This is a genomic window from Kingella negevensis (genome assembly GCF_030177895.1).
GTDB classification, from domain to species: Bacteria; Pseudomonadota; Gammaproteobacteria; order Burkholderiales; family Neisseriaceae; genus Kingella_C; species Kingella_C negevensis.
In genome coordinates this window covers 228,577-342,744 of record NZ_CP123448.1, presented here as the reverse complement: position 1 = coordinate 342,744, position 114,168 = coordinate 228,577, and the positions used below count along the sequence as shown (strand labels likewise).

The window sequence follows — 114,168 nt, the reverse complement described above, 5'->3', positions numbered from 1 at the left end:
TAGATATATTCATATTTCTATTATCCTATATAAATTTATAGATTTTAAAATTATAACGCAGACGTTTTCAGGCTGCCTGAAAAATATATTCTATTTAAAATCAGTAAATTATAAATATTTTAGGCAGCCTGAAAACGGCTTGGCACAATGTTTGCAAATAAAAAAGCAGATAACACAAAAAGGAAAACAAAATGAAACTCGCACAAGCATTGATTGAACGCGCTGATTTGCAACGAAAATTAGCGCAACTCTCGCAACGATTGCAGCAAAACGCGCAATACCAAGACGGCGAAATGCCCAGCGAAAACCCAGCCGAATTATTGGCGGAATATCATCAAGCTGCTGATTCGTTGGAAAATTTGGTGGTGCAAATCAACCAACGCAACAGCCAAATCACGTTGCCAAACGGCACAACCATGACCGCCGCGCTGGCGCAACGCGACCGATTGAAAGCGGAACACGCCACGTTAATCAAATTAGCGGACGCGGCAACGCCTGAACAAAATCGTTATAGTCGCAGTGAAATCAAGATGTTGTCAGCAGTTAATGTGCGAGATATTCGCAAGCAAGCCGACCAAATCGCCAAGCGTTGCCGTGAATTGGATATGCAAATTCAGGAATCTAATTGGTTGAATGATTTATAATTTTCAGGCAGCCTGAAAACCCAGTCGCGTCGTTTTTCAGCAAAATGTGGACACAAAATTGTCGCATAGGCTCATTCACTGGAGCGCAAAGGGCAGCGCAGGATTTTTTCCAAGCATTGTTTTGCCCAGCAGACGTTATGCCGCACTATGCAAAGCGTATTGTTACTACCGCGTGTCGGTTTGTTGAAAAATCAGGGTGGGTTAGTGGGGATTGGGGTTTCAGGCAGCCTGAAAACAACAGAAAGACTAAAAAATGCAAAAATTCATTTTATTACGCGGACATCAAGGCTCGGGCAAATCCACCTTTGCCGCGCAAAAAATCGCCGAATTTCAACGCGATTACCCCAATGCGCAAATCATTCACATTGAAAACGATAAAGAATTAACAGATGAAAACGGCGTGTATCATTTTGACCCCGAAAAATTAGCCAAAGCCCAACAAAAAGGCATGGCGACATTCAAAAACGCGCTCAAACAAGGGCAACAATCGCCGCATTCCGATGTATTAATCGTCAATTCTAATACCAATCAAAAAGCCAACGCTTGCCACGCTTTACTGGATTTGGCGAAAAAACATCGTTTTGCAACAGAAGTTTACCGTTTGCATAATTTCTACCCAAACGCACACAATGTACCTGAACGCGAAGTTTTAGCCGCGTATCATCGCTTAAATCAAAATCACGTGAAAGACGAGCAGCACGTTCCAGCGATTTGCCCGATTTCTGCCGAGCAACAGGTGGTAATTGATGAAATGAATGCGTTTCAGCGCACGCCATTGGATTTTGATGAAACACAGCAAACCTATGTTACCAAACGATTTTTACAATACGGACAGCGCGATTTTACCGCCAAAGCATCGCGCCAATATCCTGAATTGCGCGTGTTGAAATACCGCCGCCATGTGTTTTACGACAATTGTTTTAATGATGCGCTGGTGGAAATGCGCGGTTTGGTGCTGGATTCGCACGATAACATCATCATTCGTCCGTTTAAAAAAGTGTTCAATTATTCCGAGCTCGTGGCGAAAAACAGCAAATATCCGATTGAAATTCCAGATGATTTCCGTGTTGATGCGGTGGTTAAAGTGAATGGTTTTTTGGGTTGTTGCACGCACATCAGGTTGCCTGAAAATCACACGAATTATGGTGCAAATTTCAACAACAAAACGCTGTTTTCTACCACAGGTTCGCTGGATAGTGATTTTGCGAAAATGACGGCAAAACATTGTTCTCAATATGAAAATATGTTTTCGGATTATCCGAATCACACGTTTTTATTTGAAGTGTGCGACCCGATCGATGTGCATATTATCCGCGAAGCATTTGGCGCGACTTTGATTGGCGTGATTGAAGTGGCGACTGGGCGGCAATGGCGCGAGCAGGAATTGGACGACATCGCGGCGCGTTATGACGTGAAACGTCCGCAAGTGATTGAAAATATTTCGTTTGGTGAATTGAAAGCCCTGCTGAAAACGGTGGAGCATGAAGGCTTTATGGTGTTTGATTCGGCAACAAAGGAAATGCTGTTTAAGCTGAAATCGCCGTATTATTTAGTGTCTAAATTGTTCGGGCGTAGCACGGCGGATAATTTGTCGCGGAAGTTGGATAAACGCCATGTTGATGAAGAATTTTATCCGTTAATTGATTATATTTCGGCTAATCAATCGTATTTTAATGAATTGGCAGAATTGGATAAGATTGCGTTTATTCAGGAATTTTTAAGGAATGTGGTTTGAGTGCAGGCTGCCTGAAAATATTGATGGGAGACAATCATGACACAAAATAAACAGGACTTAATTTTAAAAATTACTCAAGTAATGCGTACCGTACAGGACGCGAAAAGCAGTTGCAGCAGTGCAGGTTTTGCTGAAACAGTTGACTTCTTTTCCAAAAGCAAAGCTGCCTCGCTGTGGTCTACGGCTCAAAATTATTCAATGCGAAATAAATTGGATATTATGAAGCATCAATTAAAAGAACTGGAACGTGAATTGAAAAATTTTCAGTCAAATCAAACAATTCAGGCTCCTGACGATTTGTTGGATTTGTTTTTGGATGACGCTTTTGATTGGAATGTGGACTGGCTTTCGTTGTTTAACACCAGTCGCACTTATGATATTGAACGCCAATGTAGCCGAATTTATAACGAGCTGGATAAATTGTTACGGCAATTACAAAATAAATAATTCAGGCAGCCTGAAAAATAATAACAATTTGAAAGTATTAAAAAAATGTCAAAAATCTTTTTCACATCGGATTTGCATTTTTCGCACCGAAACATTGCGAAATTTTGTCCGACTTTCCGTCCTGCAACCAGCGACCCTGCGGAGTTGGACGAGTTTATGATTGCGTGTTGGAATGAAACGGTGTCCAGCGATGACGTGGTTTACAATTTGGGCGATTTGTCTTTCGCGCGTGATTTCAAGCAGTTGGAAAATGTGTTGCGCCGTTTGAATGGCACGCACCATTTGATTTACGGTAATCATGACGGACAAGTGGAGCAGCACATTCAGCGTTTGCAAAACACGCCGAAGCATGACGGTTTGCCGATGATTGCCACGGCGCAGGATTATTTAAAATTAAGGCTGCCTGAAATCAATAATACGTTGATTTTATTTCATTATCCGATTGATGAATGGGACGGCTGCCACAAGGGCTGGTATCATTTGCATGGGCATATTCATGACCGTGTAACGCAGTTACAGGGGCGGATTCTGAATGTGGGTTGGGATTTGCATGGGCGATTTTTGACGGCGCAAGATGTGGACGATTTTTTGCGTGATTTACCGAAGATTTCGCATTTTGATGGTAAATCGCTGAATTTTGTAGATGATGTGGCACAAAATGCGAAATTGATTCGAGCGGAATTGCAGCGCTTGAATAAATAATATTTTTCAGGCTGCTTTTTCTCTGATAAAGGCAGCCTGAAAACTTTTTTATCTATTATAATGCCGCGTTTTTTAACACCGAAACCTCTGCAAAATCTTCATCTTTGGCATTTTTCTTCGCCATGCGCTGCTCGCAAGCTCAACGTACATGAAGTACGTTGAGCTTGCTGCGCTGCTATGGCTTTGAAAACTGCTCAAATCTGAAGTTTTGCAAAGGTTTCTCACTCTTAAGGAATGCAATATGACGGAACACTTAGGTTTCCCTATTGAAACAGTAGCGGTTTTTGTGGTGCTATCGGTGGGGGCAATTTTGATTGACCTTTTCGCGCACAAAGATGAAAAACCGATGACGCTCAAAAGCGCGACTTTGTGGTCGCTGTTTTGGGTGGCGGTGTCTATCGCGTTTGGTGGTTATTTATGGTTTCATCACGGCAGTGAAATGGCGAGCTTGTATTTCACAGGTTACGCGCTGGAAAAAGTGCTGTCGGTGGATAATTTGTTTTTGATGATGGCGGTGTTTGCGTCTTTCAAAATTCCTGAAGGTTTGCGCCATCGTGTGCTGTATTGGGGGATTATTGGGGCGATTGTGTTCCGCATGATTTTTGTGGCGATTGGCACAGGATTGCTGGCGTTAGGCGCGTATGTTGAGCTGATTTTTGCGGCGATTATTGCGTTTGCGGCGGTGATGATATTAAAAGGCGGCGATGACAATGATGATGAAAACGTGGATTATTCGGAACATTTTGCCTATAAATTGGTTCACAAATTCTTCGCTGTATTTCCGCGTTTGTATGGACACAATTTCTTTTTGAATGCGGACGAGTTGGCAAAGGCAAAAGCGGAATTTCCTGACGCTCATTTGGAACTAGCGGGCGAAGATGTGAAACACCCTGAAGAAAGCCATCCGCAACCGATGAAAAAAGGAGCTTTGGTGGCAACGCCGTTATTCTTGTGTTTGGCGGTGATTGAGTTGTCTGATGTGATGTTTGCGTTTGACAGCGTGCCTGCGGTGATTGCGGTGTCTAAAGAGCCGTTGATTGTGTATAGCGCGATGATGTTTGCGATTTTGGGCTTGCGAACGATGTATTTTGTTTTAGAGGCGTTGAAAGGCTTGTTGGTGCATTTGGAAAAAGCGGTGGTGTTTTTGCTGTTTTTCATTGCGTTTAAACTGGCTTTAGCGGCGACTAATCATTTGTTCCATCACGGTTGGGAAATCTCGGCGAATGCGTCTTTGGTTGTGGTGTTGGTGGTTTTGGCGACTGGCGTGTTGGCTTCGTTTGTGTTCCCTGAGAAAAAAGAATCATAAAAATGCAGCCTGAAAGTTTCAGGCTGCGAGATTTGAACAAAAACAAGGAAATTTGTCGGACATGAATATCCGACCTACAACACACAAAAAAGCAGCCTGAAAATATTTTTCAGGCTGCTTTTTTATCTATCAAGCAGTTTGCGCTTGTTTCTTCACAGCTTTACTCAACACCACGCCAATCACAAACCCTGCAATCGCTGGCAAAATCCAGCCCAAACCAGAAGAATAGAATGGCAACACTTCTTTCAATGCCACATCAATGTGCATTACCAACGCCTCTTTTGAACCGTCCAACATCGCATTAGCCGTTTTCCAGCCGTCCAAAATCGCAATCGGCAAAGTACCAATAATTGTGCAGATATACACAATGCGGCGACCGCCAAAGAATTTATCCAAGAACGCCAACGCGATAATCGCAATCGTTAAAGGATACAGCAACATCAACACAGGCACAGAGAATTTAATAATCGCGTTCAAACCAAAGTTGGCAAAACCGAAAGACACCAGCGTGAACACAATCACCCAGTTACGGTAGCTTAATTTGTTTGGAATCAAACGATTAAAGTATTCACCACAAGAAGTAATCAAGCCAACCGCAGTAGATAAGCAAGCCAAGAATACAATCAGGGCAAGCAAAACTTTACCGCCGTTGCCAAAATAATGCCCTGCGCTCAAAGATAACACCGCCGCACCGCTATCTTGTGCGCCAATGCCCGCCACGCTGGTCGCGCCCATATAGCCGATGAACACATAAACTGCCGCCAAGCAACCAGCCGCTACAAAACCTGAGCTAGTGGTCAATTTCAAGATTTGACCTTTGTCGTTCACGCCCATTGCGCGAACCGCGTCAATCACGATAATCGCAAACACCAAAGAAGCCAACGCGTCCATTGTGCCGTAACCTTCAATCATACCTTTTGCCAACGCGCCAGATTGGTACGCTTCAGCAGGAGCTTGTGGCGCACCCATTGGGCTAACCGCAGCCGTAATCACCAACACCGCAATCGACACTAGCAACACAGGCGTTAAGATTTTGCCGACACGGTCCACCAATTTACTTGGCGTAACCGACAACCAGTAAGCCACACCAAAGAAGAACACCAAGAACACACGCAGAGCGATGTCTTTTGTGGCAGCCGCAAGATTGTCGCCCAAGAAAGGCAACACGCCGATTTCAAAAGAAACCGTTGCCGTGCGCGGAGTGGCGAACAGCGGACCAATCGCCAAATACAGCGCAACCGCAAACGCCACACCATACCATTTGGTAACACGAGAAGCCAATTCCTGCACGTCTTTTGTGCCTGAATAGCCAATCGCCAACACACCCAACAATGGCAAGCCTACACCTGTAAGCAAGAAACCCAACATGGCAGAAAACACATTGTTACCTGCTTGCTGACCCATGCTGGCAGGGAAAATCAAATTGCCTGCACCAAAAAACAATGCGAACAGCATTAAACCTGTGGCAACGAATGCCGATTTAGTATTTTGAGAACTCATAATGAACACCTACTTTTAGACAAAATGTCTATTTTTTTAAACCAAAAATGAAAATTTAAAACCGCCTTCAGAGCGGTTTTAGACTTTACGGCAATATAGCAGACTTTTTGTATAATAAAAAGACTTAAATTTACAGATTTTGTCTATTTTGTACAAAAATATAAAAATGCAGCCTGAAAACATTTTCAGGCTGCTTTCAGTTCAGAAAATTATCGTTTTGCCAACTGTGCCGCATAAGCCGCCAAATCTGCAATCGGGCGCGCCGCCATTTTCATCTCTTCGTTAATCGTGCTGGCGCCGCAATCCAACGCGCCACGGAAAATAAATGAGAAGCACAACACATTATTGATTTGATTTGGGAAATCTGAACGCCTTGTGCCAATCACCACATCGGCACGCTCCGCTTTCGCCACAGGCGGCAAAATTTCAGGGTTCGGGTTTGCCATCGCAAACACAATCGGCTTATCCGCCATGCTTTGCAACATTTCAGGCTGCAACGCATTCGCACCCGACAAGCCCAAAAACATATCTTTGCCGCGCACCGCGTCTGCCAACGTGCGCTGACAATTGTCCGCAATCGCATAACGCACCTTGCTTTCGTCCATGCGTTCGCGGTCTTCGCGCGTTTGGTAAATCACGCCTTTTGAATCGCACACGGTTACGTTTTCACGTTTCAAACCCAGCGCAACCAGCAAATCCAAGCAAGCAATCGCCGCCGCACCTGCGCCCGAACACACCAGCGTAACGTCTTCAATTTTTTTACCGACAACGCGCAAACCGTTCAAAGCCGCCGCAGCCGTGATAATTGCCGTGCCGTGTTGGTCATCATGGAACACAGGGATTTTGCAGCGTTCACGCAGTTTTTTCTCAATGTAAAAACATTCAGGGGCTTTGATGTCTTCCAAATTGATACCGCCAAAAGTTGGCTCAAGTGCCGCGATGATGTTCACTAATTTTTCAGGGTCAGTTTCATTGATTTCAATGTCAAACATATCAATTCCAGCAAATTTTTTGAACAACACACCCCTGCCTTCCATCACAGGTTTGCTCGCCAACGCGCCAATATTGCCCAAACCCAGCACCGCCGTGCCATTGGAAATCACAGCAACCAAATTGCCTTTGGCGGTGTAGCGATACGCATCTTGCGGATTGGCGTGAATTTCCATGCACGGCGCAGCTACCCAGGCGAATATGCCAAAGCCAAGTCTTTTTGCGTTGCTAATGATTTGGTTGGCGTAACCGATACTTTACCCGCTACAGGAAATTCGTGAAAATCTAAAGCCGCTTGTTTTAATTGTTCGTCCATCATGATGTTTTGTGCCTTTACAAATCGTTACAGAAAATTACACTTTACGCAGATTAGCTATAGGTAACAAGCATTTTGGCAGCCTGAAAACCCAATTTCAGGTATCATTAGCCATTTTTTATTAACACAGGAAACCAAAATGTCTCAACCCAAAGTACAACTTAAAATCGTCAATCCCAAAATGGCAAACCAACTGCCCACCTACGCCACCTCAGGCAGCGCAGGCTTGGATTTACGCGCGTGTTTAGACGAAGCTATCACGCTACAAGCTGGCGAAACCAAGTTAATCCCCACAGGTTTAGCCATTTATTTGGATAACCCAAACCTAGCCGCCGTGCTGCTGCCACGTTCAGGTTTGGGACACAAACACGGTATCGTACTGGGCAACTTAGTTGGTTTGATTGATTCGGATTACCAAGGCGAATTGATGGTTTCATTGTGGAATCGCAGCCAAACCCCGTTCACAGTAGAACCAATGGAACGCATTGCGCAAATGGTGATTGTTCCCGTTGTTCAGGCTGCGTTTGAAATGGTGAACGAATTTACCGCCAGCGAACGTGGCACAGGCGGATTTGGCAGCACAGGACGCGCATAATGTTCACGCAGCCTGAAAACGCACACAGCAAAAAAGAGATTCGCCGCGCACTACGGTTGGCACGCAAAATGCAGCCTGAAAACCAACGCAAACGCCGCGAATTACAAGCCAATCGCCAACTCAAAAGCCACATCAAACGCGGCAAACGCATCGCTGTTTATTGGGGCATTGGCAGCGAATTGCGTTTAGACCATTTTATTCAGGCTGCGAAAAAACGCGGCGCACACGTTTATCTGCCGTATATTGAGCCGCATTCTTTGCGATTGTGGTTCACACCCTACCCTAATGGCAGCCTGAAACCCGAGCGAAAACGCAGCAAAAGCAAATTGTATGTGCCGCAGTTTCAAGGTAAGAAATTACGCGCAGACCGCTTGCACATGGTTGTTTTGCCGATTGTCGGCATTGATAAATGCGGTTATCGCTTGGGGCAAGGCGGCGGTTATTACGATTGCACTTTTGCCGCGTGCCAACACAAATTGCGGCCGCAAAAAATCGCTGTGGGCTACGCGTGCCAAAGCGTTGCCAGCTTGCCTTGCGAACCACACGACATACGCGCCCACAAATTTGTGAGCGAACGCGGCATTCATCGTTTTTCATATCGTTCAGACAAAGGATAAAAATATGGGCGCATCTGCTTGGTTTTATTGGGCAATCGCTTCCGCCATTTTTGCGGCGATGACGGCGATTTTTGCGAAACTGGGTTTGCAAGGGATTAACTCGGATTTCGCCACGTTTATTCGCACTTGGGTGATTTTGGCGGCATTGACTCTGTTTCTCACTTATACGCATAAGTGGCAGCCGTTGAGCAGTTTGTCAGGCAAAAATTGGCTGTTTTTGATTTTGTCGGGCTTGGCGACAGGGGCTTCTTGGGTCGCGTATTTCAAAGCCTTGCAAATGGGCAATGCTTCGCAAGTTGCGCCGATTGATAAATTGAGCGTGGTGCTTGTGGCGATTTTTGCCGTGGTATTTTTGGGCGAGAAACCGAGTGGGCAAGATTGGCTGGGGATTGGGTTGGTGGCGACTGGGGTGTTGGTGTTGGCTTTGAAACGATGAGTTTTCAGGCTGCGTGCTTGTAGGTCGAATACTTGTATCCGACATTTTGCCCGATTAAGCAAAACGCAGCCTGAAATCCAAACTTCCAAGCTGCGTTTTCCAACACAAAGCAGTAAAATAACCCTTTTATCTCAAGTGAAAAAAACCATGTCCAAACCCGATTACCCCGTTACCCCAGCCATTCGCTTTTTACGCACCCATAAAATTGACTTTCAGCCCTGCCTGTACCCCTATGTAGAACACGGCGGCACGTCCGTCCCAGCGCAACACTTCGGCGTAGATGAACACGCCGTTGTCAAAACCATCGTGCTGCAAGACGACAAAAAGCGCGGCTTAATCTGCATTATGCACGGCGACAAGCACATTTCCACACGCAATCTCGCACGTGAACTCGGCATGAAACACATCGAACCCACCACGCCCGAGCAAGCCAACAAATGGACAGGCTATCTAGTCGGCGGCACAAGCCCATTCGGCACAAAAACCAACTTGCCGATTTATGTGGAAGAAAGCATTTACGAGCTACCCACCATTTATATCAACGGCGGCAAACGCGGCTTTCTAGTCGCCATCAAACCGCAAGACCTCGCCGCCCTCAACCCCACCAGCGTACACGTTGCCACGGAATAACATGAAAAAATTACTGCTCACTTTATTACTTGCCTGCACCGCCAGCGCATACGCCACGCAGCCTGAAAACGCCAACCAAGCCAAATATGCGCAAGCCGTGCAAGCCTACACCAAACACGATTTTCAGGCTGCATTTCGCATACTCAAACCCCTAGCCAAACAAGGCGACAAAACCGCGCAACACAATTTAGCCGTGTTGTATCAAGACGGTTTGGGTGTGAAAGCAGACGCAAAACAAGCCTTATATTGGTATGAACAAGCCGCTAACAAAGGCGAAGCCGAAGCGCAATTCATGGCAGGCAAAATGTACAGCGACGGCGACGGCGTAGAACAAGATTACGCCAAAGCCGTGTACTGGTACACCAAAGCTGCCGAGCAAGGGCATAATGAAGCGCAAAATAATCTTGCCGCGCGATACGCCACAGGAACAGGCGTAGAGAAAAACATCACCACGGCAAAACAATGGTATGCGAAAGCTGCCGCGCAAGGGAATGCCGCCGCCGCGCATACTTTGCAGCAATTAGAAGCCACGTTTAAATAATTTCGCGTATAATCCCTTTTTATTTATCAAGTTAGTATCACAAAAATGACAGACAAAACCTTAACCAAACAACAAATCGTTGAATTAAAAGCGCGCGCCCACCATTTGAACCCAGTGGTCATGATTGGACAAAAAGGCTTAACTCCAGCCGTTATCCAAGAAACTGCAACGGCTTTACGCGCCCACGAATTGATTAAAGTGCGCGTGTTCGGCGATGACCGCCAAGAACGTATCACCATTTGTGAAGAATTGTGCCAAGCCACCGATTCGCAACTGGTGCAACACATCGGCAAATTGCTCGTTTTGTATCGTGAACGCACGGACGAAGAAACTGAAGAATAAGCCATAAAAAAACGCAGCCTGAAAATATTTTCAGGCTGCATTTTCATATTATATAGGTTAGACAGATTTACATCGCCCCATCATTTTGCAACAACGAGAACAAATCCACACCGCTTTCACGGATTTTTTGCGCACCGTCCAAATCGGTAAATTCCAAAATCGCACAGGCTTCAACAATTGTGCCACCCAAGCGGCGAACCAACTCGATACCCGCCAGCATTGTGCCACCTGTTGCCACCAAATCATCAACGATTAACACACGGTCGCCCTCGTGAATCGCGTCTTTGTGGATTTCCACAGTTGCCTCGCCGTATTCCAGCGCGTAAGTTTGCGAAATCGTATCAAATGGCAATTTACCTTGTTTACGAATCGGCACAAAACCCACATTCAACTGATACGCCAACGCTGCACCAATAATAAAACCACGCGCGTCCAAGCCCGCAATCATGTCAATTTTTTGACCCATATAACGATAAGTAAATAAGTCAATCAACAAACGGAAATACTCAGGGCTTTGCAGCACAGGCGTAATATCGTGGAACAAAATGCCCTCTTTTGGGAAGTTAGGCACTTTACGAACTTTTTGGGCAAGGGCATCAACGCCCATCACTTCAGGGTGAAACAACATAGTTTGTCTCGATTTCCAAGTAAAATTAAAGCAGCATTTTAGCCCTAATCGCAAAAAAACGCTATATAATCTAAGCTATCAGGCAGCTTAAAAACGCAAAAAACAACACTGAAATAAATCATTAATCTACAAAATGCAGCCTGAAATAAAATAACAAAAGGAACACACCATGTGTCAATTACTCGGTATGAACTGCAATAAGCCCACAGACATAACATTTTCATTTCAAGGATTTAGCAAGCGCGGCGGTTTAACCGACCACCACACAGACGGCTTTGGTATTGGCTTTTTTGAAGGACAAGGTTTGCGCCTATTTTTGGACGACCAGCCCAGCGCAGAATCCCCCGTTGCCGATTTAATCCGCCGCTATCCGATTAAATCAGAAAACGCCATTGCCCACATTCGCAAAGCCACGCAAGGGCGCACCACGCTGGAAAACACCCACCCTTTTCAGCGCGAATTATGGGGGCGATACTGGCTGTTCGCCCACAACGGCAATTTAAAACCCGATGCGCCCACTAGCGAATATTACCAACCCGTTGGTAAAACCGATTCCGAAAAAGCCTTCTGCTATATGCTGGAACAACTGCGCGGACAATTCGCCCAACGCCCAAGCTGCGATGAACTATTTGACGCGATTAACCGCCTGTGCGCCGAATTGCGCGAATATGGCTTATTCAACATCATCATGTCGGACGGCGAAACCATGTTTGCTCACGCCAGCTCGCTGCTGTATTACATCTGCCGCAAACACCCATTTGGCTACGCACATTTGATTGATGAAGATATGTCGATTGATTTTTCCACGATTACTACGCCAAACGACCGCGTTGCCGTGATTGCCACACTGCCGCTAACTGATAACGAAACATGGGAACAATTTGCTTGTAACGAACTGATTATGTTCAAACAAGGCGAGATTGTTCGCCGAAGTCGCCCCGAAAATCCCGTGTATTTGAGCCGCGAAGAAGGTTTGGAAATTGCACGAAAAGCGGGTGTGAGTTTTTAGTTTTCAGGCTGCATTAAATACGCAGCCTGAAATTTTTTAATTTTTTTGAAAGACCGTATGACAAACGAAACAATGATTCCAGAAGAACACCGCCGTGGTATTAAATCTTTTGTATTGCGCCAAGGACACATGACCGCCGCGCAACAAAAAGCGATTGACGACCATTGGGCAACCGTTGGCGTAGATTTTCAGGCTGCGCCATTGGATTTGAATGATGCATTTGGGCGCGATAACCCAAAAGTTTTAGAAATTGGTTTTGGCATGGGAACAGCCACCGCAGAAATCGCACAAAGGCTGCCTGAAAAAGATTTCTTGGCAATTGACGTTCACGGGCCAGGCGTGGGTAATTTGTGCAAACTGATTGCCGAACAAAACATCAACAATATCCGCGTGATGCGCCACGATGCGGTTGAAGTGGTTGAACACATGTTGCCAGATGGCAGCCTGAACGGTATCCACATTTTCTTCCCAGACCCTTGGCACAAAAAACGCCACAACAAACGCCGCTTAATTCAAGTGCCGTTTGTGCAAAAATTACTGCCGAAGTTGGCAACTGGCGGTTATATTCATTTGGCGACTGACTGGAAAGAATACGCGGTGCAGATGTTGAAAGTGTTGCAAAGTTTCCCTGACACGCTGCAAAACACGGCAACGGATTACGCGCCAACGCCTGATTATCGTCCTGAAACCAAGTTCGAAGCGCGTGGTAAACGCTTGGGGCATGGGGTTTGGGATTTAGTTTTCATCAAGAAATAAAAAAAGCAGCCTGAAAATATTTTCAGGCTGCTTTTTTATTACATAAATGCACCAACTACTTGCATCATCAAAATTTTCACAATCGTCATAGACGGGAAAATCATCGCATAACCAATATCGGTTTTTTCAGAATCCAATGTACGGCTGCTGAATGCGGCAATCGCTGGATTACCTGTCGCACCAGAGACAATCCCTGCTGCCATGTCAAATGGAATGCGAAACACGTAAACCGTGAACACTAAAGTTGCCACTGTGAGCAATGAAACTAAGGCAATGCCAAGCAGCAAGTAAGTCAAACCGCTTTGTGCTACGGTGTTCACGAATGTTTGACCAGACACCATACCCACGTTTGCCAAGAACAAAATCAAGCCAAAATCGCGGAAAACGCGGTTGGCTGGGAATGGCATACTCCACACGAATTTGCCTGTGCTGCGTTGTTTACCCAAGAACAGGGCTACCAACAACAAACCTGCAAAACCTAAAGAGAACTTGCCCAAACCTGGCAAATATAATGGGATTGCACCCACTGCCAAACCCAAAGCCACGCCCACGCCCATAGACAAGTAAGCCACATCGCCACCTGAACGCACTGAGTCGCCGAAGAAGCGTTGCAATTCGCCTGTTTGCTCAGAGAACACCAACACGCCGATTTGGTCGCCGATTTCCAAGCGCAAGTTTTGCGAAACCACCATGTCTGTATCCACGCGGCGAACATGCAATACGCTGATGTTCAATTTCAGCATTTGGCGGATTTCGTTAATCGTTTTGCCGTGTAAATTTGGGTTAGACACGAACAAGCGTTGGTATTCGTGTTCGCCTTTTACATGACTGATTTCATCGCCCAAACGTGTACCCAACAATGGCACAGCTTGGTCTAACAAAGTGCCGCTCACGCTAGACACCAACACAATATCGCCTTCTTGCAAGTCGCCCAAATGACCGACACCGTGGCTTTTACCGCCGCGTTGTGCAGTGGTAACGCTTACGCCATCAGGTAGCAAAGAGTTTACGTAGCTCATGGTATGACCCACGGCTTCAGGGTTTTCCAAACGAACCGCACACACGCGCAAAGCAATGCGTTCTGGTTTTTGGTATTTTGGTTTAATCACGCTGTTATACACGCCAATAATCAAAATGGGGATTGCCACACCGAATGGGTAGGCAACAGAATAACCCGTTGCTGGCAATTTATCGCCTGTAACCACCATCGCAGCCTGCAAAGCAGAAGTGCTTGTGCCCGCGCCTGCAAATGCACCCAAGGCTTCAGCAAACGAAACACCTGGGATAAATTTCACGGCTAACAAAGTGGCAATCAAAGTCAGCAACACCGCTACAAACGCTGCGGTATTCGCTTTAATCCCCAATGGGCTGGTTAAGCCTTGGAAGAATTGTGCGCCATAAGCAATGCCCACGCCATACAAAAACAGCAGCAAGCCAAAGCTACCGATAACTGGAGGCAGAGCAGATTTAGGCGCAATCGCACCCACTACCAAACCCACAAATAGCACTGCACCCGCGCCCAGCGATAAGCCTTTCACGCTGACAGAGCCCAAAACAAAACCCAGCGCGATTGTTATGAACAAAGCAAACAACGGCTGAGCGGTTAAAAAATCAGCAATAAATGCCATTTAAGTTTTACTCCAAAAAGATGAATCAAAAAAGCAAGAATTTTTCAGGCTGCCTGAAGATTCATCAAATACTGATGTAATCCAGTTTCATCTAAATGCCAATGACAAATCTCTGTTTCACCATGCAATAGAACAGGTACAAGCTCGTTATACTTCTGTTCCAATTCAGGAAAATCATCAATTTCCACAATTTCCAGCTCAAATCCATATTGTTTTTGAAATGGCAACAATGCATTTTGCATTTGATGACACAACCCACAATATTCACGGAATATCAAGGTTAATTTTATTTCCATTTTGCTTCACTCAATTTGAATTATAACCAAAATTTTGTAACTTCCTAACAGTTACTTTATTTCAATGCAAACCATTCTAACTGTAATATTACTACGAATAATCACGCAACCAAAATTCATGCTGCTCCGCTTGCATCCTGAAAAATTCTGCCAGTTTATCATATTGTTCCGTCGCATTTTCCACCTGATTGATTTGCTTACGAAACGCCTCACTTTCAGGCAGCTGTTGCAAATACCAGCCGATGTGTTTTCGCGCAATCCGTGTACCAGCCAAATCGCCATAAAACGCATGAATTGCCGCTAAATGCGCCAATGCCGTATCAGCCGCAGCCTGAAAACGCAATGCAGGCGGAATTTTTCCGTGCGCTAAATAATGGCGAATATCCGCAAACAACCACGGCTGCCCTTGCGCCCCACGACCAACCATCAGCCCGTCCGCGCCCGTTTCACGCAAAACTGCCGCCGCTTTTTGTGGCGAAATAATGTCGCCATTCGCCCAAACAGGTATACTAACTGATTGTTTCACTTCAGCAATCAGAGAATAACTTGCCTCGCCACGATACATCTGCGTCCGCGTCCGCCCATGAACCGCCAACGCCGCAATCCCGGCTTGTTCCGCCATTTTCGCAATCGTCAGTACATTTTTGTGTTCATCGTCCCAACCCAAGCGCGTTTTCAGCGTAACAGGCACATCAACCGCCTGAACCACCGTGTTCAAAATGCGCTCCACCAACGGTTCGTTTTGCAACAACGCGCTGCCAGCCAAAATATTGCACACTTTTTTCGCAGGGCAACCCATATTAATATCAATTACTTGCGCCCCAAGATCCACATTCCAACGCGCTGCCGCCGCAAGCTGTTCGGGGTCACTGCCTGCAATTTGCACCACAATCGCCCCACTCTCCCCTTCATAGTTTTGGCGGTTCAGCGTTTTGCGCGTGTTTTGCAGACTCGGGTCGTCAATAATCATCTCGCTTACCGTCCAATCCGCGCCAAATTGCTTGGCGAGTTGGCGGAATGGTTTGTCTGTAATTCCTGCCATAGGTGCTAACGCTAAAGCAGTTTTCCCTTTAAAAACATCAATCTTGTTGTTTAATAAATACATTTAGTTCATTCTGAAAGTTATTTTTAAGCTATATTTAGCTATATTTTCCTAGGGGCTATTGACAATTCAAAAAAAGAGACAAAGGATTTAAGATATTGTTTCCACACAACCATCCTAAACCTTTGCCATGTCCCGAAACACGCTTACAAATGAAACACGGTCAAGACTGTTGCCCATTTTGAAACAGCTTGGCATTTATCGCAAGAAAAATTTACGCAAAACAGTAGAAGGTATCCTGTTTCGCTTACGTACAGGCTGCCAATGGGCTGATATACCTAGTTATTTTGGTAAAGCAAACAGCCTTTACCAAAGTTTCAATCGCTGGTCTAAACGCGGTATTTTTACCAAATTATTTAAACATTTGGCAGATACACCCGATATGGAATGGGTCTTTATGGACGGTAGTCATATCCGCGTTCATCAACATGGCATGGGTAAAAAATCCATTGTGCATCAAGCTGTTGGTAAGAGTATCGGAGGTCATACGTCTAAAATTCATTTAGCGGTTGATGCTTGTGGTAATCCAATTGAATTTATGATTACAGCTGGTAATGTAAATGAGATTGTTGTTGCGCCTGATTTATTGGCACAATTGGACTTAAGTGATAATGAAACCGTGTGTGCTGATAGAGGTTTTGACAGTGATACTTTTCGTCGGTTAATTCATTCTAAACAAAGTAAAGCCAATATTCCATATAAGAAAAGTAGAGAGCATCTTAATGTGGACACAGATTGGTATTTATATAAGAACCTGTATTCACAAAAATGATAAAATATCTTTATGACTAGAAAATCCTACCCAACAGACTTAACAGATGCCCAATGGCAAGCGATTGAGCCATATTTTAACCAGCTACGCCACTACAAATGGGATAAACGTCAATTAGTGAATGCCGTTTTGTACATCACCAAAACAGGTTGCCAATGGCGTATGCTGCCCAATGATTTTCCACCTTATTCAACCGTATGGAGTTTCTATCGCAGAGCCAATCAATCAGGCTTATGGGATAGAATTCTTTTGGCATTGGTTCAAAAAAACGTTTAATCCATCAAAAACAAGCAATGCCAACTTATGCCATTATTGATTCACAAAGTGTCAAAACAGCTTCTAGCGCACATGATAAAGGTTTTGATGGAGGTAAAAAAATCAAAGGTCGTAAGCGACATATAGCTGTTGATACGTTGGGTAATCTATAGTGGATTAAATTTAGATTAGGACAAGGCGACAACGACCGCCGTGTACACCTAGTACATAAGGGAGTTGGCAACGCTGTACTAATCTAAATTTAATTCACTATATTGTCTGTTGTGGTTCATGCAGCCAATATTCATGACACAAAAGCAGGTATTTTTGTAGCAAAAAAAGCGTTTGAGACCTATCCGAGTTTAAAAGGTTTCTGTGCGGACGCAGGTTATCGGAATACATTTGAGCGTGAAGTATCAGAGCAATTGGGTTTAACTGTTGAGATTTCAAAGAGAATTCAAGATATTTCTTGGCATATTCTGCCCAAACGTTGGATTGTAGAACGAACGTTTGCATGGTTAGGTTGGTCTCGACGTTTAGCAAAAGATTTTGAGCAGACGAATTTATCTGCTGAAAATTTTGTTAAACTAGGGTATATTTCACAAATATTAAAATTTATCAAATAGTTGTTTGTGAATACGGGTTCTAAAATCAGGCACTTGGTAGAAAACGCTTTTGTACGATTAAAGCATTTTCGTGCGCTGGCAACACGGTACGATAAATTAAAACGTAATTATGAAAGTACCGTGTCATTAGCTTGTGCTTTGATTTGGTTGAAATTATAGCTAAAATGTCATTAGCTCCTAACATGCCACCAATAGCAGAACCAGCTCCTACTCCAATTACAGAGCCGACTCTTCCACCGTATTGTTGTCCTGCTGCAACACCAACTATAGTTCCACCTGGACCAAATGGTGAGCCCAAAATTCCTCCAACGGTTCCTCCTCCTGCCTTTCCTGTGCAAGATTCCCAATTCCACCGCCAATAGCACCACCCATTCCTGTTGTAACATCGGCAATAGGTCCTGCACCACTGATTAATTCAAGTTCTACGATTGAGAGTTCATACATTTTTATTTGTCCTCAAATAAAATTTAATAACAAAAAAGAAATGGGTTAAGCAAAATATTACCAGCACTGAAATAATAGAATATATAATCATATTAGAATAAAAATTTTCTTGCTTAAATAGGGTCATAAAGGCGCTATATAAAATGAAAAAAAGATAAAAAGAAAATATTTTTATATATTTTATTTCATTTAAATTTTCAGTTGTATATCGTGCAAATATTACCATTTTATAGATTAAAAGTAATGTTGAAATTATAAATGCAAGTAATATTGAGATGGACAAATAATTTGTAAAGGTTAGATTTGATAAATCAAATCTAACCTTGCTATATACAATATATACATTCAAAAAAATAAAGGAAATTGAGGAAATATTGATTAAAAATTTTGTATTTTTTGATAAAATATCCACTGGTTACCTCATAATTTCAATTATATCTAATTCACCTAGCTGCCAAACTAATTTCTTAACATTTTCTTGTTCATTAATACTAAATAATGACAACATCTCAGCTAGCGATATCATATGTTTTTCAATTAAAATTGTTAAAAATATTATGCTATTTTCATCAATGTTGACTTTGATACCATTCGCAATAATATATCCTTGCGAAATAGTAGAGCAGTCATTGCTATTTAATCTTAAAAAAACAATGTTCAGGTAATGTTTGGTTATTAGCATTACCGAATAAATCCATATTGAATGCTGTATTCATACGTTGATTCCTTAAGAAATCTTGCATAAATTCTTGATAATTTTCTTTGTTTTTCATTATTTCAGCAATTTTTTGTGCTGCATTACCTAGATTTTGTCGGTCATGTTCCCAGCCAGTAAAACTTTGACGAATACTTTGAATCTCAGGCATCTTTTTCATTAGCCATTCCATGTAGTTATAGCCATTTGGTGGAAATGTACCAATAGCCAAGTGGAATGTCTCGCAATTCATAGGCATAGGGTTATGCCACCAACCACGTGGAATATATAAAATATCACCAGCCTCTAAAATGACTTCCATATCTACTGTTGTCGGTGGAGTGATGTGCGGCATGTCTTTTGCTTGCTGCATATATAAGGGCATATCAGAATTTGGTGCAGAAAGTGTCCAATGCTTTTTGCCAAGCAATTGCACCGCAAATACATCCCTAGGGGCTAATGACATTTTAGCTATAATTTCAACCAAATCAAAGCACAAGCTAATGACACGGTACTTTCATAATTACGTTTTAATTTATCGTACCGTGTTGCCAGCGCACGAAAATGCTTTAATCGTGCAAAAGCATTTTCTACCAAGTGCCTGATTTTATATAAATACCAATCTGTGTCCACATTAAGATGTTCTCTATTTTTCTTATATGGAATATTGGCTTTGATTTTATTAACCGATAAATCACTGTCAAAACCTCTATCAGCACACACGGTTTCATTATCACTTAAGTCCAATTGTGCCAATAAATCAGGCCCAACAACAATATCATTTACATTACCAGCTGTAATCATAAATTCAATTGGATTACCACAAGCATCAACCGCTAAATGAATTTTAGACGTATGACCTCCGATACTCTTACCAACAGCTTGATGCACAATGGATCCCATGCACACACGGTTTCATTTTTAGTCCAATTGTGCCAATAAATGCCCAACAACAATATCATTTACATTACCATGAACGCGGATATGACTACCGTCCATAAAGACCCATTCCATATCGGGTGTATCTGCCAAATGTTTAAATAATTTGGTAAAAATACCGCGTTTAGACCAGCGATTGAAACTTTGGTAAAGGCTGTTTGCTTTACCAAAATAACTAGGTATATCAGCCCATTGGCAGCCTGTACGTAAGCGAAACAGGATACCTTCTACTGTTTTGCGTAAATTTTTCTTGCGATAAATGCCAAGCTGTTTCAAAATGAGCAACAGTCTTGACCGTGTTTCATTTGTAAGCGTGTTTCGGGACATGGCAAAGGTTTAGGATGGTTGTGTGGAAACAATATCTTAAATCCTTTGCCTCTTTTTTTGAATTGTCAATAGCCCCTATGGTATCTCAAGAAATACGCTTTACCTTTGGATTAAATTAGAAGAACAAACAGGTAGCCTGAAACATCAAGTCAAAGGGCAAAATGCCACTAAATTGGATACGCAAGCACTCAAACAATATATTGAACAAAATCCTGATGCTTATCTCTATGAAAGGGCTGAAATGTTTAGTTGCTCCACATCAACTATTTTTTTATGCGCTCAAAAAATTAGGTATCACGCGTAAAAAAAAGACCACCATTTACAAAGAACAAGACCCAGAAAAAGTAGCTCATTATTTAGCTCAGTTAGCCCAATTTTCTGACTACCCGCTTGTTTATTTAGATGAAACAGGATTGGATACCTATTTCTTTCGTCTGTATGCTCGTAGTCCGAAAGGGGAAATCGTTAAAACCAAGATAAGCGGTAGAAAATACTAACGCTTATCATGAGTTGCAGCGCAAATTGGGCAAAATTTAATTGCGCCAATGATTTATCAAAATACAATGACCAGCGATTTTTTTGAAGCATGGTTTGAAACTATGCTATTGCCCAATTTACCTGAAAAGTCATTATGGGCAAATATTAAGAAATATATGCGTTCAATTTTGCCTAGTTATGATAATTTCACAGATGTGTTAATATCCTATTTTTATTTTAATTAACTATACTAGATGTACACGGCGGTCGTTGTCGCCTTGTATTAAAAAATAATGGCATCAACTAATAAAAGCAGCCTGAAACATTTTCAGGCTACTTTTATTATATCAAACAATTAAATCTTACACGCCCCACCTGCACAGCCGTCATCTTGCAAATCTTGCTGCACATCGTCCGCGCCATCTCGCGTGTTATGATAATACAATGTTTTCACACCATATTTATACGCCGATAGCAAATCTTTCAGCATCTGATTCATCGGCACGCGACCACCTTCAAAGCGTTTCGGGTCATAGCTAGTGTTGGCAGAAATCGCTTGGTCGATAAATTTTTGCATCACGCCTACTAATTTCAAATAACCGTCATTGCCACCCATTTGCCACAGCGTTTCGTACTGTCCTTTCAAGCGGTCAAATTCAGGCACAACTTGTTTCAAAATGCCGTCTTTAGACGCTTTAACCGTTACCAAACCACGCGGTGGCTCAATGCCATTAGTCGCGTTGGCGATTTGTGAGCTGGTTTCGCTTGGCATTAACGCAGTTAAAGTGCTGTTTCGCAAACCATATTTCACAATATCAGCGCGTAAAGTTTCCCAATCCAAATGCAATGGCTCGGTACAGAATTTATCTAAATCCGCCTTGTGAGTGTCAATCGGCAAAATCCCTTTTGCGTAGGTCGTTTCGCCAAACAACGGACACGCACCGTATTCTTTCGCCAAATTCACAGACGCTTTGAGCAAATAATATTGCATCGCTTCAAACGTGCGGTGCGTCAAACCAATCGCGCTATCGTCGCTGTATTTCACGCCATTTTTTGCCAAATAATACGCGTAGTTAATCACACCCACACCCAAAGTGCGGCGATTCATGGTCGCTTTTTTCGCGGCAGGAACAGGGTAATCTTGATAATCCAACAGCGCGTCCAATGCACGAACAGTTAAATCCGACAGATTTTCAAATTCGCTCAAATCCGAAATCGTGCCCAAGTTAAACGCAGACAAAGTACACAGCGCAATTTCGCCTTCTTCGTCATTGATGTTGTTTAAAGGCTTGGTTGGCAAGGCAATTTCCAAACATAAGTTAGACTGGCGAACTGGCGCAACTTGTGGGTCAAATGGGCTGTGCGTGTTGCAATGGTCTACGTTTTGAATGTAAATGCGACCTGTGCCTGCGCGCTCTTGCATTAAAGCTGAGAACAATTCTGATGCTGGAACGGTGCGTTTGCGAATGTTTGGGTCGTTTTCGTATTGCGTGTATAGGCGTTCAAATTCATCTTGGTCAGCAAAGAATGCGTCATACAAACCTTCTACTTCATTTGGCGAAAACAGCGTAATATCCTGATTTTTAATCAAACGTGTGTACAATAATTTATTAATTTGTACGCCATAATCCAAATGGCGAACGCGGTTTTCTTCCACGCCGCGATTGTTTTTCAATACCAGCAAGCTCTCCGCTTCAATATGCCACAGCGGATAGAACAAAGTTGCCGCACCACCGCGAACGCCACCTTGCGAGCAAGATTTTACGGCAGCCTGAAACATTTTGAAAAATGGAATGCAGCCTGTGTGTTGCGCTTCGCCACCGCGAATTTCGCTGCCCAAACCGCGAATACGCCCTGCATTAATGCCGATACCTGCGCGTTGTGAAACGTATTTCACGATGGCTGATGTGGTTGCGTTGATGCTGTCCAAGCTATCATCGCATTCAATCAAGACGCAGCTTGAAAATTGGCGCGTTGGGGTGCGAACGCCCGACATAATCGGTGTTGGCAAGGAAATTTTAAACAGGGAAACGGCATCGTAAAAGCGTTTCACATAATCCAAGCGTGTGCTTTTGGGATATTTTGAAAACAAGCACATCGCCACCAAAATGTATAAAAATTGTGGTGTTTCGTAGATTTCACCCGACACACGGTTTTGAACTAGATATTTGCCTTCTAATTGTTTCACCGCGCCATAAGAGAACGTTAAATCGCGTTCGTGGTCAATATATTGGTTTAATTCTTCAAATTCTTCGCGTGTGTAGTCTTCTAAAATGTGTTTATCGTATTTGCCTGATTGCGTTAATTTGCTCACTTGGTCAAACAGGTGTGGCGGTGTGTATTCACCATACGCGATTTTACGTAAGTGGAAAATCGCTAAACGCGCGGCTAAATATTGATAGTCGGGCGTGTCTTCTGAAATCAAATCGGCAGCAGATTTGATAATGGTTTCGTGGATGTCTTTGGTGTGGATACCGTTATAAAATTGAATGTGGGATTTCAGCTCTACTTGAGACACTGATACATTTTTCAATCCTTCTGCTGCCCAGTCTAATACGCGGTGAATTTTGTCCAAATTGATAGGCTCTAGTTGCCCATTGCGTTTGGTTACTTTTAATGTGCTTGTATTCATGTCTTATCCCAAAAAAATAAAGGCAAAATGCGTTTCCGTGATTGCGGCGGCATTTTGCAGTTGTTTAGCGGGGCGAATGATAGCGTATTTTTGGGGTTTCTGAATAGGTCTTGCGCGATTTTGATAATTATGTTTCTTTATTAAATCAAATGCTTATCTTGTAAATTTTTTAAAATTACAGTGAATTTCGTTTTTTGTTTTCAGGCTGCCTGAAAGCGGTTTTTTGCACTCTAAAAGCGTGTATTTTTAGTAATTTTTTCTTTGCAATACTCCTTTTTTCAGGCTGCAATTAGTTATAAAAGACTAGTCAAACCAAATATTTTTTTTTACAATCGATTTCAGCCATTTTTTCAGGCTGCATTTTTTATCTGGATTAAATTTTAAATGGCTATTGTGTTGATTAAAATCAAGATGAAACAAGGCTATAAAGTCGTATCATTTCATCATTCTTTTAATTGACCCTATCATGGTTTCTCAGCAATAAAATTCGTTACCCACGAAAACTTCATTGAATGAAAAATCGATTGATTACCCATCATGTGATAATCATTTAAAGCTCAATTCACCACGTTTCACAACAATAACAAGGAACACCTTATGAACTTATCTCGTGTAGCCCTTGTTTCGCTGCTGGCTTTACCCGCTTTTGCAAATGCGGCGGAATTTAACGGTGCTGAACTCAGTTTATTGTGGGGCATTCCCTTTGTCCTGATTTTATTGTCTATCGCCACAGGTCCGTTGCTGTTTGCGCACCTTTGGCATCATCACTACGGCAAAATAACTGCCGCTTTAACCGTTCTGTTTCTTACCCCGTTCACGCTGGTTTTTGGGGCGCACGAGAGCGTTCATCTGATTGCCCACGCGCTGATTGGTGAATACATTCCGTTCATTTTATTGCTGCTGGCATTGTTTACCATTTCGGGTGGCATTCTCGTTTGGGGCAACTTACACGGTTCAGCGAAACTGAATACCGCATTGTTGGCGATTGGCACAACTCTCGCCTCAATTATGGGGACAACAGGCGCAGCCATGCTGATGATTCGCCCTCTGCTTCGTGCCAACGATAACCGCAAACACCGCGTTCACGTGGTTGTTTTCTTCATCTTTTTAGTGGCAAACATTGGCGGTGGCTTAACCCCATTGGGCGACCCCCCACTCTTCCTCGGCTTCTTAAAAGGCATAGAATTTTCATGGACAGTGAAACACATGCTGCCACCCGTTTTGATTAGCGCAATTGTGTTGCTCAGCGCGTTTTACTGGCTAGACAACCACTATTTCAAACAACCCGATGAAATTTTGCCGCACGACCCAACACCCGACACTACCCAAAAAGAAGATTTGTACGATGAAATTGACGGTTTCAAAATCTACGGCAAATGGAACTTCTTACTACTCGGTGGCGTGATTGGCGCAGTATTGCTGTCAGGCATTTGGAAACCAGCACATGAAGGTTTCAACATTCTCGGCACACAATACGCCTTGCAAAACCTCGTTCGCGATGCCATTTTAATTGTGCTTACCGTAATTTCCTTGCTGATTACGCCAAAACAAGTTCGCGCAGGCAACGACTTCAATTTTGAACCGATTGCCGAAGTAGGCAAATTATTCCTTGGTATTTTCATCACCATTTCGCCCGTTCTTGCCATTTTGCAGGCAGGCGAAAAAGGCGCATTCGCAGGGATTATCTCGCTGGTTCACGACAGCGCAGGTCAGCCGATTAACACCATGTATTTTTGGATGAGCGGCTTGTTATCCGCATTCTTGGACAACGCCCCAACCTATCTCGTGTTCTTCAACATGGCAGGCGCAGATCCTCACGTTTTAATGCGTGGCGATTTGTTCCACACCTTGCTCGCCATTTCCATGGGTTCAGTATTTATGGGCGCACTCAGCTACATCGGCAACGCGCCAAACTTCATGGTGAAAGCCATTGCCGAACAACGCAAAGTCCCCATGCCTAGCTTTTTCGGTTATATGAAATGGTCGTTTGGCATACTCGTGCCACTGTTTTTATTGCATACATTGATTTTCTTTGTATTCAAGATTTTGTAAAATAAAATGCAGCCTGAACATATTTTCAGGCTGCATTTTATTTCTTTTGGATTTTTTATGAATTTACTCAAATATTTACAAGCCCAAGGCATCGACACACGCAAAGGTTGCCAATGGCTAATTAAAAACGGCTTAGTGCAAATCAACGGCGAAACGCAAACCAACGAAAAAACCGAAGTGCAGCCTGAAAACGTGCAAACGCTCACGATTGAAGGCGAAGACGCGATTGTTGTGCCATTGCCGTATTTCTACATTCTGCTCAACAAGCCAGCCGATTACGAAACCTCGCACAAACCACGCGATTACGCTAGCGTGTTTACCTTGCTGCCCGACCAAGTTCGCGCCGCCGATATTCAAGCCATCGGGCGTTTGGACGCGGACACCACAGGCGTGTTGCTGATTACCAATGACGGGCAATTTAACCACCGCATGACATCGCCCAAACACAAAGTCGCCAAAGTGTATCGCGTAACGCTGAAGCACCCTGCCGATGAAAAACTGTGTCGCAGCCTGAAAAATGGCGTGTTGCTGCATGATGATAATGAAACTGTTGCAGCACAAGAAGCCGTGTTGCGCGATGAAAAAACGCTGGTAATGACGATTACCGAGGGCAAATATCATCAAGTCAAACGCATGGTTGCCGCAGCAGGAAACCGCGTGGAGCATTTGCACCGTGAGCGATTTGGACAGTGGGACACGCAAGATTTGGCATTAGGCGAATGGCGGTTTATCAAGCACGAGAATGCAGCCTGAAAAAATAGCGATACAAAAAATGTATCGCTATTTTTATTTAACCACCAGTCAAAAACAAAGTCCGCTCAGCTGCACAGCGTTTCGTTAAACCAGCCAACGCACGTCCACCCGAAGTGTTCCACTTGCTAAATTCCAACGCCGCGCCCACAAAATCCTTCGCATTCACACGGCGCAACAAAGTGGATTTACGCAAACTGTCCAAACCTACGTTGTAAACAAAACACACCAGCGCATCAAATTGGTTTTGCGAAATTTTCACTTTCACGCTACTGGTTACGCCTTTTTCAAAATCAACCAAAGCTGCACGTAAAAGCGTTGCTGGCTCGTGGGTTGTGATTTGCTCAAAAATGCGAAAAGCGGACGATGTTGTCCGCTTTGTTTTTTTGTTTCACTGTGTGAAATGGCGTTGCAGTTTTTAATCCCACTTTGTTTTGAATTGTCCCGTTTATCTTGCTTGGGTGTGGGTATTTATATTGGTGGGGTTCATCTAGCCCTTGCGTATCAATGGCTCAAGCTATGAATGTTCAACAAGATCTATACTTTCAGAAAACCGTTAGCCAAGATGTAAAACGTAAATTGAGTTCGTGTTTTGTGGCGGAAAATGAATAAGGCGAGATAGTTGGCTTTTATACGTTGGCAGCGACAGGTATTTGCCTTGACTTGCTGCCTGAAAGCGAAGCCAAAAAATTGCCGAAATATCCGCTTATTCCGTGTGTATTGTTGGGACGATTAGCAGTTGATGAACGATTTACAGGACAAGGATTAGGGCGCGTATTGTTGGTTGATGCAATTTAGCGCGTGAGCCGTTCTGATATTGCTGCGTTTGCTGTGATGGTAGAAGCAAAAGATGAATCAGCTAAATTGTTTTACGAAAAAATGGGTTTTCAAGCATTGATTGATGAACCATTGCGATTGTTTTTCAAATTATGATTTTCAGACTGCCTGTTACCTGTTCAGGCAGCCTGAAATTATGCTAATTGTCAGGTAAATCAACTCAATGGAAATAACTGGTCAAACTTATCATATTGTTTAGGATTTTTCTCTTTATCAGCAAAAAACGGCAAGCCAATCAAACGATAATGCGGTGTATCTTTTTGCAAAATCCTATTTCTACCGTATTGTGTGGTAATCGCATTTAAGAAATCTTGTTTCCAAGAATCCGTTGCTATCAAATGTTCGCCTTTTGGTTCAATGAAAATTTGATAATGCAATAAATGATCTGTTTGATTAACGGTGGATTGATGTTTATCTTTCAGTAATAAAATAAAATCAGGCATAAAACCATCGCCATTGTCAAAATTAGCCAATTTCAACACTTCTTCATTACGGATTAACTTCACATCGTAATTGGCTTGCAAATTCTTTAACTCATTAACAATATAATTAATTAACTGTTCTTCCAAATTATTGCCAATAAAATTATCCATCACATACCAATCATGATTTTGAATAACTGATTGTTTAATATCTGTTGCATTAACCCATTTTTGTTTTGGCTGACTGAAAATATCCCACAATTTTTTTGATGTAAATTCAGTTGTACCAACAAATGGCTTATCACTTTGATTTAAATGCGCTTCAACCTTATCCAACACATTCAAACACGCTTGCAATTTATCATCAGGGCTGATTTTTTGATTGTTGCCTAAACCCAAAAATTTAATTTTCCAATCTTTGAGTAAATCCGTTTGCAATTCATCACGACTGGCAATATTCAATTTCGTTTGCAACTGGTTAAAATGAAACAAGGAATTTGCCCTTTTCCCCTTGATATGCAAAGCCTTATTGAAAATATGTTTTTCCATTTTCGCTATGGTAATCGGTTCATGAGACGAACCTGATTTGCCAATTTGTTGCGATTTCTCATCTTTTTCATCGGCTGAAAATTGCGTTTCCTGCACAACCTGACTGCCATGCGCGGTAAAAACAATCGTTTGCGGATTAGCTTTTAAACTATCTGCATTATTGGTTTTTGCATTCAGATTAGGTTGTTTTTTATTTACCCAAATCAAAATATTTTTAAAACTTTCATCTTGGGCAAATTCAGGTTTTAAACCAATTTCAACTAAAACCTTATCCGAGTTTTCAGGCAAAAAACCATCTTTACGCAATTCCGCTTTCAATTCAGAAATATAGCGTGATTGTTCATCATGCGTGTAGTAAGACAATTCTTCCAGCACACGCAACTCATGCTGTAAATCTTCATCAAATTTGCGTTTATTGGGTAATTTATCGCCAAACACAAACGGAAAATAACGCACACCACGCCCGATTAGCTGTTTTTCTGATACCGTTGCACTTGCTGTTTTGCCTGATTTTTTGTTTGAACCACCGCCATTTTGCCCCTCATATAAACGAACAATATCAAACAAATTCAGCACGTCCCAACCTTCAGTTAATCTATCTACCGTAAAAATGGCACGGATTGGATTATCAGTCGCTTCCAAATTGTTTAGCAATTTTTCGGTTTCGCTGTCGGTTTTTTCTTTTTTGGTTTTATTGGTTTGTGAATTGGTAATAATCACATTGTGCGCCTGATAAGATTGACGAATCCAATCCGCAATATGGCTCGTTTCCAAGCCTTGCTCACGCATAAACGCCAACGCTTGTTCCGTGCGTGTTTTACCTTGTTCATTTTCATTTTCGTCCGCTTTCAGGTTGCCTGAAAGCCGATTTAAAAATTCAAAATCCGACCCCTGAATATTTTGCGACCATTGCAAAAATTCTCGATAATCCGACCAAGATTCATCAATCGTTTTGCTGCGAAACAACATCACAGGCTTGAAATTGGCAATGCCATGTTTCAACGCAATTTGATGGCGATGCCAAGCAAACAGCAGCGCGTGTAACACGCGCTCTTTTTTCGTAAATGTAGAAGAAATTAAATTAATCGCTTTCGTATAACCCTTGCTCAAAAAATCTTTCAAATCAAATTTCGCAATGATTTTATCGCGGTATTTTTCCTGCACTTCCGCTTTTTCAGGTAGCGTGGCAGTGAATTCCAACAAGACATTCTTGGATTGGCTTGAATTTCCGTTTTTATTCAACAACAATTCCAGAACCATATGTTCCCAGCCTTTGCGTTCAATTTCGGCATCGCTGGTACGGTCATTAATTTCTTTCTCCAAATCCAAGTCCGATGTATTACCTTTTTTGGTTTGCGCGTTTAAATGGTGTGCTTCATCGCCTAGCATCACAAGATTCAATTCGTGCAAATCCGCCAATGTGGTTTGATTTTCTCGCTCGGTGTGAATATCGTTATATAGTTTTTGAATGGTGGTAAATTTAATTTCAATGCCGTCTGAATATTGGCTAAATGTCTCCACTTTGCGAATAGGAATTACCGTATCACCTTGCAAAATCTTCTCGGTAAATAAAAATTTCGCGTGCGTCGGGTCAATAAAATTATTTTCTGTTTTATCAACAATATTGTTTTGATTCACAAAAAACAGAAAATGGCGATAACCCTTGTCAAAATAATACAAAATCAACGCAGCCATCATCAGAGTTTTACCTGCGCCTGTTGCCATATTGAACAATAAATGTGTTGGACGATTTTTGATTTCAGGAAAATCTTCCAACTCAGTTTGTGGGTCTTGAAAAATTAAAAAATTCTCCAATGCTTCTCGTTGCCACTCAAATAAATCATATTTCAAATTATGGGTAATAAATTCAGGAATGGCTAATTTTTCAGGCAGCCTCTTACGCAAAAATTTCTTTTCTTCTTCAATGGCATTAACTAAAATTTTATTGCTCATTCTTTTTCTCCGTCTTGATAAAACTGGCAGTTTAATGCTTTATCTTCATCATTTAGGCAGCCTGAAAACTGTGCGTCATTCATTTCTGAATACGACACATACATCTGATTTAAATCCAACATTTCAAGCACCATTTGTTTTTGTTCATCAAGTAGTAAGGTTTGAAATTCAGGCTCGTTAATAATTTGACTAAATTCATTGACGCTTACATTGTATTTTAGGAAATAATGTTCGCATAAATCTTCAAACAACGCTTTTAGGCAGCCTGCACTTTCACACGCCAAAATTTGTTGTTTTGCGGTTTCGTTAAATGGTGCAAGTTCGGCATAAACAAACTCGCCACCACCTTGCCAGTTTACGGCTTTGGAAATACCGCCTTGCTCGCCATCAATCACTTTTTTTAAGCGTTCAACGGCAAGCGTTTCAATATAATCCATTTGTTCAATACCGATGTATTGGCGGTTCATTTTATGGGCGACGGCAGCGGTTGTGCCACTGCCTAAATGGTAGTCTAGGACGATGTCGCCTTGTTCAGTAACCATATTTATTAAATAAGAAATTAAACTTTCAGGTTTGGGGTATTTAAAAATATCTCTCCCAAATAGACTAAATAATTCTTTTTTTGCATCTTCATTAGTCCCCACTCCACATTCCATTTTACTAATTAAATTTGATGGCTTTTTATTACGTTCACCTTCACGAATATAACGAATAGCAAATTTTTCAGATTTAATAATAAAGGTTATATTATTTTTAATTTCTTCTGTTATAGTATCTTGTGTCCATTTAAAATTACCTGATAATTTAAAAGAGGTATTATTCCATCCGTTACAAACAATTAATTCACTTTCTAGTTTTGTTTTATCTTTTTTAGCAGGATAATAAGTACCATCTGGAATTTTAAATTGTACGGAAAAAGCGGGAAATTCTAATGTATTTAATGCATTGCTTTCATTTAATAAAGGCATATCCCCACCTTCCACTATACCGCCAAACAATCCCTCAAATGTACTCTTTCGATAACACAAAATATATTCCAATTTCTTTCGTACATTTTTAGATAATGATGGTGGTGTGGCTGTTTTCATCCACATAAAATAAGAAATAAAATTTTCTTTTTCAAAAATGTCATCCATAAGTAATTTAAGTTGTGCCAAACCATCATCATCAATAGATACAAAAATTACTCCATCATCTACTAATAATTTTTTAGCAATCTCCAACCTATTCTTCATAAAGGTAAGCCAAGTGGATAATTTAAAATTAGAATTATAGGAAAAACTATCCTCTGCCTTATTTTTCCTAAAATAATAGGGCGGGTCAATATAAATCAGCTTCACTTTGCCTTTAAACTGTTTGACAAGCGAATGCAGGGCAATCAGATTATTGCCTTTGATAATAAGGTTTTCGGCTGGTGTGCCGTCTGAATGGCGTTTGATTTCGCCAACGGCTTGTTTGCCGTCTGGGGTATAGCGAGAGAATTTTGAGAATGCTTTTGCGTCAAAAAGTCGGTCAATTTCATCAAAAGCAAGCGTTTGATTAAAAAAGATTTCTTGTCTTTTTCGGGTTAATTTAGTGTATAATTGGCTGGCTGGCTGGCTGGCTGGCTGGCTGGCTGGCTGGCTGGCTGGCTGGCTGGCTGGCTGGCTGGCTGGCTGGCTGGCTGGCTGGCTGGCTGGCTGGCTGGCTGGCTGGCTGGCTGGCTGGCTGGCTGGCTGGCTGGCTGGCTGGCTGGCTGTTATTGCGTTTAAAATAAATTTCTTCGCCTTCTTCGGTGCTTTGTCCGCCATTCAATACACAATCTTTAAACGGAAAATCCAATACAATATCGGTGCTATCTTTTAAAAAGCGTTGTCCGTCCGTTAAGCCAATACGGTTGGCAAATCGGGTGTAGGAATTGTTTACGCTGTGTTTATCCAAGAAAAAACGGAAATCTTGCGTTTTGAACACAAATACGCCGTTTATTTCAGCAAAAAAATGGCGTTTGAGCGTTTCGTTTTGCAGCAGCAAACCGATAATTGCTGGGTCAGTTTTTTCTGCTAAATCCAACAAAATATTTTTTGCTAAAATTGTTTTTGCTTCGTCTACCCATACGTTGTTGTGTAATTGTAGGGCTTCGTTTAATTGGTCTTGAATTTTACTATCTATCATTGGATATCCTTACTTGTTAAAGTTAATAATTTGGTAGTGTCCTGAAATCTTGGCTAAAGTCTCCACTGGCACTTTTTTACTCATGCGTGTCAAGGCTTCGCGATGACTGTCGTGAAAGTGCAAATCTTGAATTTGACACCGGTCTCTTGCCTGGCGGAATATTGTATCTAGCGTTTGCGATGTGAGTGCAAACACCCTGTGCACATCTATTCCTTTCATGCTGCTTAAAATCTCTATCGCTCGCTTAGACAGTGGCACATCACGGCTATGCCCGTTTTTTGTCATGGGTAGATGAGCAAGGCGACGTGTGAAGTCTATATTATTCCATATTAGCCAGACAATTTTACCTGCGTGCATGGCAGTTTCTATTGCAAACAAAAAGGCAGCAGCGACGCGCTGGTAAACTAGTTCTGGCGGTTCATTTAGATTGTAGATTAAGGCAGTACAGATGTCATTGATTTCTTGCTGAGTTGGGCGACGTGTACGTTCTTTTGGATTTTTGGGTTTACTGATTTTTCTGATTGGGTTTTCGTGTAACAATCCCCATTCTCGCATAGCTAATTCACAAATAATGGATAATATAGCTAGCTCTCGGTTTACTGTGCTACTTTTTACACTTTTTAGGCGAACATCTCGATAAGTTACGAAGTCTTGAGGCTTAATCTCGGGTAATGGAATATTGAGTAATTCGCTACGATAAAATACATTCACTTGGTTTCTTTCTTGCCGCTCACCGCGTTTTTTTGGGATAATTTCAATAACATAACGGTCTATTAAATCTTTAAACGTGAGATGTCGTGCCACGTTGCCTTGCGTTCCATCTATAATTTGAGTTTCTAGACGTGTCGCCCATGCTTTTGCGTCCGCATGGCGTTGAAATGTAGCGGACGCGATACGCCTTTATTCTAACCTGTACGCGCCATTTATCGCCGCGCTGTGTGAATGTTGCCATAATGATTACCTTTAAATCTTGGTGTAAATTTGGTGCAATCATTATGGATTAATATAAGGTTGAAGTGTAGCTGTGTAGGGTGGTTTATTATATTACTCTTTGATTAATAGGGTAATATAGGGAGATTTAGGGTCTTAATGTATTAAGGTAGAGTGATTTTAGAAGCAAAGTCGGGTGCGCCACAGCCCTCTATCTATCGCGATTTAATCTTTCCTTTCATTCCCTTTTCTTAAAATGTGAATACCCACAATATAAATATAATTCATTACAACACTTTGAAAACCACACAGATTGTGGTTAAATTGTGCCCAATTTGCAAAGGAATTATCTATGAAAAAAACCTTGTTAATGATTTCTATCGCATTAGCACTATCCGCTTGTGCTACTGAAAAAAACAGTATCGATAAAGAAGTTCGCGAAACCAAAGAATGGTCGAATAACCGCTTATACCGCGAAGCACGAACAGAATTAGACAGTGGCAATTATCAACGTTCCGCTAAATTATATGATGTATTGCGTTCACGCCAAGCAGATGGACGATTCACCGAACAATCATTGATTGACACTGCATACGCATATTACAAAAACGAAGAGCCAACCAAAGCACTGAATGCTTTAGTGCGATTTGAGCACAACTTCCCTGTTAGCGTAGATATGGACTACGCCCTCTATTTGCGTGGTTTAATCCTATTTGATGAAGACCAATCATTCTTGCAAAAATTAGCATCGCAAGACTGGTCAGACCGCGACCCTGAAGCCAACCGCCGCGCTTATCTTGCCTTTGAAGAATTGGTGCGCCGTTTTCCACAAAGCAAATACGCAGAAGATTCACGCAAGCGCATGGCTCAGTTAGTGGACGCACTAGGTGGACATGAATTAGCGATTGCACGCTATTACGCCAAACGTGGCGCATACATTGCCGCAAACAACCGCGCACAAGAAGTTTTGCGTAAATTCCAAAATACGCGCTATGTAGAAGAAGCCTTAGCCATTATGGCTTTTAGTTACGACAAAATGGGACATGCACAATTAGCAGCAGATACCAATCGTGTATTAAAACAAAACTTCCCACAAAGCCCCTATTTAGAAAAAGCGTGGGTAGCTGATGATATGCCATGGTGGCGTTACTGGAAATAATCGTTTGGAATGAAATATTGAAAACTAGGCGTTTCAGGCTGCCTGAAACGCTTTGTTTATACCGAAAGAATACTATGAAAATGAAAGCGATTTTACTAGCAGGATTGATGGTATCATCAACTTTTGCTTATGCAGATAAACAATTCACAGAAGCAGAAGTACACGAATACCGCCAAATGATGAAAGAAGTCGGCGAAGATTGGCGAGCGGATAACAGCAAAGCCGCATTTGCAAAAGTAAAAATCTTAGCAAAAAAAGGCTTTCCTGAAGCGCAATATATTTTGGGAACGCTGTATCACGATGGCGAAGGCACAGAAGCCAATAAAGCTCAAGCCACTATTTGGTATCGCAAAGCGATTAACCAAAGTACTAATCCCCAAATTGCCACATTAGCCCGCGAAGCCTTGACTGATTTAGAACAAAATCGCCAATAATCGTATTCTTATTCATTTTAAAACCGAAATCACTTTACCCATAAATATCATGTCTAATATCCCCGATATTGCCGATTGCATTGAGAAAAACTTGGCTCAATATTTCTATGATTTAAATGGAGAAACCCCTTGCGGCGTGTACGATATGGTTCTATTTCAAGTAGAAAAACCCATGCTGCAATACGTTATGGAACAATGTGGCGGCAACCAATGCAAAGCCGCCGCCATTCTCGGTTTAAATCGCAATACATTACGCAAGAAATTAGTACAGCATCGTTTGCTAGATTAAACAAAAAGCAGCCTGAAAACCATTTTTCAGGCTGCTTTTTATTTACCCCATTTGCAGAAACTAAACGCAAAAAATTCCGCTAGATTTTTTCTTATTTACTGCTATAATCCGCCCCGATTTTTATCAACCAAACAAAAAACCAACTGAAAAACAACCTTTTATCCCACTCCAGCCGCTATGAAGAAAAACAAAATCGCTCGCCGTATTTTCACACGCACACTCCTATCTATCCTAATCCCAACCGCCATGACGCAACACGCCCATTCATCAGGTGTACGCAGCGACATTGACTACCAACTCTACCGCGATTTCGCTGAAAATCGCGGTCGTTTCACAGCAGGCGCGACCAATCTCAACATTATCAACAAAAGCGGTGTATCAATCGGCAACGTGCTGCCAGATGGCATTGGCATGCCCGATTTCAGCGCAGCCTTGCGAAACTCCGCCGTTGCCACGCTAATCGACCCACAATATCTCGTTAGCGTGCAGCACAACGGCGGCTACAAAACCGCCGAGTTTGGCTACGCAGGCAACAATCCCAACCAACACGTTTACAGCTATCAATTAACCGACCGCAACGAATTCAGTCGCGCCGACCCTTATCTGTTTTACGACTACCACGCACCACGTTTGCATAAATTGGTAACCGAAACCGCGCCAGCCAACGTCAGCAGCGTCAATCCATACGAAGTGGACAACAGCAAAAATCCGTATCGCGACAGCAAACGCTTCCCCGTATTTATCCGCATGGGCGGCGGCACACAATTTTTGCGCAACACAGACGGCACAACTACCGACATGGGCGGCGCGTACACCTATCGCATTGGCGGCAACGCCTTCAAAATTATCGCGTCAGGCAAAGGGCATTTGGACTTTGAAGACAACGATTACTACAAACCCGATTACAACACCACCGCCTTGCCAGCCTACGCCATGCAAGGCGACAGCGGCTCGCCTGTTTATGCCTACGATATCACCGAAAACCGTTGGGTGCTGATTGGCGTATTGCAAGCCAACTGGAGTGGGCCAGACGGCACAACCAAAACAGGCACAAGATACCGCGTACAAACCGTGCGCCCGACATTCAATGCGCAATCTATCGCAGACGACACCACCGCGCCTTTAAACAACACGCAGCCTGAAAACACGTTCAACTGGATTGCCAACGGCAACACCAGCAACATCACATCAGGCAGCACAACCGTTGCCAACGTAGATTTATACGACGACACCCAAAGCACCGAAGCCAATAAATTGCAGCACGGCAAAACGCTGCACATCAATGGCGAAAACGGCACAATCCAGCTCGGCAGCAGCATCAACCAAGGCGCAGGCGCATTGCATTTTCACAGCAATTACACCGTCAGCGCGGCGGATAACAACTTCACGCACCAAGGCGCAGGCGTGTCTGTCGATGCAGACAAAACCGTAAACTGGCAAGTGAAAAACCCAACAGGCGACCGATTGTCCAAAATTGGCACAGGCACGTTAAACGTGAGCGGCGAAGGTGGTAATTCAGGCAGCATTAGTGTGGGTGACGGCACAGTTATCCTAAACCAACGCGCCGACGTTTCAGGCAGCAAACAAGCGTTTTCCGAATTAGGCATCGTCAGCGGACGACCCACCGTTGTGTTAGGCACAGCCGACCAAATGGATTTGAACAAAATCTATTTTGGCTATCACGGCGGACGCTTGGATGTGAACGGACAAAACGCCCAGTTCAACTACATTCAAAACGTGGACGACGGTGCACAAATCGTCAATCACACCGACCAAAAAGCCACCGTAACCGTGCAAACTACAGCCCCTGTTTTAATGACTGTTGATAACATCAAATGGTCAAATTGGGGGCAACGCAGCGAAGGTATGTATGAATACACCAACGGCTGGGCATCAGGACGCAAAGACTATTTCGTCCTGAAACCAAACGGCAATCCGTCTGCCTATTACCCAACCAACGGCACAAGCAACGGCAACTGGGAATATTTAGGCAGCGACAAAGCCAAAGCGATTGAAACCTATTTAGAACGCGAAAACGCCAAACGCACCGCCGCACGCTATCACGCATTCAACGGCTGGATTGGCGAAACCGACAGCAATCGCAAAAATGGCGCATTGGATTTTCAATATCAAGGCAATATCACAGGCGATTTGCTGATGATTTCAGGCGGCACGAACGTGAACGGAAATATCACCGTGAGCAACGGCAATTTATTATTGTCGGGTCGCCACACACCACACGCTTACGACCACCAAAACAAAACCGAAATTTTTGACGAAAACGACTGGATGACGCGCGATTTCGCTGCCACCCAGTTTGTAGCAAAAGACAAAGGCGCGTTGTATTTCGGGCGCAATGTTGGCAATGTGAAAGGCGATATTGTCGTGCAAGACAACGCTCGCGCCACGGTGGGCTATGTGGCTGGCGAAACCCCCGTGTGCGTTCGTTCCGACCAATCAGGCGCAGTTTCATGCGAAATCAACAACGCTACCGCCGTGAGCGAAAGCGCGTTGGCAAATCTCACGCGCACCGAATGGGCAGGCAACGCCACTTTAAGCGATTCCGCGCAATTAACTTTGGGTAAAGCCCACTTTTCAGGCAGCCTGAAAGCCGAAAACAGCACCACGCTCGCCATGAAAAAAGACGCGCTGTGGGATATGCCAAGCAACCAAACTATTGGCAATTTGGCAGGTGAAAATGGCGAAATCGTATTGCACCCAACCAATGTTGCGCCCGATGAATTTCACACTTTAATCGTGAACGGCAATCTTTCAGGCAGCCTGAAATGGGGTTTTAACACCGATATTGCCCAAAATCGTGGCGACCAAGTGATTGTGAACGGCACAGCAACAGGTACGCATACTTTGGCGGTTAAAAACACCGATACCGAACCCACGCAGCCTGAAAAACTGGTGTTGATGAAATTGCAAAATGCCGCGCAAAAAGCTAGCGATGTGAACATTGCCTTGGAAAATGGCTATGTGGACGCAGGCGCGTGGCGTTACAACTTGGCAAGTAACGCGCAAAACGATTACTACTTGCACAGTCCTGTGAAAGAGCAAGAGTTTGCCGAAGCGGCAGAAGCTGAGAAAAAACGCTTGGCAGAAGAAGCTGAGAAATTAGCAGCACAAAAACGTGCGGAAGAAGAAGCGAAGCGATTGGCAGAGCAGGAAGCAGCACGTAAATTAGCTGAACGACAGGCTGCTGAAGCTGCTCAAAAACTCGCCGATGAACTTGCGCGTAAACAAGCGGAATTAGCTAAAGCAGAAGCCGAAAAACGCGCAGCCACCGAAGCCGCTAAACGCGCCCAAGAAGAAGCCGAAGCTGCTGCGCTCGCTAAAGTAAAAGCTGAAGCCGCATTGTTGCAACAGCAACAAGCTAAGTTAGTCAGCGCATACAGCAACACCGCCCTGTCCGAACTATCCGCGCAAGCGTATACCTTGGAACACATCGGCAAACGTATTGAGCAACGCGTTCACAAAACCCACCGCGACCAAACAGGCGTGTGGCTAGAAACCGACTGGCAAAAAACCAAACACGAATCCGATAATTATCGCGGTTACGAACACGAAGAAGTCCTCACCCAACTGGGCGCAGACAAAACCATTCGCACACAAAACAGCGATGTGTTAATCGGTGCAGCCCTCAGCCACGCCCAAACCGATTTGGATTTTGACGGCGACGCAGATGGTAACACCAAAACCACCATCGGCAGCGTGTACGGCAAAGCCCAGTTTGACAACGGCATGTTTATCGCCGCAGACGCAGGCATTGGTCGCGCCAGCAGCAAAGTCAGCGTGGAACACACTCACGCTGATTTTAAACGCAATGTTGCCGAAGCAGGCATCAGCACAGGCTATCGCCTAAACGTGAACAACTGGCAAATTCAACCACACATCGGCACGCGCTATTACCACTTAGGCAGCACACGTTATTGGCTGGGCAACACACGCGTAAACGCTCCAAGCGCAGACATCGTCGCGCCATACGCAGGCATCAATCTTGCCTACAACATCACGTTGAGCAACGGCGTGAAATTGCAGCCAACTTTCAGCAGCATTTATCGCAATGCCAATCGCAAAGCGGATTTGGACGTGAATAGCTATCGCTTAACGCAACAATTCGGACGCTTCTGGGAAAACGAGTTGGGCTTAAACGCGCAGTTTGGCAACTGGAATGCAGATGTGTTTGTGGGTTATGCAAAGGGCAACGAAACAGGTTCACGCAAATCCGCAGGGACAACCGTGAAATATGTTTGGTAACGCAGCCTGAAAACAGAAAATGCAGCCTGAAAATGGTTTTCAGGCTGCATTTTAATGTATAGTAAATTCAAAATAAGGGTTAAAGGACAAAATGGTTGGTAAAAATCGCTGAAAGCCTTATGCTTAAAGGCTTTCAGATAGGTCAAATGCTTTGAACACAAAAAATGCCCTTTTTGCCACTCAAATTCCGTTCAAAAATACGGAACGCATAACCATAAACAACGCTATTTTTGCACCCAATGTAAGAAGTATTTAAACGGTGGAATACGCTTAAATAACGATGAACTTTGGCAACAATATCGCGATGAACATCGCACCATTGAGCAACTGGCTCAACAGTACCAAAATGCAGCACCAAAACAATTCAACGCCGCTTAAAATGAGCAACGAAACAAAATCACTTTTCGCACCCGAAAAAAGTGAATGTAATTTTGGATACGACTTATTTTGGGCATACTTTTGGTGCGTTGGTTTTAATGGATAGTGTGAGTAAACAAGTTTTATTCGTTGATATTGTCGCTTATGAAACCAATCAGCTTTATTATCAAACAGTACAAAAATTAAAGGGGCTGTCCTAGGGGCTAATGACATTTTAGCTATAATTTTAACCAAATCAAAGCACAAGCTAATGACACGGTACTTTCATAATTACGTTTTAATTTATCGTACCGTGTTGCCAGTGCACGAAAATGCTTTAATCGTGCAAAAGCATTTTCTACCAAGTGCCTGATTTTATATAAATACCAATCTGTGTCCACATTAAGATGTTCTCTATTTTTCTTATATGGAATATTGGCTTTACTTTGTTTAGAATGAATTAACCGACGAAAAGTATCACTGTCAAAACCCCTATCAGCACACACGGTTTCATTATCACTTAAGTCCAATTGTGCCAATAAATCAGGCGCAACAACAATCTCATTTACATTACCAGCTGTAATCATAAATTCAATTGGATTACCACAAGCATCAACCGCTAAATGAATTTTAGACGTATGACCTCCGATACTCTTACCGACAGCTTGATGCACAATGGATTTTTTACCCATGCCGTGTTGATGAACACGGATATGACTACCGTCCATAAAGACCCATTCCATATCGGGTGTATCTGCCAAATGTTTAAATAATTTGGTAAAAATACCGCGTTTAGACCAGCGATTGAAACTTTGGTAAAGGCTGTTTGCTTTACCAAAATAACTAGGTATATCAGCCCATTGGCAGCCTGTACGTAAGCGAAACAGGATACCTTCTACTGTTTTGCGTAAATTTTTCTTGCGATAAATGCCAAGCTGTTTCAAAATGGGCAACAGTCTTGACCATGTTTCATTTGTAAGCGTGTTTCGGGACATGGCAAAGGTTTAGGATGGTTGTGTGGAAACAATATCTTATATCCTTTGCCTCTTTTTTTGAATTGTCAATAGCCCCTAGATAACTAGAATAAACTCGATTTTACTAAGAACCCGTATTCACAAACAACTATTTGATAAATTTTAATATTTGTGAAATATACCCTAGTTTAACAAAATTTTCAGCAGATAAATTCGTCTGCTCAAAATCTTTTGCTAAACGTCGAGACCAACCTAACCATGCAAACGTTCGTTCTACAATCCAACGTTTGGGCAGAATATGCCAAGAAATATCTTGAATTCTCTTTGAAATCTCAACAGTTAAACCCAATTGCTCTGATACTTCACGCTCAAATGTATTCCGATAACCTGCGTCCGCACAGAAACCTTTTAAACTCGGATAGGTCTCAAACGCTTTTTTTGCTACAAAAATACCTGCTTTTGTGTCATGAATATTGGCTGCATGAACCACAACAGACAATAGATTACCCAACGTATCAACAGCTATATGTCGCTTACGACCTTTGATTTTTTTACCTCCATCAAAACCTTTATCATGTGCGCTAGAAGCTGTTTTGACACTTTGTGAATCAAGAATGGCATAAGTTGGCATTGCTTGTTTTTGATGGATTAAACGTTTTTTTGAACCAATGCCAAAAGAATTCTATCCCATAAGCCTGATTGATTGGCTCTGCGATAGAAACTCCATACGGTTGAATAAGGTGGAAAATCATTGGGCAGCATACGCCATTGGCAACCTGTTTTGGTGATGTACAAAACGGCATTCACTAATTGACGTTTATCCCATTTGTAGTGGCGTAGCTGGTTAAAATATGGCTCAATCGCTTGCCATTGGGCATCTGTTAAGTCTGTTGGGTAGGATTTTCTAGTCATAAAGATATTTTATCATTTTTGTGAATACAGGTTCTTACATTTCGCGCAAGTATTGTATCGCCGACAACACCGCTTTTTCTGTGAATAATTCAATTGTCGGCACAACCGAACCGCGAGAACCACCCACATTCAACACGCTAGTCCGATGACGTTGCACAAATTCTGCAATGTGTTTGCCAGCGATTTCAGGCAGCAGTACGGACGAATCGAGCAGCAAATATGGTTTGCGCTGAGAAATGCAGGTTTTTAGCGTCAATTCCGTGCCGCTACCAAGCGCGATTTCCGTGTGATAAACGATAACAGTCACGTCGCTGTCTAGCACATTTTGGCGCGTGCGTTTACGGTAGCCTGCGCCAACGAGTGGCCTAACGGGATAATGCGGTGGAATTTCACCGTCTTCCGCGTGGCGGTCTTCGGGACACCAGCCACCGCAAGGGATTTGTGCGGCAAGCGCGGCATTGAGTGCACCACGGTCTGCGCCTGTTTGTGCGCCAGAAATGATTTTTAGCATAGAGGATTTTTCCTTTCAGGCTGCCTGAATGTTATTTCGTACATTCAACCAACGCATTCGCAACGTGCCACATCAACACAGGCGGAATGGCGTTACCAATCTGCCGATACGCCTGAATATCACTCACAGGAAATTGGAAATTTTCAGGAAAAGATTGAATACCTGCGGCTTCTCGCGGTGTGAAACGGCGATACAATTCTTTTTGTGCATCAACTAATAACACGGGGTCGCGTGAATTTAAACTGGTTTTAGCTAAATGTGCGGTAATCGTTAAGCATTGTCCCTGCAAATCCTGATACAAACCGCGTTTCATATTATTTTTAGCGTTTTTCATACCTAAAACTGCTTTTTCTGAAAAATAATATTTTGGATTATCAATCGCCAATTCTTTGATAATTTTTTCTAATTTAACAAAAGGTTGTTGATATAAATTTGGTTGTTCGGCGTGTGTTTCGTTGGGGAAAACGTAATGCTGTGCCAAATCTTTTCGTATGCCAACCATAAAAATACGTTCACGCTTTTGCGGAATGCCAAAATGGCTGGCTAACAACAATTTATATTGCACGTCATACCCCGCTTGCTCAAATTCCATTAAAACTTTTTTCAGAATTTCGCCTTTTTGCAAAGTCATCAAGCCTTTTACATTTTCAAAAATAAAATATTTAGGTTGCTTGATTTGCAATACTTTGACCAATTCTTTGTATAAATTGGCTCGTGCGTCATTGGTGTCTTTGCTTGGATTGAGTGTGCTGAATGATTGACACGGAAAACCGCCAAGCAAGACATCAAAATCATCAAGCAATGAAATATCTAAATTTTTGACATCATCACAAACCGCAGGGTGTTCAAAATTGGTGTTATACGTTTGCACCGCAAATTTATCAAAATCCAGAGCGTAAACAATCTCAAACGGCAATTGAGGATAAGTTTGTCCTAAATATTCAAATCCACCCAATAATCCCAAATCCGAACCGCCACAACCACAAAACAACGACACAACTTTTAATTTTTCATTCATAAAACATTATCCACTTCAACTGAAACATCTACGCCGCTCGCCCCAAAATCCATGCGATACATGGTCGGCATAACGTAAATAATCCCTTGTTTATTTTTCTCAAAAGGATTGATGATTTTGCGGATATAAATTTTCTGTGCCGTGAAATACACGCGATAAATCATGTAGGCTGCCTGAAATTGTTCAGCAGCAACCCATTCTTTGCGTGTCAAATTAACGGTGTCTATCCAATCGTGATTATCCAAATCAGGCGCGGTAACGCGAATGGTAGATTTCACTTCAATGAATTTATCAAAATCAGGATTATTCGGATTTTCATCAGCAGCAACTGATTTCACATCGTAGCCCAACCCCCGAATTTCGCCTACAAGCTGAACTTGATTGATTAAGCGTGGATTATATTTTTTTACTCGTTCTTGTTCTAACTGAAATACCCATTCTTCGCCCATTTTGCCTAATTCATTTTTGTCTATTTTTTTCGCGGTTTGATGTTGATACGGCAAAACAGTATTCAAAACTTGGGCATTTTGTAGGGCAATTTGAGCAAAATATTCTGTCCACGCCGTTTCAATTTGTTTGCTAATATGTTCTGCATTCAAATCAAATTGATAAATATTAAATTGAAGTGGCGTATTGTATTCTTTGATAAATAATTGAATTAACTCGTTTTCATGATGATTTAATTGTATGGCTTTGCTATTTCTATTTTCATCAATCACAATTAAATTCGCCAATACCAACAAATTCAACAATTCTCTAATGTGCTGAAAATCGTGAGATGTTACTGGAACACGTTTTAATGAATTGTTTTGACTATGAAAAATAATCGTATCCAATACTTCTTTTGGCGTAACTTTGCCTTGCAAAACTTCCAACGCATTCAACACATAATAGCCAATATGGTAAGTATTAATGGTAAATTTGGTTTGTTCTGCTTCTGCCAATAACGCCAAAATAAAATGAAACGGTTTAAATTTAATTTGTTGGTTAATACGTTCTACAATGGTTTGAATTTTTTGCGTACCGTTTGGAAATTGAAAATTCAAGCACAAATTCTTAAAAAATGCAGGCTGGTCGTAATCAGTAACCAATTTATGATTACTCGGACTTTCGTAAACCAAGCCATTTTTTTGAAATACAAGCCGAACAATTTTCCTGCAATTTCCGTAATATGATTTCTAATGGTTTTTTGTTGATTTTTGTCTAATTCATTGTAGTTTTGTTGATGAAAAGATTGCGATAATTTATCATTAAATTTTTGATTAAACGCGATTTCATCAGCAGGGCAAATATCTGCCACAATCGCAGCATAAGTCGGCAATAAATCGTCTAATTCTTTTTGTGCTTTACCGCGAATAATGTCGCAACGATATTGAGTATCGGGGTTAAACATAAATGTATCCTTATAAAAATAATTTCATTTTTTCGGCAATCGCTTTGGCAAGCATAGGCGGAACGGCATTACCCACTTGACGTAATTGACTGGTTTTCGTGCCTAAAAAAATAAAATCATCGGGAAATGATTGAATACGCGCACTTTCTCGCACGGTCGGCACACGATTAAATTGATAATGAAAGTGATGATTGTGTCCCGTATCAATCGTAAAACTTGGCTTTTGGCTGTTTAATCGTGTCCATGCAATATTCACGTTTCGCGTTTGGCGTAAATGTTCAGGCAAGTTTTTGTAGTTGCCACCATCTGGTACTAATGCAATGATTTCTTTGGTTTTATCATTGTGTACGGTAATTTGATGATTGAATAAACCTGTGCTGTTTTGGCGCATTTGTTGCTGATAGTTGCTGCTGCCTGAAAGCGGATAGTTTTCGCCGTCTGCAACGGAATAATCAGGCAAATCAGAAATGGCTTGTTCTGCGGTAATGTGTTGTTTTACTGTGGCTTGTGGAAATTCAAATCGTGTGCCGTTTTTAAAACCAACAAAAAAAGCACGTCTGCGGTTTTGTGGTATGCCAAAATCTGATGCCATTAAAATTTGACTGCTGACGGTGTAGCCCAGTTGTTCAAAATCTTGCGTAATTTGTTCTTTAATCAAGCCTTTTCCCATTGACATCATATTGGGGACGTTTTCCATCAAAAACGCTTTGGGCCGATAAAAACGGACAAATTCCACAAACGATTTGTAAAGCTGATTGCGTTCATCATCAATCATGCGTTTACCCGCAATAGAAAAGCCTTGACACGGCGGACCGCCGATAATCACATCAATTTGATTGATTTGGGTTTGTTGGCTGATTTGTTCGGGCGTGGTTGTGAATAAGTCGGCAACAATGCCTTGTGTGTTTTGATGTGTGGCGGTGTAGGTTTTAATCGCGTCTTGCCAAGCATCAATGCCGAGTTTGACATCAAATCCTGCCTGAATAAAACCGAGCGATAAACCGCCACAACCGCAAAATAAATCTAATACTGTGGGTTTGGATTGCATTTTGAAAATGTATTTAAAAAAGTTGCTTATTCTACCTGAAAAAACTTTCAGGCAGCCTGAAAAAATCTTTCAGGCTGCCTGAACATTTCAAACAATCACATCACAAGAGAACCTTTTCAATCCCCCCATTGTTCGCCTTTTCCACAAACTCATTCTGCCAATTCTCACCCAAGATTTTCTTCGCCATTTCAATCACAATATAATCCGCAGGCAAATTATTATCATCTTCATAGCGCGACAAACCTTGCAAACACGCAGGACACGATGTCAGCATTTTCACAGGTTCGCCTTGCGGTAATTGCGCCAAATTTTTCTCAATTTCTTCTTGTTTGCGGAATTTCACTTGCGTGGCGATGTCGGGGCGTTTCACGGCAAACATACCGCTTTCGCCGCAACAACGGTCGCTCAACACCACATTTTGTCCCATCAATTCGCTGGCGAGTTTCGTGCCGTCCATCGTTTTGATGGGCGTGTGGCAAGGGTTGTGATACAGATATTGCTGTCCTTTTACGCCGTCCAATTTGATGTTTTTTTCCAGCAAAAATTCATGAATATCAATAATGCGGCAATTCGGGAAAATGTCTTCAAAACGGTATTCCGCCAGCGCGTCGTAACACGTTCCGCAACTTACGACTACGGTTTTAATATCCAAATAATTCAAGGTATTAGCCATGCGATGAAACAACACGCGGTTTTCCGTAACCATATTATTGGCTTTGTCTTTGTCGCCGCTTGCGTTTTGTGGATAACCGCAGCACAGATAACCTGGCGGCAACACCGTTTGCACACTAGCGTGATACAACATTGCTTGCGTGGCTAAACCAACTTGGCTAAACAATTTTTCCGAACCGCACCCAGGGAAATAAAACACCGCTTCCGCGTCTTCGGGCAATTCAGGATTGCGAATAATCGGAATCGTCTTATTGTCTTCCAAACCGAGCAATGAACGCGCCGTTCGTAACGGCACATTGCGCGGTAAGGGGCGGTTGATGAAATGGATAACTTGTTCAACGACTTTGGCCTTTTTCGTGGTCGCTTTCGGTTCGGCTTTTTGTTTTTTCGCGCCGATGTGGAATTGTTGTCCCAAATCGTAGGCTAAATTTTGCGCTTTAAAACTCGCGTCAATCACGCCCACGCGCAAGGCTTTCACGGCAACTGGGTTTTTCGCATTCAAAAACGCCATACCCATTTCCGCAATCGGATTGAATTTCGCCTTGCCCGATTTTTTCAAAAAGGCGCGAATATCCACGGTTACATCGCCAAAATCAATATTGACAGGACACGGTTTCACGCAGCGATGGCAAACCGTGCAATGGTCGCCAATATTGCCCAATTCATCAAAATGCTTCATGGAAACGCCGCGCCGCGTTTGTTCTTCATACAAAAATGCTTCGGCAAGCAGGCCCACGCCTAAAATTTTATTTCTTGGCGAATACAACAGGTTAGCGCGTGGAACGTGGGTTGAACAAACAGGTTTACATTTGCCACAACGCAAGCAATCTTTAACCGCATGGGTAATCTGCCCCAAATGCGATTGCTCCATAATCAGGCTTTCAAAGCTCAACAATTCAAAAGACGGCGTGTAGGCGTTGCGTAAATCCGAGCCTTTCATCAATTTGCCGCGATTGAAATAGCCTTTTGGGTCAATCTGTTGTTTGTAATTCCAGAACGGTTGCAATTCTTCATCTAATAAAAATTCAAGTTTGGTAATGCCGATGCCATGTTCGCCCGAAATCACACCGTTCAGGCTGCGTGCAATGTCCATAATTCGCGCCACAGCTTTGTGTGCGGTTTGCAACATTTCGTAATCATCTGAATTAACAGGGATATTGGTATGCACATTGCCGTCCCCTGCGTGCATATGCAGCGCGACAAACACGCGACCGCGCACGGTTTTGGCGTGGATTTTGCCCAAACCTGCCATGATTTTCGTGTCGGCTTTACCGCTAAAAATTTCGGCAAGCGGTTTCATCACGTCTTCTTTGATTGAGACACGCAGCCTGAAATCACGGAATGCGATAAAGCAACTTTCAGACGGCTTGGCTTCGGGCGCAACCACAATGTGATTGCCATAACGCGCTTGATATTCCGACAAGGGCACGTCCAAATTGTCCAACAACCATTGCCATTGCGTTTGCACTTCATTGACAAATTTCAGCGCGTGGTTGGCACGTTCGCCTAACAATTCGCTTTTTGGCAAATCGCTGTCCAACTGCTCAACGGGCAGGCTGCCTGAAAGATATTGAATCAACGCGGCGCATAATTTCAATTTATTTTGAATAGATAATTCAATGTTAATGCGTTCAATGCCGTCGGAATATTCGCCCAAACGCTCCAACGGAATAACCACGTCTTCATTGATTTTAAAGGCATTTGTGTGTTTCGCAATCGCGGCAGTTCGCGCACGGTCAAGCCAAAACGTCTTACGCGCTTCGGGCGAAATCGCAATAAAACCTTCGCCGTCTCGCGCTTGCGCCAGTTTGACGATGTGTTCCGCAGCAGCCTGCACCGCGTTTTCATCGTCCGACACCACATCGGCGATTAACACCATTTTCGGGCGACCTTTGCCAGCCGCTTTCGTGGCATAACCGACCGCGCGAACATATCGCCAATCCAAATGTTCCAAACCTGCCAAACGCACCGATTCATGCGATAACATAAAATCGCGGATTTCCACGATTGACGGCGTGGCGTTGGCAACCGTGCCGAAAAATTCCAAACAAACCGTGCGCGTGTGGGCTGGCATTTTGTGCAATACAAACGCCACGCTCGTGATAATGCCATCCGTGCCTTCTTTTTGCACCCCCGGTAAGCCGCTCAAAAATTTATCGGTAACATCTTTACCCAAGCCGACTTTGCGGAATTTGCTGCCTGCAATTTCCAAACGCTTGGTTTTGGCAATGGTTTTGCCGTCATCTTTGAGCGTGTGAACGTCAAAAATGGCGGTTTCTTCATCGTGGATTTTGCCGAAATTGTGGCGTACACGTTCAATCAGCAGCCATTCGCCCTGCGGATTGACCATTTTCCAATACGCCAAATTGTCCAACGCCGTCCCCCACAACACGGCTTTTTTGCCGCCTGCGTTCATCGCCACATTGCCGCCCACGCAAGACGCATCGGCGGAAGTCGGGTCTACCGCAAACACGAGTTTCGCGGCGTGTGCGGTTTCTTCCACGCGGCGCGTAACCACGCCAGCACCGCAATGGATAATCGGGTGTTTGCCGTCCAGTCCTGCCAATTCCACAAACTCCACGCCGCGATGTCGGTCTAATTTTTCCGTGTTAATCACGGCAGACATTGCGTCCAAAGGCACAGCACCGCCCGTGTAACCCGTGCCGCCGCCGCGTGGAATAATCGTTAATTCCAATTCAATCAAAGCGCGAACCAATGGCGCAATCTCATCTTCGGTGTCGGGGTTAATCACAACAAATGGGTATTCCACGCGCCAGTCAGTTGCATCGGTAACGTGGGTTACACGCGCCAAACCGTCAAACATAATGTTATGTTTTTTCGTGATTTTGCTTAAACGCGCCAAGATTTGTTCGCGTTTGAGTTTGGTAGCGACAAAACTGTTTTCAAATTTGTTGACCGCGCTTTCGGCTGCCTGAACTAATTTCAAAACGTCCGAATTATCATCGCGGCGTTTATCAATTTCGTTCAAACGATGGCGCATGGCTTGCACCAATTCCGATTGACGTTTTGGGTGTTCCAACAAATCGTCCACCAAATACGGATTGCGCCCCACCGCCCAAATATCGCCCAACACTTCAAACAACATTCGGGCTGAACGTCCTGTTTTGCGTTGGGCGCGGAGCGTTTCCATGGTTGCCCATGCGTCTGCGCCCAATAGGCGATTGGTGATTTCTTTGTCGGAATAAGAAGTGTAGTTGTAGGGGATTTCGCGGATTCGCGTGTCCGTTGTGTAGGTGGTGGCGGTCATGGCGTATTCCTGTTCTGTTTGAGTTTTTTTAGGTTTTCAGGCTGCGTTTTGGTTTCAGGCAGCCTGAAAAATGATGTTTTTATTCTAACGTAAATAAGCGTTAAAAGGCAGCAAAAGGCAGCCTGAAAACGGCTTTTCTCAAATTGAGTGATAAGCCAACAAGTTGTAGAATTTTGTTTTCTATTGGAAAATCGCCATGCAGCTCATCGAACTCAACCGCTATCCCGTTAAATCGCTCGGCAGAAATTGCCTAAATATTGCCAGCCGCAATCAGGTGCATTCATATCATCAAGTAATTCAGTTATTTCCGCACCGTTCATCATATCCAGCAAACTTGCCGCATTTGCAGGGCTTAATTCCCCACCCAACTGCGCCACAAAATCATTCGGGTCCACACATTCCCTTTCATCAAAAAACCGCTCTCGCGTACAAAACCCATTATCAAGAAAGCACAAGTAAAAAGAAAACCTTACACACCAAACAAAAAAACCATACCCAAAAAAGGTATGGTTTATCTTAATGAACCTCATTAAGATAAATATAAACACCCAGCAAGATAAATGAAATAAAACGGAATTAAATTAAATAAAGTGAAATGATAAACTGAAACAACATTTCACAGTGTGAAATAAAAACGGACAACAAAAAAAGTCCGCTTTTTGATTTATATGCCATGAGCCAGCGCGTCTTTAACCACATCTAAAATCCGCTTTTCGCCATCGGACTGTAATTTGCCAGAACCATCAATCGGCAAATAAGGTCGCGCTGGAATGACAACCGATTTTTTACGCGCAAATCTGCCTCCACCAATCGGAATCATCAAATACGGTGCATTCTTGGCGACAATCTCTCCACCTAAATGATGAATAGCTGCATAAGGCTTATTCGAACCAATTCGCGCAAAATCGTTGCCTGATTGTGTGTTGATGTTTGCGGCAAGTTGTCCGCTTAATTGCAGTTTTTTGCCACCGCGATGGGTTTCTTTCCATTTGTCTCCGCCCCAGCTTTCGCTTTCAAAGTTATCTTCTGTCATCGATAACAATTCTGCTGCCACACTTGCCATCATCGGTCGGCGGTTTTGTATGTTTTGCAAGAGCTGGTTTAAACTGTGTTCTAAACTTTCACTTTCTACGCTGATTTTAATCATGGCGTTAATCCCAGTAATTCAGCCACCCACGCCAGCTGTGCCAAAGTCAAAGCGTTGCGGAATTTTTCCTGCGACATCATTTCTTTGACCGCCACGCGAGCCAATTGGGGCGGTACGTTTTGGGCTTTGTCTATCGCCATTTGTACCGTGCGTTGCAAAAACGTCTTGCCTTGATTGGTGTTAAATCCTGCACTTGGAGCGATAAATTGTCCGTCCACACGAATGCCTGTGCGTTCGGCGTAACGCTGCTCGCCTGTGGATTTGTTTTCGCCAATATCCACCGTAATGGTTTCCAATTTGGGCGAAGGCAAAGCCTGTTTTTCGCCACGCTCACGCGAGAGTGGACGAACACGACAACGGCAACGGTAATCCAACGGTGGATACAAACTGTCCCATACGGGGTCATCTGCGGCATACACACGACCGTGCAATAGACGATGCGTTTCACGTGTACGTTTGTCGTTAATAGCGACATATTGCCAATAGGGGTGCGTATCTTTGGCGGCGACCATTTCCGCGTATCGAGCTGCCATATATGCGCTTTGTAAAGCCGTTAAATAAATTGTTTTCAGACGATGCGAAGTTCCTAATGTAACCATTTGCGCTTCGCCAGTATCGGGGTTTATTACATCTTTTTTGCCCCACCAACCTTTGCGTTCTAAAATAGGGCGCAACTCGCGTTCAAAATCTTCAAAGGTTTGTCCTGTTTGAGCCGCTTTAATAACCGCTTGATGAATGTCGTTGGCTACGTCCATACCAGCCGTTTTTGTCACCGTAAACGCGGAAACATGGGCATCATCTAACATATCCTGCCAATCCCACGATACATCAACGCGCTTTTGTTTCAGGTAGGCAATCGCATTTTCAGGCTGCATTCCAAAAATGGCTTGAATGTCTTCTGGCTTCATCATGCACTCGCTTTCAATTCGTCTTGCATTTCTAACCGTCCAATCAAATCCGCTAAAAATATTAGCCGTGCCAATTCTTCTTGCAAGGTTTTATCATTCATTTGTGGATAGGCTTGGGTAAGTTGTGTCAACACATCATCAGGTGTTGCGCCATTTTTCAGGTTGCTTAAAAATTGGGTGGTTAAATCTTGTCCTTGTTGCGTTAAATCATCTTTCAGGCTGCCTGAAACTTCGTTTTCAAAAGTTTGTGAAACATCGTTTTCGGCAAAATCTGTGCTTTCAGGCTGCTTTTCAGGCGGCAACAAGTCATCATCACGCAAACCATAAGCGCGTTTGTAATAGTGATTGGAAAAACGTGCGCCCATTTGATGTAGAAGTTGGTCGCGCTGGGCTAATTCGGTTGAGCCGTATTCTTCGGATTCGTGCAATACAAATTTCGGACGCACAACCTCACCAAAATTCAACTCGCAAATCCAGTCAATCAACTGATTGAACGTGCTTTCTACAATGCGACTGTCGCTATCCCGAATATCGTCCGTTACCTCCAAACCAGCCGCTGCACTCGCGTGATTGGTGTTGGCTTCGGTGGTTTGGTCTTGCCCCAAAAGCGCGATGTTAATTTCGCTGCGGCAATAGGGGCTAATGACATTTTAGCTATAATTTCAACCAAATCAAAGCACAAGCTAATGACACGGTACTTTCATAATTACGTTTTAAAATTTATCGTACCGTGTTGCCAGTGCACGAAAATGCTTTAATCGTGCAAAAGCATTTTCTACCAAGTGCCTGATTTTATATAAATACCAATCTGTGTCCACATTAAGATGTTCTCTATTTTTCTTATATGGAATATTGGCTTTACTTTGTTTAGAATGAATTAACCGACGAAAAGTATCACTGTCAAAACCCCTATCAGCACACACGGTTTCATTATCACTTAAGTCCAATTGTGCCAATAAATCAGGCGCAACAACAATCTCATTTACATTACCAGCTGTAATCATAAATTCAATTGGATTACCACAAGCATCAACCGCTAAATGAATTTTAGACGTATGACCTCCGATACTCTTACCGACAGCTTGATGCACAATGGATTTTTTACCCATGCCGTGTTGATGAACACGGATATGACTACCGTCCATAAAGACCCATTCCATATCGGGTGTATCTGCCAAATGTTTAAATAATTTGGTAAAAATACCGCGTTTAGACCAGCGATTGAAACTTTGGTAAAGGCTGTTTGCTTTACCAAAATAACTAGGTATATCAGCCCATTGGCAGCCTGTACGTAAGCGAAACAGGATACCTTCTACTGTTTTGCGTAAATTTTTCTTGCGATAAATGCCAAGCTGTTTCAAAATGGGCAACAGTCTTGACCATGTTTCATTTGTAAGCGTGTTTCGGGACATGGCAAAGGTTTAGGATGGTTGTATGGAAACAATATCTTAAATCCTTTGCCTATTTTTTTGAATTGTCAATAGCCCCTAGATTTACCAAAATATTTTGGTAAATCTCGCCAAGGAATGCCTGTTCTCATGTGGTATAAAATACCTTCGACGGTTTTACGCAAATTTTCTTTATCGTAAATACCTTGTTTGAGTGAAATAGCTTTCAGTCTTGCCCATTGTTTGTTATTGAGCATTAGGCGAGGCATGGCGAATGGTAAGGTTTTTTGTGAAAATTAAATTTTACTCATTCGCCATTTTTTTATCTAATCAATTATGGATACTCATTTTTTTTAATGAAATGTCCACACGACCTATTTTCCTTGAAATAAAACGCTTTCAGGCTGCGTTAAAACCATAACGCAGCCTGAAAATTTTAAAAAATTACAATGCCATTTGCGCCATATCGCCTAACGCACGCGCATCATTCGCACGACTGGCAGAAGTGGCAGAACCCAGCACCACAATCACAACAGGGTCTCGACCCATTTGCGCTTGCAGCACCATTGAACGACCTGCTTCACGAATATAACCTGTTTTTTGCAATGTGATGTTCCATTGACCTTCGCGCACCAAAACGTTTGAGTTTTTGTACTCTTGTACCTTGCCTGCACTGGTGTACGCTTGACCGTAATTTGATGTGGTCAATTCACGAATTTTTGCATAACGGCTCGCAGCCTGAACCATTTTGCTCAATTCCAACGCGGTTGAAACATTGCGTGGGTCTAAGCCCGTTGGTTCATAAAATTGGCTGTTCATCATACCCAAACTACGTGCTTTAGCGTTCATCGCAGCAACAAATGCGCTCATGCCACCAGGGTAAGTACGTGCCAACGCATGAATGGCGCGGTTTTCGCTGCTCATCAAGCCCAAATGCAACAATTCTGTGCGAGTCAAAGTTGTGCCGATAGACAAGCGGCTGCTTGTGCCTTTCAAGCGGTCAATTTCATCTTCGGTAATCGTGATGCGTTGGTTCATGTCCAGTTTCGCATCTAAAATCACCATTGCAGACATCAATTTAGAGATAGAGGCGATTGAACGCACGCTTTCCATATTTTTTTGATACAGAATTTGCCCTGTTTTCGCATTCATAATCAAAGCAGATTGCGCTTTGAGCATCGGACCTGCAAATGCGGCTTGCTGCTGCAATTCTGAAGTGGAAACGGCTGCTGTGCTTTGTTGCTGTGGAAAGTAAGAAGCCAATGGGTCTACTTCTGCTGTGGTGCGTGCTTGTGTGGCTTGCGGTTGCGCAGCTTGCAATTTTTGCTGCGCAGAAAAATTCTGTTCCAGAAAACGACCCAGCACATCTTCATTATCGTATGCGTTTGCAGGCGTTATCACGCTCAAACCCAATAATGTGCCAACACAGAATGTTTTACTGAAATTTGAAAATACCATGAAAAAAATCCATTTAGTGGTTATTATTAAAAAATAAGTTTTTTATGATAACACTTTCATTTGTATGATTAAAGTGCTTTTCCGTAAAATTATAGCAAAGGAAGATTTTTTTACATTGCTTTGCTTTTCAGGCTGCCTGATTTTTTTAGATAAATCATCACACGTTTATCTATCTATGAAATAATATACTTATTTTTATTCAAACTATAATCAACTATGTCTTTTTTTAAGGAAGCCAAAAATGAGCGTCTCTTCATTGGCAATCGCATCGAGAAAGCTCGCCATGGGACACCGTTTGGAATAAACAAGGCAACCACAATTTGGTGTAATTGACGACCAGATTATCCGTGATTACTACTTAGATATGATGTTAGATAAGGCAGCGTAATCATGGCAGAAAATCCACAACCGTTTTTGATAAATTTGAAAACCTACTGTCTTCTGCAGAAGAAAGCGCGCTGATGCAAGCCAGCAACAGCGAAATCATACCGCAAGAAGAAAAAGTGCTCTGGAATCCAAAGATTCCTTAGAAGCCAGTAAACAAGAATACAGCGCGCAAGAGCAAATTTCCGATATTAAATCCGCCCGTTTTATGCGCGAAAGTTACGCCACTAAAACGTTTTATTTGGTGTGTGGCTGTATCTTATTTTGAGCGATTTTGATTATTGTAATGGTTATTTGGAACATGTGTCATGGGCAGACACCACTCACAGAAAAAGAATTTATCCCCGTTACGTTACCGCAGGCATCACCGCCAACGTATTTGTCGCATTTTTAGGCGTGATTAAGGGCATCTTCAAATTATCAGACGAAGATGTGCAGCCTAAACAAATGGTCGATGAAGAGTGATTGATTAAGAATAAAATACAAACGCAGCCTGAAAACCATTAAAATACTTTTTTATTTTTTTCAGGCTGCAAACCATGCACCAATTCTCCATTCACACCCAAAACGACGAATTACTCGGCTTTCTCATCATGCTCGCAGACGACGAATACTCGCCACAAAGCGGACAACTTGCCATCAAACTCTCCAGCCCAGTCTCATCAGCCGCCCAACCCCTTGAAGGATGGGCAAATGAATCCCTACTCAAATGGCGCATCACCCAAGACAAAATCAGCGTGTACGATTACGAAGATACACTCATGGGTTTCATCAAACAAGAATGGCTTATCATCAATGGTAAACATTTTCTACTCAACGACTTAAGCACCGCACTGTAAAACATCATGGAAAGTTTATACATTCTCATCCCCATTAGCATTGTATTAGCCTTTATCATTGCCTATTTCTTTTGGTGGTCAGGCAAAAACGGACAATTTGACGACTTAGAAGGTCCAGCCCACCGCATTCTGATGGACGATGACGACACCTACAACAAACACACGCAGCCTGAAAACACAAACCAAGGAAAAACCCAATGAATTCCGATTTTGAATTTGCCAAAACACGCCGTTTTGCCCCCCTGTTTTGCACCCAATTTCTCGGCGCATTCAACGACAACCTATTCAAAACCACCCTATTTGTCCTGATTAGTTTCTACGGACTAGGTAAAAACGAAGTCTTGCCAGCTGCCCAAATGCTCAACGTCGGCGCGTTATTATTCGTGCTGCCCTACTTCCTCTTTTCCGCCCTATCAGGACAACTGTCCACCCGATACGACAAAGCCAAAATTGCCAAAAGCGTGAAAATTTTAGAAGTGCTGATAATGGTGTTAGCAGGCTACGGCTTCTTCGCTTCCTGCCCCCCCATTCTCATGCTTTGCCTATTTTTGATGGGGACGCACTCCACCCTATTCGGACCAGTGAAATACGCCATTTTGCCCGAATACCTCCAAGAAAAAGAACTGCTTATGGGCAACGGCTTAATTGAATCAGGCACGTTTCTCGCTATTTTGTTTGGACAAATTCTCGGCACAAGCATTGCAGGACACAACCCATGGGTGTTATCAGGCATGGTATTGCTCGTTGCCGTGTTAGGCTTAGTCAGCAGCCTATTCATGCCAGCCACACCAGCCAAAAACCCCAACAGCCATATTGATTGGCACATCGGGCGCAACACCAAAAACCTGATGAAACAAACCAAAAAGCAGCCTGAACTTTACACCGCCGTAATTGGCATTTCATGGTTCTGGTTTGTCGGCTCAGTTTACACCACCCAGCTTTCCACCTTCGTGCAAAAACACCTAAACGGCAACGCCAGCGTATTCAATCTCATGCTCAGCTTGTTCTCAATCGGCATTGCCGCAGGTTCAGTGTTGTGCGCAAAAATCAGCAAAGGGCAATTACGCCTGAAACTCGTAACACTCGGCGCAATCGGCTTGACGATTTTCGGTGGCTTGCTCGTTTTCTTTGCGCACAGCAAACATTACGACGGCAATAGCTTACAAGGCTTAATCAGCTTTTTATCGCAAAGCACCGCCTACCCCGTGATTATCGCCATGCTCGGCATCGGCTTTTTTGGCGGCTTCTTCTCCGTGCCACTTTATACATGGCTACAAACCGCCGCAGACGACGAATTCCGCGCCCACGCCATCGCCGCAAACAACATTATGAACGCCGTGTTTATGGTGTCCGCCGCGATTATCAGCGTGATTTTGCTTGCCATGTTTGACAGCATTTTGCTGCTGTACGGCGTGGTTGCATTAGGCAATATCAGTTTGCTGATTTATCTTGGTAAACGCGCACCACAGTTATTCTTCAGCAAATAACACAAAACGCAGCCTGAAAACCTTTCAGGCTGCGTTTCTTTATATCAACTTATTCAGGCAGCGTACCCAACAATTCGCCCATTCTGGTAATTTCTCCAGCTTGCAAACGCTCGTCCAAAGCCACCGTATTTTGCGGAAACAAATTCACAACAGTAGAACCCAAACGGAACGCCCCCATTTCCACCCCTTTTTCTAAGCGAATGACATTTTCGCCCTCAGCAGGATAATCCCACACACACACACCATTTTCACGCGGCGGATTCACCGTACCATACCAAACAGTCGTCATGCTCGCCGTAACCGTTGCACCCACCAAAATCTGCACCATCGTGCCAAATTCCGTGTCAAACACACAAATCACACGCTCATTTCGCGCAAACAAATTAGGCACGTGTTGCGCCAAAAATGGGTTCACAGAAAACAACTCCCCCGACACATAAATCATCTTACGCAACGTGCCAGCGCAAGGCATGTGGACACGATGATAATCACGCGGCGACAAATAAGTTGTTAAAAACGAACCATTTTTAAACTGCGCTGCCAATTCCGTATCGCCAGCCAACAAGTCTTCCAGCGTGAAACTATGCCCTTTCGCTTGCAGCAAACGGCTATCATCAATCTGCCCACTTTCGCTCACACGACCGTCCGCAGGCAAGCACAATTCACAGCTGCCTGAAACAATCGGACGCGCACCGTCTTTCAGTTCACGCGTGAAAAATTCATTAAAATCAGCGAAATCGCTTGGTTTGGATTTCTTCGCTTCGTCCCAGTTAATTTTGTACGCTTTCGCGAATTGCTCAATCACAAAATGCGTCGCACCGCCCCATTGTTTGTTCGCAAACCAGCCAGCCAAGCGCGTAACCGCCAGTTGTGGCAGCAAATAATGAAACGCGATTTTGGCACGTTCGCCGCAAGTCGGTTTTGGATAAGGTTTCAAATTTGACATATTTATTTCCTATAACTTTTTCAGGCAGCCTGAAAATTAGACACCCGCCTCGTCCAACTGAGCTAACGCATCTTGTGCGTTTTCATTGCTCAACTCCGCCGCCTTTTGCCACCAATGGCGCGCATGATGAAAACGCTGACCTTGCGCATACAAAACGCCCAAATTAAATTGCGCGTCTGAATGATTTTGCAACGCTGCTGCCTCAAACCAGTCCGCCGCTTCTTCGTTATCTTGCGCCACGCCCTCGCCCATGTGATACATCATGCCCAACTGAAATTGCGCGTCCACATCGCCCTCTTCAGCCGATTGCGTGAACCAAGTTGCTGCTTTTTCAGGCTGCCCATCTTGCAGCAACAAAAAGCCCAAATGCGTTTGCGCGTTTATCACGCCAGCCTCAGCCGCCTTTTCGCACCACTCAATTGCTTTTTCATCGCTTTGCTCCACGCCCTCGCCGTTTTGGTACAAAATCGCCAAATTGTGAAACGCCTGCGCGTTGCCCTCTTCTGCCAATTTTGTCCATTCCGCCAACGCCGTTGCGAAATCGCCATTTAAATAAGCCGCTAAGCCCGTTTCTTGAGTTTCTGTTGTCATATTGTTTTCACTTTCGATGTTTAAATAAAACTGTTTTCAGGCAGCCTGAAAAAATAATATCTTGATTATACCCGATTTTTCAGGCTGCCTATTCACAGGTATAATAGCTCATCATTTTAAACAAACAATTATCTATTTTGAACAAAAAATCACCATGCCATACCAAACCCAACTCAAAGAAAAAACCGACCGTTTAACCGCCCTACTCGCCCCATTTGCCGCGCCAGAATTGCAAGTTTTCCCATCAGCAGAACAAGGCTACAGAATGCGCGCCGAATTTCGCGTGTGGCACGAAGGCGACGAAATTTCCTACGCCATGTTCCAAGCAGGCAGCAAAGCATCATCCGCATCGCTCATCAAAATGCCGCAATTCCCAGCCGCGCACGAATCCATCAACACACTCATGCCCGTATTGCTGAAAAAAGTTTCAGGCTGCCCAGTGTTAAAAACACGCTTTTACCAATGTGAATTTCTCGCCACGTTAAGCGGCGAAATGCTCGTTAGTATGATTTACCACAAAAAACTGGACGATGAATGGATAGCCGCCGCACGTGCCTTGCAAGATGAACTCGGCATTCACATCATCGGGCGCAGTCGTGGACAAAAAATCGTATTGAGCCAAGACTACGTTACCGAAATACTCAACGTACATGGCGAAACCTTCCAATATCGCCAATTAGAGGGCGGCTTCACACAACCCAACGCCAAAGTGTGCGAAAAAATGCTTGAATGGGCATGCGACCAAGCCCAAAGCGCAACAGGCGATTTATTGGAACTTTATTGCGGTAACGGCAACTTCACTTTGCCTTTATCGCGCCGATTCAATCGCGTGTTAGCCACCGAAGTTTCCAAAACATCAGTCGCCGCTGCACAATGGAATATTCAAGCTAATCAATCAGATAATATTGTGATTGCTCGATTGTCTGCCGAAGAATTTTCTGCTGCATTTTCAGGCAGCCGCGATTTTCAGCGTTTAGCACAAAATGGTGTGGTTTTGGCAGATTATGACTTTTCCACTATTTTTATCGACCCACCGCGCGCTGGTGTGGACGATGAAACGCTGAAATTAGTCGCGCAGTTTGACCGCGTGATTTATGTGTCGTGCAACCCCGAAACGCTGTGCAGCAATTTGTTGGCACTAACCAAAACGCATACCGTTCAGGCTGCCGCGTTGTTTGACCAATTTCCGTTTACGCACCATATTGAAAGCGGTGTGTTGTTAGTGAAAAAAGCAGCCTGAAAACCGAAAAAAGGTAATCATCATGAATTTTCAAGACCAACTCAAAGCGTTACACAAAGAAGCCAAAATCAAAACGCGCGAGCGCGAACTTGCTGAAGCCGAAGCCAAAAAACGCGCCGCCGAAACCGCAGATGTGAATTTTGCCGAACTGATGGGCGATGTGAAACCGATTAAATCGAGCAACCACTATGTAAAACCCGTGGACAAATCGCCCATCAAACCGCGCCCGAAAAACGAAGAATTGGACGATTCCAACTTTTTCTATATCGGCGACAGCGGCGTAACTTTGGAAATCCCAGCCACGTTCAGCAAAAACGGGCAAGGCAGCAACGACATCAAACGTTTGCAAAACGGGCATTACGAGGTGGTGGCGGACGTGGATTTACACGGTTACACGCAAGAGCAAGCGCAGCAAGTGTTGAACGAATTTATCGAATTTGTGCAACGACGCGGCGTGTGCGGCGAAATCGTGCATGGCAGTGGCTTGGGTTCATCGGGTTACACGCCTGTGTTGAAAACCATGGTTCGCCGTTGGTTAATGGCGCACCCTGATGTTTTGGCATATTGCGAACCGCGCAAAGGCAACGATGGCGCGGTACGGATTTTAGTGAAACGTCCGCGCAGAATTGACCCATTTGCGGAAGATAAATAAAAAAGCAGCCTGAAAACTTTTTCAGGCTGCTTTCTATTATTGCTGCTTCACTTGCTTACGTTTTTCGCGTTCCAAACGGCGTTGGCGACGTTTTTCCAGAAGCGCATCTCTACGCGCAATCAACACGCGGCGGCGTTTCCACCAATAGCGGAAAAACAACAGTCCACCCACACCCGTCACCACATACAAACCATATTGAAAGTGATGAATTTGACGCATCAACCAATCTTTGTTTTCCGCACCAATGTCGCCGATATACACCCAAATAGGCACAGAAATCAGCGCAGCGAAACCGTCCATCATCAGCCAACGCCAAAACGACACTTTGCCGCTCATGCCAGCCGTCAAGAAAATTGGGCTGCGTAACCCTGGTAAAAATCGTGCAACAAACAACACGCGGTTGCCGTATTGGTCAAACTTTTGTTGCACTTGCGCGTAACGCTTAGGCGGCAACAATTTGGCAATCAGGCGAAAATGCAAAATGCGCTGACCAAAATGTTTGCCCAACAAAAAGATAATGCCATCGCCCACCAGCACACCAGCTAAACCCACCAAAACCATAATATGCACATTGGTGTAGTGCAGACCTGAAATCACGCCACCCGCTACCAGCGTTACATCTTCGGGAATGGGAATACCAAAGCCACACAGCACGAGTACAAAAAACACGGCTGCGTAACCAAATTCGATAAAGAAATGTTCAAGTAACGCGAGCATAAGGAGGTTCTCTATTTAAAGTTAAACAATTTCAGGCAGCCTGAAAAGAATATTTATAATAATGATGACGCAGCCTGAAAACTTTCAGGCTGCGATTTTTAGCTTGCCTGACGAATCGCGTCTGCAATACGATTAGCGCATTGTTCCGCCAATACCGCTTGCTCCGCTTCCACCATCACGCGCACCACAGGTTCTGTACCAGACGCGCGCAACACCACGCGACCGCGTTCGCCCAATTCGCTTTCAGCCTGCGCCAAAGCATCTTTAGAAGCACTTTGCCAATCCTGACCTTTTTGAATACGCACGTTAATCATCGTTTGAGGATAAGGCTGCCAATCAATTGCCGTTTTCAAATCTTGCTCCAACACGCCCAATGCTGCCAAAACTTGCAACGCAGAGATAATGCTGTCGCCTGTGTTGTGTTTGTCCATGCACAAAATGTGTCCAGACGCTTCGCCGCCGATTAACCATTCGCGTTGGTGCAGTTGTTCCAGCACATAACGGTCGCCGACTTTGGCGCGTGCAAACTCAATGCCTCGCGCATTCAAGGCTTTTTCCATTGCCAAGTTGCTCATCACGGTGCCAACCACGCCACCAAATGGCAAGCCTTGCGCAGCACGGGCTTTGGCAATCACATAAATCAATTTATCGCCATCATAAACCACGCCGTGTTTGTCCACCATAATCAAACGGTCTCCATCGCCGTCCAATGCAATGCCGTAATCCGCGTCGTTTTGCAACACGGCAGCCTGAAGCGTTTTGGTGTAGGTTGCGCCAATTTTGTCGTTGATATTGTAGCCGTTGGGTTCGTCACCAATGCTAATCACTTCTGCGCCTAGTTCGTGGAACACTTTGGGCGCGGTGTTGTAGCCTGCGCCGTTTGCGGTATCAATCACTAATTTCAAGCCGCGCAAATCCATATTGGCTGGGAATGTAGATTTGCAAAATTCAATATAACGGTCGTCCGCGCCATTGATTCGGCGTGCGCGACCGAGTTGCGCTGACGGCAAGGTTTGCATTTCTTTTTCCAACTCGGCTTCAATTTCCAATTCCATTTCATCGCTGAGTTTCACGCCACCTTCTGCGAAAAATTTAATGCCGTTGTCTGAATACACGTTGTGTGAAGCAGAAATCATCACGCCACCGTCTAAACGGAACGCGCGTGTTAAATAGGCAATCGCTGGCGTTGGCAAAGGACCTGTTTGCAACACATTCACACCAGCCGCTGTGAAACCTGCCACCAAAGCAGTTTCCAGCATATAACCTGAAATGCGCGTGTCTTTGCCAATAATCACGGTTGGCTGATGTTGCGTTTCGTGTTTTTTCAATACTCGTCCGTAAGCAAAACCGAGTTTAATCACGAAATCGGGCGTAATCGGAAATTGTCCTACTTCGCCACGAACGCCGTCTGTACCAAAATATTTTCTTGTCATGATTGTGCCTTTGCCCGTTTTCAGGCTGCGTGAATAAAGGGTTTATTGTAAAGAAATTAGCTTTGTTATGCCATCATATCGCGGAATTTTTACGGTTTTTAGCGCAGTTAATCTACATTCTCTTGATAAATGCTAAATTTTGCCTCATATTAGCGCTTGGTCTATTTTTTACAAAGGAACTCTATGAAGACTCGTTTCGCTTTCATTTTAGCAACCGCTTTCACTTTATCCGCTTGCGGCGGTCAAAATCAAAACCAAGCAAGCAGCGCAGATAAACAAATTGCCGAAAATCAAAAGCAAATTGAATTATTGAAACAACAAGCGGAAATCCAACGCTTGCAAAAAGAAATCAGCCAAAATCAAGTGGCTTCACAACCGATGAGCGCAGAAAACCAAGTCTTCCAACTGGCGGCTTCGGAAGTGGCGAACACGATTCCACAAGCGGCGCAAGCAGCAGCCAAAGCGGGTGAAGTGGTGCAAGGTTTGGACGGTCAGCAATACACTTACGACCCTGATTCGGGCAACTGGTTGCTCTACGGCGCGATTGGTGCGGCGGCTGGCTATTTGATGTCAAACGCGATGAACAACCGCAATGCGGCACGTTACACGCCTGTGAGCAAACCAACGGCGGCGGTTTCGCGCGTTTATCAGGATTATCAAAAGCAAAATCCGACTAAATTGTCGCCACGTCAGCAAGTGCAACAGCAAGCGATTCAGAAACAGTATCAACCACAATCAACGCAAGCGCAGCAAAAAGCAACGCCAAATTATCGCCCTACGCAACAGGGTTACAGCAATAGCAACACGCCTGCGCCAGCGCGTAAATCGTTTGGTTTTGGCGGCGGTCGTAGAAAACGCTAATGGACAAAAGCAGCCTGAAAATATTTTCAGGCTGCTTTTTGTTTACAAATTTTGCTTACTTTCAAATTTCCGTTGTTCCCCTGCGATGGGGTCGCAGAACTCAATTGTTTTGGCGAGCAATTGGAGCGGTTTGGCATAGTCTTCCGAACCTGCTGGCAAGGCAATAGGATACAGCGCGTCATTGAGCAGCGGCATGCCCAAACCCATCATGTGAACGCGCAACTGGTGTTTTTTGCCTGTAATTGGTTTGAGTTCATACAAACTGTATTCGCCGCGCTGCTCTAGCAAAACAATTTCCGTTTCCGAATTGGGTTCTCCGTCCACTTGTTTGGTTAGGAAAAATGAATCGCCGCGCTCTAGCCGTGAACGGACGGTTAGTGGATACGCTAAATCGGTGCGCGTGGGCGCGATAGCGTGATACGTTTTGCGGACGGTTTTGTCTTGGAACATGGTTTGATAGGCGTGGCGCGAACTGGGGTTGTGCGAAAGTAACATCACGCCAGCCGTGTCTTTGTCTAGCCGATGAATGGGTGTGATGTCCGCCACGTTTAAATGCTGCAAATCAGGGCGCAATCGCAAGCGTGTGAGCAAGGTTTCGTGCAAGAAACGTCCGCTTGGAATCACGGGCAAGAAGTGCGGTTTATCTACTACGATTAGATGCTCGTCTTGCCACAAAATGTGTTCGTCGAAGGGGATACGCGGTTCGTCTTCGCGGCTGATTTCGCGGTAGTAATAAATCACGCAGCCTGAAACAAAGGGCGTGGTTTCATTAATGGGTTCGCCTTGTTGATTGACGACCATGCCGCTGTTGAGCCGTGCTTGCCATGCGGCTTCGCTGACAAAGGGGAAATGTTGGCACAGGAAAAATAAGATGGTTTTGCCTGTAAATTGTTTGTCGTGCGGCAAAACGAGATAGCTGGGTTTGATGCCGTCTAAAATGGGTAAGGGATTGTTTTGGGAATGGGGTTTCATTGGACTGAAATACTGCACATGCAGCCTGAAAATCGGGTATGCTTATGCGCTGTGAGATAGTGAAATTTGGATTTTATCATATGCGTGTTTTCAGGCTGCCTGAAAAACTATTATTTCCCCTTAAATACAACTCATTGAAAGAACCCCATGCTAGCTAAATTATTTTTATCCTTAGCTGCTTTCATTTCCGCTTGTCGCCAACGCGTGTAGCTATCATTACAACGTAGCCGCTTCTATTGATGATAAAATTTTAAGGGACGCGTTCTCCCGTTTAACATTTTCGCAGAAGCATCCGTGTATAGATGGACTAACTCACGAAGAAACATACGAAGAAATGCTACCCAAATTGACTCGGGGCGGACAATTTGTTGAAATCATTGATATATTGATTGCCGATGAAGCAACAATGAACAAAGCAACACAACAAAATTTAGTTTTATCCAATACACAACAAACCTTTACGCTGAAAAATTCAGCAGGTAAGCAACAACATTTTGCGATTGCACTCGCGCGGTACAGCAGAGTGAATAATTCAGATTATTTAATTGATTTAGTTAAACATATTCACTCCGAAGCAGGACAGCAAATTTTGCGTAAACATGGTTTCAGTATGACTAAATAACTTTCAGGCAGCCTGAAAATCTCTCTTTCCAACCCAAACCCAAAAAAGGTCAAACAAAATGGCACAAAACGTAGTAGTCATCGGTTCGCAATGGGGCGACGAAGGTAAAGGCAAAATCGTAGATTGGCTCGCGGAACAAACCACAGGCGTGGTGCGTTTTCAGGGCGGACACAACGCGGGACACACGCTGGTCGTAAACGGCAAAAAAACCGTGTTGCGCCTGATTCCAAGCGGTATTTTGCATGAAAAATTGGATTGCTTTATCGGGTCGGGCGTGGTCGTGTCGCCTGAAGCCTTGCTCGGCGAGATTGACGAATTGAACGTGGCTGGCGTGAAAGACGTGGAAAAACGCTTGAAAATTTCAGCAACCGCACCCCTGATTTTGCCGTATCACATCGCATTAGACCAAGCGCGTGAAGCGTCAAAAGGCGACAAAAAAATCGGTACAACTGGTCGCGGCATCGGCCCTGCGTATGAAGACAAAGTGGCTCGCCGTTCGGTGCGCGTGGGCGATTTGTTGAATATGGATTTGGTTGCGGACAAAGTTCGCGCGAATTTGGATTTGTATAATGTGCAGTTGGAACATTTGCACAAAGTCGCGCCTGTTGCGTTTGATGATGTAATGGCGAAAATCAACGCATTCCGCGAACGTGTTTTGCCGATGATTGCGGACGTTTCACGCACGTTGTACGACAAAAATCAACGCGGTGAGCGTTTGTTGTTTGAAGGTGCGCAAGGCACGTTGTTGGATATTGATTACGGCACTTATCCTTTTGTTACTTCATCAAATTGTATTGCTGGCGCGGCTTCGGCTGGCGCAGGTGTGCCGCCGCAAATGTTGCAATATGTATTGGGTATTGTGAAAGCCTACACCACGCGCGTGGGTAGCGGCCCCTTCCCAACGGAATTGTTTGACGATGTGGGCGCAGGTTTGGCACAACGCGGCAACGAGTTCGGCTCGGTAACAGGTCGTCCGCGCCGTTGTGGTTGGTTTGACGCGGCGGCATTGAAACGCTCAATCCAAGTAAACGGCATCACGGGCATGTGTATCACGAAATTGGACGTAATGGACGGCATGAAAGAAGTGAAAATTTGCACGGGCTACACGCTGCCAGACGGTTCTACGACTGACATTTTGCCATTCGGTGCGGACGCGGTAGCTGGCTGCATGCCGATTTATGAAACGATGGACGGCTGGACGGAAACGACTTTCGGCGTGAAATCGTATGACGCGCTGCCTGAAAATGCGAAAAAATATCTAAAACGCATTGAAGAAGTGTGCGGTGCGCCTGTGGCGATTATCTCAACTGGCCCAGACCGTGAAGAAACCATCTTAATTCAACACCCATTTGCATAAACAAAAAGCAGCCTGAAAAGTTTTCAGGCTGCTTTTTTATTCTTCCAACCAAATCGCACTCACCATGCGCCCAGTCTGCCCATCTCGGCGATACGAGAAAAACGATTCACGTTCCAAAACCGTGCAATGCTCGCCGCCAAAAATCTGCGTAACGCCTTCGCGCTGCAACACCAGTCGTGCCAAGTCATAAATATCTGCCAAATATTTGCCACCGCCAATTCCCTGAAACGCCCGTTCTGCCGCAGGCAAATCCGACACAAACGCATCAAACACATCTTGCCCCACTTCAAACGCTTCCGCACCAATCGCAGGCGCAAAATACGCCATGATTTCAATCGGTTCAACGCCCATGGCAGCAACTGTGTTTTGCAACACACCCCCCGCCAATCCGCGCCAACCCGCATGCGCCGCTGCGACTACCGTTCCCGCACGGTCGCAGAACAATACAGGCAAGCAATCTGCGGTCATCACGGCACACGCCACGCTGCCTGAATTGTCCCACGAAGCGTCTGCGTCTAAAGGGGTGTTCACGCTATCGGTGGCGCGAACCACATCTGCGCTGTGAATTTGGTTCAAATACGCCATCGGCACGCTTACTTGTTGCTGCACAATTTCGCGGTTTTTGGCAACGTGTTCGGGATTATCGCCAACGTGTGCGCCTACGTTCAGGCTGCTGAATTTGCCTAAACTCACGCCGCCATTGCGCGTTGTGATGAGCGTTTTGACGTTTTGGGGTGCAATCCAGTTAGCATGAAAAAAGCTGCCTGAAATTTTTTGGGGTAGCTGAATGGCAGTGGATAGGGTTTTGTCTTGCATGATGATGTCTTTCAAATAAGATAAAACCGCTTGAATATTATCCAAACGGTTTTCAGGCTGCATTTTTATGCTTGTTGGAATAACCAAGGTTGGGTTTGTCTACGTTTCGCTTCAAACGCTTGAATATCGTCTGCGTGTTGCAGAGTTAAGCCGATTTCGTCTAAGCCGTTGAGCAAGCAGTGTTTGCGGTGTTCTGTGATGTCAAACTTGAACACTTCGCCGCTTGGTGTGGTTAATTCTTGTTTAGCTAAGTCAATTGATAATTGGTAGCCTTCTTGTGCGTTCACTTCTTGGAACAATTTTTCTACTTGTTCTTCTGTCAATACGATTGGCAACAAGCCGTTTTTGTAGCAGTTATTGAAGAAAATATCTGCAAAACTTGGGGCAATCACGGCGCGGAAACCGTAGTCGTCTAACGCCCAAGGTGCATGTTCGCGGCTGGAACCGCAACCGAAATTTTTGCGTGTCAGCAAAATTTGTGCGCCTTGATAGCGTGGAAAATTCAATGGAAATTCTGGGTTGAGTGGGCGTTTGCTGTTGTCCATGCCTGGTTCGCCATGGTCGAGATAACGCCATTCGTCAAAGCAATTTACGCCAAAGCCTGAACGCTTAATGGATTTGAGAAATTGTTTAGGGATAATTGCGTCTGTGTCCACATTGTTGCGGTCTAATGGGGCAACTAGGGCGGTGGTTTGAGTAAATGCTTTCATGGAATGTGTCTCTGCAAGTAGCAGCCTGAAAAGTTTTCAGGCTGCGTTTTTTTGAAATTATTGAACGTAAATTGGTGCTGGTGCGGAGGCTGGTTCAGTTTTCACTGGCACAATCGCTGGGCGGTCAATCGGTTCTTGACGTGCTTCGATTTCTTGCGTGTCTTTTTTCACTGAATAATCTAATTTATCCCAAGTGGTTGCGTCTGAAGTTACGCTGCTGCGTGTGTCTGCACAAGCTGCCAATGCCAAAGCGGTTAAGCTCAAAAGAATGATTTTTTTCATAAAATTTTCCTTTAAAATTAAAAAATGAAGGGGTTACAGAGACAGAATATCTTTAAGCAATTTTGATGCAAATTCTCTGTCTCTGTTTGCATGGACAAGGTAGCCTGAAAATCAGTGCAGTTTCAAACGTCCTGAAATGCGTTTTTGTGCTAAACGTGCCAACGCCAGCAGCAGTGTTCTTCTAAATCCCAATACGGTGAAATGGTGCAATAAATGTAATGATACGTGTGCCCATTTTGCAATCAAGCCTTTAATGAAAATGGTGTTACTTGAGTGTTTTGGGTTGGTGGCTACTTTGCCAACGCCTGAGTCAAAACCTAATGAAACCAGTGAACCGCTATCGGTGTAGACAAATGTATCATTAAATGGTTTTTCTTGAGCCATTGCCCATAATTGTTTTGCCATAAAGCTGGCTTGTTGGTGCGCGGCTTGTGCGGTGGCTGGAATGCGTGTACCGTCTGCTTGTGTGAGGCTTGAGCAATCGCCAATCGCGTAAACGTGTTTGGCTGATGTTGCCATTTTGCCGTCTACAATAAATTGATTGATGTGGTTGGTTTCTAAACCAAAATGTTTATTGCTTTCTGATGCTTTGATGCCTGCCGCCCAAATTACGATGTCGGCTGGGATTTCGCCTTTATCGGTTACAACTGAATGTTCTGTAATTTCGTTTACTTTGGTGCCAACATGCACGTTGATTTGTTTACGTTCCAGAATTTGCATGGATTGTTCAGATACTTGCTCTGGCATTACTGACAAAATACGTGGCGCAGCTTCAATCAAATTGATTTCAATGCGGAAACGGTTGGCCATACCAATGATTTGGTGGATTTCATTATAGGCTTCAGTCATCTCTGCCGCTAATTCAACGCCTGTTGCGCCTGCGCCAATAATGGCGATGTTCAAATTGCGTTTGTCTGAGTGAGATGCTTGCAAGAAGCGACCAAATAGGTATTTTTGAAATTGCTGTGCGTCTTGTGCATTTTCCAAAGTATGCGCGTGTTCAAAGCCTTTTGTCCCGAAAGAGTTGGAACCGCTACCAATCGCTAATACGCAAGTATTAAAACTGATGGTGCTTTCTGGTACCAATAAACTGCCGTCTTCATCACGCAATTCGCCGATTGTGATTTGGCGTGCTTCGGCATTGAAACCTGTTAATTCACCCAATGTGAATGAAAAGTGATTGTGTCGTGCGAGTGTGGTGTAAAGCAAACCTTCTTGTTGTGGGTCAAGCGTGCCAACGGCTACTTCATGCAAAGTGGGCTTCCAAATGTGAACGATTGAGCGGTCAATCAACAACACTTTTTCGTTGCCCACGCCGCGTCCGTATTTGCGACCTAATTTTGCCGCCAGCTCTACGCCGCCAGCGCCACCACCAACAATAATAGTATCGTAATGCATCATAAATTATTTTCTTTCAATATTTTTCTAGTCGTAAAATCTGATTTGATTTTGCAAAATAGTTTTCAGGCTGCCTGAAAACGTCGATTTTGCAAGGTAATCATTATAATTGATTTATCTAACTAGTGATATGAATGAAAAAAAATTTATGAAGCAAAACTACTTTTCTTTCAGGCTGCCTAAAATATCACGCAGCCTGAAAGTTTCGCAATTAGTTTAAAAGACCTTTTAACATGTTGCCTACCGCAGAACCTTGTTCTGTTGTGGTGGTCATTGCTTTTTCAGTGGCTTGAGTGGCAGTTGTGGTTGTGCCAGTTAAGCCTGAAGTGGCTTTGTTAATCGCTGCATTTTTACCTGAAGTAGCTGTGCTTTTGGCGATTTTTTTCATAATACTATTCCTTAAAATGTTTATTTTGCACAACCTGTGCAGCCTGAATTATTGCCGAAATGTTGCATCATCTTTTGGGATTTAACGCAACTTAACGAGTTTCAGGCTGCGATTATTACATTACGCCATTTCGCGCACATCAACAAAATGCCCCATTACCGCCGCCGCCGCTGCCATTGCAGGGCTAACCAAATGCGTGCGACCGCCATTGCCTTGACGACCTTCAAAATTACGGTTGGACGTAGAAGCACAGCGTTGTTGCGGTTCAAGGCGATCAGCGTTCATCGCCAAGCACATTGAGCAGCCTGGTTCACGCCATTCAAATCCTGCGTCAATAAAGATTTTGTCCAAACCTTCTTGTTCCGCTTGCTGTTTCACCAAACCCGAACCTGGCACGATTAACACGCGCTGCACATTCGCCGCTTTCGTGCGACCTTTTGCCACTTTCGCCGCTTCACGCAAATCTTCAATGCGGCTGTTGGTGCAAGAGCCGATAAACACGATGTCCACAGGAATTTCATTCAATGGCGTGCCAGCCGTCAAACCCATGTATTCCAAAGCGCGTTCCATGCCAGCGCGTTTTACCGCATCTTGTTCATCGGCAGGATTTGGAACTACGTTACTGATTTCCAATACCATTTCAGGCGATGTTCCCCAAGTTACTTGCGGTTCAATGTCTTCCGCTTTGAAACGGTAAACTTGGTCAAATTCCGCGCCTTCGTCTGAAACCAAAGTACGCCAATATTCAACCGCTTTGTCCCAGTCATCGCCTTTTGGTGCGAATGGGCGACCTTTTACATAATCAATCGTCGTATCATCAACCGCGACAATGCCCGAACGTGCGCCCGCTTCAATCGCCATATTGCACAAAGTCATGCGACCTTCCATGCTTAAACTGCGAATGGCTGAACCGCCAAATTCAATCGCGTAACCCGTGCCGCCAGCCGTGCCGATTTGTCCGATGATGTACAAAGCCACGTCTTTTGCGGTAACGCCAAATTTCAGGCTGCCTGAAACGTCAATCAACATGGATTTGGATTTTTTCGCGGTAATACATTGCGTTGCCATTGTGTGTTCCACTTCGGATGTGCCGATGCCGTGCGCCAATGCGCCAAACGCCCCGTGAGTGGACGTGTGCGAATCGCCGCAAACCACGGTCATACCAGGCAATGTCGCTCCTTGTTCAGGCCCCATAACGTGAACAATGCCTTGACCTTTATCCATAAATGGGAAATACGCCAATGCGCCAAATTCTTTAATATTGCTGTCCAAAGTATCCACTTGCAATTTAGAAATCGGGTCTTGAATGCCCTTATCCCAATCGCCTGTTGGCGTGTTGTGGTCGGCTGTGGAGACTACGCTGTCAATGCGCCACAATTTGCGCCCTGCCATTTTCAAGCCTTCAAATGCTTGTGGGCTAGTCACTTCATGCACCAAATGGCGGTCAATATACAGCAGCACCGTGCCGTCTTCTTCTTCGCGGACGATGTGGCTATTCCAAAGTTTGTCGTAAAGGGTTTGTGGTTTCATGGTTGTGTTCTTTTATATAAGTTGAAAAACGATGGGGCGAATTTTAGACTTTTTAGACATTACCAGCAAGACAAAACTTCAAATTTTGGACAAATTTGTTATTTTATAGACAATATGTCTAATTATGATTTTCAGGCAGTCTGAAACTTTAATAAGCCCTTTATTTTTGCTATGATTGATTTCGCTCTTCTTTTCCACTTTTTTCAGGCTGCAATTATGTCCGTTTACACCAGCGTTTCCGATGAAGAAATGCGCCAACTTTTAACCGAGTACAACATCGGCGAATTTAAATCCCTGCAAGGTATTGCTCAAGGCGTAACCAACAGCAATTATTTTTTGCACACCAGCGAAAACAGCTACGTTTTAACCGTTTTTGAAACCTTACGCGCCGATGAATTGCCATTTTTCATGGAACTGACACAACATCTCAGCGCAAACGGCGTTGCGTGTCCTGCGCCCATCGCAAAAAAAAATGGCGATTTGACCGCCACATTAGCCAATAAACCAGCGTGTATCGTCAGCAAATTAACAGGCTGCGACACCGCATTTGCCACAGAAGAACAATGCTTTAGCACAGGTGCAATGCTTGCCAAAATGCACTCAGCCAGCAAAAGTTTCACACAAACCATGCTCAACCCACGTCACGCTGTATGGTGGACAGAAAGCAGCGAAAAATTGCTGCCATTTTTGGACACAGAAGACGCGGCGTTGCTCACTAATGAAATCGCCTTTTTAGCGCAACATCCAGACAACCACTTGCCAAGTGGCATTATTCACGCCGATTTATTTAAAGATAATGTATTACTCAATAAAAACCAAGTTTCTGGTTTTATTGACTTTTATTATGCGTGCAACGGCAGTTTTGTCTATGATTTAGCAATTGCGATTAACGATTGGGCGCGTAATGCAGACAACCATATTGTGCCGACTTTGCGCGATGCGTTTATGCGTGGTTATCAAAGCGTTCGCACATTGGAAGCGGCGGAAAAAGAATATTTGCCAGTCGCTTATCGTGCAGGCTGCGTGCGTTTTTGGGTGTCGCGTTTTCTGGATTATCATTTCCCAGCAGAGGGTGAAATGACGTTTATTAAAGACCCAAATGTGTTCCGTAATTTGCTGAATTACTATCGCCAGCAGTTTCAGGCTGCCTGAAAACAAAAAAACAGGTTCAGAAATGAACCTGTTTTTTATCGCTTAAATCTTACCTCTGACTTGTTCTGTCCCCCATTTAGCCAAAATTTTATCGTACGTTCCGTCTTTACGGATTGCTTCTAAACCCTTGTCTAAGCGTTGTTTTAATACATTATTTTTCTTATTGAGCACAAAACCAAAATATACTTTACTAGATGTATTTTTCAAAATATACAAATGAGGGTTATTCGCAGCATACAAATCCAGCACCCGCTCATTATCATAAACCGCAGCCACTTTGCCGCTAGCCATCGCCGTAATACCTTGGTAAATATTCGGAAAATGCTCAACCGCACCGAATTGCGCCTGCTTAGCCAACATATCGTAAGCACTGGAAGCCACCACCCCCGCAGGTTTTCCGTTCAATTGCGAAAAACTGGTCAATTTACCACTCACCTTCTCATCGACTAACGCCGCGCTAAATAAATTTAGATAAGGCTGAGTGAAAATGTATTTTTGCTGTCTTGCAGGTGTGATATTGATGCCGCCTAAAATAATATCCGTCGCATCTTCATCTAAACGACGAAATAAACTATCCATTTCCTGTGGCATGATTTTGATTTCAATACGCTCTTTTTCAGCAATCGCATTCAATAAATCAATATCCAAGCCCGTTAAAAAGCCGTCCTTATTGCGAAAAGAGAACGGCGGGTAAGAAACGTTACTCATTGCCCAGTATTGAGGCTTAGGACCATTATCCACATAAACCTCAACTTTAGGCTTGCTGGCAGCTGCCTCAGATTCAGCCTGTTTTTTGCCATCAGAACCAGAACATGCAGCCTGAAAACCAATCGCCAAAAACACCAAAACTGTTTTTAATTTCATCAACCTAATCCCTGATTATCCATCGGAAACTTGCGTTTCCTGCTCCATTACCGCCTTTAATTCCTGATACAGCGCACGGAAATTCTTAGGCGGTTTGCTCTGTTCCGCTTCCTTACGTGCATTGCGAATCAGCGTTCGCAAACTACCCGAATCCGCGTGTGGGTAGTCTGTCATAAATTTTGTGAGCGCATCATCATTTTCCAGCAAATGCGTACGCGCCTGTTCCACACGTTGCAAGAACGCATTGTGCGCCTGATTGTCGCCTTTCAAACGCGCCAAAAATTCACGGATTGGCGTAGGGTCAATATCACGCATCAAGCGACCAATATACTGGCGTTGGCGTTTTTCCGCGCTGTTTGACGTAATCTTTTTATACTCACGCACCGCATCATTCAAATTTTCAGGCAGCGATAATTTTTTCAATGTTTCCGAAGACAATTTGGTCAATTCCATGCCCAAATCCTGCAATTCGTCCATTTGTTTTTTCTTTTGGGTTTTGCTTACCCATTCTTCGTTTTGTTGTTCCATTTCAATAAACTTCAATCATCTCAAATTATTAGAGTGCGCAATCATAGCAAACTTTACGCAATACTTTAAGTTTTTATCTACTTTTACACGCAATGCAGCCTGAAACCGCTACAATGGGTAAAATTTCTTAACTCAACATTACTATTTTTATGTTTCAACATACCGCCCAAGAATTAAGCCAAGTTGCTGAGCAAGCCTTGGCGTTAGCCAAACAAAAAGGCGCGACATCAGCCGAAGTCGATGTGAGCGAATCTATTGGACAAAGCGTCCAAGTGCGTTGGCGCGACATCGAACAAATCGAACATCAACAAGACAAATCCTTAGACGTAACCGTTTACGTGGGACACAGCAAGGGACGTGCCAGCACCGCCGATTTATCGCCACAAGCGCTTGCCGCCACTGTTCAGGCTGCGTGTGATATAGCGCGATACACTGCTGAAGACCCCTTCTCAGGCTTAGCAGACCCCGATTTAATGGCCAAACACATTGGCGATTTAGACCGCTATCACGAATGGGACTTGTCATCTGAAACCGCCGTAGAACTCGCCAAACGCTGCGAAGACATCGCCCTTTCTGCCGACAAACGCATCACCAATTCCGAAGGCGCAGGCGTCAGCACAGGGCATTTCCAATTTGTTTACGCCAACTCACACGGCTTCAACCAACACCAACGTGGCACACGCCACAGCATTTCTTGCAGCGTGGTTGCCAGCGATGACAACGGCATGGAACGCGATTATTGGTACGACTTATCTTGCGATGCCACCGCATTGGACACACCCGAACAAATCGGCAAAATGGCAGCGCAACGCACACTCAGTCGCCTAGATTCACGCAGCCTGAAAACAGGCAATTATCCTGTGATGTTTGATACCACTATTTCAGGCAGCCTGATTGGACACATTATTGGAGGATTGTCAGGCAGCGCGTTGTATCGTGAAAGCAGTTTTTTGCTCAACAGCTTAGGCACACAAATTCTGCCCGACAACATCAGTCTACGCGAAGAACCGCACATTGCCCGTTCGCTCGGCAGCGCGTATTTTGACAGTGAAGGCGTGGCGACAAAACCACGCTTTGTGATTGAAAACGGCATTGTGCAAGGCTATTTTTTAGACAGCTACGCCGCACGAAAACTGAATTTGCAATCCACAGGCAACGCAGGCGGTTCGCACAATTTGTATTTAACCGTCACCGTCCCCACGCAAGCGGATTTATTGCGGCAAATGGGAACGGGATTGCTTGTAACCGAATTGATGGGGCAAGGCGTGAATATGCTCACAGGCGATTACTCTCGCGGCGCGGCAGGTTTTTGGGTAGAAAATGGCAAGATTGCGTATCCTGTTTCAGGGATTACGATTGCTGGCAGCCTGAAAGAAATGTTGCGCGGCATTGTTGGCACAGCAGACGATTCACTCAAGCGCAGTTCCAGCAAAATAGGTTCAATTTTAATTAGCGATATGACAGTAGCAGGAGGTTAGTATGAAACACGCTTTATTATGTAGTACAGCTCTAATGATTTTGCCTATGGTAACAGCAGAGGCTTGTTGGACAGACCCACCTACTGTCGCATTCATCAAACTCAACGATAAAAATCATGATGGTATGCTGGACTTAGAAGAATGGAAAGCGGCGCAAGTCAAATCTAAAGACAATCTGATTTTTTCGTTTGAAATGAACACCGTTGAATCGTTTAACCGCCGTGATGTGAACTACAATGGCAAAATCAACGCCGCCGAATTGGGCGCAGATGCGGTTCGTTATAAAAAAGACCCGTGTGTGGAATTTCAAGCAAGTTTGTCCAACATGAGCGGTGCTAATTCATTTATGCGCCACTAAATCACACGCAGCCTGAAAATGATTTTTCAGGCTGCATTGGCTTGATTAACAAAAAAACCATTATTTCAACTGATTTGCAGCCTGAAACCATTTTCAGGCTGCGTTGATTAGGAAAAACATGACCGAATACACCATCGCACACAACCACAACAACACCCCCGTACAACTCATCGCCAAAATGGCAAACCGCCACGGCTTAATCGCAGGCGCAACAGGCACAGGCAAAACCGTAACCCTACGCAAACTCGCCGAAACATTCAGCAGCCAAGGCGTACCCGTACTCATGGCAGACGTAAAAGGCGATTTATCAGGCATTTGCCGCGCAGGACAAAACAGCGGCAAAGTCGCCGAACGCATGGCGCAATACAGCTTATCAGACGACTATCTGCAAGGCTTCCCCGTTCGCTTTTGGGACGTATACGGCGAAACAGGTATCCCCGTGCGCGTAACCATTTCCGAAATGGGCGCAATGCTGCTCGCTCGCCTGATGAATCTGAACGGCACCCAAGAAGGCGTCTTAAATCTCGTATTCCGCGTAGCCGATGACAAAGGCTGGCACTTAATCGACCTAAAAGACCTGCGCGGCTTGCTGCAATACGTTTCCGAACACGCCAAAGAATACCGCGACACCTACGGCAACGTATCCGCCGCCAGCATCGGCGCAATCCAACGCCAACTGCTGCAACTCGAATCCGAAGGCGCAGACAAATTCTTTGGCGAACCATCGCTCAATCTGCAAGACTGGATTCAAAGCGAAAACGGGCAAGGCGTGATTAACATCGTAAACGCCGAAAAACTCATGCGCTCACCACGCCTATACAGCGCATTCATGCTCTGGTTTTTAGCCGAACTCTTTGAAACGCTGCCTGAAACAGGCGACCCAGAAAAACCCAAATTCGTCCTATTTTTTGACGAAGCCCACCTGATTTTTGACAACGCCAACAAAATCCTGATTGACCAAGTGGAACAAGCCGTGCGCCTGATTCGTTCCAAAGGTGTGGGCGTGTATTTCGTTACCCAAAATCCGCTGGATTTGCCCGACACCGTTTTGGAGCAACTCGGCAACCGCGTTCAACATGCCCTACGCGCCTTTACCCCACGCGACCAAAAAGCCGTAAGAGCCACCGCCGACACCTTCCGCAGCAACCCCAATTTAGACGTTGTCGCCACCATTACCGAATTAGCCGTTGGCGAAGCACTCGTTTCCTTTTTGGACGAAAACGGCATGCCGCAAGTGGTAGAACGCGCATTCATTATGCCGCCGCAATCACAGCTCACACCACTCACAGAAACCGAGCGCAACGCCGCATTCCAAGCCGATAATTTGTACCCACACTACAAAGACATGGTGGACAACTTCTCCGCATACGAAGCCCTGCAACAACTTGCCGAGCAACAAGCCACAGAAGTTCAGGCTGCCAGCGAAGCCAAACAACAAGAAATCGCCGCAAAACAAGAAGCTGACAAGCCCAGCGCATTGGACGGTTTTTTGGGCGGACTGTTTGGCGGTCGCAAAAAAGCAGGACAAGGCTTGGGTTATGATTTAGCTGATTCGATTGGCAGCCAAATCAACAAACAAGTCACCAAAGCCATTACGCGCACGGTGATGGGCGTAATTAAAAATATGTTGAAATAAGTTTTCAGGCTGCATTTTTTCATTAAAATGCAGCCTGAAAACTTTTGTGAGAAGCCAAATGCCAAACCCAATCAAAAACATCGTTTTAGCCGCCGACCAAAACTACGCCCAACCCACCGAAACGCTCATCAAATCCATCATGCGCGTTCATCAAAACGTTCATTTTTATCTCATTCACAAAAGCGCATTTCCCGAAACATGGTTTGCCCAAATCAACCATTTACTGCAACAAATGAACAGCGTAATTTATGGCTTGAACGTGCAAAACCTAGACTTCTCCCATTTTCAGGCTGGCAATGGGCTGCCTGAAAGCAGTTTCTATCGCATTATCGCGCCGCAAATTCTACCCAAAGAAATCAACCGCGCTCTGTATTTAGACGTGGACATGATTGTCCACCTGCCGCTAGACACGTTTTACTGGCAAGATTTTTCAGGCTGCCATGCGGTTGCTGTGTCTGATATTGTTGCCGATTCCCCTCATGCCAACAGAATAGACGATTACCCAAAATTTACGCCCTACTTCAATTCGGGCGTATTACTGATGAATTTACCTCTGTGGCGCGAAACCGAATTTTTACAGACATTTGAACAAACCCTGCGCGATTACCCCCAACCCCTATTTGGCGACCAAGATTTGCTCAATCTAGCCTTGCGCGGAAAATGGCTTGCTGCGCCAGTCGGTTACAACTATCAAGTAGGGTCAATTCTCGCCTTTGCACAAAATCAAGGTTTGCACATGATGGCGCACCGCTTAGCCTGCCCACACAATGAATTAGCCATTATTCACTACACCGAAAAAGCCAAACCATGGCTGCACTCCCTTTGCCCTTATCGTCAATTCTATTTAGAAGTGGCTAACACATCATGGGAAGCCATTTTGCAGCAACATTTTGCACACTTTAATCCCAACGAAAGTTAACAAATACGCTATAATTGCGCCTTTATATAAAAGTTTTCAGGCAGCCTGAAAAAATATTTTTCAGGCTGCAAAATTTATTTTTTTTGCGCAAAATATGTCTAATAATCCATTATCCAAATTGCTGAAACAAAACAGCAAGCCCAGCAGCAAAAAAAAAGCTGCCATTAAATCCCCCAAAAAACCACGCGCCAGCACCAAAACTGCTTCCGCGATGATTAAAACACCTCCAGCCAAACCCCAAGCCAATAAAACCAACAAAAAAGCCGTAGCCACCAATAACGCCAGCAAAATCCCAGCGTTAGCCGTCACCAGTCGCACCAGCGAAAAAGACCGCAACCTCATTGACGACACCGTTTGGCTGTTTTTCTTGGTTGTAACCGCGTATCTTGCACTATGCTTAATCAGCTTCAGCATGAAAGACCCGTCATGGTCGCGCAATAGCCCTAATTCAGGCAGCATTCACAATTTTGGTGGCTTGCTCGGCTCATACATCGCCGATATTTTTTACTACCTATTCGGCATGTCCGCATGGTGGCTGATTATCGCCATGGGCGTGTGGTTATACCGCAATTTCCGCCCCATTTTAGCTTCAGGAAAACCGCCTTACAACGCCTTAATTGGGGGCGTAGGCTTAGGCTTTTTATTGCTGTGCAGCCCCGTTTTAGAAACTTTCGCGTTTGGCATCAGCTTGGATAAAAGTTTCCCACTGGGCGCAGGTGGCTTAGTCGGTTCGCTGATTGCATCAGGCTTGAGCAAAATGCTGGGTGTAACAGGCAGCGTGTTGATTTTCTTTATTATTTCCATGCTCGCTTTTTCCCTGTTAATCCAAATTTCGTGGTTAGACTTTTTGGAAAATTTGGGCAGCAAACTAGAAAGCCTATTCAAATACCTTTTCCGCAAACGCAACAGCGAAGAGGATGTTTTTATTGAAGAAGCATCTGAATCCAAAATCATTCAGCCCAAAAGCGTTGCCGTTGCAGAAAACATCATTGCTGAACCGATTGAACACAAACCTTCAGGCAGCACCAGCAATCGAAAAATTGATATTACAGTCGCGCAGCCTATTATCGCCAAAAGCAATCGCGAAAAAGTGGTAGAGCAATCGCAGCCTGAAAACCAATCAGAGTTGCAGCCTGAAATCCCTGAATATCAATTGCCTACATTAAGCAGCTTGAACAAACCGAAAGCAATTGCTTCAAGCGAAATTGATAAAGCGAAACTGGAAGAAACCGCTAAATACATCGAAGAGCGATTGGCAGACTTTGGCATTGAAGTCAAAGTGGTCAGCGCAACGGCGGGTCCTGTGATTACACGCTACGAAATCGAACCTGCTCGCGGCGTGAAAGGCAGCCAAATTGTCAATCTCAGCAAAGACTTGGCTCGCGCCTTAACCGTGCAATCTGTGCGTGTGGTCGAAACCATCGCTGGCAAAAACACCATGGGCATTGAGTTGCCAAACGAAAACCGCCAAGACGTGTTGCTACAAGAAATTTTTGCTTCAGACGCGTTTACTGAATCGCAATCTAAATTGAGCGTGGCATTAGGTAAAGACATCGCAGGCGCAGCCATGGTTGGCGACTTGGCAAAAATGCCGCATTTATTGGTGGGCGGTATGACAGGTTCGGGTAAATCCGTTGGCGTAAATGCCATGATTTTATCCATGTTATACAAAGCCAAACCTGATGAAGTCCGCTTCATTATGATTGACCCGAAAATGCTGGAATTGTCGGTTTACGAAGGTATTCCACACCTGCTCTGCCCTGTTGTTACCGATATGAAAGCCGCAGGCAACGCGCTGAATTGGTGCGTGGCAGAAATGGAAAAACGCTACCGTTTGCTGTCTCACGTTGGCGTGCGCAACTTGGCAGGTTACAACGAGAAAATTCAGGCTGCGAAATTGGCTGAAAAACCGATTCCAAACCCGTTTAGCCTGAATCCTGACGAACCTGAACCGTTGGAAAAATTGCCGCAAATCGTGGTGGTGATTGACGAATTAGCCGATTTAATGATGACCGAGAAAAAAGCGGTGGAAACACAAATCGCCCGACTGGCACAAAAAGCTCGTGCAGCAGGCATTCACATGATTATCGCCACTCAACGCCCAAGCGTGGACGTGATTACAGGCTTAATCAAAGCCAACGTGCCAACGCGCATGGCGTTTACCGTGCAAAGCCGCATTGATAGCCGCACCATTCTTGACCAAATGGGCGCGGAAGATTTGCTCAAATATGGCGATTTATTGTTCTTGCAACCAGGCGAAGCCGAACCAACTCGTTTGCAAGGCGCGTTTGTGAATGATGACGAAGTGCATCGCGTGGTATCGTTCATCAAAGCGCAAGCCGAGCCGAATTACGAAGAAGGCATTTTGAGCGGCGAAGCCACTTTGGCAACCAACCAATTCATCAACCCAGAAGCCAGCAATGGCGGTGATGAATTGTTTGACCAAGCCGTGCAATTTGTCGTGAGCAGCCGCAAAACATCAATTTCCGCCTTGCAACGCCACTTGCGAATTGGCTACAACCGCGCAGCCAACTTAATGCAAGCATTAGAAGACGGCGGCATTGTTTCCCCAGCCGAAACTGATGGCAAACGCCAAATTTTCGCACGCGGTGAAATGTAAAAAAGCTCAGGCAGCCTGAAAAATCATTTTCAGGCTGCCTGAATAATATAAGGAACTCACTATGTTAAATCTAAACAACCAAGCCACCGCCACATGGGACGAACCCATTGACATGCTTTACGCCTGCCACGGCAAAGTGAAATGCTTTTGCGGACAACTCAAAATGCTGCCTGAATACCTTGCAGAAAACGGCGTGAACACACCAGCGCGCGAAGCCATCAAACAAATCTGCACCTATTTCAACCAAGCCGCGCCCCTTCACCACGAAGATGAAGAACAAAATTTCTTCCCCACCCTGCTGCAATACGCTCCACAAGCCCAAAGCGACATTGACGAACTCAACCGCCAACACCAAATTTTACACGACAACTGGGCAACCCTACGCACACAATTAGAAGCCCTACTCAACGGCGAACGCAACGATTTAGACCTAACCGTTTTGCAGCAATTTGTTCACGGCTACGACGTACATACCGCCATTGAAGAACCCCTGTTTGACTTAGGTCGCCAAGCCATACCGCAAGCAGAACGCCAAGCGATTGGCAAAATTATGGCAGCTAGACGACACGCGTAACCAAAAAACCTGTTTCTCTTCAGAAACAGGTTTTTTATAGTAAATTCAAAATAAAATAGTACAATTCTAATTTTATCTTTAAGGCGCATAAACTATTTTTATGCGCTCAAAAAATTAGGTATCACGCGTAAAAAAAGACCACCACTTACAAAGAACAAGACCCAGAAAAAGTAGCTCATTATTTAGCTCAGTTAGCCCAATTTTCGGACTACCCGCTTGTTTATTTAGATGAAACAGAATTGGATACCTATTTCTTTCGTCTGTATGCTCGTAGTCCGAAAGGGGAAATCGTTAAAACCAAGATAAGCGGTAGAAAATACCAACGCTTATCATGAGTTGCAGCGCAAATTGAGCAAAATTTAATTGCGCCAATGATTTATCAAAATACAATGACCAGCGATTTTTTTGAAGCATGGTTTGAAACTATGTTTACCTGAAAAGTCATTGATTATTTTAGATAATGCTAGATTTCACAGAATGGGTATTCTGCAAGAAATGGTGCATCATTTGAGGCATAAAATGCTACCGCTTGCACCTTATTCGCCTGAATGAAATCCAATAGAAAAAATATGGGCAAATATTAAGAAATATATGCGTTCAATTTTGCCTAGTTATGATAATTTCACAGATGCGTTACTATCCTATTTTTATTTTAATTAACTATATTTAGCAAAGCCGTAGGTCGGGCTGGTAGCCCGACACAATCAATTATTGCCAAACTAACAAAGCATGATTGCGTTTGCCACGTTTCACAATCGTATATTTACCAAAACGTTTATGCTCATCGGTCAGCATACATTTATCATCAGGTTTTTCGGCTGCGAAATCAGGATTATTTTCCGCCACCACCGCGCCATTCAACAGCACCGCGCCAGCTTGCACAAAGCCACGCGCTTCCTTATTCGATTGCGCCAAACCTGCTTTCACCAACGCTTCCACCACGTTCAGGCTGCCTGAAACTTCCACCGCAGGCAAACCGTCCAACGCCAACTGCGCGTAATCCTGCTCCGTCAAACCGCTTTCATCGCCCGAGAACAGGCTTTCGGTAATGCGTTGCGCGGCGGCTAATGCTTCTTTGCCGTGAATCAAGCGTGTCATTTCTTCCGCCAAAATGCGTTGCGCTTCAGGTTTTTTTCCGCTAGCTTTGTCGGCAGCTTCAATCGCATCGATTTGCTCAATCGTCAAGAACGTGAAATATTTCAAGAATTTATATACGTCAGCGTCCGCCACTTTCAACCAGAATTGGTAGAAGTTGTAAGGTGATGTTTTGGCAGCGCTCAACCACACCGCGCCGCCTTCGGTTTTGCCGAATTTCGTGCCGTCCGCTTTCGTTACCAATGGCAAAGTCATGCCGTGAACGGTTTTTTGATTCAAACGGCGCGTGGTTTCTGTCCCCCAAGTGATGTTGCCCCATTGGTCGCTGCCGCCAATTTCTAATTGCACGTTGTGGCGTGAATTTAATTGCGCGAAATCATAACCCTGCAACAGCGCGTAAGAAAATTCAGTAAACGAAATACCTTGGTCTTCGCGTTCAATGCGTTGTTTAACTGATTCTTTTGCCAACATCGCGTTCACAGAGAAATGTTTACCGATGTCGCGCAGGAAATCCAAGCAGTTCATTGTGCCAAACCAATTCGCGTTATTTTCCATAATCGCTGGGTTTTCGCCGTCAAATTTCAAGAATGGTTTCAACTGGTTGCGAATGCTTTCCACCCAGCTAGCCACTGTTTCAGGTGTGTTCAGGCTGCGTTCGGTTGCTTTGAAACTTGGGTCGCCAATCATGCCAGTCGCACCGCCCACCAAAGCAACTGGCGTGTGTCCTGCATTTTGGAAACGGCGCAACACCAGCACAGGCAGCAAATGTCCGATGTGTAAGCTGTCAGCTGTGGGGTCAAAACCGCAATATAGGGCGATTTTTTCGTTGTCTAATAATTTTGATAGTTCGTTAATGTCGGTTGTTTGCGCGATTAAGCCGCGCGCTTGCAAATCTTGTAATAAAGCGTTCATATGTCTTTGTCTTCCTGTAAACAAAAGGCAGCCTGAAAACTTTTTCAGGCTGCGTGATTGAATTTTCGGGCTAAATTTTAACTGATTTTGCGGATAAGATATAGGGCATGTTGATATTCATATTGCGGCAGCTTTTCGCTCAAATATCAATGCACCCTAGTTTTCAGGCTGCGTTATTTGCTGTTTTCAATGATTGAACATGCGCCGCAGTGCGTTCTTTCGTGCCAATAAATTCAGGCTGCGACAAGGTTTCACAAATTTGATGAATTTGCGCCGCAGTCAAAATTTCTTGCTGAAACTGCTGCACGTATTCAATAAAATTTTTCGCAAGACAAATATTGTCAGGCAGCTTTTTCTTGATTTGGCAATTTCTGTGCGTGAATACCACCACGTTTTTGAAGACTTTTTCAGGCTGCCGCAATAAAGTTTCCAAGGCTTTAATATGCCCGTAATTTTGGCGCGTGGGATTTTTAAAAGGATATTCACAATTGTTGGAATATCTGCATATCCAGTTTTCATCTTTCAGGCTGCCATAAATCCAGCCTTTATGATATTTCGTTTCAATCACAAAAATCCCGTAAACCGAAACATAAACGTGGTCAATCTGCGTGGTTTGCCCGTTAACCAGCACAATCAAATTGTGAAACGCGTGATATTTTTCGCTATCCAATTTTACAGCCGCTCGCGCTTGCACCATTTTCTCGCCAAATAAGCCTTTGGTTTTCGGCGATTTCAGCCACACGAAAAACAAGATGATGGGAATCCACCACCAAGTAAAGGTAAAGATTTTCCAAAAACCTAACAAAATCATACCAATTAAGTGCATTTTGTTTACCTAGGCAGCCTGAAAAATCCGCGTATATTCGTCCGCCACAAACCCCACCAAAACCTGATTAGGCAACACCAACACAGGTCGCTTAATCACGCTCGGAAATTCGCACATCAATGCGATTGCGCCTGTTTCAGTTTCCGCTTGTACCTGTGACTCAGGCGTGAGCTTGCGCCAAGTTGTGCCACGCTTGTTCAACAACACATCAAGCGAAACGTGTTTCAGGCAGCCTGAAAGAAATTCAGCCGTTGGTGGCTCTTTTTTGAAATCGTGAAACGTGTACGCCACGCCATTTTCTTCCAACCATACACGCGCTTTTTTCACTGTTGCGCAATTGGGAATCCCGTATAAATGTGTCATTTTTTATCTCCAAAAAAATTTTCAGGCTGCATTGTATAAAATCACTGTTCTTTTGTCTTGTCGCAAGCACATTTTACCGCTATATTCAGCGTTTTAACCCATACCCCATTCTTGACGCAACAAAGGACGTAAACCATGAAAAAACTAATCGTATTGAGCGCAGCTTTGCTTTTAGCCGCATGCGGTAGCGACAACGAGCTATCTAAGTCAAAAGTAGAAAAAGCACTCAAAGAAACCGCTAAACAACGCGCGGTATGCGTTCCGTTTAACTTGAACATTGAATACACGCATGCTGGCGACAATCCTGCATTTACCAGCTTGGGCGCACCAGAAATTCGCATTGTGAAACGCCAAGAAAATGGCAAACGCGCCAACTTAGCGGCGGCTGACCAAATGGATATTTTGGTGAACGCAGGTTTGTATCATCAAGAAAATACACTGAAAGTGGGTGAAGGTGATGAAGCTGTACGTTACATGGTGTATAAAATTACTGAAAAAGGTCAAAAAGTCTTCCAAAGCACACCAACTGCGTCTTTGACTTGCGTTGGCACAGAAAAAGTAGAGAAAGTAAACTTCTTTACTGCACCTACTCCAGCAAATGGTATCACTGTAACTCAAGTTTCTTATGAAACCAAAGTTGAACCAGAACGCTGGGCAGCTAAATTGCTTAAAGGTACTCCGTTGTTAGAAGAAGTAAAACAAACGCGTACCCACCACGCCACTTTGGTAAAAACCAATGATGGCTGGCGCGATTTGAATGAATTGCGTAATCACTAATTCAGGCAGCCTGAAAATATAAAACCCACTATTTTCATAGTGGGTTTTTCTTATTTGTGTTTAAAGTGGTTCAAAATGCCCGTGCCCGAAATCCCAATCCAAAAGATTCCAATCACAAACGAACCTAAATTAAAATGTACCAGCAAGCTCAAAATCAACAACACCGCGCCGAAGCCGTTTACCAAATTATAAGGTAACGAAGTCGGTTTCCAACGCTCGCTTACCACACACCAAAACGCAAACACCACGCAGCCAAACCAATCATTTCCGCCACTTCAGGCGATACAGATACATATTGCAAAATTCCGTTTATTTCTACTTTCTCTATTTTTACTTTTGGATAGCGGATTAAATTCAAATCAGAGCAACGCAGCACTGGTTTGAAGATAATTCGCTATACACACAAGAAAAACCCGAACATTTAAATGCTCGGGTTCTCAAAACTTGGTGGCCAGAGGCAGGATCGAACTGCCGACACACGGATTTTCAATCCGTTGCTCTACCGACTGAGCTATCTGGCCAAGCTGTTAAAGCGCGTATTAAAACAGAAACGCCCCATTGCAGCAAGCACTTTTTAACACCATTTAACAAACAACCTTGTTTTTACAGCATAAAATTTTCAGGCAGTCTGAAAAAGTATTCACGCAGCCTGAAAAATCATACAATTCACTTTTCTCTCAAAATATTCAGAAAGCGAAATCATGCAACAACAAACCAAATACCTAAAAGACTACCAAGCCCCCACTCATCTCGTTCCCAAAATCCACCTATTTTTTGATATTTACGCCGACCGCACAGACGTGATTGCGTCTTTGTATATCGAGCCACAAAACGGCGCAACCGAACTCAAATTGCAAGGCGATGCCAAACTCATTTCCATTGTATTAGAAGGCGAAACGCTGCCTGAAACCGCCTACACCTACAACAAAGAAATCGAAACGCTCACGCTGCCTGAAATGCCAGTCGAGCCATTCACGCTGACCATTCACACGCAAGTTTTCCCTGATACGAATAAATCATTCAACGGCTTGTACGCAAGCGGTGGCAATCTCTACACCCAATGCGAACCCGAAGGCTTCCGCACGATTACCTACCACCCCGACCGCCCCGACGTAATGGGCGAATTTACCACCGAAATCCGCGCCGATGAAAAACAATTTCCTGTGCTGCTGTCCAACGGCAACAAAGTGGATTCAGGCAGCCTGAAAGACGGCAGACATTTCGCCGTGTGGCACGACCCATTCGCCAAACCAAGCTATTTATTCGCGTTGGTGGCTGGCGATTTGGCTTGCACACGCGACACGTTTACAACCCGAAGCGGACGCGATGTGGCGATTGAATTTTACACACGCCAAGAAGATGCGGACAAAGTCGCCTTTGCCGTAGAATCATTAAAAAATTCAATGAAATGGGACGAAGAGCGTTTCGGCTTGGAATACGATTTGGATATTTACATGGTTGTCGCGGTGGGCGATTTCAACATGGGCGCAATGGAAAACAAAGGCTTAAATATTTTCAATACAAAATATGTACTTGCCGACAGCCACACCGCCACAGACGCGGATTTTGAAGGCGTGGAAGGCGTGATTGGACACGAATATTTCCACAACTGGACAGGCAACCGCGTAACCTGCCGCGACTGGTTTCAGTTGTCGCTCAAAGAAGGCTTGACCGTGTTTCGCGACCAAGAATTTTCAGGCGACCGCGCCAGCCGAGCCGTCCGCCGCATTGAAAATGTAAACGTGTTACGCACCCACCAATTCGCCGAAGATGCCAGCCCCATGGCGCACCCCGTTCGCCCTGCCAGCTATGTGGAAATGAACAATTTTTACACCGTAACCGTGTACGAAAAAGGCGCGGAAGTCGTGCGAATGTATCACACATTCTTGGGCGAAGACGGCTTCCAAAAGGGCATGAAATTGTATTTTGAACGCCACGATGGGCAAGCCGTAACTTGCGATGATTTCCGCAACGCGATGGCAGATGCCAATGGCGTGGATTTCAGCCAATTTGCCTTGTGGTATTCGCAAGCAGGTACGCCGACTTTGGATATTTCAGGCAGCCTAAAAAATGGCGAATACGTTTTAAATGTAAAACAAATTTTGCCCGATACACCCGACCAAAAAGCCAGCGAAAAACAAGCCATGATGATGCCTTTGTCTATCGCGTTTTTGAATGAAAAAGGCGAGAAAATCGCTTTCAGGCAGCCTGAAAATGTGGAAACGCAAACCGAAACCGTTTTGACGATTAACCAAGCCGAGCAATCATTTAAATTTTTGATGTCAGCCAATTCGGTTACGCCGTCTTTATTGCGTGGTTTTTCCGCGCCTGTGCATTTGAATTTTGATTATACAGATGAACAACTTGCCTTATTATTGGCGAATGATGACGACCCATTTGCGCGTTGGGAAGCAGGGCAAACGCTGTACCGCCGAGCGATTTTGGCGAATGAACACGCCTTGGCAAATGGCGACAATACGCCCGAACACAGCAAATTGATTGACGCATTGCGAAACGTGTTGAACGCGAAAATTGACCCTGCATTCAAAGCCTTGCTGCTGAAAATCCCGACCGAAGCCGAGCTATGGGGCGACCGCGAAAACATCAACCCTGTGTTAATCGCGATGTCGCGTGAAGCCTTGTTGAACAACATCGCCCACGCCTTGCATGGCGAATTGTTGGCTAATGCGTTGAATGCGCGTGAATTGGAAAACGCCGACAAACGCGGCAAGGAAATTGCGGTTTATGAATACAATCCGAAAGACGCGGGATTGCGTTCGCTGCAATACGCGTGTTTCGCCTTGATTCATCGCTTTGATGAAAACGGCACGATTGAGCAAGTCTTTGAACATTATGACGAAATGGCGCGTAAAAACATGACGCATGAATGGGGCGTGTTATCCGCGATTAACCACAACAACAGCCCGAAACGCAATGAATTGCTCAATCGTTTTGCAGCGAAGTTTGCCGACCAAGCCCTTGTTATGGATAAATATTTTATGCTGATTGCCAGCAGTCGCCGTGCGGACACGTTGGCGCAAGTGCAGGCTGCTTTGTCGCACCCACAATTTTCGCTAACCAATCCGAATAAGGTTCGCTCGCTGATTGGCGTGTTTGCGCGGAATGTACCGCATTTTCACGCGGCGGACGGTTCGGGTTATGCGTTTGTGGCAGAAAAAATCCGTGAAATCAATGCGTTTAATCCGCAAGTGGCGGCTGGTTTGGCACGGACGTTTAATCTGATGAAACGCATTGAACCACAACGCCAAGCCTTGATGCGTGGGGAATTGGAAAAATTGGCGGCATTGGATACTTTATCCAAAGATGTGCGTGAGATTGTAGAGAAGATTTTGGCGTAAATGATTTAGGCAGCCTGAAAACACAAAAAACCTACTCTTTGTAAAAAAGAGTAGGTTTATTTATTTGGCTACATAAACGTTTCACACTCAGAATCAGAGCGGTTTGGATTTTTAAAAAACTTATCTTCCGAACAATCTGAAGTACTGCTTTTGCACAGCAAAGCCAAACCATCTTGATTGACACTCAACACGCGCGGCTCTGATTTTTTATCCCAAGCAACAGCTTTCAGGCTGTATGCGCTATCGTTCTCTGTTCCTTTGGGATTACCCTGCAATTTGATACAGAAAAATTCAGTTTGCGTAATAGGTAAGTCTATCCAATTGGTGCTATTTTTCTTGAAATTGCCTTGATTGGCATAATGCCGTTCTAAAATGTGTGCATTATTTAACAGTGCTTGATAAGCTGAATATAACCTCGCCTTTTGCACATAACGATGATAACTTGGATAAACAATTGCTATTAAAATGCTAATAATAGATAGGCTCGCCATCAATTCCACTAAAGAAAAACCGAAGCAATTTTGACTTTTCTGCATTACATCACTTCGCAATTTGTACCTGGGTCTTTATTGGCGTTGGAGCTGGCAATACCAGAAAGATTGCAACGCGCAATAGATGAAGCGCTTGAATCGTATTGCAAAATTAATTTTTTTGTAGACAATGCATTATTAGAATATAAACCTTCTTTTGGCGTTGCTTGCACAACATAGCGACTAGGAAAAACGCTTGTTAGTTTAAAGGTGTAAAAATCGTTGTCTAAAAGTATCACATTTGTCGCTTTGCTGGCATTTGCACTGCGCTCAAAAAACGTGATAGTAGGCCCAGTACAAGCTTGCTCGGTGCTACCTGTGCCCGTACTTGTGCTTGTGGTCGCTGCTTTAGGGGCGCAAAATGTGTTGTTTTGCGCGTAATGGCGTTCCATGAATTGACTTACACTGGTGATGACTGTGCGTGCGTTATCTAAACGTGCACGCTGTATGTAACTCGTGTAATTAGGATAAATCAGAGCAGCCAGAATTGCCATAATAGCAATTACCACCATCAGTTCCACCAGTGAAAAACCTTTTTGTTGTATCGATTTCTTCATATTCTCAAACCAAGTTTATTTAAATTTATCATTTGCGTTGATTAAGCAATTTTTATGCAGATTGCTTTCAGGCTGCCTGAAATAGACTATTATGCCAAAAATCTTGTTAATACATAAAATTTATATTAAAACAGCCATAATAACATTAAAATAGTGCTAAATTACAACGCTTCTTTGCAAAAATAAAACATTTTTAACAAAATGCTTGTATTTTGTAAACGTTTCCGCTATTGTTTGCTTTCCCCTATTATAAAACTTAAACGTCAAAGCGGTTAGTTGTCGCACAAAATAAGAGAGGTTTTTATGCAATTAACAGGCGCACAAATCATCGTGCAAAGTCTTAAAGCAGAAAATGTTGAATACGTTTTCGGTTATCCAGGTGGTGCGGTTATTGATATTTACGATGCGATTTATCAACTTCGCAAAGTAAAACACGTCTTAACACGCCACGAACAAGCAGCGGTTCACGCAGCAGACGCATACGCGCGCGTGAGCGGCAAAGTAGGTGTGGCATTGGTTACATCAGGTCCTGGCGCAACCAACGCGATTACAGGTATCGCCACTGCCTACAGCGATTCTATTCCATTGGTTGTGATTTCAGGTCAAGTGCCTTCTACTTTAGTTGGTACTGATGCCTTCCAAGAAATCGACATGATTGGGATTTCTCGCCCATGTGTGAAACACAATTTCTTGGTAAACAAAATTGAAGACTTAGCCATTACGATTAAAAAAGCGTTCCAAATTGCGCGTTCTGGTCGTTCTGGCCCTGTTGTGATTGACGTAACCAAAGACGTTTCTCAAGCCATGGCAAAATTCAGCTATCCGCAAGAAGACGTGGTTATCCGCTCTTATCAACCTGCCACTCAAGGGCATGTGGGGCAAATCAAAAAAGCCGCACAATTATTGGCAACTGCAAAACGCCCTTATGTTTACTTCGGTGGCGGCGCAGTGTTAAGCAACGCTTCGGCTGAATTGACTGAATTTGTGAACACTTTAGGCGTACCTTGCACCAGCACCTTAATGGGCTTGGGCGCAGTTTCAGGCAGCGATAAACACTTCTTGGGTATGCTTGGCATGCACGGCACTTATGAAGCCAACTTAGCCATGCAAAACGCAGACGTAATTGTGGCTGTGGGTGCACGTTTTGACGACCGCGTAGTCGGTTCAGTGCCAAAATTCATGGCAGCCCCGAAAAAAATCATTCACATCGACATCGACCCTTCTAGCATTTCAAAACGCGTGAAAGCAGATATTCCAATCGTGGGCGACGTGAAGAGCGTTTTAACCGATATGTTAGCCACATGGAAAGAATTGGGCTTGTCGCTCAACGCTGCCAACTTGGAAAAATGGTGGAAAACAATCGATGGCTGGCGCGCACAAAACTGCTTAATGCTGCCTGAAACCAAAGATGATGTGATTTTGCCACAATACGTGGTACAAACATTGGCGAAAGTGACTAACAACAACGCCATCATCACATCAGACGTAGGTCAGCACCAAATGTTCGCCGCGCAATACTATCCATTCCAACGCCCACGCCAATGGTTGAACTCAGGCGGCGCAGGCACAATGGGGGTCGGTTTACCATACGCAATCGGTGCAAAATTGGCTTGTCCTGATGAAGACGTGTTCTGTATCACAGGCGAAGGCTCAATTCAAATGAACATTCAAGAATTAGGTACTTGCATGGCATACAACGTGCCAGTGAAAATCGTGAACTTGAACAATGGCTGTTTAGGCATGGTTCGTCAATGGCAAGAATTGTTCTACCAAGGGCGCGAATCCGAAACTATTTTCAAAACGCAGCCTGATTTTGTGAAACTGGCAGAAGCCTACGGACACGTTGGCATCCGCGTAACCAAAGCCTCAGAAGTGGAAAGCGCATTGCGTGAAGCGATGGCAATCAAAGACCGCTTAGTGTTCTTAGATTTCATTACCGACCCACGTCAAACCGTATTCCCAATGATTGCCGCAGGCAAAGGCTTAGACGAAATGTTCTTACCTGCCCACATGAACAAATAAGGAATTATTATGCGACACATTCTTTCAATCCTAATGGAAAACGAATCAGGTGCGATGAGCCGCGTAGTAGGCTTATTTTCAGCGCGAAATTACAACATCGACTCACTTTCAGTCGCTCCAACGGAAGACAAAACCCTTTCACGCGTAACGATTGTTACCCACGCCGACAACGCAGGCATGGAACAAATCACCAAACAAGTGAACAAATTGATTGAAGTTGTGAAAGTGGTGGACTTGAACGAAAGCCGCTACGTTGAACGCGAATTGATGTTGATTAAAGTCCGTGCTGTGGGCAAAGAACGCGATGAGGTTTTGCGTTTGGCAGACATTTATCGTGGTCAAGTGATTGATGTTTCAGACAAAACGTACACCGTTGAACTCACTGGCACAAGCGACAAACTGGACAGTTTTATTGAAAACTTGCCAAACGGTTCAATTTTAGAAACCGTCCGCACAGGCGCAGCAGGTATTGGGCGCGGCGAACGTATTTTGAACATTTAACACTATGGTAATCAGTTAAATCAAAGTAAAATAAGGCAGCCTGAAAACTTTTCAGGCTGCCTTTTTAATTTTGGAAACAACCACATGGACACCCTATACAAAAACGCCCGTTTAACCACCATTCAACACAAGCACGAAGAAAACATCCTAATCCTCGGCTTTGAAGGGCTGCCAGACCGAGAATTTACCAGCGTTGTTGATTTCACGCTCAATGGCTTTTATCCGCATAACGTCTTGTTTGACGTGTATGAATACGACATTCCCACTCTGCCCGCCCGAATTGCCGCCGAATTTCCCAGCCTATCGTATTACATCCACAGCGGCGAAAACTGGCAAATCTTCTATCTGTCGCCCCAAGCAGGCATGGGCGGCATTATCGTTTGCGCCACGTTTTAATCAACACACGCAGCCTGAAAAATTACTGACAAAATTTGTCAGCTATTTTTCAGGCTGCAATAATAAATTTCTTACGAACCTCGTAGGTTGGGCATTCATGCCCAACAAAATTTTTCTTCTTTCGCAAAGTGTCGGGCATAAATGCACCAACCTACGACAAACAGAAAGCCCCAAATGTCCCAAAAACAAGCTCTAGTTATCTTCTCAGGCGGACAAGATTCCACCACCTGCCTCTTCCAAGCCATCGCCCAATACGGCGCAGAAAACGTCCAAGCCATCACATTCGCCTACGGACAACGCCACAAAATCGAACTAGAACGCGCCGCATGGATAGCCAAAGACCTCAACATCAAACAAACCGTTCTTGACCTATCCCTGATGACCAGCATCACCCACAACGCCCTAATGGACGACACCGCCTCCATACAAACCGAAAACAACCTACCCAACACCTTCGTGGACGGACGCAACGCCCTATTCCTGCTTTACGCCGCCATTTACGCCAAATCCCAAAATATCCACGACATCTTTGTTGGCGTATGCGAAACCGATTTCTCAGGCTACCCCGATTGCCGCGATGTGTTCGTCAAATCCATGAACGTAACACTCAACCTCGCCATGGCATACGACTTCAACATTCACACCCCCTTAATGTGGCTCACCAAAAAAGAAACATGGGCATTAGCTGACCAACTCGGCGCATTTGAATACGTCCGCAACCATACGCACACCTGCTATCTCGGCGTAGAAGGCGGTTGCCACGAATGCCCAAGCTGCGTATTGCGTGAACGTGGATTGCAAGAATATCTTGCCGAGAGAATATAAACAAAACGCAGCCTGAAAATATAGTGGATTAAATTTAGATTAGGACAAGGCGACAACGACCGCCGTGTACATCTAGTACATAAGGGAGTTGGCAACACTGTACTAATCTAAATTTAATTCACTATATCTTTTTCAGGCTGCGTTCAAACATCAAAACCGCTCACTTTCCAACAAATAACGCCACTTCCCAGCAGGCAACGCCCCCAATTTCACACGCCCAATCCGCACCCGTTTCAACCCAACCACGCGCAACCCCACCAATTCACACATACGGCGAATCTGACGTTTTTTCCCCTGTTTCAAAATAAAGCGCAACTGGTCTTCATTCTGCCAAGTAACCACCGCAGGACGCAACTTCTCCCCGTCCAAACTCAATCCATGATTCAGCAACGCCAAACCATTTTCAATCATCTTACCGCGCACGCGTACCAAATATTCCTTTTCACGCTCACTGTTTTCACCAATCAACTGTTTCGCCACGCGCCCATCTTGCGTCAAAACCAGCAAACCCACCGAATCAATATCCAAACGACCAGCAGGCGCAAGCCCTTTCAAATGGCTTGGTTGATACACAATGCGGCTCTTGTCTTCTTCCCAATGATTTTCAGGCGTAATCAATTCCACCGCCGCGCGATAATCCTTTTCAGACTGCCCACTCACAAAACCCACAGGTTTATTCAACAAAATCGTCACCCGTTGCGCCTGTTGTTCATGCGCCTGTTTGTTCAAATCAATACGGTCAGTCGGCAACACCTTTTGACCCAACACCGCAGGTACATCATTCACGCGCACCCAACCCTTTTCAATATAACTGTCCGCTTCACGGCGCGAACACAAACCCAATTCCGCCATGCGTTTAGATAAACGAATCGGTTCAGACATTTCAATTCTCCAAAAACAGCCGCGTAGGTTGAGCATTTATGCCCAACATTGCAGCCTGAAAAATGTCGGGCATCAATGCACCGACCTACACATTCACATAAAAAAGCAGCCTGAAAACCATTTTCAGGCTGCCTGATTTGCATTACTCAGCTTGCTCAGCGCATTCCATTTCCGCCAAAGCCAAACGGCGTTGCTCTTGCGCGTCATTGCTGCGATTAGAACACTCCAGCACAGTCGCCAACAACAAACGCGTTCGCACCGCAGGCTCAATCGCCATGCTCGCTTCCAAATAACCTTGCGCCTTGCCCCATAATTCACGATTGCTCGCCAATTCGCCCAAGCATCGCAACAAACACGCATCTTGCGGATTATTTTTCAACCAGCCATCTGCCGTATCAATCGCTTTTTGCTGACTGCGCTCGTCCAAATAACTCACGCTGTTTACAAACGGTTGCAGCAAAGCCGCGTCGTGTCGCGTTGGATAATGCTTGTTTACCCAAGCCACCGCCTGTTCATACAAACCCAATTCCACATATTTGTTTGCAATCGCCACATCTAAAACCGTATTGCGTTCGCCTTCGGGAATGCGTTTCAAACACGCTTTCATGCCTGCTTGGTCTTTTGCCATTGCCAACAAATCGCGATACGCTTGCTCTGTGGTTTGCTGCAATTCGCTGGCATTGATACCACCAGCCAAACGCAATTTGTTCGCCTTGTCCAAAATATCCAGCGCGTCCTTTTTGTCCAACGCCATGCGCAACTGCAAGCGTACCAAGCGAGTCAAACGTGGATTGATTTGCGCCGCAGATTTCAGATGATTATCTGCCGTAGCGTAATCTTGTTGGTTCAACGCGGTTTCAGCCAGCAATAAATAACGCGACAGTTGCACTTTTTCAGGCAGCTTCGCAATATCGTCCAAATACTGATTGCGTTGCTCCACGTTGCCGCTGCCGTCTGCCGCGTGTGCCGCCAACATCAATGCCAGCATACGGTTATCATCGCCAGCTTCGCCGTTTTTCAACACTTTCGCGGCATGTTGTTCGGCTTCTTGATATTTGCCTTCAAAGAACGCTAAACCTGCCAAATTCAATTCATGCGCGGCTTTGCGGCGGCGACGACCTGCACCAAATCGGCTCAGTTTCCCCGGGGTACCCAGCACGCCAAACAGCACTTTCATCAGCACATACATCACAAAAACGGCTGCCACCAAGCCCAAAATGAACAGGTGCAAGTTCACGCGCAGCATATAATGTTCAATCACAATATACACATTACCCGTGTAAGTGTGCGCTGCCAATGCCAAGCCCACCGCACACAAAAACAGGATAATAATCCAAATTAACTGTTTCATGCCTTAGCTCCTTTTTCAGGCTGCTTTTGCTCTGCTTTTGGTTTTTCAGCAGGTTTTTCCACTTTTTTCGGTTCAGAAGCCGCTTTTGGTTTTGCTGCTTCAGACGCAGCCTGAACAGGGACTGAAGCTGCTTTTGCTGGTACAGAAGCCGCCGCCGCAGGAACAGAAGCTGCTTTTGCTGGCACAGAAGCTGGCGCAGTATTGGTTGGCACAACTGGCGCAACCATTGGATTTTCAGGCAGCACCACAGGCGCAGAAGTGCGAACGCTGTCTTGATACGCGCGAACCGCAGCCAAACTGTTTTTCAGCGCGTCATCAGAAATACGGCGAATTTCCAGCGTTTTCAGTTCTGCCAACTCTTTCAACATCGCTTGAGCGGCTGGTGCGCTGGTATCAAAATATTGTTTGATTGCGCCTTCCACGTCTTCCAAGTCCGTTTTATAAATATCGCCATTGTTTTGCAACAACGCCAAACGTGCGTCAATCAAGCGAACGTGCAAGTTTTGGCGCAACACATAAATCTGCTCAGGCGAGAGGAGCATTTGGTCGCCGTTATCCAATTTACGCACTTCCACCATGCTCTTCATCAGCGCAACCGTGCCATCTAAAGCGCGATTCCAGAAATTGCCAGCTTGTGAAACAGGTTCAACTTCCGCGTTTTCCGCTTTCAAGGTATTGTCCACCAACAATGGCAACGCGTCCACGCTGCTATCCAAGCGCTCCAAACGCAATGCCGTACCTGTGATGTTCAAATATGGGCGGCTTTTCAGACCGTTCAAATCATCACTAATCGCTTGTTTAATTGGCAATAATTCAGGCTGCTCAAAGCGTTGCAAGCGACGTTCTATGTTTTCTAACACGTTGGTTGCCACTGGCACATTGCCTGATAACAATAATTGCTGTGAAGCCACGTTCAGCGTAACTTCCACTTCATCAACCAGCCAATTCACGCGCCCTTTCAATAATTCTGCATACGCCAAATTCACGTTGTTCAGCGTTTTCGCGCTGCTTTCTTGGCTTGCCAACAATTTGGTGATTTGCGCGTCAATCGCGTCTTGTTTTGCCAACGTGTTTTGCAACAAAACGGCGTTTTGGCTGTTACCCAACGCAGCGTTATTTAAATCTTGTTCAAACGCTAATTTTTGCGTGTTTAGCGTGTTTTGCCCTTGCACAAACAAGAGACCACTCGCGCCCAGTGCTAACAAAGATAACACCAATGCGCCCGTTGCCATGCCTTTGCCGCCTGTTTTTTCAATCACGATTTGCTGTGGTTGCGCGGTTGGGGCAAGCGGTTTTTCAGGCTGCGTTACCGCAGGAACGGTTTGATTTTCCTGTTTATTTTGTGAGTCAGTCATTTATTGTCTCCAGTGGGAAACTGTGTAAAGAATAGTGAGAAAGCCCCTCTGCTAGCTGGCGAACCAGTTGCGCATTTTGTGCGCCACACGCTGATAAGGTGTGTGCAATTCGGGCGTGATGTGTGAAGTATATCAAGGAATTGAGCGTTTGCGTATAAGTTGGCGGCGCTTGCGCGAAAACGGCTTGTGCCATTTCGGACGATGTTACCCATGCGGCTTGGGGGGGGGCAGCCTGAAAAATTGTCCAGTCTAGCGGTTGGGGTTCGCGGCGGTAAATCTCGGCGTAGGTTATGTTGAAACCACGTTGGCGCAGGGTTTCGGCTAGGGTTTCGCGCCCGTTTTGTCCGCGCACGATTAGGATATTTGCGCCGTGTGGCAGGGTGTCCCAAATCGGCAACACCAGCGCGGCTTCGCTGTCGTTGCCTGTTTCGCTGTGGACGATTTGGGTTGCGCCGATGTGTTGCAGGGCTTTGGCGGTTGCTGCGCCTACTGCGATGTTTGGGATTGTTTTCAGGCTGCCTGAAATTTGCGTGGTTTCTACCGCAGTTGGGCTAACCCAAAAAATCGCGTCTGCTTGGGCGATTTGTTCGGGCAACCGCGCTAGGTTTTCAGGCTGCGTTTGAATGCGAATGGGGGCGAATGGGATTGGTGTCCAGCCGTGTTGTTGGCAGATTTGCGCGTCTTCGGCTTGGCGGTTTTGTGGGCGGATGATTAGGATGTTGGGCATTTTTTCAGGCTGCGTGTTGAGCCTTTCTGCGGAACAATCGTGGGTTTACTCAACAAATTTCCATGTTGGGCTGCCAGCCCGACCTACGGCACAATTTCGCCATTCATAGGTCGGATACTCGTATTTAACAACCATTCCATTTCACAAATTGTCGGATTCAAGAATCCGACCTACGGTTTTCGCAGAAAGTCTAAAAGGTTTAAAACGCTTTTCAGGCTGCATTTTCTTCAAAACGCAGCCTGAAAAATCACAAATGATTAGCTTGCAGTTTGCTCCGCCAACACTGCCGCAATCAATTCTACCGCACCATCATCAGCCAATTTTTTGGCAACAGCTCTACCCAATGCGTCTGCATATTCCGCAGGGGCTTGCGCGTCTGCGGTCAGCATAACCGAACCGTCAGGGTGCGCCACCAAGCCGTGAAGTGTCAGTAAACCTGCGTCATCAGCCGTGCAATACGCCGCCAATGGTACTTGGCAACTGCCGCCCAATGCTCGCGCCAACGCGCGTTCTGCGGTAACGCAAGCGGCGGTTTTGGCGTGGTTCAATGGCAATAGGGCTGCCACCAAGTCGGCACGGTGCGCGGCAATTTCAATGCCCAATGCGCCTTGCCCTGCGGCTGGCAAGCTGTCTGCTGGCGACAACATGCAACGAATGCGCTCGTGCAATTCAAGGCGTTCCAAACCTGCGGCAGCAAGGATAATCGCATCATAATCACCGTTATCCAATTTGGCTAAACGGGTTTGCAGATTGCCGCGCAAAGGTTTCACAACTAAATGCGGAAAACGGGCGCGTAACTGTGCTTCTCGGCGCAAGCTGGACGTACCAACTACCGCGCCTTTGGGCAAGTCTTCCAAACGTGCATATTGATTGGACACGAATGCGTCAAACGGGTTGGCGCGTTCGCCAATCGCTACCAAGGCGAAACCTTCGGGCAAATCCATCGGCACGTCTTTAATGGAATGTACGGCCAAATCGGCGCGATTTTCTTGCAGCGCGGTTTCTAGTTCTTTGATAAACAAGCCTTTGCCGCCGATTTTAGATAGGGTGCGGTCTAGGATTTGGTCTCCTTTGGTTGTCATGCCTTCAATGCTGACTTCGCATTCGGGATACAGGGCTTGCAGTTGGGCTTGAATGTGTTTGGCTTGCCACATGGCTAATGCGCTTTCGCGGCTGGCAATCACTAATTTTTTGGGTGTTGTCATGGTAGTCGTTCAAATAAAAATGGACTTCCTGCGAAATGTGTAGTTTTGCAGGAAACTTAATGGAAAACGCAGCCCGAAAACATTTTCAGGCTGCCTGAAAAATTAAGATTCTTGCACAATCGGAATTTTCGGAACGTACAAAATATCTTGCGTGGTTTTGTTGAGCAAATCCGCCAGCGTGTAGCCGTCCAAATGATTCAAAAAGGCTTTAATGCCGCCGCCCAAAATTTCCGCTAAACGGCAGTTGCAAGTAATCAAGCATTGGTTATCATCGCGGAAACATTCGGCAATTTGCAAAGGTTCCATCAAGCGCACAACTGCACCCACGCGAATGTCTTCAGGCTTTTGCCCCAAGCGCAAACCGCCGCCTTTGCCGCGAACGCTGGCTAAAAAACCGCCTTTTACTAACATGGTTACCACTTTCATCAAATGGCTTTTGGAAATGTTATACGTTTGAGCAATCGTAGCGATATTCACCAAATCTTCATCGTTTACCGCAGCATAAATTAACACGCGCAAGGCGTAATCTGTTTGTTGTGTGAGATACATAGTTGCAGTGGTTTGTTTAAAGTTTCATAATACGGTAATCTTATACCCAAACTCCTATATATAACAAGGTTAAATCACAAAAAATGAAACGACACGCCGCTTTAATTAACCTTTCTCAGGAACATCATCACACCTTAGCTTTGTGTTTACGCATTTTGCGCGACCCTGAGCAAAATCATCAAAAAGACATCACCGAACATTTCCTTGATTTAGAAAAACATTTCAGCACAGAAGAACGCCAATTTGCACCGTTATGGTCAGCACTCAACCGCTCCGATTTACGCGAACGCTTTGAACACGACCACGCGCAACTGCGTCAAATGTTTCAGGCTGCAAAATTTGATGATACTGAATGGAACACCCAATTTGCCACCTTGCTGCGCGACCATGCCCGTTTTGAAGAACGAGAGTTGTTTCCCGAATTAGAAACGAAAGCGTTATAAAACGCAGCCTGAAAACAGTTTTCCCACAAACCACCCAAAAAAACGAGTAACCAAATGAAAACCCTACTTGCTTACACCAAACCCAGCCACCCCGTTTGGGCAATGGCATTCCGTCCACTTTATCTACTCACGTCCGCCTACGCCGTGTTATCCATCTTATTATGGGGGTTCGGCTACCAAGGCACACGCGCACTGCCATCTTATTTTTGGCACTCGCACGAAATGATTTGGGGCTACGCAGGCGCAGTTGTTGTTGCCTTTTTACTGACCGCAGTCGCCACATGGACAGGACAACCACCCGTACGCGGCAAATTCCTAATGGCAATCGTTGGCGCATGGATTTTGGCACGAATCAGTGCATTCTTGCCAACAGGCTTACTCACCGCCTTTTTCGGCACAGCGTTTTACTGGCTCGCCGCATACGGCATGGGCGAATCCGTGTACCGCAGCCGCAATTCACGCAACTATTTAGCCGTAGTCGCCCTGTTCCTGATTGGTGTCAGCCATCTCTCATTCCATATTTATCTGCACAAACTAGACAACGGCGCACTCGCCAACGGTTTACACGCAGGTTTAATGCTCGTAGCAGGTTTCATCGGCTTGATTGGCAACCGCATTATCCCATTCTTCACATCACGCCGACTGAACACCCCACAAATCGGCAGCCCACAATGGGCAATCACCGCCGCACTCGTTTTGCCGATGACTTCCGCGCTATTGATGATGACACAAACCGCAGTCGCATTAACCTTTTATTTGAACCTATTTGCTGGCGTGTTGGGCTGCGTGCAAGTGAAACGCTGGTTTGACAAAGCCATTTTGCGCGAACCGATGTTGTGGACGCTGCACGCAGGTTATGCATTTTCATCAGTTGGCTTGATTTTCATGGCGTTTGGCGTTGCCGCACCGCAAACCATGAGCTTAGGCGTACATTTATTGTCAGTCGGCGGCATGGGCTTGCTCACCATCAGCATGATGACACGCACCGCATTGGGACACACAGGACGCGCCCTATACCCAGCACCCAAATGGTTGCCAACCGCATTTTGGTTAATGGTTGCCGCAGCCGTGCTTCGCGCATTTGCCGCCGTGATGCTGTATGTAAACACCACCGCCTATATGCACTCACGCACTTGCTCCGCGATTTTATTCGCCGCGTCATTAACGATTTACTTCGTGCGCTATTTCCCATGGCTAACGCAACCGCGCGTTGATGGCAAAGCAGGTTAAAACAACACAATCAAAAGCAGCCTGAAAAACAATTGTTTTGCTGCAAAACGAAAACCGCGTAGGTCGGATACTTGAATCCGACCTACGATAAGGTTAAGTTTTGTAGGAAATCTGATAGTTTTCAGGCTGCTTTTTTGGTATATTTTTCATTTTCAGGTTGCAAACAAATTCCGTTATTTTTAACGTGTGAACGTGGCGTTGCGCCGCCACACCCACGCTTAAAATTTGTGAAATGCAACTTTTTGCAGCCTGAAAACGAAAGTCGGCTTAGAAAGCCGACCTACCACCCACTCCCCACAAGGAACCCCCACCCCCATGGAAAAAGAATTAGACCACACCATGCGCCTAGACAAATGGCTATGGGCAGCCCGATTTTTCAAAACACGCAGTCTCGCCAGCAAACACATCGAACTCGGGCGCGTGCAAGTAAACGGCGTAAAAACCAAAACCAGCAAATACATCATCGTTGGCGACGTGATTGACTTAACGCTCAATTCCCTGCCCTACAAACTCACCGTACTCAAGCTCAACCACCAACGCCGCCCAGCACCCGAAGCCCGTTTACTCTATCAAGAAGACGAAAAAACCGCCGTGCAACGCGAAGCACAAAAATTGCTAGACCAAGCCAGCCGAATCACCGCAGCCTACCCAGACGGCAGACCCACCAAACGCGACCGTCGTCAGCTAGACAAAGTGAAACGCGGCGATTGGTAAAACCCATTTTTCAGGCTGCAATGTAGGTCGGTAAATTTATGCCCGACATTTTCACAACACTCAAAACTCCGTAGGCTGGGTTGCGACCCAGCAAATTCACGCAACCTGAAATCGCAGGGTTATAACCCAGCCTATCAAAATCCCCTTTAACCCCAAATGCAGCCTGAAAAATCATGACAAATCCAACCGTAGCCATCATTACCGCCACCATCGGACGCGCCGAACTTGAACGCGCCATACAAAGCGTTGCCGCGCAAACCCATCCCTGCACACGTTATGTATTTGTGGACGGCAAACAACACGCCGCAGCCGCACGCCCAATTCTCGAGCGTTATCCGCACGTCAAAGCCGTGTATCTGCCCGTGAACACAGGCGCAAACGGCTGGTACAACAGCCACATCAACGCCGCCGCACCATTTATCGCACAAGAAGACATCATCTGCTTTTTAGACGATGACAACTGGTATCGAGAAGACCACGTCGCCAGCGTGGTAGAAACCTTCGCACAAAGCCAAGCGGATTACGTTTACACGCTGCGCAATTTCTACAACGCACAAAACCAATTCATGTGCCGCGACGACATGGAATCGCTAGGCGAATGGGAATGCAAACTCGCCAATCAACGCATTGATATTCCACTTACCGTGTTGAATGAAACCCAATTTGTCAAAACACCCGAAGTATTGCAAACCCACATGATAGACGTAAACTGCTTCGCCATGACCCGAAAAACCGCGCAAGAAATCGCCTCCGAGTGGTGCATTGTCGGATTAGGCAACGATGGCAAAGTATTCAAAAAACTGCGTGAATTGAATAAAAAATACGTTGGCACAGGGCGTTATACCGTAAATTATTTTTGCGACAACGCCGTCAGAATGAAAGGCTTGTACGAAGTCCTTTTACAATGGTTGCCCGTTGATGAAGTAAACAAACTGATTGAAGACTACATTATCCGCACCCAAGAAGCCCACCACCAACTCTACGGCGGCAGACCATGGGCAAAAGAATAGTTTTCAGGCTGCAACATGAACAATCGCAGCCTGAAAACACATTTAGTCAAATTTAAAGTAAACGTGGCGGCGCAACGCCACATTCAAATTTAAAGCAGCCTGAAACCCGAAAGCACGCCATGACTGAACCCCTATTTCACACCACCTGCCCCAGTTGCGGCGCACCCGTCCAAATCCACTCCGCCACCGCAGTAACCATCATTTGCAGCTACTGCAGCAGCCTACTCACGCGCCAAGACAACAGCCTGCAAGACACAGGACGCGATTCCGCCCTACTGCAAGACTTCAGCCCCCTACAAATCGGCACAACAGGCACATACGCCGCCCAATCCTTCAACATTATCGGGCGACTACAAGCCAAATACGACTCAGGCATTTGGAACGAATGGTACATAAAATTCAACGACGGCACAGACGGCTGGCTCTCCGAATCCAGTGACCAATACGTCATCGTTAAACACACCCAATCGCCCAATAACCCCCCAGAATTTCACACGATTCGCGCAGGGGTAACCACATTAGACTTCGGCAAACGCTTCATCGCCAGCGACGTACACGAAATCACACTCAGCCAAGCCACCGCCCAAGGCGAACTCCCTTTCAGGCTGCCTGAAAACTACCAAAATCGCGTATCCGACTGGCGCAGCGAAAACGCCTTTCTCACGCTTGACTACGAACAAACCCCACCGCTCGCCTATCTTGGGCGCACCGTCAAACTCAACGAACTATCACTAGGCAACACACGCGATGAAACCCAAATCCGCCAAAGCGCAGGCAGCCTAAAAGGCACACGCCAAAGCGAAAACTGCCCCAACTGCGGCTCGCCCGTAAACTGGATAACAGGCGCAACCGCCAATATCATCTGCCCCAGTTGCAGCAGCGAAATCGACACCAGCAACGGCAAAGCCGAATTGATTGCCGCCAACAATATGCGTCAAGCCCAAGACACCGCCAGCACTCTACCACTCGGCAAAACAGGCAACATCAACGGCACGCATTACACCGTGATTGGTCTCGTCCGCAAAGAAGAAATCAGCTTCAGCGACGCATACGCCCTGATGAACCAACAAAACCCAGCAGGTTACGGCGTTGTGCCACAAGGCTACTGGACAGAATACCTATTGTATTCCCCCAGCCACGGCTTCAAATGGTTAGTGGAAACCCCCGAAGACGGCTTCAGCCTATCCGAAACCCTCGCCGACTTCCCACGCCTAGACGCACACAACCGCCCCCAAGGCAGCACCAAACTATACGACTACGGCTCACGCGTCAGCTATGCCGCAGGTGCGTTTTATTGGCACATTCGCGCCAACGACATCAACGTCTATCAAGACTACCGCCAAGGCAACAGCAAACTCAGCGCAGAATATTCGCGCAACGAATTGGCATGGAGCAAAAGCACGCCCATTCCCTATCAGCAAATTGCCCAATGGTTCAATCTTGGCAACGCGCCCAAATACACCACACAAATGAAACCTGACCCTGTTTCACGCGGATTGGTTTATCTGATGATGGCGGTTTTTGTGATTATTAATATTCCAGCGTGGCTGATGATGGGTACTGATGGCGATGGTTTTGAATTTTCCTTTTTTGTCAGTGCAGTTGTGTTATTTATCTTACACGGCGTAGGCACTTCATCTGATGATTAAAACAAATGCAGCCTGAAAACACATTTCGTGTTTTCAGGCTGCATTTATAGTGGATTAAATTTAGATTAGGACAAGGCGACAATGACCGTCGTGTACATCTAGTACATCCAACTTCACCCCTTGAATCAACGCCCGAACCGCACGAGAATTGTCAAACACACTTTCACGCGCTACACCAGTCAAATCACATTCCATCAGCAACATATTCGCAGGACGTTTCAAATGCAAACTCGGGCGAATAGCCGCAGCCTGAAAAGGCAAATTCAATTTTTGTGCAAACGCCTTCGCGCGTTCATTTGCCGTTTGCAACATCGCATTCAATTTCACATCCAAATGAAACGCGCGTACACGCAAAACCAAAATACGCGCCGCAAACCAGTCCATTTCATCGGTAAAAGTGGCAGGGCTATTTTTGCTTAAATCGCAACGCGAAGCCGCAATCAGCATCGCCACCGTGCGAATTTCAGGCAGCATGGCTTCGCTTAACAAATCCTTGTGCGTAAAACCAATTGGGTTCACACACAAATCCGTGCGATGAGCGTTGCCGTCTGTAATCAAGCAACATTGGCGCAATGTAGTTTCAGCAGAAAAATCAGATTGGAATAATTGAGCGGTTTTCATAACGGTTTCCTTTGGTTTAATGGTTTAAACATCGGGCGGTTATCAAAACGCAAGATAAAAAAACCGCCGCGATAGATTTCGGGGCGGGATAACTTTGTTACCGTAATTACACACGCAAAAAAGCGGTACCGCACCGAAGTGTGTACCACCAATAATAAGCAACATAAGCAACAAAGTTTTTCATGATAAAGTCTTCTAAGAAAGGTAAGATGATGTAAGCGAAAATTTACGCCTTTGGGACTAAATCTGTCAAGCCAAAATAAAAATGCAGCCTGAAAAACTTTTCAGGCTGCTGTTTTTTATGATTTATTTTTTTCACGCAACTGATTTTTTACTGTGCGGAAAATCACATCTAAATTATGGTCCAACACATCTTGCACCATATCAGGCGTGGCTTCGTTCAACATCGCTTGTAAATCGTAAGATAAAGTTGCCATTTTGCGCTGCAAGGCTTGGCGCACCAAACCTGCTACGGCGTTGCTCAAATGTGGCTTCAATTTGTCGCAAATGCCTTGCATCAGCTCTTTTTCTGACACAACACGAATGCGGCGCGTTGATGGCAAATCAGGCAAATCGTAAACGTGAACGGCGATTTGTGGCAATGGCGTGCGGTTGCTGTTCAAACTGTCGCCAACCAAATCTGCGTTGTCGTCCAATTCGGTTTCTGGCAGGTTTTCAGGCTGCGAACCGTTCAAAATCACGGTTTTTGACGCGGTGAGTTGTTTACGTGCGTGTTCGCTTTGTAAGGCGGATTGTGCGTTGAGCCAGTCTTCTTGAATCAGCACGTCAATATCGTCTTCCACAATCGTTTCGCTGGCGTTGTGTTCAGCTTCGGCTTGGCGCAAGTATTCGCGGTAGGCTGCGTCTAATTCTTGGTCACCAAACGTGCTTTCTACGATGTCGGACAAATTGGCATAATCCGTGCTACGTTGCACTACTTCGCGTTTTGGCAGGGGATTGATTTCAATTTTTGGCAGGGGTTCAGGCTCTTTTTCTTGCTCTACTTGCTCTTCCAAATGGCGCGTGCGTAAGGCTTTCAGGCTGCGTTCCCATTCGGTTTCGTTTGGGTTTTCGGCTTCTTCTTCGGCTGCCGCGACTTCTGTTTCTGTCGGCTCGATGGTTTCACTGATGATTTCAGCTTCGTCTAACTCGGGTAAGTCTTCAAATTCTTCTGCTGGTGCAGCTTGAGCGACTTCTGGGGTTTCTACTGGGTCATCTTCCAAAGTGAAAATCATGGTTGATGTTGAAGTTGTATCTAATTTGGTCATTATCGGCGTGTCCGTGTAAAGGGTTTTTGCTACAATATCGGTTTTTACGAAAATTAAAAGGTTTTAAAACATGGAAGATTTAGAGCAACGTTTGGACTATTTGGAAGAGGTAAACGATAAATTACACATGCAAAATCGTGTGTTGGCGGCTGCACTTCAAGGTTTCTTGCGTGCGCTGCCACAGGATATGGCGGAAGATGTCGTGGAATCTGTTCAGGCTGCGTTTGAAGATGAAGTGGCTGAACTGGGTTATACCAATAGCGTTCATGCTGATTTGTTTCAAGACGCGGTGGACGAATTTTTCCGTTCCAAACGTTAATTTAACTTTTCAGGCTGCATTTTAGTCGCCCTGTAGGAAAAATCACACGGGGCGAAGTTTACCTGATTTTGATTGTTTTTAATACTGCATACTTATGGAAAAAACCGTTTATCTTTACACAGACGGCGCGTGCAAGGGCAATCCTGGTGTTGGGGGTTGGGGGGCATTGTTGCGTTATGGCTCGCACGAAAAGGAATTGTTCGGCGGCGAAGTGGACACAACCAACAATCGCATGGAACTCACGGCGATTATTGAAGGATTGGCGCAACTCACGCGCCCATGCCATGTGGTGATTTGCACCGATTCGCAATATGTGAAAAATGGCATGGAAAGCTGGATTCACGGTTGGAAAAAAAATGGCTGGAAAACCGCATCGAAACAGCCCGTAAAAAATGAAACATTGTGGCGACGTTTAGACGAACTCGCCGCGCAACACCAAATAGAGTGGACTTGGGTGCGTGGACACACAGGACACCCAGAAAACGAGCGTGCTGATGAACTCGCCAACATGGGCGCAGCACGAGCAGGAAAAAAATAATGCGTACTCACTACGATAATTTACACGTTCCGCGTAATGCTGATGCCGACACCATTCGCAAAGCATACCGCCGTTTATCCAAACAATACCACCCAGACTACAATCCAGACCCCAACGCTCACCGCATCATGCAAATCATCAATCGCGCGTATGAAGTTTTATCCGACCCGACGATGCGTGCGCGACACGATTTGTGGATTCGAGAGCAAGAAGCGTTGGAAATGGAAAGCGAATATCAGATTGTGGTTACATCTCGCAAAAATGTCGTGGTATCGCAGCCTGAAAACAAAAAAGAAGATTCGCATAAAAAGCGTAACTTATATATGTTGATTATTGGTGTATGTGTGATTCTAACCGCCCTGCTCGCCTTACAAGTTACCTATATGGTTGGGCATCGCCAAGTAGTCGAACAACAGCCGACTGTGATTGTGGTGCAGCCTGAAAATGGCACAACTGCCACGGTTTCGCAAGCTGCATCAAATGTAACCGTTGCCAGCACCACACCCGCAACAACTGCTTACATTCGCCCAACCACCGCACCCAATGGCACACCGTTCCCACAAGATTCATCGTATATCAGTGGTTACACCCAAGTGCGCAGCCAAACAGGAAAAATGCGTATCATCGTGGAAAACATCCGCAACAGCTCAGACGTATTCGCCGAACTTTATACGACTGACCAACCGCAAGTTTTACGCACCTTCTTCCTGAACGAGCGCAGCCAATTTGTGTTAGACGGCTTAGACGCAGGCACATACGCCATTCGTTACCGCCAGTTAGACGACGGCGAAGAAATGCACACTGAAAACATTTCGCTCAATGATTACGCGCGTGATGCCACCGTTTACTTACAACGTGGGCACGCACCGTCAGTCAGCTACTAAACTAAAAGCAGCCTGAAAATAAGTTTCAGGCTGCTTTTGTATTTTTATAATAAAATTTCTTTATAATCAATTCATTGCATTAAATCAACCTTGTTTCAAAAAGCAATACAGTCTCCAAAAATACAGCATACAATATCAACTTCTAACAACAACATGAAATTTTGGAGAAATAACCATGAAAAAATTAGCCATTTTAGCTTGCAGTATTTTGGCACTTAGCGCATGTCAAAACGAAAGCCAACAACAAAAAGCAGAACCAAAAGAACCCCCCACCGCCGCACCAGCCACCGCCAACAGCAGCGAAAAAGTCTACACCGTCATGTCCGAATCTGATACCCTCCCCTTCATCATGCGCGACCCCAAAAGTCCAAGTGGTGCAACAGGGTTTGAACACGACCTATTAGAAGCCATCGCCCAAAAGCAAGGCTTCAAACTCAAATACGATGTACACACATGGGTTGGACTGTTTGACACACTCAACACAGGAAAAGCCGACATTGTCGCAGGTGCCGTAACCATGACCGACGAACGCGCCCAAACCATGGACTTTTCACAACCGCATTACGATTACCACTACGTTATGCTGGTTAAAAACGAATTAGGTTCAGCCAAAGGATTCGCCGCCTTAAAAGGCAAAAAAATCTCCCTGCAACAAGGTTCCGTATCCGAATCACTCGTCCCTATGTTTGGGCTTGCCGACAAAAGCAACATCATCAAACAAAGCACCATCTGGTTAGCTGCCAAAGACGTACTCAGAGGCAGTGCAGATGCCGTCATTGGTAGCGATGCACCTTTGAGCTATTACGCCAAAGAATACCCCGACAGCAAAGCCGTTATCGTGCATGACGAATCACTGCCCGTTCAACACTACGCATTCGCCGTGAAAAAAGGCAATGCCGAGTTACTCGCCAAACTCAACGAAGGCTTAGCCGCCGTGAAAGCAGACGGCACTTACGAGACCCTACGCAAAAAATACTGGAAATAATCGCCCATAAAAAGCAGCCTGAAAATAGTTTCAGGCTGCTTTATGATGTATTTACACCCCTACGGTATTTATATCTTTCAGGCTGTATTCAATCAAGGCTTAAACCCAAACAACCAAACCCACAAAGCCGCCCACAATTTCCCCCATTTAGACAACCGTGTTTTCCCAGCCAAAACCCGTTGCCAGCCAACCTTTTCCATTTCCAGCAACAACGCATAATAAATTCCCCCCATAATCAGCCCCACCTTTTGCGACTGCCTATCCCTTTCAGGCAGCAACGCCACCGCTTCCCGATAAGTTTCCTGCGCCCGTTCCAACTGAAACCGCATAAACCGCTCAAATTCAGGCGAATACCACCGCGCCAACACATCTGCTTCCGACACCCCAAACCGCGCCAACTCGTCCAACGGCAAATAAATCCGCCCCATCAACGCATCTTCGCCCACATCACGCATGATATTCGTCAGTTGCAATGCCAAGCCCAGCTTTTCCGCATACAACAAAGTCCGTTCATCTTCAAAGCCCAAAATCCGCGCAATCAGCAAACCCACCACCCCCGCCACGCGGTAACAATATTGCTGCAAATCCGCAAAATTTTCATAACGCACAGAATCCAAATCCATTTCCATGCCGTTAATCAATTCCACCAGCTCATTTTCAGGCAGCCTGAAAACAGGCACAATTTCCGCCAATGCCTGATTCACAGGAAATTCAGGCAACGCAGCCTGAAAAACCTTCGCCAAATCCGCGCGCCACTTCGACAACAATTCACGCGCCTGATTTTTGTCCACACAATCGTCCACCACATCGTCCAGCTCACGGCAAAACGCATACAAAACCGTCATCGCATCCACCTGCTCTGGCGACAAAAAATAAAAGCTCGTCAAAAAACTAGAACCACTAGAACGCGCCTTTTCACGGCAATATTCAATCGGAGTCATCTCACTATTCATCATCAAAATAAAACTGGAAAAGATTGTAACGCGTTTTTCAGGCTGCCCCAAAGTCAAATCACACAAAGCCCTGAAACCTTGATAAAATAGCCCTTTTACAACCTATTATCGCAGCCTGAAAAACCGTTTTCAGGCTGCAAATTAAGAAACACAAACCACATGAAAACCAATCTGCTCAATTTTGACTTACCTGCACTCACCGAACACTTCGCGCAAATGGGCGAAAAACCATTCCGCGCCAAACAAGTTATGCGCTGGATTCATCAAAGCGGAGCAGAAAATTTTGGCGAAATGACCGATTTAGCAAAATCCCTACGCGCCAAATTGGAACAACAAGCCGAAGTTGGCATTCCAGCCTTGATGACTTCGCAAGAATCCAAAGACGGCACACGCAAATGGCTGCTAGACGTCGGCACAGGTAACGGTGTAGAAACCGTGTTTATTCCCGAAACCGAGCGTGGTACGTTGTGTATTTCATCGCAAGTGGGTTGCGCGTTGGAATGCACATTTTGTTCAACAGGGCGACAAGGCTTCAACCGCAATTTATCCACCGCCGAAATCATCGGACAATTATGGTGGGCAAACAAAGCCTTAGGCGTTACACCAAAAAATGAACGCGTGATTTCCAATGTCGTGATGATGGGCATGGGCGAACCGTTGGCGAATTACGACAACGTGATTAACGCGCTGTCAATCATGTTGGACGACCACGGCTATGGCTTGTCGCGTCGCCGCGTAACCGTATCCACATCGGGCATGGTGCCGCAAATGGACAGGTTGAAAGAAGATATGCCTGTGGCGTTGGCGGTGTCGCTTCACGCGTCAAACGATGCGGTGCGCGACCAAATTGTGCCGCTGAACAAAAAATATCCGCTCAAAGAATTGATGGCAGCCTGTAACCGTTATTTGGAAAAAGCCCCGCGCGATTTCATCACGTTTGAATATGTGATGTTAGACGGCGTGAACGATAAACCTGAACACGCGCGTGAATTGGTGGAATTGGTCAAAGACACGCCGTGCAAATTTAATTTGATTCCGTTTAATCCATTCCCTAATTCTGGCTACGAGCGTTCTAGCAACAAAAATATCAATATTTTCAAAGAAATTTTGATGGAAGCGGATTTGATTACTACTGTTCGCAAAACGCGCGGCGATGATATTGATGCGGCTTGCGGTCAATTAGCGGGGCAAGTGAAAGACAAAACGAAACGCCAAGAAAAATGGCAACAGATTTACGCGGAGATGAAATAATGATGAAAACCAGTTGGTTAGCCAAAATAGCCATAGCAATTGGCTTGGGGACTATGCTTTCAGGCTGCGTTACAGAAGGAAATAGCATCGCAAAATTAAAAAAGCGTAGTCGTAGCGAAATTGCCAAGGAAAGCTCTCAAATCAGAACCCAATTAGCCATTGAATACACCCGTGCTGGCGACTACCGTTCTGCCACAAAAACCATTGAAGAAGTCTTAAAAGAATTTCCTAATTACGACTTTGCATGGTTGGTTCGTGCACAAATCTATCAGCATTTAAAAGTAACGGATAAAGCCGAAGAAAGTTTCCGCCGTGCCTTATCTATTAGTCCAAATAGCGCAGAAATCAATAATAACTACGGTTGGTTCCTGTGCAGCGCCAAAAATATGCCTACTCAAAGTATTGCTTATTTCGATAAAGCGTTGCAAGACCCAACTTACCCATCACCAGAAGTGAGCTATTTAAACAAAGGCATTTGCACGGCAAAATCAGGGCAAGTCAACATGGCAGACGCATATTTCGAACGCGCATTACAAAATAATCCTGATTTTGTACCCGTCCACAAAGAACGTGCGCGTGCTTATCTAGGAAATGAAAAATTAGCAGAAGCAGACCGCTCATTCCGCAAATATCAAAGTCTCGTCGCCGCATTAAATGCAGATGACTTATTATTGGGTTATCATATTGCCAAAGCCAATGGTGAAGACCAAAACGCATCAGAATATCAAGCGCAATTGCAAGCCAATTACCCTTATTCAGATGAACTCAAATCAATCACGTCAGGTAATACACAATGACACAAGAAAATTCACAAAATCAAAATAACGCAGCCATCACATTAGGCAACGAATTGCGCCACCAACGTGAAAAGTGCAATTTATCTATCGGAGAAGTTGCAGAGCGCTTGAAATTACCTGCCCGCCAAGTAGAAGCATTAGAAAAAGGCGATTACGAAAGTTTGCCAGAGCCTGTTTTTGTGCGCGGCTTCTTGCGCAGTTATGGCCGTTTTTTAGATATTGATGAAGAAATTTTAGACAATGCTTTAGCCAATATTTCCCCACCAGCAGCGGTTCGCAACACTTCTAAAACCGTTGGCAGCCTGAATTTCAGCAATGAACAACGCAAAAAACCTTTCCCGACATGGATTTTTGGCGTGCTAGCCATTGGTACGATTGGTTACGGGGTTTACGCATGGCAAAACAAATCACAAACTGAAAACGCTAAGCAAGAAGCCACCAGCACCGCTAAAATTAGCGTCGCTAGTGAGGCATCTGTACCCAACGTGCCAAACAGCACCAATGTGATTGTGAAACCAATGACAGCAAGCGACACGCAAACCGTTACTGCGTCTGCTGACAGCATCGCTTCATCGCCAGCACAAGCCATTATGCAAGGTGCAGCTCCAGTTCCAGGTGAATTGGTGATTACGGCACGTTATCGCACCATGCTGACTGTTACCAACAACAAAGGCGAAGTGTTGATTAACCAAATTGTGCCTGGTCACAGCGAACATCGTTTCAAAGATGGTGCACCGTTTGAAGTGCGTTTAGGTTACGCAAGCGGCTCAACTGCTACGTTTGGCGGACAACCGATTGACGTTGAAGCTGCACGCAAAGGCAGCAAAACGGCTACGTTCACCGCACAATAATCCTTCAGGCAGCCTGAAAATATTTTTTTCAAGCTGCCTGAATTTGTTTGTTTAATACTACAGTAAATTAAATTCAAACCAGTAAGACGTTAGCGCCTTGTCCTGACCTGATTTGAATTTAATCCACTATACTTTTCAGGCTGCAACTTCCATAATTACAGCCTGAAAGCACAATAAAAGATACACAAATCATGTCCAAAATCATTCGCCGAAAAACCCATCAAGTCCAAATCGACCATATTACCGTTGGTTCAGAATTCCCCGTTGTTGTGCAATCCATGACCAACACTGACACCGCCGATGCAGTTGCCACAGCGAGCCAAATTAAAGAATTGGCAGACGCTGGTTCAGAAATGGTGCGGATTACCGTTAATTCACCCGAAGCCGCCAGCAAAGTAGCAGAAATCCGCAGCCGCTTAGACGATATGGGCTGCGCCGTGCCAATCATTGGCGATTTTCATTTTAATGGCGAACGCTTGTTGGCGGAGTTTCCCGATTGTGCCAAAGCCTTATCCAAATACCGCATCAATCCTGGTAATGTCGGCAAAGGCGCGAAAGGCGATGAAAAATTTGCCTACATGATTCGCACGGCTGCCGAGCATGACAAAGCAGTTCGAATTGGCGTGAACTGGGGTTCGCTAGACCAAAGTTTGGCGAAAAAAATGATGGACGAAAATTTAGCGTCCGCCAACCCAAAATCGCCCGAAGAAGTGATGAAGGAAGCGTTAATCGTTTCCGCGTTGCAATCGGCGCAAAAAGCGGTGGAATTGGGGCTGCCTGAAAACAAAATTATTTTGTCGTGCAAGGTTTCCAATGTGCAGGATTTGATTCAGGTTTATC

At 44.8% G+C, this 114,168-nt stretch carries 115 protein-coding genes, 1 tRNA gene and 11 pseudogenes (2 of these 127 cut by a window edge); 64 read left to right on the top strand and 63 right to left on the bottom strand.

Annotated features, from left to right (window positions below):
• A protein-coding gene (rtcR, locus tag QEO93_RS01855) for an RNA repair transcriptional activator RtcR (protein WP_032138161.1) crosses the window boundary here: on the bottom strand, positions 1–13 show its 5' portion. It extends 1,607 nt beyond the left edge of the window; 13 of the gene's 1,620 nt are visible here — the first part of the coding sequence; it begins with the start codon at positions 11–13; its stop codon lies off the left edge, out of view.
• Positions 14–191: 178 nt separating this feature from the next.
• On the opposite strand from rtcR, the gene QEO93_RS01850 reads away from it, so the two are divergent.
• The 5 genes from QEO93_RS01850 to QEO93_RS01830 all read left to right on the top strand — a co-directional run bounded on the left by QEO93_RS01850 (position 192) and on the right by QEO93_RS01830 (position 4,834).
• Positions 192–644: a DIP1984 family protein gene (locus QEO93_RS01850; protein WP_032138160.1), complete on the top strand. Its 453-nt coding sequence runs from the start codon at positions 192–194 to the stop codon at positions 642–644.
• Positions 645–897: 253 nt separating this feature from the next.
• On the top strand, positions 898–2,379 hold the full coding sequence (locus QEO93_RS01845; RefSeq protein WP_032138159.1) for an RNA ligase: 1,482 nt from the start codon (positions 898–900) through the stop codon (positions 2,377–2,379).
• A 36-nt stretch (positions 2,380–2,415) separates the two neighbouring features.
• The gene (locus QEO93_RS01840; RefSeq protein ID WP_032138158.1) at positions 2,416–2,826 is read left to right on the top strand and encodes a hypothetical protein; all 411 of its coding nucleotides are present in this window, start codon (positions 2,416–2,418) and stop codon (positions 2,824–2,826) included.
• Between the two features lie 45 nt (positions 2,827–2,871).
• Complete coding sequence (locus QEO93_RS01835; protein WP_032138157.1) at positions 2,872–3,528, top strand: phosphoesterase; 657 nt, start codon at positions 2,872–2,874, stop codon at positions 3,526–3,528.
• Positions 3,529–3,769: 241 nt separating this feature from the next.
• Complete coding sequence (locus tag QEO93_RS01830; RefSeq protein ID WP_032138156.1) at positions 3,770–4,834, top strand: TerC/Alx family metal homeostasis membrane protein; 1,065 nt, start codon at positions 3,770–3,772, stop codon at positions 4,832–4,834.
• 129 nt (positions 4,835–4,963) lie between these two features.
• On the opposite strand, the gene brnQ is transcribed toward QEO93_RS01830, so the two are convergent.
• A complete protein-coding gene (gene brnQ, locus QEO93_RS01825) occupies positions 4,964–6,334 on the bottom strand; it encodes a branched-chain amino acid transport system II carrier protein (protein ID WP_032138155.1) in 1,371 nt (456 codons plus the stop codon).
• Positions 6,335–6,573: 239 nt separating this feature from the next.
• Positions 6,574–7,640, bottom strand: a pseudogene (locus QEO93_RS01820) (malic enzyme-like NAD(P)-binding protein); the annotation flags it as partial.
• A gap of 139 nt (positions 7,641–7,779) precedes the next feature.
• On the opposite strand from QEO93_RS01820, the gene dut reads away from it, so the two are divergent.
• The 6 genes from dut (at position 7,780) to yhbY (ending at position 10,801) form a co-directional block, all read left to right on the top strand.
• Positions 7,780–8,235, top strand: coding sequence for a dUTP diphosphatase (gene dut / locus QEO93_RS01815; protein WP_032138154.1), 456 nt, complete (start codon positions 7,780–7,782; stop codon positions 8,233–8,235).
• On the top strand, positions 8,235–8,852 hold the full coding sequence (locus tag QEO93_RS01810) for a 5-formyltetrahydrofolate cyclo-ligase (RefSeq protein ID WP_032138153.1): 618 nt from the start codon (positions 8,235–8,237) through the stop codon (positions 8,850–8,852). Before dut ends, QEO93_RS01810 begins: the two co-directional genes overlap by 1 nt.
• A gap of 4 nt (positions 8,853–8,856) precedes the next feature.
• Positions 8,857–9,288, top strand: coding sequence for an EamA family transporter (locus QEO93_RS01805; RefSeq protein ID WP_032138152.1), 432 nt, complete (start codon positions 8,857–8,859; stop codon positions 9,286–9,288).
• A 147-nt stretch (positions 9,289–9,435) separates the two neighbouring features.
• Positions 9,436–9,918 carry a Cys-tRNA(Pro) deacylase gene (gene ybaK, locus QEO93_RS01800; protein WP_032138151.1) on the top strand — a complete coding sequence of 161 codons (483 nt, stop codon included), beginning with the start codon at positions 9,436–9,438 and terminating at the stop codon, positions 9,916–9,918.
• A 1-nt stretch (position 9,919) separates the two neighbouring features.
• Positions 9,920–10,459, top strand: coding sequence for a tetratricopeptide repeat protein (locus tag QEO93_RS01795; protein WP_044250561.1), 540 nt, complete (start codon positions 9,920–9,922; stop codon positions 10,457–10,459).
• A 45-nt stretch (positions 10,460–10,504) separates the two neighbouring features.
• Entirely contained in the window at positions 10,505–10,801 is a 297-nt protein-coding gene (gene yhbY, locus QEO93_RS01790) for a ribosome assembly RNA-binding protein YhbY (RefSeq protein WP_032138150.1), read from the top strand.
• A 67-nt stretch (positions 10,802–10,868) separates the two neighbouring features.
• Here yhbY and QEO93_RS01785 read toward each other — a convergent pair whose 3' ends face one another.
• The gene (locus tag QEO93_RS01785) at positions 10,869–11,429 is read right to left on the bottom strand and encodes an adenine phosphoribosyltransferase (RefSeq protein ID WP_032138149.1); all 561 of its coding nucleotides are present in this window, start codon (positions 11,427–11,429) and stop codon (positions 10,869–10,871) included.
• A gap of 169 nt (positions 11,430–11,598) precedes the next feature.
• On the opposite strand from QEO93_RS01785, the gene QEO93_RS01780 reads away from it, so the two are divergent.
• Positions 11,599–12,438: a class II glutamine amidotransferase gene (locus QEO93_RS01780; protein ID WP_032138148.1), complete on the top strand. Its 840-nt coding sequence runs from the start codon at positions 11,599–11,601 to the stop codon at positions 12,436–12,438.
• Between the two features lie 57 nt (positions 12,439–12,495).
• Positions 12,496–13,194, top strand: a complete 699-nt coding sequence (gene trmB / locus QEO93_RS01775; RefSeq protein WP_032138147.1) for a tRNA (guanosine(46)-N7)-methyltransferase TrmB — start codon at positions 12,496–12,498, stop codon at positions 13,192–13,194.
• 38 nt (positions 13,195–13,232) lie between these two features.
• Here the strand turns inward: trmB and QEO93_RS01770 are convergent, their stop codons facing one another.
• From QEO93_RS01770 to dusB, 3 genes are all read right to left on the bottom strand, one after another.
• Entirely contained in the window at positions 13,233–14,822 is a 1,590-nt protein-coding gene (locus QEO93_RS01770) for an aspartate:alanine exchanger family transporter (RefSeq protein ID WP_032138146.1), read from the bottom strand.
• 44 nt (positions 14,823–14,866) lie between these two features.
• Positions 14,867–15,112, bottom strand: coding sequence for a glutaredoxin family protein (locus QEO93_RS01765; protein ID WP_032138189.1), 246 nt, complete (start codon positions 15,110–15,112; stop codon positions 14,867–14,869).
• A 97-nt stretch (positions 15,113–15,209) separates the two neighbouring features.
• Positions 15,210–16,223 (bottom strand): tRNA dihydrouridine synthase DusB, encoded by a 1,014-nt coding sequence (dusB, locus tag QEO93_RS01760; protein ID WP_032138145.1) that lies wholly within the window; start codon positions 16,221–16,223, stop codon positions 15,210–15,212.
• 127 nt (positions 16,224–16,350) lie between these two features.
• On the opposite strand from dusB, the pseudogene QEO93_RS01755 reads away from it, so the two are divergent.
• From QEO93_RS01755 to QEO93_RS01735, 4 genes and pseudogenes are all read left to right on the top strand, one after another.
• Positions 16,351–16,971 (top strand): annotated as a pseudogene (locus QEO93_RS01755) (IS5 family transposase); the annotation flags it as partial.
• Positions 16,972–17,004: 33 nt separating this feature from the next.
• Positions 17,005–17,268 carry a transposase gene (locus tag QEO93_RS01750; RefSeq protein ID WP_003792189.1) on the top strand — a complete coding sequence of 88 codons (264 nt, stop codon included), beginning with the start codon at positions 17,005–17,007 and terminating at the stop codon, positions 17,266–17,268.
• 14 nt (positions 17,269–17,282) lie between these two features.
• Positions 17,283–17,873 (top strand): annotated as a pseudogene (locus QEO93_RS11595) (transposase); the annotation flags it as partial.
• A 21-nt stretch (positions 17,874–17,894) separates the two neighbouring features.
• A pseudogene (locus QEO93_RS01735) lies at positions 17,895–18,032 on the top strand (IS5/IS1182 family transposase); the annotation flags it as partial.
• 105 nt (positions 18,033–18,137) lie between these two features.
• Here QEO93_RS01735 and QEO93_RS01730 read toward each other — a convergent pair.
• From QEO93_RS01730 to QEO93_RS01720, 3 genes and pseudogenes are all read right to left on the bottom strand, one after another.
• Complete coding sequence (locus QEO93_RS01730) at positions 18,138–18,317, bottom strand: hypothetical protein (protein ID WP_245190608.1); 180 nt, start codon at positions 18,315–18,317, stop codon at positions 18,138–18,140.
• Between the two features lie 415 nt (positions 18,318–18,732).
• Positions 18,733–19,462 (bottom strand): annotated as a pseudogene (locus tag QEO93_RS01725) (JmjC domain-containing protein); the annotation flags it as partial.
• Between the two features lie 20 nt (positions 19,463–19,482).
• A pseudogene (locus tag QEO93_RS01720) lies at positions 19,483–20,277 on the bottom strand (IS5 family transposase).
• Between the two features lie 76 nt (positions 20,278–20,353).
• On the opposite strand from QEO93_RS01720, the pseudogene QEO93_RS01715 reads away from it, so the two are divergent.
• Positions 20,354–20,999, top strand: a pseudogene (locus QEO93_RS01715) (IS630 transposase-related protein); the annotation flags it as partial.
• A gap of 110 nt (positions 21,000–21,109) precedes the next feature.
• Here the strand turns inward: QEO93_RS01715 and nrdA are convergent.
• Entirely contained in the window at positions 21,110–23,386 is a 2,277-nt protein-coding gene (gene nrdA / locus QEO93_RS01710; protein WP_032136340.1) for a class 1a ribonucleoside-diphosphate reductase subunit alpha, read from the bottom strand.
• 597 nt (positions 23,387–23,983) lie between these two features.
• Between nrdA and QEO93_RS01705 the strand changes: the two genes are divergently transcribed.
• On the top strand, positions 23,984–25,438 hold the full coding sequence (locus QEO93_RS01705) for a sodium:proton antiporter (protein WP_032136339.1): 1,455 nt from the start codon (positions 23,984–23,986) through the stop codon (positions 25,436–25,438).
• Between the two features lie 57 nt (positions 25,439–25,495).
• Positions 25,496–26,191 (top strand): 16S rRNA pseudouridine(516) synthase, encoded by a 696-nt coding sequence (locus QEO93_RS01700; protein WP_032136338.1) that lies wholly within the window; start codon positions 25,496–25,498, stop codon positions 26,189–26,191.
• 37 nt (positions 26,192–26,228) lie between these two features.
• Here the strand turns inward: QEO93_RS01700 and QEO93_RS01695 are convergent, their stop codons facing one another.
• Positions 26,229–26,489 (bottom strand): lysozyme, encoded by a 261-nt coding sequence (locus QEO93_RS01695; RefSeq protein ID WP_052368620.1) that lies wholly within the window; start codon positions 26,487–26,489, stop codon positions 26,229–26,231.
• A gap of 335 nt (positions 26,490–26,824) precedes the next feature.
• On the opposite strand from QEO93_RS01695, the gene QEO93_RS01690 reads away from it, so the two are divergent.
• Both QEO93_RS01690 and QEO93_RS01685 read left to right on the top strand, forming a co-directional pair.
• Entirely contained in the window at positions 26,825–26,986 is a 162-nt protein-coding gene (locus QEO93_RS01690; RefSeq protein WP_228368968.1) for a hypothetical protein, read from the top strand.
• 3 nt (positions 26,987–26,989) lie between these two features.
• Positions 26,990–27,121 carry a hypothetical protein gene (locus QEO93_RS01685; protein WP_003791865.1) on the top strand — a complete coding sequence of 44 codons (132 nt, stop codon included), beginning with the start codon at positions 26,990–26,992 and terminating at the stop codon, positions 27,119–27,121.
• Between the two features lie 59 nt (positions 27,122–27,180).
• Here QEO93_RS01685 and QEO93_RS01680 read toward each other — a convergent pair whose 3' ends face one another.
• From QEO93_RS01680 to QEO93_RS01665, 4 genes and pseudogenes are all read right to left on the bottom strand, one after another.
• On the bottom strand, positions 27,181–29,949 hold the full coding sequence (locus QEO93_RS01680; RefSeq protein ID WP_032136337.1) for a DEAD/DEAH box helicase family protein: 2,769 nt from the start codon (positions 29,947–29,949) through the stop codon (positions 27,181–27,183).
• On the bottom strand, positions 29,946–31,739 hold the full coding sequence (locus tag QEO93_RS01675; protein ID WP_245832166.1) for a DNA methyltransferase: 1,794 nt from the start codon (positions 31,737–31,739) through the stop codon (positions 29,946–29,948). The genes QEO93_RS01680 and QEO93_RS01675 overlap by 4 nt, the downstream gene beginning before the upstream one ends.
• A gap of 133 nt (positions 31,740–31,872) precedes the next feature.
• Positions 31,873–32,100, bottom strand: a pseudogene (locus QEO93_RS01670) (site-specific DNA-methyltransferase); the annotation flags it as partial.
• A 9-nt stretch (positions 32,101–32,109) separates the two neighbouring features.
• The gene (locus QEO93_RS01665; RefSeq protein ID WP_089152862.1) at positions 32,110–32,904 is read right to left on the bottom strand and encodes a site-specific integrase; all 795 of its coding nucleotides are present in this window, start codon (positions 32,902–32,904) and stop codon (positions 32,110–32,112) included.
• Positions 32,905–33,382: 478 nt separating this feature from the next.
• On the opposite strand from QEO93_RS01665, the gene QEO93_RS01660 reads away from it, so the two are divergent.
• The 6 genes and pseudogenes from QEO93_RS01660 (at position 33,383) to QEO93_RS01635 (ending at position 39,753) form a co-directional block, all read left to right on the top strand.
• Positions 33,383–34,189, top strand: a complete 807-nt coding sequence (locus QEO93_RS01660; protein WP_032136335.1) for an outer membrane protein assembly factor BamD — start codon at positions 33,383–33,385, stop codon at positions 34,187–34,189.
• An 80-nt stretch (positions 34,190–34,269) separates the two neighbouring features.
• Complete coding sequence (locus tag QEO93_RS01655; RefSeq protein WP_157686224.1) at positions 34,270–34,623, top strand: SEL1-like repeat protein; 354 nt, start codon at positions 34,270–34,272, stop codon at positions 34,621–34,623.
• 49 nt (positions 34,624–34,672) lie between these two features.
• Positions 34,673–34,912, top strand: a complete 240-nt coding sequence (locus QEO93_RS01650; protein WP_032136333.1) for a Fis family transcriptional regulator — start codon at positions 34,673–34,675, stop codon at positions 34,910–34,912.
• Between the two features lie 177 nt (positions 34,913–35,089).
• Positions 35,090–39,175 carry a S6 family peptidase gene (locus QEO93_RS01645; RefSeq protein WP_052368618.1) on the top strand — a complete coding sequence of 1,362 codons (4,086 nt, stop codon included), beginning with the start codon at positions 35,090–35,092 and terminating at the stop codon, positions 39,173–39,175.
• 201 nt (positions 39,176–39,376) lie between these two features.
• Positions 39,377–39,553 (top strand): annotated as a pseudogene (locus QEO93_RS11655) (hypothetical protein); the annotation flags it as partial.
• 41 nt (positions 39,554–39,594) lie between these two features.
• Positions 39,595–39,753: a hypothetical protein gene (locus tag QEO93_RS01635; protein ID WP_157686223.1), complete on the top strand. Its 159-nt coding sequence runs from the start codon at positions 39,595–39,597 to the stop codon at positions 39,751–39,753.
• Positions 39,754–39,771: 18 nt separating this feature from the next.
• Here QEO93_RS01635 and QEO93_RS01630 read toward each other — a convergent pair whose 3' ends face one another.
• From QEO93_RS01630 to QEO93_RS01555, 16 genes and pseudogenes are all read right to left on the bottom strand, one after another.
• Positions 39,772–40,527 carry an IS5 family transposase gene (locus QEO93_RS01630; protein ID WP_085815416.1) on the bottom strand — a complete coding sequence of 252 codons (756 nt, stop codon included), beginning with the start codon at positions 40,525–40,527 and terminating at the stop codon, positions 39,772–39,774.
• 127 nt (positions 40,528–40,654) lie between these two features.
• Positions 40,655–41,137, bottom strand: coding sequence for an IS5 family transposase (locus QEO93_RS01625; RefSeq protein WP_085815393.1), 483 nt, complete (start codon positions 41,135–41,137; stop codon positions 40,655–40,657).
• Positions 41,138–41,154: 17 nt separating this feature from the next.
• Entirely contained in the window at positions 41,155–41,418 is a 264-nt protein-coding gene (locus tag QEO93_RS01620; protein WP_003792189.1) for a transposase, read from the bottom strand.
• A 34-nt stretch (positions 41,419–41,452) separates the two neighbouring features.
• Positions 41,453–41,929, bottom strand: coding sequence for a putative molybdenum carrier protein (locus tag QEO93_RS01615; protein WP_032137701.1), 477 nt, complete (start codon positions 41,927–41,929; stop codon positions 41,453–41,455).
• Between the two features lie 31 nt (positions 41,930–41,960).
• On the bottom strand, positions 41,961–42,947 hold the full coding sequence (locus QEO93_RS01610; protein WP_032137702.1) for a DNA cytosine methyltransferase: 987 nt from the start codon (positions 42,945–42,947) through the stop codon (positions 41,961–41,963).
• The gene (locus tag QEO93_RS11765) at positions 42,944–43,396 is read right to left on the bottom strand and encodes a protein NO VEIN domain-containing protein (protein WP_245190671.1); all 453 of its coding nucleotides are present in this window, start codon (positions 43,394–43,396) and stop codon (positions 42,944–42,946) included. The genes QEO93_RS01610 and QEO93_RS11765 overlap by 4 nt, the downstream gene beginning before the upstream one ends.
• A 171-nt stretch (positions 43,397–43,567) precedes the next feature.
• A pseudogene (locus QEO93_RS11760) lies at positions 43,568–44,340 on the bottom strand (hypothetical protein); the annotation flags it as partial.
• 10 nt (positions 44,341–44,350) lie between these two features.
• A complete protein-coding gene (locus QEO93_RS01595; protein WP_032137705.1) occupies positions 44,351–45,388 on the bottom strand; it encodes a DNA cytosine methyltransferase in 1,038 nt (345 codons plus the stop codon).
• Positions 45,389–45,488: 100 nt separating this feature from the next.
• Positions 45,489–49,328 carry a DUF3683 domain-containing protein gene (locus QEO93_RS01590; protein WP_032137706.1) on the bottom strand — a complete coding sequence of 1,280 codons (3,840 nt, stop codon included), beginning with the start codon at positions 49,326–49,328 and terminating at the stop codon, positions 45,489–45,491.
• A gap of 227 nt (positions 49,329–49,555) precedes the next feature.
• Positions 49,556–49,723, bottom strand: a complete 168-nt coding sequence (locus QEO93_RS01585) for a hypothetical protein (protein WP_179184651.1) — start codon at positions 49,721–49,723, stop codon at positions 49,556–49,558.
• 269 nt (positions 49,724–49,992) lie between these two features.
• A complete protein-coding gene (locus tag QEO93_RS01580; RefSeq protein WP_032137707.1) occupies positions 49,993–50,475 on the bottom strand; it encodes a phage virion morphogenesis protein in 483 nt (160 codons plus the stop codon).
• Positions 50,472–51,383 carry a phage head morphogenesis protein gene (locus QEO93_RS01575; protein ID WP_032137708.1) on the bottom strand — a complete coding sequence of 304 codons (912 nt, stop codon included), beginning with the start codon at positions 51,381–51,383 and terminating at the stop codon, positions 50,472–50,474. Before QEO93_RS01575 ends, QEO93_RS01580 begins: the two co-directional genes overlap by 4 nt.
• Positions 51,383–51,988, bottom strand: a complete 606-nt coding sequence (locus tag QEO93_RS01570) for a phage portal protein family protein (protein ID WP_245832165.1) — start codon at positions 51,986–51,988, stop codon at positions 51,383–51,385. The genes QEO93_RS01575 and QEO93_RS01570 overlap by 1 nt, the downstream gene beginning before the upstream one ends.
• Before the next feature lie 49 nt (positions 51,989–52,037).
• Positions 52,038–52,795, bottom strand: a protein-coding gene (locus QEO93_RS01565) for an IS5 family transposase (protein WP_085815416.1) whose coding sequence is annotated in 2 segments (ribosomal slippage) — positions 52,038–52,100 and positions 52,103–52,795 — 756 coding nt in all. Because the reading frame shifts where the segments join, the coding sequence is not laid out codon by codon here.
• 65 nt (positions 52,796–52,860) lie between these two features.
• Positions 52,861–53,040: an IS5 family transposase gene (locus QEO93_RS01560; protein WP_032137646.1), complete on the bottom strand. Its 180-nt coding sequence runs from the start codon at positions 53,038–53,040 to the stop codon at positions 52,861–52,863.
• Positions 53,041–53,215: 175 nt separating this feature from the next.
• Entirely contained in the window at positions 53,216–54,229 is a 1,014-nt protein-coding gene (locus QEO93_RS01555; RefSeq protein WP_032137645.1) for a D-alanyl-D-alanine carboxypeptidase family protein, read from the bottom strand.
• A gap of 648 nt (positions 54,230–54,877) precedes the next feature.
• On the opposite strand from QEO93_RS01555, the gene QEO93_RS01550 reads away from it, so the two are divergent.
• The 4 genes from QEO93_RS01550 (at position 54,878) to QEO93_RS01535 (ending at position 56,939) form a co-directional block, all read left to right on the top strand.
• Entirely contained in the window at positions 54,878–55,078 is a 201-nt protein-coding gene (locus QEO93_RS01550) for a hypothetical protein (protein ID WP_032137644.1), read from the top strand.
• 74 nt (positions 55,079–55,152) lie between these two features.
• Positions 55,153–55,452: an HLGFF motif protein gene (locus QEO93_RS01545; RefSeq protein ID WP_032137643.1), complete on the top strand. Its 300-nt coding sequence runs from the start codon at positions 55,153–55,155 to the stop codon at positions 55,450–55,452.
• 6 nt (positions 55,453–55,458) lie between these two features.
• Entirely contained in the window at positions 55,459–55,653 is a 195-nt protein-coding gene (gene ccoS / locus QEO93_RS01540) for a cbb3-type cytochrome oxidase assembly protein CcoS (RefSeq protein ID WP_032137642.1), read from the top strand.
• Positions 55,650–56,939: an MFS transporter gene (locus QEO93_RS01535; RefSeq protein ID WP_032137641.1), complete on the top strand. Its 1,290-nt coding sequence runs from the start codon at positions 55,650–55,652 to the stop codon at positions 56,937–56,939. The genes ccoS and QEO93_RS01535 overlap by 4 nt, the downstream gene beginning before the upstream one ends.
• A 49-nt stretch (positions 56,940–56,988) precedes the next feature.
• Here the strand turns inward: QEO93_RS01535 and asd are convergent, their stop codons facing one another.
• Together asd and QEO93_RS01525 are read right to left on the bottom strand one after the other, a co-directional pair.
• Positions 56,989–57,885, bottom strand: a complete 897-nt coding sequence (gene asd, locus QEO93_RS01530) for an archaetidylserine decarboxylase (protein ID WP_032137640.1) — start codon at positions 57,883–57,885, stop codon at positions 56,989–56,991.
• A 36-nt stretch (positions 57,886–57,921) separates the two neighbouring features.
• Positions 57,922–58,476 carry a tetratricopeptide repeat protein gene (locus QEO93_RS01525; protein ID WP_032137639.1) on the bottom strand — a complete coding sequence of 185 codons (555 nt, stop codon included), beginning with the start codon at positions 58,474–58,476 and terminating at the stop codon, positions 57,922–57,924.
• A 154-nt stretch (positions 58,477–58,630) separates the two neighbouring features.
• Here QEO93_RS01525 and trmA point away from each other — a divergent pair, with 154 nt between their 5' ends.
• Both trmA and QEO93_RS01515 read left to right on the top strand, forming a co-directional pair.
• Positions 58,631–59,716 (top strand): tRNA (uridine(54)-C5)-methyltransferase TrmA, encoded by a 1,086-nt coding sequence (gene trmA / locus QEO93_RS01520; protein ID WP_032137638.1) that lies wholly within the window; start codon positions 58,631–58,633, stop codon positions 59,714–59,716.
• A 22-nt stretch (positions 59,717–59,738) separates the two neighbouring features.
• A complete protein-coding gene (locus QEO93_RS01515) occupies positions 59,739–60,368 on the top strand; it encodes a Smr/MutS family protein (RefSeq protein WP_032137637.1) in 630 nt (209 codons plus the stop codon).
• A 36-nt stretch (positions 60,369–60,404) separates the two neighbouring features.
• Here the strand turns inward: QEO93_RS01515 and QEO93_RS01510 are convergent, their stop codons facing one another.
• Both QEO93_RS01510 and glmM read right to left on the bottom strand, forming a co-directional pair.
• A complete protein-coding gene (locus QEO93_RS01510) occupies positions 60,405–61,085 on the bottom strand; it encodes a DedA family protein (protein WP_032137636.1) in 681 nt (226 codons plus the stop codon).
• Between the two features lie 98 nt (positions 61,086–61,183).
• On the bottom strand, positions 61,184–62,518 hold the full coding sequence (gene glmM, locus QEO93_RS01505) for a phosphoglucosamine mutase (RefSeq protein WP_032137635.1): 1,335 nt from the start codon (positions 62,516–62,518) through the stop codon (positions 61,184–61,186).
• A gap of 183 nt (positions 62,519–62,701) precedes the next feature.
• Between glmM and QEO93_RS01500 the strand changes: the two genes are divergently transcribed.
• Positions 62,702–63,379 (top strand): hypothetical protein, encoded by a 678-nt coding sequence (locus QEO93_RS01500; protein ID WP_085815489.1) that lies wholly within the window; start codon positions 62,702–62,704, stop codon positions 63,377–63,379.
• A 42-nt stretch (positions 63,380–63,421) separates the two neighbouring features.
• Here the strand turns inward: QEO93_RS01500 and QEO93_RS01495 are convergent, their stop codons facing one another.
• Positions 63,422–64,351, bottom strand: a complete 930-nt coding sequence (locus QEO93_RS01495) for an RluA family pseudouridine synthase (RefSeq protein ID WP_032137633.1) — start codon at positions 64,349–64,351, stop codon at positions 63,422–63,424.
• Positions 64,352–64,685: 334 nt separating this feature from the next.
• Here QEO93_RS01495 and QEO93_RS01490 point away from each other — a divergent pair, with 334 nt between their 5' ends.
• Positions 64,686–64,973, top strand: a complete 288-nt coding sequence (locus QEO93_RS01490; RefSeq protein ID WP_032137632.1) for a hypothetical protein — start codon at positions 64,686–64,688, stop codon at positions 64,971–64,973.
• Between the two features lie 58 nt (positions 64,974–65,031).
• Positions 65,032–66,330 carry an adenylosuccinate synthase gene (locus tag QEO93_RS01485; protein ID WP_032137631.1) on the top strand — a complete coding sequence of 433 codons (1,299 nt, stop codon included), beginning with the start codon at positions 65,032–65,034 and terminating at the stop codon, positions 66,328–66,330.
• Positions 66,331–66,366: 36 nt separating this feature from the next.
• Here the strand turns inward: QEO93_RS01485 and pgeF are convergent, their stop codons facing one another.
• The 6 genes from pgeF to leuC form a co-directional block, all read right to left on the bottom strand.
• Complete coding sequence (pgeF, locus tag QEO93_RS01480; RefSeq protein WP_032137660.1) at positions 66,367–67,146, bottom strand: peptidoglycan editing factor PgeF; 780 nt, start codon at positions 67,144–67,146, stop codon at positions 66,367–66,369.
• Between the two features lie 65 nt (positions 67,147–67,211).
• A complete protein-coding gene (gene leuD / locus QEO93_RS01475) occupies positions 67,212–67,856 on the bottom strand; it encodes a 3-isopropylmalate dehydratase small subunit (protein ID WP_032137630.1) in 645 nt (214 codons plus the stop codon).
• Positions 67,857–67,913: 57 nt separating this feature from the next.
• The gene (locus QEO93_RS01470) at positions 67,914–68,138 is read right to left on the bottom strand and encodes a hypothetical protein (RefSeq protein ID WP_052368805.1); all 225 of its coding nucleotides are present in this window, start codon (positions 68,136–68,138) and stop codon (positions 67,914–67,916) included.
• Positions 68,139–68,249: 111 nt separating this feature from the next.
• Positions 68,250–69,539: an NAD(P)/FAD-dependent oxidoreductase gene (locus QEO93_RS01465; protein ID WP_245190666.1), complete on the bottom strand. Its 1,290-nt coding sequence runs from the start codon at positions 69,537–69,539 to the stop codon at positions 68,250–68,252.
• A gap of 208 nt (positions 69,540–69,747) precedes the next feature.
• Positions 69,748–69,924, bottom strand: coding sequence for a hypothetical protein (locus tag QEO93_RS01460; protein ID WP_157686339.1), 177 nt, complete (start codon positions 69,922–69,924; stop codon positions 69,748–69,750).
• 120 nt (positions 69,925–70,044) lie between these two features.
• Complete coding sequence (gene leuC, locus QEO93_RS01455; RefSeq protein WP_032137629.1) at positions 70,045–71,454, bottom strand: 3-isopropylmalate dehydratase large subunit; 1,410 nt, start codon at positions 71,452–71,454, stop codon at positions 70,045–70,047.
• A gap of 216 nt (positions 71,455–71,670) precedes the next feature.
• Here leuC and thrB point away from each other — a divergent pair, with 216 nt between their 5' ends.
• Positions 71,671–72,606 carry a homoserine kinase gene (thrB, locus tag QEO93_RS01450; RefSeq protein WP_085815488.1) on the top strand — a complete coding sequence of 312 codons (936 nt, stop codon included), beginning with the start codon at positions 71,671–71,673 and terminating at the stop codon, positions 72,604–72,606.
• Positions 72,607–72,648: 42 nt separating this feature from the next.
• On the opposite strand, the gene QEO93_RS01445 is transcribed toward thrB, so the two are convergent.
• Both QEO93_RS01445 and yjgA read right to left on the bottom strand, forming a co-directional pair.
• Positions 72,649–73,470, bottom strand: a complete 822-nt coding sequence (locus QEO93_RS01445) for a substrate-binding periplasmic protein (RefSeq protein WP_085815487.1) — start codon at positions 73,468–73,470, stop codon at positions 72,649–72,651.
• A 15-nt stretch (positions 73,471–73,485) separates the two neighbouring features.
• On the bottom strand, positions 73,486–73,998 hold the full coding sequence (yjgA, locus tag QEO93_RS01440) for a ribosome biogenesis factor YjgA (protein WP_085815486.1): 513 nt from the start codon (positions 73,996–73,998) through the stop codon (positions 73,486–73,488).
• Between the two features lie 149 nt (positions 73,999–74,147).
• Between yjgA and pmbA the strand changes: the two genes are divergently transcribed.
• The 7 genes and pseudogenes from pmbA to QEO93_RS01405 form a co-directional block, all read left to right on the top strand.
• Positions 74,148–75,476 carry a metalloprotease PmbA gene (gene pmbA, locus QEO93_RS01435; protein WP_085815485.1) on the top strand — a complete coding sequence of 443 codons (1,329 nt, stop codon included), beginning with the start codon at positions 74,148–74,150 and terminating at the stop codon, positions 75,474–75,476.
• Position 75,477: 1 nt separating this feature from the next.
• Positions 75,478–75,834 (top strand): EF-hand domain-containing protein, encoded by a 357-nt coding sequence (locus QEO93_RS01430; protein ID WP_085815484.1) that lies wholly within the window; start codon positions 75,478–75,480, stop codon positions 75,832–75,834.
• Positions 75,835–75,952: 118 nt separating this feature from the next.
• On the top strand, positions 75,953–77,470 hold the full coding sequence (locus QEO93_RS01425) for a helicase HerA-like domain-containing protein (protein ID WP_085815483.1): 1,518 nt from the start codon (positions 75,953–75,955) through the stop codon (positions 77,468–77,470).
• A gap of 58 nt (positions 77,471–77,528) precedes the next feature.
• Positions 77,529–78,389: a glycosyltransferase family 8 protein gene (locus QEO93_RS01420; RefSeq protein WP_085815482.1), complete on the top strand. Its 861-nt coding sequence runs from the start codon at positions 77,529–77,531 to the stop codon at positions 78,387–78,389.
• A gap of 94 nt (positions 78,390–78,483) precedes the next feature.
• Positions 78,484–81,009, top strand: coding sequence for a DNA translocase FtsK (locus tag QEO93_RS01415; protein ID WP_032137623.1), 2,526 nt, complete (start codon positions 78,484–78,486; stop codon positions 81,007–81,009).
• A gap of 61 nt (positions 81,010–81,070) precedes the next feature.
• Positions 81,071–81,583 carry a hemerythrin domain-containing protein gene (locus tag QEO93_RS01410; RefSeq protein WP_032137622.1) on the top strand — a complete coding sequence of 171 codons (513 nt, stop codon included), beginning with the start codon at positions 81,071–81,073 and terminating at the stop codon, positions 81,581–81,583.
• Positions 81,584–81,682: 99 nt separating this feature from the next.
• Positions 81,683–82,243, top strand: a pseudogene (locus QEO93_RS01405) (transposase); the annotation flags it as partial.
• A gap of 48 nt (positions 82,244–82,291) precedes the next feature.
• Here QEO93_RS01405 and tyrS read toward each other — a convergent pair.
• The 3 genes from tyrS to QEO93_RS01390 form a co-directional block, all read right to left on the bottom strand.
• On the bottom strand, positions 82,292–83,590 hold the full coding sequence (gene tyrS / locus QEO93_RS01400) for a tyrosine--tRNA ligase (protein ID WP_032137621.1): 1,299 nt from the start codon (positions 83,588–83,590) through the stop codon (positions 82,292–82,294).
• Between the two features lie 163 nt (positions 83,591–83,753).
• Complete coding sequence (locus tag QEO93_RS01395; protein WP_085815480.1) at positions 83,754–84,416, bottom strand: nuclease-related domain-containing protein; 663 nt, start codon at positions 84,414–84,416, stop codon at positions 83,754–83,756.
• Positions 84,417–84,425: 9 nt separating this feature from the next.
• The gene (locus QEO93_RS01390) at positions 84,426–84,779 is read right to left on the bottom strand and encodes an arsenate reductase (RefSeq protein WP_032137620.1); all 354 of its coding nucleotides are present in this window, start codon (positions 84,777–84,779) and stop codon (positions 84,426–84,428) included.
• Between the two features lie 135 nt (positions 84,780–84,914).
• Here QEO93_RS01390 and QEO93_RS01385 point away from each other — a divergent pair, with 135 nt between their 5' ends.
• Positions 84,915–85,556, top strand: coding sequence for a hypothetical protein (locus tag QEO93_RS01385; RefSeq protein WP_032137619.1), 642 nt, complete (start codon positions 84,915–84,917; stop codon positions 85,554–85,556).
• Between the two features lie 50 nt (positions 85,557–85,606).
• Here QEO93_RS01385 and QEO93_RS01380 read toward each other — a convergent pair whose 3' ends face one another.
• The 3 genes from QEO93_RS01380 to QEO93_RS01370 all read right to left on the bottom strand — a co-directional run bounded on the left by QEO93_RS01380 (position 85,607) and on the right by QEO93_RS01370 (position 86,077).
• Positions 85,607–85,801, bottom strand: coding sequence for a CBU_0592 family membrane protein (locus QEO93_RS01380; RefSeq protein ID WP_209434863.1), 195 nt, complete (start codon positions 85,799–85,801; stop codon positions 85,607–85,609).
• The gene (locus tag QEO93_RS01375; RefSeq protein ID WP_157686335.1) at positions 85,777–85,932 is read right to left on the bottom strand and encodes a hypothetical protein; all 156 of its coding nucleotides are present in this window, start codon (positions 85,930–85,932) and stop codon (positions 85,777–85,779) included. The genes QEO93_RS01380 and QEO93_RS01375 overlap by 25 nt, the downstream gene beginning before the upstream one ends.
• 69 nt (positions 85,933–86,001) lie before the next feature.
• Positions 86,002–86,077, bottom strand: a tRNA-Phe gene (locus QEO93_RS01370).
• Positions 86,078–86,257: 180 nt separating this feature from the next.
• Between QEO93_RS01370 and pepN the strand changes: the two genes are divergently transcribed.
• Positions 86,258–88,915: an aminopeptidase N gene (pepN, locus tag QEO93_RS01365; protein ID WP_085815479.1), complete on the top strand. Its 2,658-nt coding sequence runs from the start codon at positions 86,258–86,260 to the stop codon at positions 88,913–88,915.
• Between the two features lie 68 nt (positions 88,916–88,983).
• Here pepN and QEO93_RS01360 read toward each other — a convergent pair whose 3' ends face one another.
• Both QEO93_RS01360 and QEO93_RS01355 read right to left on the bottom strand, forming a co-directional pair.
• Positions 88,984–89,451: a type IV pilin protein gene (locus QEO93_RS01360; RefSeq protein WP_032137617.1), complete on the bottom strand. Its 468-nt coding sequence runs from the start codon at positions 89,449–89,451 to the stop codon at positions 88,984–88,986.
• Positions 89,451–90,002, bottom strand: coding sequence for a type IV pilin protein (locus QEO93_RS01355; RefSeq protein WP_052368786.1), 552 nt, complete (start codon positions 90,000–90,002; stop codon positions 89,451–89,453). The genes QEO93_RS01360 and QEO93_RS01355 overlap by 1 nt, the downstream gene beginning before the upstream one ends.
• A 303-nt stretch (positions 90,003–90,305) precedes the next feature.
• Here QEO93_RS01355 and ilvB point away from each other — a divergent pair, with 303 nt between their 5' ends.
• The 4 genes from ilvB to queC all read left to right on the top strand — a co-directional run bounded on the left by ilvB (position 90,306) and on the right by queC (position 93,746).
• Positions 90,306–92,024 (top strand): biosynthetic-type acetolactate synthase large subunit, encoded by a 1,719-nt coding sequence (gene ilvB / locus QEO93_RS01350; protein ID WP_032137616.1) that lies wholly within the window; start codon positions 90,306–90,308, stop codon positions 92,022–92,024.
• 9 nt (positions 92,025–92,033) lie between these two features.
• Entirely contained in the window at positions 92,034–92,525 is a 492-nt protein-coding gene (gene ilvN, locus QEO93_RS01345; RefSeq protein ID WP_032137615.1) for an acetolactate synthase small subunit, read from the top strand.
• An 84-nt stretch (positions 92,526–92,609) separates the two neighbouring features.
• Entirely contained in the window at positions 92,610–92,921 is a 312-nt protein-coding gene (locus tag QEO93_RS01340) for a cupredoxin domain-containing protein (protein WP_032137614.1), read from the top strand.
• Positions 92,922–93,095: 174 nt separating this feature from the next.
• Positions 93,096–93,746, top strand: coding sequence for a 7-cyano-7-deazaguanine synthase QueC (gene queC, locus QEO93_RS01335; RefSeq protein ID WP_032137613.1), 651 nt, complete (start codon positions 93,096–93,098; stop codon positions 93,744–93,746).
• Between the two features lie 150 nt (positions 93,747–93,896).
• On the opposite strand, the gene QEO93_RS01330 is transcribed toward queC, so the two are convergent.
• The 6 genes from QEO93_RS01330 to QEO93_RS01305 all read right to left on the bottom strand — a co-directional run bounded on the left by QEO93_RS01330 (position 93,897) and on the right by QEO93_RS01305 (position 99,815).
• Positions 93,897–94,628 carry a pseudouridine synthase gene (locus QEO93_RS01330; RefSeq protein WP_032137652.1) on the bottom strand — a complete coding sequence of 244 codons (732 nt, stop codon included), beginning with the start codon at positions 94,626–94,628 and terminating at the stop codon, positions 93,897–93,899.
• A 142-nt stretch (positions 94,629–94,770) separates the two neighbouring features.
• Positions 94,771–95,979 (bottom strand): heme biosynthesis HemY N-terminal domain-containing protein, encoded by a 1,209-nt coding sequence (locus QEO93_RS01325; protein ID WP_032137612.1) that lies wholly within the window; start codon positions 95,977–95,979, stop codon positions 94,771–94,773.
• Complete coding sequence (locus QEO93_RS01320) at positions 95,976–97,334, bottom strand: uroporphyrinogen-III C-methyltransferase (protein WP_085815478.1); 1,359 nt, start codon at positions 97,332–97,334, stop codon at positions 95,976–95,978. The genes QEO93_RS01325 and QEO93_RS01320 overlap by 4 nt, the downstream gene beginning before the upstream one ends.
• The gene (locus tag QEO93_RS01315) at positions 97,327–98,061 is read right to left on the bottom strand and encodes a uroporphyrinogen-III synthase (protein WP_032137610.1); all 735 of its coding nucleotides are present in this window, start codon (positions 98,059–98,061) and stop codon (positions 97,327–97,329) included. Before QEO93_RS01315 ends, QEO93_RS01320 begins: the two co-directional genes overlap by 8 nt.
• Positions 98,062–98,318: 257 nt before the next feature.
• A complete protein-coding gene (gene hemC, locus QEO93_RS01310; RefSeq protein WP_032137609.1) occupies positions 98,319–99,266 on the bottom strand; it encodes a hydroxymethylbilane synthase in 948 nt (315 codons plus the stop codon).
• A 102-nt stretch (positions 99,267–99,368) separates the two neighbouring features.
• Positions 99,369–99,815 (bottom strand): RrF2 family transcriptional regulator, encoded by a 447-nt coding sequence (locus QEO93_RS01305; protein ID WP_032137608.1) that lies wholly within the window; start codon positions 99,813–99,815, stop codon positions 99,369–99,371.
• An 83-nt stretch (positions 99,816–99,898) separates the two neighbouring features.
• On the opposite strand from QEO93_RS01305, the gene QEO93_RS01300 reads away from it, so the two are divergent.
• The 3 genes from QEO93_RS01300 to QEO93_RS01290 all read left to right on the top strand — a co-directional run bounded on the left by QEO93_RS01300 (position 99,899) and on the right by QEO93_RS01290 (position 102,202).
• The gene (locus QEO93_RS01300) at positions 99,899–100,258 is read left to right on the top strand and encodes a hemerythrin domain-containing protein (RefSeq protein WP_032137607.1); all 360 of its coding nucleotides are present in this window, start codon (positions 99,899–99,901) and stop codon (positions 100,256–100,258) included.
• Positions 100,259–100,312: 54 nt separating this feature from the next.
• The gene (locus QEO93_RS01295) at positions 100,313–101,488 is read left to right on the top strand and encodes an NnrS family protein (protein WP_044250318.1); all 1,176 of its coding nucleotides are present in this window, start codon (positions 100,313–100,315) and stop codon (positions 101,486–101,488) included.
• A 315-nt stretch (positions 101,489–101,803) separates the two neighbouring features.
• Positions 101,804–102,202: an RNA-binding S4 domain-containing protein gene (locus QEO93_RS01290; RefSeq protein ID WP_032137606.1), complete on the top strand. Its 399-nt coding sequence runs from the start codon at positions 101,804–101,806 to the stop codon at positions 102,200–102,202.
• A gap of 10 nt (positions 102,203–102,212) precedes the next feature.
• Here QEO93_RS01290 and QEO93_RS01285 read toward each other — a convergent pair whose 3' ends face one another.
• Positions 102,213–102,377, bottom strand: coding sequence for a hypothetical protein (locus QEO93_RS01285; RefSeq protein WP_218775915.1), 165 nt, complete (start codon positions 102,375–102,377; stop codon positions 102,213–102,215).
• Here QEO93_RS01285 and QEO93_RS01280 point away from each other — a divergent pair.
• Positions 102,376–103,212, top strand: a complete 837-nt coding sequence (locus tag QEO93_RS01280; RefSeq protein ID WP_085815477.1) for a glycosyltransferase family 2 protein — start codon at positions 102,376–102,378, stop codon at positions 103,210–103,212. The two genes, QEO93_RS01285 and QEO93_RS01280, sit on opposite strands and share 2 nt — an antisense overlap.
• A 119-nt stretch (positions 103,213–103,331) precedes the next feature.
• Positions 103,332–104,861 carry a DUF4178 domain-containing protein gene (locus QEO93_RS01275; RefSeq protein ID WP_032137604.1) on the top strand — a complete coding sequence of 510 codons (1,530 nt, stop codon included), beginning with the start codon at positions 103,332–103,334 and terminating at the stop codon, positions 104,859–104,861.
• Positions 104,862–104,921: 60 nt separating this feature from the next.
• Here the strand turns inward: QEO93_RS01275 and QEO93_RS01270 are convergent, their stop codons facing one another.
• Together QEO93_RS01270 and QEO93_RS01265 are read right to left on the bottom strand one after the other, a co-directional pair.
• Entirely contained in the window at positions 104,922–105,482 is a 561-nt protein-coding gene (locus QEO93_RS01270) for a hypothetical protein (protein WP_044250315.1), read from the bottom strand.
• A gap of 299 nt (positions 105,483–105,781) precedes the next feature.
• Positions 105,782–106,750 (bottom strand): hypothetical protein, encoded by a 969-nt coding sequence (locus tag QEO93_RS01265; RefSeq protein ID WP_052368785.1) that lies wholly within the window; start codon positions 106,748–106,750, stop codon positions 105,782–105,784.
• Positions 106,751–106,820: 70 nt separating this feature from the next.
• Between QEO93_RS01265 and QEO93_RS01260 the strand changes: the two genes are divergently transcribed.
• From QEO93_RS01260 to QEO93_RS01245, 4 genes are all read left to right on the top strand, one after another.
• Entirely contained in the window at positions 106,821–107,069 is a 249-nt protein-coding gene (locus QEO93_RS01260; RefSeq protein WP_032137603.1) for an NGO1151 family protein, read from the top strand.
• A gap of 94 nt (positions 107,070–107,163) precedes the next feature.
• Positions 107,164–107,607: a ribonuclease HI gene (rnhA, locus tag QEO93_RS01255; RefSeq protein ID WP_032137602.1), complete on the top strand. Its 444-nt coding sequence runs from the start codon at positions 107,164–107,166 to the stop codon at positions 107,605–107,607.
• Positions 107,607–108,491, top strand: a complete 885-nt coding sequence (locus QEO93_RS01250) for a DnaJ domain-containing protein (RefSeq protein WP_032137601.1) — start codon at positions 107,607–107,609, stop codon at positions 108,489–108,491. Before rnhA ends, QEO93_RS01250 begins: the two co-directional genes overlap by 1 nt.
• Positions 108,492–108,666: 175 nt before the next feature.
• Positions 108,667–109,476 carry a transporter substrate-binding domain-containing protein gene (locus tag QEO93_RS01245; RefSeq protein WP_032137600.1) on the top strand — a complete coding sequence of 270 codons (810 nt, stop codon included), beginning with the start codon at positions 108,667–108,669 and terminating at the stop codon, positions 109,474–109,476.
• A 92-nt stretch (positions 109,477–109,568) separates the two neighbouring features.
• Here QEO93_RS01245 and hpnD read toward each other — a convergent pair whose 3' ends face one another.
• A complete protein-coding gene (gene hpnD, locus QEO93_RS01240) occupies positions 109,569–110,417 on the bottom strand; it encodes a presqualene diphosphate synthase HpnD (RefSeq protein WP_032137648.1) in 849 nt (282 codons plus the stop codon).
• Positions 110,418–110,588: 171 nt separating this feature from the next.
• On the opposite strand from hpnD, the gene rlmN reads away from it, so the two are divergent.
• The 4 genes from rlmN to ispG all read left to right on the top strand — a co-directional run.
• Positions 110,589–111,680: a dual-specificity RNA methyltransferase RlmN gene (gene rlmN, locus QEO93_RS01235; protein WP_032137599.1), complete on the top strand. Its 1,092-nt coding sequence runs from the start codon at positions 110,589–110,591 to the stop codon at positions 111,678–111,680.
• Positions 111,650–112,477: a type IV pilus biogenesis/stability protein PilW gene (gene pilW, locus QEO93_RS01230; RefSeq protein WP_284627603.1), complete on the top strand. Its 828-nt coding sequence runs from the start codon at positions 111,650–111,652 to the stop codon at positions 112,475–112,477. The genes rlmN and pilW overlap by 31 nt, the downstream gene beginning before the upstream one ends.
• Positions 112,474–113,328 (top strand): helix-turn-helix domain-containing protein, encoded by an 855-nt coding sequence (locus tag QEO93_RS01225; protein ID WP_032137598.1) that lies wholly within the window; start codon positions 112,474–112,476, stop codon positions 113,326–113,328. The genes pilW and QEO93_RS01225 overlap by 4 nt, the downstream gene beginning before the upstream one ends.
• Positions 113,329–113,519: 191 nt before the next feature.
• On the top strand, positions 113,520–114,168 hold the 5' portion of the coding sequence (gene ispG, locus QEO93_RS01220; RefSeq protein ID WP_032137597.1) for a flavodoxin-dependent (E)-4-hydroxy-3-methylbut-2-enyl-diphosphate synthase. Its footprint extends 617 nt past the window's final position; 649 of the gene's 1,266 nt are visible here — the first part of the coding sequence; it begins with the start codon at positions 113,520–113,522; its stop codon lies beyond the right edge, outside the window.

Bases quoted from the DNA above. Each gene is read 5' to 3' on its own strand.
- QEO93_RS01850 (WP_032138160.1), top strand. From the start codon at position 192: ATGAAACTCGCACAAGCATTGATTGAACGCGCTGATTTGCAACGAAAA.
- QEO93_RS01845 (WP_032138159.1), top strand. From the start codon at position 898: ATGCAAAAATTCATTTTATTACGCGGACATCAAGGCTCGGGCAAATCC.
- QEO93_RS01840 (WP_032138158.1), top strand. From the start codon at position 2,416: ATGACACAAAATAAACAGGACTTAATTTTAAAAATTACTCAAGTAATG.
- QEO93_RS01835 (WP_032138157.1), top strand. From the start codon at position 2,872: ATGTCAAAAATCTTTTTCACATCGGATTTGCATTTTTCGCACCGAAAC.
- QEO93_RS01830 (WP_032138156.1), top strand. From the start codon at position 3,770: ATGACGGAACACTTAGGTTTCCCTATTGAAACAGTAGCGGTTTTTGTG.
- brnQ (WP_032138155.1), bottom strand. From the start codon at position 6,334: ATGAGTTCTCAAAATACTAAATCGGCATTCGTTGCCACAGGTTTAATG.
- dut (WP_032138154.1), top strand. From the start codon at position 7,780: ATGTCTCAACCCAAAGTACAACTTAAAATCGTCAATCCCAAAATGGCA.
- QEO93_RS01810 (WP_032138153.1), top strand. From the start codon at position 8,235: ATGTTCACGCAGCCTGAAAACGCACACAGCAAAAAAGAGATTCGCCGC.
- QEO93_RS01805 (WP_032138152.1), top strand. From the start codon at position 8,857: ATGGGCGCATCTGCTTGGTTTTATTGGGCAATCGCTTCCGCCATTTTT.
- ybaK (WP_032138151.1), top strand. From the start codon at position 9,436: ATGTCCAAACCCGATTACCCCGTTACCCCAGCCATTCGCTTTTTACGC.
- QEO93_RS01795 (WP_044250561.1), top strand. From the start codon at position 9,920: ATGAAAAAATTACTGCTCACTTTATTACTTGCCTGCACCGCCAGCGCA.
- yhbY (WP_032138150.1), top strand. From the start codon at position 10,505: ATGACAGACAAAACCTTAACCAAACAACAAATCGTTGAATTAAAAGCG.
- QEO93_RS01785 (WP_032138149.1), bottom strand. From the start codon at position 11,429: ATGTTGTTTCACCCTGAAGTGATGGGCGTTGATGCCCTTGCCCAAAAA.
- QEO93_RS01780 (WP_032138148.1), top strand. From the start codon at position 11,599: ATGTGTCAATTACTCGGTATGAACTGCAATAAGCCCACAGACATAACA.
- trmB (WP_032138147.1), top strand. From the start codon at position 12,496: ATGACAAACGAAACAATGATTCCAGAAGAACACCGCCGTGGTATTAAA.
- QEO93_RS01770 (WP_032138146.1), bottom strand. From the start codon at position 14,822: ATGGCATTTATTGCTGATTTTTTAACCGCTCAGCCGTTGTTTGCTTTG.
- dusB (WP_032138145.1), bottom strand. From the start codon at position 16,223: ATGTATTTATTAAACAACAAGATTGATGTTTTTAAAGGGAAAACTGCT.
- QEO93_RS01750 (WP_003792189.1), top strand. From the start codon at position 17,005: ATGACTAGAAAATCCTACCCAACAGACTTAACAGATGCCCAATGGCAA.
- QEO93_RS01730 (WP_245190608.1), bottom strand. From the start codon at position 18,317: ATGTATGAACTCTCAATCGTAGAACTTGAATTAATCAGTGGTGCAGGA.
- nrdA (WP_032136340.1), bottom strand. From the start codon at position 23,386: ATGAATACAAGCACATTAAAAGTAACCAAACGCAATGGGCAACTAGAG.
- QEO93_RS01705 (WP_032136339.1), top strand. From the start codon at position 23,984: ATGAACTTATCTCGTGTAGCCCTTGTTTCGCTGCTGGCTTTACCCGCT.
- QEO93_RS01700 (WP_032136338.1), top strand. From the start codon at position 25,496: ATGAATTTACTCAAATATTTACAAGCCCAAGGCATCGACACACGCAAA.
- QEO93_RS01680 (WP_032136337.1), bottom strand. From the start codon at position 29,949: ATGAGCAATAAAATTTTAGTTAATGCCATTGAAGAAGAAAAGAAATTT.
- QEO93_RS01675 (WP_245832166.1), bottom strand. From the start codon at position 31,739: ATGGCGGACAAAGCACCGAAGAAGGCGAAGAAATTTATTTTAAACGCA.
- QEO93_RS01660 (WP_032136335.1), top strand. From the start codon at position 33,383: ATGAAAAAAACCTTGTTAATGATTTCTATCGCATTAGCACTATCCGCT.
- QEO93_RS01655 (WP_157686224.1), top strand. From the start codon at position 34,270: ATGAAAGCGATTTTACTAGCAGGATTGATGGTATCATCAACTTTTGCT.
- QEO93_RS01650 (WP_032136333.1), top strand. From the start codon at position 34,673: ATGTCTAATATCCCCGATATTGCCGATTGCATTGAGAAAAACTTGGCT.
- QEO93_RS01645 (WP_052368618.1), top strand. From the start codon at position 35,090: ATGAAGAAAAACAAAATCGCTCGCCGTATTTTCACACGCACACTCCTA.
- QEO93_RS01630 (WP_085815416.1), bottom strand. From the start codon at position 40,527: ATGTCCCGAAACACGCTTACAAATGAAACATGGTCAAGACTGTTGCCC.
- QEO93_RS01625 (WP_085815393.1), bottom strand. From the start codon at position 41,137: ATGCCAACTTATGCCATTCTTGATTCACAAAGTGTCAAAACAGCTTCT.
- QEO93_RS01620 (WP_003792189.1), bottom strand. From the start codon at position 41,418: ATGACTAGAAAATCCTACCCAACAGACTTAACAGATGCCCAATGGCAA.
- QEO93_RS01615 (WP_032137701.1), bottom strand. From the start codon at position 41,929: ATGCTAAAAATCATTTCTGGCGCACAAACAGGCGCAGACCGTGGTGCA.
- QEO93_RS01610 (WP_032137702.1), bottom strand. From the start codon at position 42,947: ATGAATGAAAAATTAAAAGTTGTGTCGTTGTTTTGTGGTTGTGGCGGT.
- QEO93_RS11765 (WP_245190671.1), bottom strand. From the start codon at position 43,396: ATGGGCGAAGAATGGGTATTTCAGTTAGAACAAGAACGAGTAAAAAAA.
- QEO93_RS01595 (WP_032137705.1), bottom strand. From the start codon at position 45,388: ATGCAATCCAAACCCACAGTATTAGATTTATTTTGCGGTTGTGGCGGT.
- QEO93_RS01590 (WP_032137706.1), bottom strand. From the start codon at position 49,328: ATGACCGCCACCACCTACACAACGGACACGCGAATCCGCGAAATCCCC.
- QEO93_RS01580 (WP_032137707.1), bottom strand. From the start codon at position 50,475: ATGATTAAAATCAGCGTAGAAAGTGAAAGTTTAGAACACAGTTTAAAC.
- QEO93_RS01575 (WP_032137708.1), bottom strand. From the start codon at position 51,383: ATGAAGCCAGAAGACATTCAAGCCATTTTTGGAATGCAGCCTGAAAAT.
- QEO93_RS01560 (WP_032137646.1), bottom strand. From the start codon at position 53,040: ATGCCTCGCCTAATGCTCAATAACAAACAATGGGCAAGACTGAAAGCT.
- QEO93_RS01555 (WP_032137645.1), bottom strand. From the start codon at position 54,229: ATGGTATTTTCAAATTTCAGTAAAACATTCTGTGTTGGCACATTATTG.
- QEO93_RS01545 (WP_032137643.1), top strand. From the start codon at position 55,153: ATGCACCAATTCTCCATTCACACCCAAAACGACGAATTACTCGGCTTT.
- ccoS (WP_032137642.1), top strand. From the start codon at position 55,459: ATGGAAAGTTTATACATTCTCATCCCCATTAGCATTGTATTAGCCTTT.
- QEO93_RS01535 (WP_032137641.1), top strand. From the start codon at position 55,650: ATGAATTCCGATTTTGAATTTGCCAAAACACGCCGTTTTGCCCCCCTG.
- asd (WP_032137640.1), bottom strand. From the start codon at position 57,885: ATGTCAAATTTGAAACCTTATCCAAAACCGACTTGCGGCGAACGTGCC.
- QEO93_RS01525 (WP_032137639.1), bottom strand. From the start codon at position 58,476: ATGACAACAGAAACTCAAGAAACGGGCTTAGCGGCTTATTTAAATGGC.
- trmA (WP_032137638.1), top strand. From the start codon at position 58,631: ATGCCATACCAAACCCAACTCAAAGAAAAAACCGACCGTTTAACCGCC.
- QEO93_RS01515 (WP_032137637.1), top strand. From the start codon at position 59,739: ATGAATTTTCAAGACCAACTCAAAGCGTTACACAAAGAAGCCAAAATC.
- QEO93_RS01510 (WP_032137636.1), bottom strand. From the start codon at position 61,085: ATGCTCGCGTTACTTGAACATTTCTTTATCGAATTTGGTTACGCAGCC.
- glmM (WP_032137635.1), bottom strand. From the start codon at position 62,518: ATGACAAGAAAATATTTTGGTACAGACGGCGTTCGTGGCGAAGTAGGA.
- QEO93_RS01500 (WP_085815489.1), top strand. From the start codon at position 62,702: ATGAAGACTCGTTTCGCTTTCATTTTAGCAACCGCTTTCACTTTATCC.
- QEO93_RS01495 (WP_032137633.1), bottom strand. From the start codon at position 64,351: ATGAAACCCCATTCCCAAAACAATCCCTTACCCATTTTAGACGGCATC.
- QEO93_RS01490 (WP_032137632.1), top strand. From the start codon at position 64,686: ATGCTACCCAAATTGACTCGGGGCGGACAATTTGTTGAAATCATTGAT.
- QEO93_RS01485 (WP_032137631.1), top strand. From the start codon at position 65,032: ATGGCACAAAACGTAGTAGTCATCGGTTCGCAATGGGGCGACGAAGGT.
- pgeF (WP_032137660.1), bottom strand. From the start codon at position 67,146: ATGCAAGACAAAACCCTATCCACTGCCATTCAGCTACCCCAAAAAATT.
- leuD (WP_032137630.1), bottom strand. From the start codon at position 67,856: ATGAAAGCATTTACTCAAACCACCGCCCTAGTTGCCCCATTAGACCGC.
- QEO93_RS01470 (WP_052368805.1), bottom strand. From the start codon at position 68,138: ATGAAAAAAATCATTCTTTTGAGCTTAACCGCTTTGGCATTGGCAGCT.
- QEO93_RS01465 (WP_245190666.1), bottom strand. From the start codon at position 69,539: ATGATGCATTACGATACTATTATTGTTGGTGGTGGCGCTGGCGGCGTA.
- QEO93_RS01460 (WP_157686339.1), bottom strand. From the start codon at position 69,924: ATGAAAAAAATCGCCAAAAGCACAGCTACTTCAGGTAAAAATGCAGCG.
- leuC (WP_032137629.1), bottom strand. From the start codon at position 71,454: ATGAAACCACAAACCCTTTACGACAAACTTTGGAATAGCCACATCGTC.
- thrB (WP_085815488.1), top strand. From the start codon at position 71,671: ATGTCCGTTTACACCAGCGTTTCCGATGAAGAAATGCGCCAACTTTTA.
- QEO93_RS01445 (WP_085815487.1), bottom strand. From the start codon at position 73,470: ATGAAATTAAAAACAGTTTTGGTGTTTTTGGCGATTGGTTTTCAGGCT.
- yjgA (WP_085815486.1), bottom strand. From the start codon at position 73,998: ATGGAACAACAAAACGAAGAATGGGTAAGCAAAACCCAAAAGAAAAAA.
- pmbA (WP_085815485.1), top strand. From the start codon at position 74,148: ATGTTTCAACATACCGCCCAAGAATTAAGCCAAGTTGCTGAGCAAGCC.
- QEO93_RS01430 (WP_085815484.1), top strand. From the start codon at position 75,478: ATGAAACACGCTTTATTATGTAGTACAGCTCTAATGATTTTGCCTATG.
- QEO93_RS01425 (WP_085815483.1), top strand. From the start codon at position 75,953: ATGACCGAATACACCATCGCACACAACCACAACAACACCCCCGTACAA.
- QEO93_RS01420 (WP_085815482.1), top strand. From the start codon at position 77,529: ATGCCAAACCCAATCAAAAACATCGTTTTAGCCGCCGACCAAAACTAC.
- QEO93_RS01415 (WP_032137623.1), top strand. From the start codon at position 78,484: ATGTCTAATAATCCATTATCCAAATTGCTGAAACAAAACAGCAAGCCC.
- QEO93_RS01410 (WP_032137622.1), top strand. From the start codon at position 81,071: ATGTTAAATCTAAACAACCAAGCCACCGCCACATGGGACGAACCCATT.
- tyrS (WP_032137621.1), bottom strand. From the start codon at position 83,590: ATGAACGCTTTATTACAAGATTTGCAAGCGCGCGGCTTAATCGCGCAA.
- QEO93_RS01395 (WP_085815480.1), bottom strand. From the start codon at position 84,416: ATGCACTTAATTGGTATGATTTTGTTAGGTTTTTGGAAAATCTTTACC.
- QEO93_RS01390 (WP_032137620.1), bottom strand. From the start codon at position 84,779: ATGACACATTTATACGGGATTCCCAATTGCGCAACAGTGAAAAAAGCG.
- QEO93_RS01385 (WP_032137619.1), top strand. From the start codon at position 84,915: ATGAAAAAACTAATCGTATTGAGCGCAGCTTTGCTTTTAGCCGCATGC.
- pepN (WP_085815479.1), top strand. From the start codon at position 86,258: ATGCAACAACAAACCAAATACCTAAAAGACTACCAAGCCCCCACTCAT.
- QEO93_RS01360 (WP_032137617.1), bottom strand. From the start codon at position 89,451: ATGCAGAAAAGTCAAAATTGCTTCGGTTTTTCTTTAGTGGAATTGATG.
- QEO93_RS01355 (WP_052368786.1), bottom strand. From the start codon at position 90,002: ATGAAGAAATCGATACAACAAAAAGGTTTTTCACTGGTGGAACTGATG.
- ilvB (WP_032137616.1), top strand. From the start codon at position 90,306: ATGCAATTAACAGGCGCACAAATCATCGTGCAAAGTCTTAAAGCAGAA.
- ilvN (WP_032137615.1), top strand. From the start codon at position 92,034: ATGCGACACATTCTTTCAATCCTAATGGAAAACGAATCAGGTGCGATG.
- QEO93_RS01340 (WP_032137614.1), top strand. From the start codon at position 92,610: ATGGACACCCTATACAAAAACGCCCGTTTAACCACCATTCAACACAAG.
- queC (WP_032137613.1), top strand. From the start codon at position 93,096: ATGTCCCAAAAACAAGCTCTAGTTATCTTCTCAGGCGGACAAGATTCC.
- QEO93_RS01330 (WP_032137652.1), bottom strand. From the start codon at position 94,628: ATGTCTGAACCGATTCGTTTATCTAAACGCATGGCGGAATTGGGTTTG.
- QEO93_RS01325 (WP_032137612.1), bottom strand. From the start codon at position 95,979: ATGAAACAGTTAATTTGGATTATTATCCTGTTTTTGTGTGCGGTGGGC.
- QEO93_RS01320 (WP_085815478.1), bottom strand. From the start codon at position 97,334: ATGACTGACTCACAAAATAAACAGGAAAATCAAACCGTTCCTGCGGTA.
- QEO93_RS01315 (WP_032137610.1), bottom strand. From the start codon at position 98,061: ATGCCCAACATCCTAATCATCCGCCCACAAAACCGCCAAGCCGAAGAC.
- hemC (WP_032137609.1), bottom strand. From the start codon at position 99,266: ATGACAACACCCAAAAAATTAGTGATTGCCAGCCGCGAAAGCGCATTA.
- QEO93_RS01305 (WP_032137608.1), bottom strand. From the start codon at position 99,815: ATGTATCTCACACAACAAACAGATTACGCCTTGCGCGTGTTAATTTAT.
- QEO93_RS01300 (WP_032137607.1), top strand. From the start codon at position 99,899: ATGAAACGACACGCCGCTTTAATTAACCTTTCTCAGGAACATCATCAC.
- QEO93_RS01295 (WP_044250318.1), top strand. From the start codon at position 100,313: ATGAAAACCCTACTTGCTTACACCAAACCCAGCCACCCCGTTTGGGCA.
- QEO93_RS01290 (WP_032137606.1), top strand. From the start codon at position 101,804: ATGGAAAAAGAATTAGACCACACCATGCGCCTAGACAAATGGCTATGG.
- QEO93_RS01280 (WP_085815477.1), top strand. From the start codon at position 102,376: ATGACAAATCCAACCGTAGCCATCATTACCGCCACCATCGGACGCGCC.
- QEO93_RS01285 (WP_218775915.1), bottom strand. From the start codon at position 102,377: ATGATTTTTCAGGCTGCATTTGGGGTTAAAGGGGATTTTGATAGGCTG.
- QEO93_RS01275 (WP_032137604.1), top strand. From the start codon at position 103,332: ATGACTGAACCCCTATTTCACACCACCTGCCCCAGTTGCGGCGCACCC.
- QEO93_RS01270 (WP_044250315.1), bottom strand. From the start codon at position 105,482: ATGAAAACCGCTCAATTATTCCAATCTGATTTTTCTGCTGAAACTACA.
- QEO93_RS01265 (WP_052368785.1), bottom strand. From the start codon at position 106,750: ATGACCAAATTAGATACAACTTCAACATCAACCATGATTTTCACTTTG.
- QEO93_RS01260 (WP_032137603.1), top strand. From the start codon at position 106,821: ATGGAAGATTTAGAGCAACGTTTGGACTATTTGGAAGAGGTAAACGAT.
- rnhA (WP_032137602.1), top strand. From the start codon at position 107,164: ATGGAAAAAACCGTTTATCTTTACACAGACGGCGCGTGCAAGGGCAAT.
- QEO93_RS01250 (WP_032137601.1), top strand. From the start codon at position 107,607: ATGCGTACTCACTACGATAATTTACACGTTCCGCGTAATGCTGATGCC.
- QEO93_RS01245 (WP_032137600.1), top strand. From the start codon at position 108,667: ATGAAAAAATTAGCCATTTTAGCTTGCAGTATTTTGGCACTTAGCGCA.
- hpnD (WP_032137648.1), bottom strand. From the start codon at position 110,417: ATGACTCCGATTGAATATTGCCGTGAAAAGGCGCGTTCTAGTGGTTCT.
- rlmN (WP_032137599.1), top strand. From the start codon at position 110,589: ATGAAAACCAATCTGCTCAATTTTGACTTACCTGCACTCACCGAACAC.
- pilW (WP_284627603.1), top strand. From the start codon at position 111,650: ATGGCAACAGATTTACGCGGAGATGAAATAATGATGAAAACCAGTTGG.
- QEO93_RS01225 (WP_032137598.1), top strand. From the start codon at position 112,474: ATGACACAAGAAAATTCACAAAATCAAAATAACGCAGCCATCACATTA.